The sequence below is a fragment of the Bradyrhizobium zhanjiangense genome, from assembly GCF_004114935.1.
Classification (GTDB): domain Bacteria; phylum Pseudomonadota; class Alphaproteobacteria; order Rhizobiales; family Xanthobacteraceae; genus Bradyrhizobium; species Bradyrhizobium zhanjiangense.
Window position 1 is genome coordinate 7,524,258 of the sequence record NZ_CP022221.1, and the last position, 115,343, is coordinate 7,639,600.

At 59.8% G+C, this 115,343-nt stretch carries 90 protein-coding genes and 3 pseudogenes (1 of these 93 only partly in view); 45 read left to right on the top strand and 48 right to left on the bottom strand.

What is annotated here, in order from left to right; all coding sequences use genetic code 11:
* The 6 genes from fcl to XH85_RS36130 all read right to left on the bottom strand — a co-directional run.
* Positions 1–500, bottom strand: the 5' portion of a protein-coding gene (gene fcl / locus XH85_RS36105) for a GDP-L-fucose synthase (protein ID WP_128935711.1). The gene continues 457 nt to the left of window position 1, outside the view; 500 of the gene's 957 nt are visible here — the first part of the coding sequence; it begins with the start codon at positions 498–500; its stop codon lies beyond the left edge, outside the window.
* A complete protein-coding gene (gmd, locus tag XH85_RS36110) occupies positions 481–1,563 on the bottom strand; it encodes a GDP-mannose 4,6-dehydratase (RefSeq protein WP_128935712.1) in 1,083 nt (360 codons plus the stop codon). The genes fcl and gmd (XH85_RS36110) overlap by 20 nt, the downstream gene beginning before the upstream one ends.
* A complete protein-coding gene (locus tag XH85_RS36115) occupies positions 1,556–3,115 on the bottom strand; it encodes a lipopolysaccharide biosynthesis protein (protein WP_128935713.1) in 1,560 nt (519 codons plus the stop codon). Before XH85_RS36115 ends, gmd (XH85_RS36110) begins: the two co-directional genes overlap by 8 nt.
* 13 nt (positions 3,116–3,128) lie before the next feature.
* Positions 3,129–4,229 (bottom strand): glycosyltransferase family 61 protein, encoded by a 1,101-nt coding sequence (locus XH85_RS36120; protein WP_128935714.1) that lies wholly within the window; start codon positions 4,227–4,229, stop codon positions 3,129–3,131.
* 180 nt (positions 4,230–4,409) lie between these two features.
* Positions 4,410–5,756 carry a glycoside hydrolase family 16 protein gene (locus XH85_RS36125; protein ID WP_128957174.1) on the bottom strand — a complete coding sequence of 449 codons (1,347 nt, stop codon included), beginning with the start codon at positions 5,754–5,756 and terminating at the stop codon, positions 4,410–4,412.
* Between the two features lie 148 nt (positions 5,757–5,904).
* Positions 5,905–7,098 carry an acyltransferase family protein gene (locus XH85_RS36130; protein ID WP_128935716.1) on the bottom strand — a complete coding sequence of 398 codons (1,194 nt, stop codon included), beginning with the start codon at positions 7,096–7,098 and terminating at the stop codon, positions 5,905–5,907.
* A 138-nt stretch (positions 7,099–7,236) separates the two neighbouring features.
* Between XH85_RS36130 and XH85_RS36135 the strand changes: the two genes are divergently transcribed.
* The gene (locus tag XH85_RS36135) at positions 7,237–8,517 is read left to right on the top strand and encodes an O-antigen ligase family protein (RefSeq protein WP_128935717.1); all 1,281 of its coding nucleotides are present in this window, start codon (positions 7,237–7,239) and stop codon (positions 8,515–8,517) included.
* Between the two features lie 27 nt (positions 8,518–8,544).
* Here XH85_RS36135 and XH85_RS36140 read toward each other — a convergent pair whose 3' ends face one another.
* The gene (locus XH85_RS36140) at positions 8,545–9,645 is read right to left on the bottom strand and encodes a glycosyltransferase family 2 protein (protein ID WP_128935718.1); all 1,101 of its coding nucleotides are present in this window, start codon (positions 9,643–9,645) and stop codon (positions 8,545–8,547) included.
* 438 nt (positions 9,646–10,083) lie between these two features.
* On the opposite strand from XH85_RS36140, the gene XH85_RS36145 reads away from it, so the two are divergent.
* The 6 genes from XH85_RS36145 to XH85_RS36170 all read left to right on the top strand — a co-directional run bounded on the left by XH85_RS36145 (position 10,084) and on the right by XH85_RS36170 (position 17,741).
* On the top strand, positions 10,084–10,362 hold the full coding sequence (locus XH85_RS36145) for a hypothetical protein (protein WP_128935719.1): 279 nt from the start codon (positions 10,084–10,086) through the stop codon (positions 10,360–10,362).
* A gap of 394 nt (positions 10,363–10,756) precedes the next feature.
* The gene (locus tag XH85_RS36150) at positions 10,757–11,740 is read left to right on the top strand and encodes an NAD-dependent epimerase/dehydratase family protein (protein WP_128935720.1); all 984 of its coding nucleotides are present in this window, start codon (positions 10,757–10,759) and stop codon (positions 11,738–11,740) included.
* A gap of 642 nt (positions 11,741–12,382) precedes the next feature.
* Positions 12,383–14,797 (top strand): polysaccharide biosynthesis tyrosine autokinase, encoded by a 2,415-nt coding sequence (locus XH85_RS36155; protein ID WP_128935721.1) that lies wholly within the window; start codon positions 12,383–12,385, stop codon positions 14,795–14,797.
* A gap of 68 nt (positions 14,798–14,865) precedes the next feature.
* Positions 14,866–15,507, top strand: a complete 642-nt coding sequence (locus XH85_RS36160) for a hypothetical protein (RefSeq protein ID WP_128935722.1) — start codon at positions 14,866–14,868, stop codon at positions 15,505–15,507.
* Positions 15,508–15,781: 274 nt separating this feature from the next.
* Positions 15,782–17,068 carry a hypothetical protein gene (locus XH85_RS36165; RefSeq protein WP_128935723.1) on the top strand — a complete coding sequence of 429 codons (1,287 nt, stop codon included), beginning with the start codon at positions 15,782–15,784 and terminating at the stop codon, positions 17,066–17,068.
* Positions 17,069–17,078: 10 nt separating this feature from the next.
* Positions 17,079–17,741, top strand: a complete 663-nt coding sequence (locus XH85_RS36170; protein ID WP_128935724.1) for a hypothetical protein — start codon at positions 17,079–17,081, stop codon at positions 17,739–17,741.
* Between the two features lie 856 nt (positions 17,742–18,597).
* Here the strand turns inward: XH85_RS36170 and XH85_RS36180 are convergent.
* Positions 18,598–20,028: an undecaprenyl-phosphate glucose phosphotransferase gene (locus XH85_RS36180; protein WP_128935726.1), complete on the bottom strand. Its 1,431-nt coding sequence runs from the start codon at positions 20,026–20,028 to the stop codon at positions 18,598–18,600.
* Between the two features lie 600 nt (positions 20,029–20,628).
* Here XH85_RS36180 and XH85_RS36185 point away from each other — a divergent pair.
* Positions 20,629–21,366: a metallophosphoesterase family protein gene (locus XH85_RS36185; protein ID WP_128937548.1), complete on the top strand. Its 738-nt coding sequence runs from the start codon at positions 20,629–20,631 to the stop codon at positions 21,364–21,366.
* Positions 21,367–21,470: 104 nt separating this feature from the next.
* Here the strand turns inward: XH85_RS36185 and XH85_RS36190 are convergent, their stop codons facing one another.
* Positions 21,471–21,749 carry a hypothetical protein gene (locus XH85_RS36190; RefSeq protein ID WP_128935727.1) on the bottom strand — a complete coding sequence of 93 codons (279 nt, stop codon included), beginning with the start codon at positions 21,747–21,749 and terminating at the stop codon, positions 21,471–21,473.
* Positions 21,750–22,328: 579 nt separating this feature from the next.
* Here XH85_RS36190 and XH85_RS36195 point away from each other — a divergent pair.
* On the top strand, positions 22,329–22,595 hold the full coding sequence (locus XH85_RS36195) for a hypothetical protein (RefSeq protein ID WP_128935728.1): 267 nt from the start codon (positions 22,329–22,331) through the stop codon (positions 22,593–22,595).
* Between the two features lie 156 nt (positions 22,596–22,751).
* Here XH85_RS36195 and XH85_RS36200 read toward each other — a convergent pair whose 3' ends face one another.
* Entirely contained in the window at positions 22,752–33,668 is a 10,917-nt protein-coding gene (locus tag XH85_RS36200) for a VCBS domain-containing protein (RefSeq protein WP_128935729.1), read from the bottom strand.
* Between the two features lie 1,270 nt (positions 33,669–34,938).
* On the opposite strand from XH85_RS36200, the gene XH85_RS36205 reads away from it, so the two are divergent.
* Entirely contained in the window at positions 34,939–35,781 is an 843-nt protein-coding gene (locus XH85_RS36205; protein WP_164940880.1) for a helix-turn-helix transcriptional regulator, read from the top strand.
* A gap of 51 nt (positions 35,782–35,832) precedes the next feature.
* Here the strand turns inward: XH85_RS36205 and XH85_RS36210 are convergent, their stop codons facing one another.
* Positions 35,833–36,135: a hypothetical protein gene (locus tag XH85_RS36210; RefSeq protein WP_245473700.1), complete on the bottom strand. Its 303-nt coding sequence runs from the start codon at positions 36,133–36,135 to the stop codon at positions 35,833–35,835.
* Between the two features lie 807 nt (positions 36,136–36,942).
* On the opposite strand from XH85_RS36210, the gene XH85_RS36220 reads away from it, so the two are divergent.
* Entirely contained in the window at positions 36,943–37,176 is a 234-nt protein-coding gene (locus XH85_RS36220; RefSeq protein ID WP_128935731.1) for a hypothetical protein, read from the top strand.
* 661 nt (positions 37,177–37,837) lie between these two features.
* The gene (locus tag XH85_RS36225; RefSeq protein WP_164940881.1) at positions 37,838–47,641 is read left to right on the top strand and encodes an Ig-like domain-containing protein; all 9,804 of its coding nucleotides are present in this window, start codon (positions 37,838–37,840) and stop codon (positions 47,639–47,641) included.
* A gap of 535 nt (positions 47,642–48,176) precedes the next feature.
* Here the strand turns inward: XH85_RS36225 and XH85_RS36230 are convergent.
* Positions 48,177–48,596: an excalibur calcium-binding domain-containing protein gene (locus tag XH85_RS36230; protein WP_128935733.1), complete on the bottom strand. Its 420-nt coding sequence runs from the start codon at positions 48,594–48,596 to the stop codon at positions 48,177–48,179.
* 633 nt (positions 48,597–49,229) lie between these two features.
* Here XH85_RS36230 and XH85_RS36235 point away from each other — a divergent pair.
* From XH85_RS36235 to terL, 4 genes are all read left to right on the top strand, one after another.
* A complete protein-coding gene (locus tag XH85_RS36235) occupies positions 49,230–49,553 on the top strand; it encodes a hypothetical protein (protein WP_128935734.1) in 324 nt (107 codons plus the stop codon).
* Between the two features lie 134 nt (positions 49,554–49,687).
* Positions 49,688–50,989 (top strand): site-specific DNA-methyltransferase, encoded by a 1,302-nt coding sequence (locus XH85_RS36240; RefSeq protein ID WP_338025675.1) that lies wholly within the window; start codon positions 49,688–49,690, stop codon positions 50,987–50,989.
* Entirely contained in the window at positions 50,986–51,420 is a 435-nt protein-coding gene (locus XH85_RS36245; RefSeq protein ID WP_128935736.1) for a DUF5681 domain-containing protein, read from the top strand. Before XH85_RS36240 ends, XH85_RS36245 begins: the two co-directional genes overlap by 4 nt.
* A complete protein-coding gene (terL, locus tag XH85_RS36250) occupies positions 51,417–52,820 on the top strand; it encodes a phage terminase large subunit (protein ID WP_128935737.1) in 1,404 nt (467 codons plus the stop codon). The genes XH85_RS36245 and terL overlap by 4 nt, the downstream gene beginning before the upstream one ends.
* 30 nt (positions 52,821–52,850) lie before the next feature.
* On the opposite strand, the gene XH85_RS36255 is transcribed toward terL, so the two are convergent.
* Positions 52,851–53,780 (bottom strand): hypothetical protein, encoded by a 930-nt coding sequence (locus XH85_RS36255; RefSeq protein WP_128935738.1) that lies wholly within the window; start codon positions 53,778–53,780, stop codon positions 52,851–52,853.
* A gap of 113 nt (positions 53,781–53,893) precedes the next feature.
* On the opposite strand from XH85_RS36255, the gene XH85_RS36260 reads away from it, so the two are divergent.
* Positions 53,894–54,166: a helix-turn-helix domain-containing protein gene (locus XH85_RS36260; protein ID WP_128935739.1), complete on the top strand. Its 273-nt coding sequence runs from the start codon at positions 53,894–53,896 to the stop codon at positions 54,164–54,166.
* 93 nt (positions 54,167–54,259) lie between these two features.
* Here the strand turns inward: XH85_RS36260 and XH85_RS36265 are convergent, their stop codons facing one another.
* The gene (locus XH85_RS36265; RefSeq protein ID WP_128935740.1) at positions 54,260–54,646 is read right to left on the bottom strand and encodes a hypothetical protein; all 387 of its coding nucleotides are present in this window, start codon (positions 54,644–54,646) and stop codon (positions 54,260–54,262) included.
* Positions 54,647–54,892: 246 nt separating this feature from the next.
* Between XH85_RS36265 and XH85_RS36270 the strand changes: the two genes are divergently transcribed.
* The 4 genes from XH85_RS36270 (at position 54,893) to gmd (XH85_RS36285) (ending at position 59,604) form a co-directional block, all read left to right on the top strand.
* A complete protein-coding gene (locus XH85_RS36270; RefSeq protein ID WP_128937550.1) occupies positions 54,893–55,753 on the top strand; it encodes a YqaJ viral recombinase family protein in 861 nt (286 codons plus the stop codon).
* Positions 55,737–56,864: an ERF family protein gene (locus XH85_RS36275; RefSeq protein ID WP_128935741.1), complete on the top strand. Its 1,128-nt coding sequence runs from the start codon at positions 55,737–55,739 to the stop codon at positions 56,862–56,864. Before XH85_RS36270 ends, XH85_RS36275 begins: the two co-directional genes overlap by 17 nt.
* The gene (locus tag XH85_RS36280; RefSeq protein WP_128935742.1) at positions 56,861–57,436 is read left to right on the top strand and encodes a hypothetical protein; all 576 of its coding nucleotides are present in this window, start codon (positions 56,861–56,863) and stop codon (positions 57,434–57,436) included. Before XH85_RS36275 ends, XH85_RS36280 begins: the two co-directional genes overlap by 4 nt.
* Positions 57,437–58,512: 1,076 nt before the next feature.
* Positions 58,513–59,604 (top strand): GDP-mannose 4,6-dehydratase, encoded by a 1,092-nt coding sequence (gmd, locus tag XH85_RS36285; RefSeq protein WP_128935743.1) that lies wholly within the window; start codon positions 58,513–58,515, stop codon positions 59,602–59,604.
* A gap of 153 nt (positions 59,605–59,757) precedes the next feature.
* Here the strand turns inward: gmd (XH85_RS36285) and XH85_RS36290 are convergent, their stop codons facing one another.
* Entirely contained in the window at positions 59,758–60,516 is a 759-nt protein-coding gene (locus tag XH85_RS36290) for a class I SAM-dependent methyltransferase (protein ID WP_128935744.1), read from the bottom strand.
* A 394-nt stretch (positions 60,517–60,910) separates the two neighbouring features.
* Here XH85_RS36290 and XH85_RS36295 point away from each other — a divergent pair, with 394 nt between their 5' ends.
* Complete coding sequence (locus XH85_RS36295; protein WP_128935745.1) at positions 60,911–61,642, top strand: FkbM family methyltransferase; 732 nt, start codon at positions 60,911–60,913, stop codon at positions 61,640–61,642.
* Between the two features lie 235 nt (positions 61,643–61,877).
* A complete protein-coding gene (locus XH85_RS36300) occupies positions 61,878–63,842 on the top strand; it encodes an acyltransferase family protein (protein ID WP_164939176.1) in 1,965 nt (654 codons plus the stop codon).
* A gap of 126 nt (positions 63,843–63,968) precedes the next feature.
* On the opposite strand, the gene XH85_RS36305 is transcribed toward XH85_RS36300, so the two are convergent.
* The 4 genes from XH85_RS36305 to XH85_RS36320 form a co-directional block, all read right to left on the bottom strand.
* Positions 63,969–65,276 (bottom strand): WcaI family glycosyltransferase, encoded by a 1,308-nt coding sequence (locus XH85_RS36305; RefSeq protein ID WP_128935747.1) that lies wholly within the window; start codon positions 65,274–65,276, stop codon positions 63,969–63,971.
* A gap of 60 nt (positions 65,277–65,336) precedes the next feature.
* Positions 65,337–66,311 (bottom strand): GDP-L-fucose synthase family protein, encoded by a 975-nt coding sequence (locus XH85_RS36310; RefSeq protein ID WP_128937551.1) that lies wholly within the window; start codon positions 66,309–66,311, stop codon positions 65,337–65,339.
* Positions 66,312–66,596: 285 nt separating this feature from the next.
* The gene (locus XH85_RS36315; RefSeq protein ID WP_245473839.1) at positions 66,597–66,869 is read right to left on the bottom strand and encodes a hypothetical protein; all 273 of its coding nucleotides are present in this window, start codon (positions 66,867–66,869) and stop codon (positions 66,597–66,599) included.
* 190 nt (positions 66,870–67,059) lie between these two features.
* Positions 67,060–68,019 carry an ABC transporter substrate-binding protein gene (locus tag XH85_RS36320; RefSeq protein WP_245473840.1) on the bottom strand — a complete coding sequence of 320 codons (960 nt, stop codon included), beginning with the start codon at positions 68,017–68,019 and terminating at the stop codon, positions 67,060–67,062.
* A 430-nt stretch (positions 68,020–68,449) separates the two neighbouring features.
* On the opposite strand from XH85_RS36320, the gene XH85_RS36325 reads away from it, so the two are divergent.
* The 5 genes from XH85_RS36325 (at position 68,450) to XH85_RS36345 (ending at position 73,614) form a co-directional block, all read left to right on the top strand.
* Complete coding sequence (locus tag XH85_RS36325) at positions 68,450–69,817, top strand: undecaprenyl-phosphate glucose phosphotransferase (RefSeq protein WP_128935749.1); 1,368 nt, start codon at positions 68,450–68,452, stop codon at positions 69,815–69,817.
* A gap of 1 nt (position 69,818) precedes the next feature.
* Positions 69,819–70,502, top strand: a complete 684-nt coding sequence (locus XH85_RS36330; RefSeq protein ID WP_338025580.1) for a class I SAM-dependent methyltransferase — start codon at positions 69,819–69,821, stop codon at positions 70,500–70,502.
* Positions 70,503–70,704: 202 nt separating this feature from the next.
* A complete protein-coding gene (locus XH85_RS36335; RefSeq protein ID WP_164939175.1) occupies positions 70,705–71,769 on the top strand; it encodes a glycosyltransferase family 4 protein in 1,065 nt (354 codons plus the stop codon).
* 17 nt (positions 71,770–71,786) lie between these two features.
* Entirely contained in the window at positions 71,787–72,950 is a 1,164-nt protein-coding gene (locus tag XH85_RS36340) for a glycosyltransferase (protein ID WP_128935752.1), read from the top strand.
* Between the two features lie 10 nt (positions 72,951–72,960).
* On the top strand, positions 72,961–73,614 hold the full coding sequence (locus XH85_RS36345) for a class I SAM-dependent methyltransferase (protein ID WP_128935753.1): 654 nt from the start codon (positions 72,961–72,963) through the stop codon (positions 73,612–73,614).
* Positions 73,615–74,572: 958 nt separating this feature from the next.
* Here XH85_RS36345 and XH85_RS36350 read toward each other — a convergent pair.
* The 10 genes from XH85_RS36350 to XH85_RS36390 form a co-directional block, all read right to left on the bottom strand.
* On the bottom strand, positions 74,573–75,568 hold the full coding sequence (locus XH85_RS36350) for a glycosyltransferase (RefSeq protein ID WP_128943677.1): 996 nt from the start codon (positions 75,566–75,568) through the stop codon (positions 74,573–74,575).
* The gene (locus XH85_RS45545) at positions 75,466–76,683 is read right to left on the bottom strand and encodes a lipopolysaccharide biosynthesis protein (protein WP_128943676.1); all 1,218 of its coding nucleotides are present in this window, start codon (positions 76,681–76,683) and stop codon (positions 75,466–75,468) included. The genes XH85_RS36350 and XH85_RS45545 overlap by 103 nt, the downstream gene beginning before the upstream one ends.
* A 48-nt stretch (positions 76,684–76,731) precedes the next feature.
* Complete coding sequence (locus XH85_RS36355; protein WP_164939173.1) at positions 76,732–77,844, bottom strand: O-antigen ligase family protein; 1,113 nt, start codon at positions 77,842–77,844, stop codon at positions 76,732–76,734.
* Positions 77,845–78,014: 170 nt separating this feature from the next.
* Positions 78,015–78,941, bottom strand: a complete 927-nt coding sequence (locus tag XH85_RS36360; RefSeq protein WP_128935756.1) for a glycosyltransferase family 2 protein — start codon at positions 78,939–78,941, stop codon at positions 78,015–78,017.
* 477 nt (positions 78,942–79,418) lie between these two features.
* Positions 79,419–79,994, bottom strand: a complete 576-nt coding sequence (locus XH85_RS36365; protein WP_128935757.1) for a hypothetical protein — start codon at positions 79,992–79,994, stop codon at positions 79,419–79,421.
* A 178-nt stretch (positions 79,995–80,172) separates the two neighbouring features.
* Complete coding sequence (locus XH85_RS36370) at positions 80,173–82,440, bottom strand: AAA family ATPase (RefSeq protein ID WP_128935758.1); 2,268 nt, start codon at positions 82,438–82,440, stop codon at positions 80,173–80,175.
* A 271-nt stretch (positions 82,441–82,711) separates the two neighbouring features.
* The gene (locus XH85_RS36375) at positions 82,712–83,329 is read right to left on the bottom strand and encodes a hypothetical protein (protein ID WP_128935759.1); all 618 of its coding nucleotides are present in this window, start codon (positions 83,327–83,329) and stop codon (positions 82,712–82,714) included.
* A 141-nt stretch (positions 83,330–83,470) separates the two neighbouring features.
* Entirely contained in the window at positions 83,471–84,937 is a 1,467-nt protein-coding gene (locus XH85_RS36380) for an O-antigen ligase family protein (RefSeq protein ID WP_245473841.1), read from the bottom strand.
* Between the two features lie 67 nt (positions 84,938–85,004).
* On the bottom strand, positions 85,005–85,586 hold the full coding sequence (locus XH85_RS36385) for a hypothetical protein (RefSeq protein WP_128935761.1): 582 nt from the start codon (positions 85,584–85,586) through the stop codon (positions 85,005–85,007).
* 171 nt (positions 85,587–85,757) lie between these two features.
* A complete protein-coding gene (locus XH85_RS36390) occupies positions 85,758–86,960 on the bottom strand; it encodes a polysaccharide biosynthesis/export family protein (protein ID WP_128935762.1) in 1,203 nt (400 codons plus the stop codon).
* A gap of 536 nt (positions 86,961–87,496) precedes the next feature.
* Between XH85_RS36390 and XH85_RS47060 the strand changes: the two genes are divergently transcribed.
* The 3 genes from XH85_RS47060 to XH85_RS36405 all read left to right on the top strand — a co-directional run bounded on the left by XH85_RS47060 (position 87,497) and on the right by XH85_RS36405 (position 89,575).
* A complete protein-coding gene (locus XH85_RS47060; RefSeq protein WP_245473842.1) occupies positions 87,497–87,805 on the top strand; it encodes a hypothetical protein in 309 nt (102 codons plus the stop codon).
* Positions 87,806–87,880: 75 nt separating this feature from the next.
* Positions 87,881–88,156: a hypothetical protein gene (locus tag XH85_RS36400; RefSeq protein ID WP_128935763.1), complete on the top strand. Its 276-nt coding sequence runs from the start codon at positions 87,881–87,883 to the stop codon at positions 88,154–88,156.
* 240 nt (positions 88,157–88,396) lie between these two features.
* Complete coding sequence (locus tag XH85_RS36405) at positions 88,397–89,575, top strand: hypothetical protein (protein WP_245473843.1); 1,179 nt, start codon at positions 88,397–88,399, stop codon at positions 89,573–89,575.
* Between the two features lie 11 nt (positions 89,576–89,586).
* Here XH85_RS36405 and XH85_RS36410 read toward each other — a convergent pair whose 3' ends face one another.
* A complete protein-coding gene (locus XH85_RS36410; protein ID WP_128935765.1) occupies positions 89,587–90,213 on the bottom strand; it encodes a transglutaminase-like cysteine peptidase in 627 nt (208 codons plus the stop codon).
* A gap of 188 nt (positions 90,214–90,401) precedes the next feature.
* On the opposite strand from XH85_RS36410, the gene XH85_RS36415 reads away from it, so the two are divergent.
* The gene (locus XH85_RS36415; protein ID WP_128935766.1) at positions 90,402–91,139 is read left to right on the top strand and encodes a metallophosphoesterase family protein; all 738 of its coding nucleotides are present in this window, start codon (positions 90,402–90,404) and stop codon (positions 91,137–91,139) included.
* A gap of 56 nt (positions 91,140–91,195) precedes the next feature.
* Positions 91,196–91,858 (top strand): hypothetical protein, encoded by a 663-nt coding sequence (locus XH85_RS36420; protein ID WP_128935767.1) that lies wholly within the window; start codon positions 91,196–91,198, stop codon positions 91,856–91,858.
* 48 nt (positions 91,859–91,906) lie between these two features.
* Here XH85_RS36420 and XH85_RS36425 read toward each other — a convergent pair whose 3' ends face one another.
* Positions 91,907–92,383: a hypothetical protein gene (locus XH85_RS36425; RefSeq protein ID WP_245473844.1), complete on the bottom strand. Its 477-nt coding sequence runs from the start codon at positions 92,381–92,383 to the stop codon at positions 91,907–91,909.
* A 514-nt stretch (positions 92,384–92,897) separates the two neighbouring features.
* Between XH85_RS36425 and XH85_RS47065 the strand changes: the two genes are divergently transcribed.
* Positions 92,898–93,137: a hypothetical protein gene (locus XH85_RS47065; RefSeq protein WP_245473845.1), complete on the top strand. Its 240-nt coding sequence runs from the start codon at positions 92,898–92,900 to the stop codon at positions 93,135–93,137.
* A 353-nt stretch (positions 93,138–93,490) separates the two neighbouring features.
* Here XH85_RS47065 and XH85_RS36435 read toward each other — a convergent pair whose 3' ends face one another.
* On the bottom strand, positions 93,491–93,736 hold the full coding sequence (locus XH85_RS36435) for a hypothetical protein (RefSeq protein ID WP_128935769.1): 246 nt from the start codon (positions 93,734–93,736) through the stop codon (positions 93,491–93,493).
* Between the two features lie 149 nt (positions 93,737–93,885).
* On the opposite strand from XH85_RS36435, the gene XH85_RS36440 reads away from it, so the two are divergent.
* Complete coding sequence (locus XH85_RS36440; RefSeq protein ID WP_128935770.1) at positions 93,886–95,085, top strand: hypothetical protein; 1,200 nt, start codon at positions 93,886–93,888, stop codon at positions 95,083–95,085.
* A 226-nt stretch (positions 95,086–95,311) separates the two neighbouring features.
* Here the strand turns inward: XH85_RS36440 and XH85_RS36445 are convergent, their stop codons facing one another.
* The 4 genes from XH85_RS36445 to XH85_RS47510 all read right to left on the bottom strand — a co-directional run bounded on the left by XH85_RS36445 (position 95,312) and on the right by XH85_RS47510 (position 96,779).
* On the bottom strand, positions 95,312–95,545 hold the full coding sequence (locus XH85_RS36445; RefSeq protein WP_245471156.1) for a hypothetical protein: 234 nt from the start codon (positions 95,543–95,545) through the stop codon (positions 95,312–95,314).
* Between the two features lie 361 nt (positions 95,546–95,906).
* On the bottom strand, positions 95,907–96,323 hold the full coding sequence (locus XH85_RS36450; protein WP_128935771.1) for a hypothetical protein: 417 nt from the start codon (positions 96,321–96,323) through the stop codon (positions 95,907–95,909).
* Positions 96,324–96,364: 41 nt separating this feature from the next.
* Complete coding sequence (locus XH85_RS36455; protein WP_128935772.1) at positions 96,365–96,655, bottom strand: hypothetical protein; 291 nt, start codon at positions 96,653–96,655, stop codon at positions 96,365–96,367.
* A complete protein-coding gene (locus XH85_RS47510) occupies positions 96,648–96,779 on the bottom strand; it encodes a hypothetical protein (protein ID WP_276484999.1) in 132 nt (43 codons plus the stop codon). The genes XH85_RS36455 and XH85_RS47510 overlap by 8 nt, the downstream gene beginning before the upstream one ends.
* 917 nt (positions 96,780–97,696) lie before the next feature.
* Here XH85_RS47510 and XH85_RS45550 point away from each other — a divergent pair.
* The 3 genes from XH85_RS45550 (at position 97,697) to XH85_RS36465 (ending at position 100,474) form a co-directional block, all read left to right on the top strand.
* Positions 97,697–97,870 (top strand): hypothetical protein, encoded by a 174-nt coding sequence (locus XH85_RS45550; RefSeq protein ID WP_164940882.1) that lies wholly within the window; start codon positions 97,697–97,699, stop codon positions 97,868–97,870.
* Between the two features lie 544 nt (positions 97,871–98,414).
* Positions 98,415–99,953: an EAL domain-containing protein gene (locus XH85_RS36460; RefSeq protein WP_245473846.1), complete on the top strand. Its 1,539-nt coding sequence runs from the start codon at positions 98,415–98,417 to the stop codon at positions 99,951–99,953.
* Between the two features lie 155 nt (positions 99,954–100,108).
* Positions 100,109–100,474, top strand: coding sequence for a VanZ family protein (locus XH85_RS36465; RefSeq protein WP_128935774.1), 366 nt, complete (start codon positions 100,109–100,111; stop codon positions 100,472–100,474).
* Between the two features lie 51 nt (positions 100,475–100,525).
* Here the strand turns inward: XH85_RS36465 and XH85_RS36470 are convergent, their stop codons facing one another.
* The 5 genes and pseudogenes from XH85_RS36470 to XH85_RS36490 form a co-directional block, all read right to left on the bottom strand.
* Positions 100,526–100,972, bottom strand: a complete 447-nt coding sequence (locus XH85_RS36470; protein WP_128935775.1) for a CHRD domain-containing protein — start codon at positions 100,970–100,972, stop codon at positions 100,526–100,528.
* 138 nt (positions 100,973–101,110) lie between these two features.
* Entirely contained in the window at positions 101,111–101,482 is a 372-nt protein-coding gene (locus XH85_RS36475; protein ID WP_245473847.1) for a hypothetical protein, read from the bottom strand.
* Between the two features lie 59 nt (positions 101,483–101,541).
* Positions 101,542–101,985: a hypothetical protein gene (locus XH85_RS36480; protein ID WP_128935776.1), complete on the bottom strand. Its 444-nt coding sequence runs from the start codon at positions 101,983–101,985 to the stop codon at positions 101,542–101,544.
* A 390-nt stretch (positions 101,986–102,375) separates the two neighbouring features.
* Positions 102,376–102,672 (bottom strand): annotated as a pseudogene (locus XH85_RS46005) (response regulator); the annotation flags it as partial.
* Positions 102,672–103,030, bottom strand: a pseudogene (locus XH85_RS36490) (STAS domain-containing protein). The pseudogenes XH85_RS36490 and XH85_RS46005, both read right to left, overlap by 1 nt.
* 424 nt (positions 103,031–103,454) lie before the next feature.
* On the opposite strand from XH85_RS36490, the gene XH85_RS36495 reads away from it, so the two are divergent.
* From XH85_RS36495 to XH85_RS36515, 5 genes are all read left to right on the top strand, one after another.
* The gene (locus tag XH85_RS36495) at positions 103,455–103,970 is read left to right on the top strand and encodes a phosphatase PAP2 family protein (protein ID WP_245474297.1); all 516 of its coding nucleotides are present in this window, start codon (positions 103,455–103,457) and stop codon (positions 103,968–103,970) included.
* Between the two features lie 335 nt (positions 103,971–104,305).
* Positions 104,306–105,319, top strand: a complete 1,014-nt coding sequence (locus XH85_RS36500) for an HD-GYP domain-containing protein (RefSeq protein WP_128935779.1) — start codon at positions 104,306–104,308, stop codon at positions 105,317–105,319.
* A 129-nt stretch (positions 105,320–105,448) separates the two neighbouring features.
* On the top strand, positions 105,449–106,117 hold the full coding sequence (locus XH85_RS36505) for a hypothetical protein (protein ID WP_164939292.1): 669 nt from the start codon (positions 105,449–105,451) through the stop codon (positions 106,115–106,117).
* A gap of 17 nt (positions 106,118–106,134) precedes the next feature.
* Positions 106,135–108,285: an adenylate/guanylate cyclase domain-containing protein gene (locus XH85_RS36510; protein WP_128935781.1), complete on the top strand. Its 2,151-nt coding sequence runs from the start codon at positions 106,135–106,137 to the stop codon at positions 108,283–108,285.
* Between the two features lie 96 nt (positions 108,286–108,381).
* The gene (locus XH85_RS36515) at positions 108,382–108,573 is read left to right on the top strand and encodes a hypothetical protein (RefSeq protein WP_128935782.1); all 192 of its coding nucleotides are present in this window, start codon (positions 108,382–108,384) and stop codon (positions 108,571–108,573) included.
* Between the two features lie 345 nt (positions 108,574–108,918).
* Here XH85_RS36515 and XH85_RS36520 read toward each other — a convergent pair whose 3' ends face one another.
* From XH85_RS36520 to XH85_RS36535, 5 genes are read right to left on the bottom strand one after another with little or no spacing between them, the layout of a single operon-like run.
* Entirely contained in the window at positions 108,919–109,542 is a 624-nt protein-coding gene (locus tag XH85_RS36520) for a hypothetical protein (protein WP_128935783.1), read from the bottom strand.
* Between the two features lie 58 nt (positions 109,543–109,600).
* Positions 109,601–110,224 carry a hypothetical protein gene (locus tag XH85_RS36525; RefSeq protein WP_128935784.1) on the bottom strand — a complete coding sequence of 208 codons (624 nt, stop codon included), beginning with the start codon at positions 110,222–110,224 and terminating at the stop codon, positions 109,601–109,603.
* On the bottom strand, positions 110,221–110,883 hold the full coding sequence (locus XH85_RS36530; RefSeq protein WP_128935785.1) for an SOS response-associated peptidase: 663 nt from the start codon (positions 110,881–110,883) through the stop codon (positions 110,221–110,223). The genes XH85_RS36525 and XH85_RS36530 overlap by 4 nt, the downstream gene beginning before the upstream one ends.
* Positions 110,884–110,892: 9 nt before the next feature.
* The gene (locus XH85_RS45555) at positions 110,893–111,069 is read right to left on the bottom strand and encodes a hypothetical protein (protein WP_164934582.1); all 177 of its coding nucleotides are present in this window, start codon (positions 111,067–111,069) and stop codon (positions 110,893–110,895) included.
* A 21-nt stretch (positions 111,070–111,090) separates the two neighbouring features.
* Entirely contained in the window at positions 111,091–111,504 is a 414-nt protein-coding gene (locus XH85_RS36535; RefSeq protein WP_128937554.1) for a hypothetical protein, read from the bottom strand.
* A gap of 147 nt (positions 111,505–111,651) precedes the next feature.
* Here XH85_RS36535 and XH85_RS36540 point away from each other — a divergent pair, with 147 nt between their 5' ends.
* Together XH85_RS36540 and XH85_RS36545 are read left to right on the top strand one after the other, a co-directional pair.
* A complete protein-coding gene (locus tag XH85_RS36540) occupies positions 111,652–111,900 on the top strand; it encodes a hypothetical protein (protein WP_128935786.1) in 249 nt (82 codons plus the stop codon).
* Positions 111,897–112,454, top strand: coding sequence for a hypothetical protein (locus XH85_RS36545; RefSeq protein ID WP_128935787.1), 558 nt, complete (start codon positions 111,897–111,899; stop codon positions 112,452–112,454). Before XH85_RS36540 ends, XH85_RS36545 begins: the two co-directional genes overlap by 4 nt.
* Positions 112,455–112,528: 74 nt before the next feature.
* Here XH85_RS36545 and XH85_RS36550 read toward each other — a convergent pair whose 3' ends face one another.
* Both XH85_RS36550 and XH85_RS36555 read right to left on the bottom strand, forming a co-directional pair.
* Entirely contained in the window at positions 112,529–113,311 is a 783-nt protein-coding gene (locus XH85_RS36550) for a transporter (protein WP_128935788.1), read from the bottom strand.
* Positions 113,312–113,934: 623 nt separating this feature from the next.
* Positions 113,935–115,288, bottom strand: a pseudogene (locus XH85_RS36555) (transposase).
* Positions 115,289–115,343: the final 55 nt, after the last annotated feature.

Sequence of the window (115,343 nt, forward strand, 5' to 3'; positions counted from 1 at the left end):
ACACTGATGAAGTTTGAACCATACTGGCTGCGATAGGCCTCGACCATCTTGATGCCGGCGATCTTGGCGATCGCGTAGGGTTCGTTGGTTGGCTCCAGCGGGCCAGTCAGCATCGACTCTTCGCGCAGCGGCTGGACTGCCAGTTTGGGGTAGATGCAGGAGGAGCCAAAGAACATCAGCTTCTCGCATCGATTGACATGCGCAGCGTGAATGACGTTGGCCGCGATCGCGAGATTTTCGTAGAGGAACTCGGCGCGCAGCGTATTGTTGGCGACGATGCCGCCGACCTTGGCGGCAGCAAGGAACACTGCCTGCGGACGCCTTGCAGCGAACCATCTATCGACGGCGGCCTGGTCACGCAGGTCAACCTCGCTCCGCGACACCGTCAGCAGCTCGACATTTTCCGTCGCAAGCCGCCTCACCAACGCGGAGCCAACCATGCCGCGATGGCCGGCGACGAAGACGGTCTTGCCGGCAAGTTCAAATGGATTGCTTGCCATTGGCAACCTCTCGCCTGGCCTCGAACAAATCGGAAGCCACCATTTCCTTGACCAGTTGCGCGAACGGGGTCCTGGATTTCCAGCCGAGCTTCTCGCGCGCCTTGCTGGGATCGCCGATCAGGAGATCGACCTCGGTAGGACGGAAATAGGTCGGATCGATTCGCACGACGATCCTGCCTGACTTCTTGTCGATACCGGTTTCCTCGACGCCCTTGCCCCGCCATTCGACTTTGCGGCCGACTTCGGCAAAGGCGAGCTCCACGAACTCGCGCACCGAGCGGGTCTCCCCGGTTGCCAGCACGAAATCGTCGGGCCGGTCGGCCTGCAGGACCATGTGCATGCCTTCGACATAATCCCTGGCGTGGCCCCAGTCGCGCTTGGCCTCGAGATTCCCGAGATACAACGTCTCTTCGAGGCCCGTCTCGATGCGGGCAACGGCACGCGTGATCTTGCGGGTGACGAAGGTTTCGCCGCGGATCGGGCTCTCGTGGTTGAAGAGAATGCCGTTCGAGGCGAACATGCCGTAGGCCTCGCGGTAGTTCACCGTGATCCAATAGGCGTAGAGCTTCGCCACCGCGTAAGGGGAGCGCGGGTAAAAGGGAGTCGTTTCCTTCTGCGGCACTTCCTGCACGAGGCCGTAGAGCTCGGAGGTGGACGCCTGATAGAACCGCGTCTCCTTTTCCATGCCAAGAATGCGGATCGCCTCCAATAGCCGCAGCGTTCCGATCGCGTCAGCATTCGCGGTGTACTCCGGGCTCTCGAAACTGACCGCCACATGGCTCTGTGCAGCCAGATTGTAGATCTCGGTTGGCCGGATCTGCTGCATCAGGCGGATCAGGTTTGTCGAATCCGTCATGTCGCCGTAATGCATCAGGAACGGCACATCGCCGGCATGCGGATCCTGATAGAGATGATCGACACGGGCGGTGTTGAAGGAGGACGATCGCCGCTTGATGCCGTGGACGATGTAGCCTAGGCCAACCAGATACTCAGCGAGATAGGCACCGTCCTGACCGGTGACGCCCGTAATCAGCGCGACGCGGCGCTTCGACCGTTCATTCATATTGCTCACCCGACTGCTTAATTGTCATCGACGATTTTCCCATTTTCCCGAACCTGTTGGCGATTGCGCCGAGGATTCGCAGGATCTCACGCTCGGGCCCGGCCGGCGAGCCTGTCGCTCGCCAGAATCCAAAGAGTGACCCGACATAGGCAAGCGCGCCCACGAGAACAACAGCGATCAACCGAGCATAGACGTGAGACTCATGGCCAACAGATGTGATGAAGGCCAAATTGGTCAGAAGACCGACAATGATCATCGTGCAGGTGGACAAAGCGGTCCTCAGATTCACGAGAAATTGCCGGGAGACAGAAGTGTCGATCAATTCGCGGACCAGGACCATGTTGTAGACGACACCGCCGAGCGTAACCGCCACGCGAGCCACCAGCAGGCCAAGTAACCCTCCTAGCCACAGGCCCGCAACAATGACAGGCAGCCTCACGATTAGGATCGCAACGTCGCGATGAAATAACCTGCGCGTCTGCCCAAGCGCCAGACCAAGGGGTTGGACGGTCGCGCTGAGCGTATGCAACGCAATTGCACCACCGAGGAGCTGGATCACGATTGTCGCGCCTGCCCAGGCCTCACCCAGCACAAGCGGAACGAACTGATCGGCGATCAACGCGAAACCGAACCCGGCCGGAAAGGCGATCGCACACAGCATTGCTTGCGCCGACAGATAAGCTCGTTGAAGGGCGGCTTTGTCGTCCCTCAGCCTCACGAACGCGGGAAACAGCGTCCCGGCAAGCGGATTTGTTGCTTCTCGTGTCGGCGTCGCGGCCAGGTCGCTGCCCAGCACATATCCACCCAGGGCGGATTTCCCGAGAAAATATCCAATGATGATCTGGTCGAAACGCCAGTTCAGCGTGCTGACGGCCTGTCCGAGCGATAGCCACACAGAGAACGAGAATAGAGAGCGGCTACCCTTTATCCGGAATTTCGGTCGGAACGGCTGGATCAGATAAGAGGCGACGACATCGATGAAGTTGGCGACGACAGCCCCGGCGATCAGCGCCCAGTAGCTCCTGAAGCAAATGGCGATCCCGGAGGAGACGAGGATGGTAGCGAGCGCCCGGCTGCTGCTCGTCACAAATTCCTGCCAGAAGACGAGTTGACGCTGCATCATCGCTAGCATCGGATTTCGAAGGCCGGATATCACGATCGAACAGCTCAGGACCAACAGGATCGGAATCAAACGTCCATCGCCGTAGGACAAAGACACCGGATAAGCGAGCAACGACAGCAAGAGTGCGAGCAAGCAGGCGCGAGCCAGGCTCAACGTCCATGCGGCGTGGAATTGATCTTCACTTGGATCCTTATGGTGAATGAGCGCCGATGCCAAGGACAGTTCAGTCATCGACGTCAGAACAGCAATGATGGCCGTCGCGACGGCAACCAGGCCGAAATCCTCCGGCGTGAGCATTCTTGCCAATATGAGCGTGTTCAGGAAGCCGAGACTGGCAACCACCAGCCGGCTCACGCCGATCCAGGCAGCTCCGATGGCGATTGAATTTTTCGACAAAGGGGGCGCCGTACGCGCACCAATAGCGACCATTTTCAATGCTCGTTCATTGACAGATGGCCTCCAGTGCGCGCTCGAAGATGTCAGGCGCAACCTCGAAATCGAATGGACTGGGCCCAAACGCTCCCTGCGGGCGCGTTCCCTGGCTATCCCCCACGATGTAAGAATAGTCCGCGCCGGCGGACGATGCGATCGTGTAGTAGTAGGGATGCACGTGGTCTGAAGGGATCAGCTCCAGGACTTTCGTTCCAGGCGAGCAGAATACGAGATTGGTCAGCCCCGCACCATGTGGGCCAACGACAATCGAGCATTCCGAGAAAAACGCCGCTTCATCCTCAACGTCATCAAAGTCGTAGATCTGGAAGCCGAACTTTTTCAGTGCAGGCATCAGCTCTTCTTCGTTGGCAATCTTCCTTTGTCCTTTGCGCGGAACGTATACGCGCCTGTCGTGACGAAGCGGCGACTTGGCTACCTGTAAGCGGAAGAACTCCGTAAGCCATGGCGCATAGTTCCGTCGCAAGCCTGGAAACGAAGTGCCGATTACGAGATCGGCCTGGATATCCTCCTGGGCTGCCCACACGCACTTGTGCATTGGAATTCCAAGCCGGCGAACGAGTTTGGCTGCCGTTTCGGACGCAGGCTTGGGCAAATAGACCCAATCGACATCATCGAGCGACAGGCCACTTTTCTGAAATAGCGCCAAGCGTCCCAGGCAGTCGAGCAGGAAGTGCCCATAGTTTCCTCCGGCGAAATCACTCGCCAGCGAGAGACAGGTGCCGCTTAGCGGCAGCGGCGTCCCGTAGGCAATTGATCGCGGATGGCGCGAGAACGACGATCCGTACCAGGTGCTCTCGTAGAGCAGCGATCCATCCTCCGTCACGAGCCAGCCGTCGGGACCGAGGATGCGGGCCTTGTCCAGGCGGAGAATGCCTAGCTCGGGCATTCTGTTGTCAACGCTTTCACCGAAACCTGCGTCGCGGCTGCCGAATCGAACCGGCGGCTTCCGCGCCAGTACCTCTTCCTCGACGGCAGTCAGCCAAGTATGCGGATGTTCACGTCGCCACGTGCGATGATCACAAAGCCGGCTCGGGCTGCCGCGCAATGCACCACGGAGGATTTGCCTGACGGCGCGAACCTTTGAGTTCATGGACGACTACCATTGCAAGAGACACTGACCGTGACAGGCAAGCCCGCATGACGGCTCACCTGCCACGGCCAAAGCAAAATTCAGACCGACCTTCGGACAGCGTGCCGATCGCAATCAGCGGTACTCGGCTTGATCCAGATCAGACGGAGCTTGATGCAACCTTTGGATGCACCCATCCGATCAGCGGCGCACATGCAGCGACAATAGACGGCAAGATCTGGCTTTTTTTGGTTGGATCACCGTGGTGTCGCAAGCAACTGGGACTTCTTTGGGGCCGACCTCGCCCGCGACTTCAGCCGTCAGTTTGCTGCCCAGCAGATAGTTCCCTTCACGCGGCACGGCCGGCAGCGCAAATTCGATCACGCTGACGCCATCTTCCCCTTCCTTGCGAGAGACCTGTTGCAGCGGCTTCTTTGCCGATGCGACCATGACGCCGGTTGTTGCATCGAAGACGTAGGCATGAAGCGTTCGATTTGTCGGATAGTCGTCCGGAATCTTGATCGGAATTTCGATCTTGAGCGGATCGGTTGTGCTCAGTGACAATACCCCCGCATCCGGCTTCTTATCCGCTACCACATTCGTAACATTAAGGAATGTCGGCTTGGGCATGTCGTTGAGCGCCGCCCTATAGCCAAATTCATTCGGATCCGGTGTCACGTCGCTCGGGCCGCATTTTCGGCTTCCCCGCTCAGAGGACGTGAACTGGCAGACGCGAACGTAGTCGATCTTGAACGTCTGCGGAAAAGCCGCGTCATCGATCCCGTGCCGGCCGGCCCAGGCTGCTCCGCCGATGGCGAAATTGAGATCGATGTGCGCCGGCGGCCCCAACTGGCCATCCTTCCTGAGCCACTGATACATGCGCGTGTAGACGAGACGGCCGTCCCAGAAGAACGAAATGCGGTCAGGAGCCCAAACGAAGCCAGCAATATGCCAGTCCTTGTTCAGATCCTCCTTGCTGACCATGTCCTGAAACCTGAGCACGAACGAACTGTCCAGATACGTGTAGGACTGCGGCGTCCACTTATCTTTACTCATGGCATTCGAGTGCAGCATGTTCGGCTTGTCTTCCACGCCATTGATGACGTACTCGAAAATGTCGATCTCCGGCGGATGCCAGAACTTTCCATCGATGTCGTAATCGGCTTCGAGCCAGAATGCCGGCCACGATCCCCGCGCATTCGGAAGAAAGACCCGCGCTTCATAGTAGCCGTAGTAGAATGTCTGATGGCTCCGGATCATCGCGGAATCGAACGTGTCCGCCCCCTCATTCTTTTTTGCAGTCAGATTCAGCGCACCTTCGGACACCACGTGGTTGTCGCGGTAGCGCTGCTTTTCATCGTTGAAACGATCCATCGTTTCGTTGTTGTAGATGTATCGGGTGGCCCATTTGGTTCGATCAAGCTTGTCGCCGTTGAACTCATCCGAAAAAACCAGCTCCCAGCCAGCGCACCAGGCCGGCGTTGCGGATCCGAGTGCAACGAGTATCGAGGCGACACAAAGGACTTGCCTGCGCACGGCTGCGATCATCAACGAGGTCCTTTCGGTTCGGCTGTTAGCCCGGCCAGGAAACGCTGTGCCGGTCCAATGCGCAAAGACGATGGCAACGGTGACGCTGCCACGTCGCAAGCCGGCACAATCAAGCGCACGGCTCCGCGGCTTTTTCCCGAATAGACAGTCAACTTGCGATCGTTTTGGGGCGCTGACTGGTCGAACAATCAAGAACATTTGACTGTTCCTCGATCAGGTTCCCTCCCTGAGTGCCGTCGAGTGCTTGAATGATCGGCCGGACGGCAGGTTTCGCTTCCGAGGCCCTATCGAGCCGTTTTCGAATCTGTCCCGTCACCTTCACTTCAAGGAAGCGATGGCTGATCGTTGCAACGATAAGCGACGGCGGAAGCGAGACCAGGAGGAAAAACAGTTGCGATCCGCTCCCCAATGCATCGACCATGCCCGTTCGATACATGATCAGCTTGACCCCGGCCATGACGATCGGCGGCCAGAGATAAAAACTGAAGCTGATCGTTCCCAGCCACTGCATCACCTGCCAACGCAGCATTCTTCCGAACAGACCGTTTCCTCGGGACATGCCGAGCAGGAAAATAGTCCCGAAGACGCCACCAAGAACAACAAATGGAAAAGCAGAGATCCAGTCATGGAATGACAAATATGCTGGCGTGACAAAGCCAACGTAGTCTGTTGCGCTGGCAAGCTCGAGGCCTCTCCAGACAGTCAGGAACAGCACGAAGAAGATCGCCGGGTACTTCGCCAGGGATTGCAACAAGGTCGACGATAGGTACTTCTCCGCAATGAGCACGCCACCAATCATCAGGAGCGCGCGGGGATAGTACACGAGCAAGATCAGCGAACTGACGGCTAATGCCAGGGCCAGCGGCCGACTGACGCCGCTGGTCAGGAAAACGACAGCACATACTGCATAGAACAGGAATTCGTATCCGAGCGACCACGCGGCGGGATTGATCTGGATGATGTCAATAAATGGAGGCGGCGCCAATAGATTTGCACCAACCAACAGCAGACTTGGACCCTTTCCTGAAAGCCAACCAAAAATCGCGATCGCGAACACGGTCGCCCAGAGCACAGGAAGAATCCTCGCATAGCGATCAAGAATAAAGGTCACGACCGAGGATGCCCGATACAGGCTTGGCAGAATCACGATTCCACTGATGCCGAAGAAGAACTCGACACCGAATTTTCCGGTCTGCAGCGCTTCTCCCAACAGGCCCCTGGCAGACAGATCGAACGTCGGGAGGCCGGAATGAACGACGTGATAGACGAATACCATGAGGCAAAACAAACCTCTGGCACCATGAACGTAAGGGTTAAATCTTGCGCTCGTGTCGTGTTCCATGTGGGAAGTCACTACAGGCTCAAGTATAGAGGGTGAACAGCCTCACGAGCGAGACCAAGATCGACCGCGATCGTTGCCCTGCGCTCAGACGTACCCACCAACCGAGGCGCCAAGAAGCAGTAATCGACGAGTCCTAACATGGTGAGCCTCGACACATTCCCAGCCAGAACCTCGTCTAACAAGCGCGCTGCAGCAGCGTCAAGCGACGAGAACAACAGCGTCATTTTCGCGCATATCGCCTTCATTCTGTGCATTTGCATGCAGCGCTTCGGACTCCTCATCGGAACCGGACAGATCTTCTTTTCGCTGTTCGGATTCTTCGCGCTCGTCGCGTGGGGATGGTGGGTTGGTCTGGTGAGCATTCGCGGGCCGCAGACTCTCGCATTCGGACTCGTCGTCGTCTGGTTTCTCTTCAGCGCGGTCGCCGCAGCCGAATCTCCCGATCGCGGTGTCGAGACCAGTGCGGCATCACTTGCGATGGTTCTTGTCACGAATTCGATCTTCCTGTTCGGACCCTCGACGAGATTCTCGAACGAGGCGGTCCTTCCCGTCTTCCTGTTCTATGTTCGCCTGTGCGCCGTTCTGGCAATCGTCCAGATCGTTCTTCAATTCGGCGGAATACGCATCTTCTCGTTCAAGGATGCAATCCCGGCGCTCGATCCGGTCCTCGTCGAGTCCGCCTACAATCAAAATGCGGTGGAATTTTATGGGTCTTTGAATCGGCGCGCGAACGGGTTTTTCCCGATGGAGCCGGGAGCGCTGTCTCAATTGCTCGCTATAGGTGTTATCGTCGATGTGTTCGTTTTGCGGCGACTTGCCTATCTTCCGTTGTACGCCATCTCGTACGTGCTCACTCGGTCCGGATCTGGCCTCCTGGTGCTCGTCGTGTCCCTCGGTGCCTATCCCCTGATTGCTCCGCTCAAATCACTGCGGGTTATCGCCATCGGGGCGGCCGTTGCCTTGGTGATCGGCACAACGTATCTCGTTGCACCGGAACCTTTTGATCCCATCGTTAGTAGGCTTGATGAATTCAGTTCAACCAAGTCGAGCGGCTATGCTCGCTACGTCGCACAACTACAGACCTGGGACTATCTCTTTCAGACCGACAGAGTGCTTATCGGCTCCGGGCCCGGCGGGTTGGAACGGTCGCCCGCCTACTTTGGCGGCAGCGGAAATCCCGTTCTCAAGCTCGTCGCGGATTACGGAATTATCGGGCTACTGATTTTCCTGTTCTATCTCATCCTCTCGATATTCAGGAAAGACAACTCGATGCTCGCATTGACAATGCTGGCCTGCTATCAGCTCGGCGGCGGCAACCTCGCGATGGCTCCATTCCTGATCATGATGGCAATGCTGTGCGTATGGTCGCAGCCGCCAGGCGCCGGCCTCAGGTCGATCCGTTCCAAAGCTGCCGTCTGACCGAAGTGTCCCACAGCCCTGCCCTGATCATCGAATGATCCGGAATCGGCCGAGCAACGCGCGCAACCATTTCGGCCGCTGGGCGGGCACGTAGCGCAAACTCACCAGGGCACGACGGAAGTACTGCGGACTGATCAGGATGCAGAAGATCCAAGCCAGCAGTGATATGCGCTGCGATCTAGAGAAACCTTGCGGCGACGCAGCCGCTCCAAGCGCATCGACAGCGATGCTCAATGAACTATCCGCCGCGATTGGATGAAGGTCCGGCCGCAGCTTGAACGACGCTATCCGCAAACAAAGAAATATCAAATTGCTCTTGAGCGCATCGGGCGCAACCGGCAGCTTCTCCGTGCGCGCGATCTCGGAAAAGAACTTGTACCGCCTCCGCGTGAGGTCGATCTCTCTCGCAAAGCGGGTATCGTCGAGTTGAAGGAAAGCCCCGTGATTGAGGCCGTGCACGCGATAGTCCGCCAACGGTTTGGTGATCGTCACGATCTCGCCACATGCAGGAGCGGCCGCCAAAAGATAACTGTCCGGAGCTCGATCAATGAAGTCGGACTCAAAGCCGAAGACACGCTCGACAAACCATTTCGGGTAGGCATTTCCTGACCCGGGCGGCGTCGGATAAGCGCCGGTGGTTGCCATCCACTTGCGGACGTCCTCCGAGGACGGACAGGAGAAGTACTGCGGCAGGACATTTCCGGTCGGCTTCCCGTCGGCATCGATCACGCGCATCTGAAACTGATATTTGCTCGCGGCTTTGGACCAGACGGACACGATCTCCGTCATGACATCAGGATGCAGGGCATCGTCCGAGTCGAGAAATATGATGATATCGCCGGACGACCTGCGAAAGCCGTTCACACAGGACATCATCTGCCCGGCGTTCGCCTGGCTGATGATTGTGACTTCGTCTGCAAATTCGTTGATGACGTCGAGTGAATGGTCCGTCGACCCGTCATCGACGACGATCACTTCGACGTTTGGCCATCGTATGTCCAGCGCGCTGCGGATCGCGGATCCCACGTAAGCTGCGTAATTGTGGTTCGGAATGACGACCGAGAGGCGCGGCAGGGTCGCCAGTTCGACTTCTGGCAACACTGCGTGCCCTGGTATCTCCTTCAACATTCGCCGCTCAGAATACTCGCGTTGTAAGTACGTCGCATGACCGCCGACAGAACATCACAGTCGACGGACGTCAGACACTTAGTCCAGGTGCAGCCTCTAGCACGTGTTTTCAAGCGCAAGGAAGAGGCAAGATTCCTCCTGCAATCCCGGGAACCATTTTGCCTGTCATTCTGTTGCCGCAACTGCAACTCTATCCTGCCGCCGACAACCGCGGCTTCTTTCGAGAGCTGGCCCCAACCATCATGGATGTGCAGAGCAGTGAAGATGCATGATAACCGATCTAGGCGCTCAGACGGTTATGTGGCGATATGTGTAGCAATCGCTTCATCGCTCCTCGCAACGACGGCCGATGCTCAAATTTCCGGCTTCGGTCGCACATCTCCTCCGATGTATGGCGGCTCCGGCATTTCCACTCGGCCTTCGAGTTCGATTCGACCGATGGAAGGTACTTTCGCTCCAAATCACACGACAGCGGACGGAAAGCTTTGCATATCGGTCAATCCGTTGACGCACCCCCAAGCCAACAATCCCAAGATCATCGAGCAGATCGTGCTGGTTCAAAACATTTGCGGTCAATCGATCAGGGTTCGGGTTTGCTACGCGGGAAGTTCCGACTGCATTGTCGTTCCGCTCGCAGGCTACCAGAAGCTGCAGAGACTATTGGGGATTGCGGCCGGATCAACGAACTTTCAATTTGAGTATCGCGAGCTCTATTGAGTCGTCGATTCAGACGAAAACCCCTGGTTGCACGCTCAAGAAATGTGCGCGTTGCCGCTTGAACCGACGCCACCGCATTCGGGATCGCCAAGATGGAACTGACGCTTCCGCGTTCACACGCGCTGCCTGTAACGATCTTGTTATCGCCGCATCAAAAGCGCACGACTAACCAATTGCTGCCCCGATTTGCTCGCTTCATTGATATCCAGCAGCGAAAGCGCTCGCGGTCGCGAGCGGGCGTACTGCGTGTCAAGCGATCCTGGTCTGTGCAGGTACAACTCTTGCAACGGCGGGGCGTGCAGTTCTTCAATGCGCGTGCTCGATCGTCAGCAAGCCTTGACCGAACTTCGTCGCAGTTGATTCAGCACATTCACTCACGTTGACCCTCGCGCACATGTCCCATCCCACCCAGGCTATTGTATTTGGAGGCGCAGGCTTCATCGGTACACATCTGATGACGCGAATGCTCGCTTCCGGCCGCTACGACCGAATCGTCTCAGTGGATATCGCGAAGCCCAGGGCGCACGTCGAAGGCGTCGAATATGTCCATCATGATGTCCGTGAGCCAATCGACCCGAAGCTCGGTGGCGGGGTGCCTGCCGATATCTTCAACCTCGCCGCGATCCATGTCACCCCGGGTCATCCGGATGGCGACTATTATTATACAAACGTGCTGGGTGCGGTGCACGTCTGCCGATTTGCGAGAGACACTGGCAGCCGGAATGTCATCTTTACCAGCTCGATATCGGTCTACGGTCCGACGGAAACCCCACTTACCGAAGATGCGACGCCAGTCCCCGTCAGTGCTTATGGGCGTTCCAAACTCTCGGCCGAAGCAATCCATCGCCTATGGCAGTCGGAGGACCCGGACAGGCGGCTGACCATCGTGCGCCCCGCAGTTATCTATGGGCGCTACGAGCGAGGCAATTTCACGCGATTGTCGAGGCTTCTCGAAAGGCGGGCCTTCATCTATCCCGGCCGAACCGACACCATCAAGTCGTGCGGCTACGTGAAGGACCTGGTCTCGTCGATGCTCTTCATGGCATCTCGCAACGACAGTTTGTCGATCTACAATTTCTGCTATGAGCACCGTTACACCATCAGCGAGATTTGCTCCGCCTTCTCTGAAGCTGCCGAATACCCAAAGCCGACGATAACGATTCCGGTATGGCTCATGAATCTCGCCGTGCTTCCATTCGAGGTGCTGCAAGCTGTCGGCATCAAGACCGGCATCAATCGTGACCGGATCAAGAAGTTGTGGTTTTCTACGAACATTCTGCCGAAGCACCTGATCGCAAGCGGGTTCAAATTCGACTACGATCTGGCAAGCTCGCTTGTGGATTGGAATCGGGAATCCTCCATCAAAGATTTTGATTGAGGTCTCGTTGGCTTGATCATTCAAGTGCCCGGAGATCGGAGATTCACCGGTGGAACTTCAAAGCCGACCCTCGCCACCATAGCGGACGAAACCAGACTCGTTCGCATTCCGGCGTCTCATTCGGTCGTAACCCTGAGACCGGATTCGCCTTGCCGGCGGCAGCTGCTCGATCCCCATCCTTGTCCGTCACACTCAGGCCGATATTGCATCGCAGAATTCGTGGCCGGTCGGGCGCTGTTCCACCGGGTCGGCACGCGGGATTCGGGCAACCTGCCCAATACATGGGCGAACAATGATCTTCTCAGGCGGCGTAAATTGCCTCGATCTTGAAAGTCGCTTTTTTGGCGGAGTTGACGGAGATGGCATTATGACGATTTTGCGGCGAGCGGCACCGACAATGGCCCGGCAGCGTTGCCGACACTTCTCTGACCAACAACGTGCCGAACGATCCGGCTAGGTGTTCTCGCCGAGGCCTCGATGCCATTGCTCAACTCTCGAGCGCCGCGATCTCGATCACCGCATCCGGCGTGTCGAATTCGACCAACGTGCAACTTCTACGCGGCACTTTGCAATTCACGAATTCAGCGCGGCGGCAAGGCCAGCCTGATGCCGCATTCACAGAGATTTAGGTAGGCGGGCCGGATGCTTCAAAAGATCACATCTCGCGAGATTGAAACCACCGCGCCGGAGGCTCCATCGCTGGAGCAGACCATCTCCTCTGCGCTTGCGCTGGTGAGCCGCCAGTATCCAGTAATGATTTTCACGCTGCTCCTGTGCATCTGCCTTGCCGGCGTTTACGTGTTCACGGCACCGAAGCGATATACCGGAACGGCCATCCTGATGATCGACAGCCGCAAGATGCAGGGCCTGCAGACGCAAGCGCCCGCGACCGGCGCAGACAACCCGATCGACTCGGCGATGGTCGACAGTCAGGTCGAACTTCTCAAGTCCGAAGCGATCGCCTCCAAAGTCATCAAGGACCTGAAACTTGCGGAGTCGGCAGACTTCATGAGCGACGGTGGCGGATTGCTCAGCAGCATCAGTAACGCGATTACCAGAATATTCTCCGAGTCGACCCCGCCCACGGAAGAGCAAATACTGCGCGCAGCACTCGCTCGCTTTGCGAGCGGCCTCAGCATCAAGCGCGTCGGCGTGAGCTATGTTATCGAGATCTCCTTTCAGGCATTATCGCAGGACCTGGCAGCGAGGATCGCCAACGCGGTCGCCGACGGCTATATCGTGGACTCGTTGGAATCGAAATATCAGGCCTCGAGACGGGCGGCGGTCTGGCTGCAGGACCGATTGAAGGAATTGCGGTCGCAGGCGTCTTCCGCCGAACGCACCGTTGCGGATTTCAAGGCCAAGAACAACATCGTCGACGCCGGCGGGCGACTGCTCACCGAGCAGCAACTCGCTGAAATCAATACTTCGTTGACGACTGCGCGTAGCCAACGTGCGGAGGCACAAGCTAAGCTCGAACGCATCACCGCGATATTGAATGCGGACACCGAAGATTCCAAGGTCATTCTGAATGAACTGGCGACTGTGAGCGAGACGATGGCCAACCCGGTCATCACCAAGTTGCGCCAGACCTATCTCGAGTACGCGGCCAAGCAGGCCGATTGGTCGAACCGGTATGGATCGACACATCTGGCGGTTGTCAATTTACGCAACCAGATGCGAGAAATCCGACGCTCGATCATTGACGAACTGCGACGCACGGCCGAGGTCTACAAGAGTGACCTTGAAATTGCCAAGGCGCGCGAGGAGTCCAGCCAGAAGAGCTTGAACGATACGATCGCGGTCTCGAATAATACCAGCCAGGCCCAGATCATCCTGAGAGATCTGGAAAGCAACGCTCAGAGCGCTCGCGCATTGTCGGACAACTTTCTGCAACTGTACATGGTCTCGGTTCAGCAGCAATCGTTTCCCGTTACTGAAGCGAGGGTGATCAGTCAGGCCGCGTCGACTCTTCCCAACAAGACGTCGCCAAGAACGACACTCATTCTGCTTGCGGCGATCGTGGGTGGGTCGATTCTCGCGGCTCTCGTCGCAATTCTACTTGATATGATGGATCGCGTCTTCCGCACCGTTTCGCAGGTCGAGCAGTTCGTGGATACCCGCTGTCTCGCTTCGATTCCGGTCATAGAGCAGGGTGCCGTCAAAGCGATTTCCGCTGAATCCGGCAAGGCCGCCTGGCGATTCGGTAAACGCGACAAGCCCAAACCGCAGCAGGCACCGCCGAGGTACGGAGCATCTGGCACGACGTTGCCACTACATGGGTCCGCGCCCGGGTTCAGCCATCAACAGTCACATCGCGACCGTCTGCTTTCAACCGAGGAGAGCGTCGGGCGGCACGTGATCAATGCCCCGTTTTCACGCTTCGCAGAGGGATTTCGGTCAATCAAGCTAGCCAGCGATTTTGCAAATTTCGGTGCAGGGTCCAACAAGGTCCTGGGGATTACCTCCGCACTTCCGAACGAGGGAAAGTCAACCGTCAGCGAAGCGCTGGCGCAGACCCTGGCGCAAAGCGGCTGCCGTACGCTGCTGATCGATGGCGACATCCGCAACCCAAGCCTCACCGCAAGGCTTACGCCGGCTGCTCAGGACGGCTTGATCCATGTCGTCATCGGCCAAGCCGACTGGAGGAACGTGGTCTGGATAGACCCGCAGACGAATCTACATTTTCTTCCTTGTGCCATCACATCCCGCTTCTCGAATTCGAGCGACCTTCTGGCCTCGCAACAGATGGAAGACCTGTTCCAGCAACTACGGCAGCACTTTGATCGCATCGTTCTCGATCTTAGCCCGCTGGCGCCGGTCGTCGACGTTCGGGCGACCAGGGGGTTGGCTGATTCCTATATCCTTGTCATCGAATGGGCGAAGTCGAAAATCGATATCGTCGAGCGCGTGCTAGGCGAAACGCCGGTTGTGCGCGAGCGGATGCTCGGTGCGGTTCTTAACAAGGTGAACGTGTCGGTGATGAGCCGCTACGATACGTACGGCGCAGCCTACTATCGCAATCGATACTACAAGAGGTATGGTTACGTCGATTGACGTCATATGCTTGATCCGGACCGGTGGGCAGCGCTTGCCCGATTTTTGACAGGGCCCTTGGATACAACATGAATGATTTGGCGCTAGCGCATGTCAGGTCGGCGCTTCTCATGGCGCGCTCAGTTCTGCTCGGTGCCGGTCTGTTGATGACGACGACTCCCGGTCGAGCCGAGCCGGTGCGTCCGGGCATTCTGAACTGCGGGTCTGGCATCAGCGCCGAGCAGCGTCGACGTTGCGACGAGGAGGCATTCAAGCAGATCGAGTCCGGCAGCCAATCGACACAGCTTGAGGGCGGATGGCGCCTAGTGAAGAGCAAGAATCCAGACGGCGGCGACGATGCCATTTCAGTGATGCATGTCGTCGATAGTGCCAAGTCGGATACGCGCCTTGCTGGTCTGAGCCTGCAATGCGGGAAGGGCGGCATCGAAATTGTACTCATTGTACTCGAGCCACTGTCCCGCTCGGCGCGACCGAACGTAGCCCTCATGGCAGGAGAGAAGCGCGCAGAGTTCCAGGCATCTGTGATCCAGGGCGGCGTGGCGCTCCTACTACCCGCCGACGCCTCGAAGCTTGCTGCCAGCGACTGGCAAACCGCAAACGAGCTTGCGGTCGAAATCGGGACTACACCGAGCGCGATCCGCGGCGCGGTGCCGATGGCTGGACTGGCGACGGCTCTCCGTTACTTGTCGCAGTACTGCTATGCTCGATAGCTTAGCTGGTCACGGAAACTGTCATGCCGGGCGAATCCCGTAAATCGACTGCATGTGACGAGTTGACAGGCCGCGTTGTGATGATGCGTCATAGTGGCAACTATCCGGCCATCCATCACCGAGACGACGGTGGCGTCGCGTGCTCGGCTATGCGACGCGTATCAATGTCCCACTCGCGCAATGCTGCGCTCCATTCCCGCTTCCACGTCTCACGGTTCTCCGATTGCTTATCGCTTCCTGGCTTTTGATCACATTGCTGGCCGCGACTCCGATCTTGGCCATCACAAGCGGCTCCTTCGCACAGCATGTGATTTCACTTGCTACTGCCTTGATGATGGCAATGGCAACAAGAGGTCCGGAGGCGCAAATCGCATCTGCCGCGCAGTTGCTGAAGCAATTTCTCCTTATATTCTTGCTTCCGGTCGTCTGGATGACGTTGCAAATCTTTCCGATGTCTTCGCTTGCGAACCCGATCTGGTCGGCGACTTCGATCGCATTGAATCAGCCATCGCTGCAGGGCCGCATTAGCGTTGATACGGGCGCAACGCTGCAAAGCCTGTTCCTCTATCTGGTCAATGTGTCGCTCCTGGTGTCAACCGTCATCATCACAAGGGATCGCCGTATGGCCGAAACGATGCTGTTCGTATTGAGCGCAGTGACGACCCTCATGTCAGTCGAGTTCCTACTCGGCCGGCTCGATTTATTCGCCGGAATCATTCCCCAGTCCGGCGCAGCTAAGAATCTGTTTCCGGCAGCTGCGGCTCTTGCGATATTGACAAATGGCGCGCTGGTCGCTCGGGCACTCGAACGCCACCTGCACCAGCAGAACATCCACAATCTGGCCTCGCCCCAACTGTGGGTCGGCGTTTTCTGCGGCCTGTTAGGAATTGCCGTAGCCTTCGCCGCACTTGCGGCCCTCGAACAACACACATTGGTGGCGGTTACTGGCTGCGGATTGATGGTCCTCGTGTTCATAGCCGCTGTCCGGCGCTTGGGATTTCGGTTTTGGCCCTCGGCTCTATTGTTCTTGGTCCTTGCAGCGATCGCCAGCGCGATGATTGTGCCGCACTCTCTATCCGGAAGCTTGGGTCTCGTTGGATTCGTCGGCCTCCCCCCGGAAGCAGTTGCGCCGGCAAGGCACCTGCTCTCTGATGCACCGACGTGGGGGAATGGTCTCGGAACCTTTAGGTTGACTTCGAGAGCCTATCAGCAGTTCGGAGCTGCGCTGGCAGACCCTCCCTCTACCGCAGTCTTGATGGCTGTCGAGGCGGGAAGATTGCCGAGCGCCATCCTGGCAGCGTTCGCCGCCCAGTTCTTCCTCGTTAGCTTTCGCGGCGCCGTCCGGCGAGGACGTGATTCCTTTTTCGCGGCCACCGCGGCCGCCGGCGTCGTCGTTGTACTCTGCGAGAGCTTTCTTGACTCAAGCCTCTCAAACCCCACGATTCAGGCGATTGTGGCGATGATGGTTGGAGTTGGACTTGCACAATCAGTGGGACGGACCAGTGGCGCCAACCACTCGGCGGCATCCGCGCACCGTAACACTAGCTTTATATTGAACTAATGCATCGACAATGAGTTCATCGGGCTCCTTTCGCATTCTTTTGATGGCGTTGGCCGTGACGGTCGGATGCTATGCCATTGTGTCGGCCGTGACGGCGCTAGGGCGGACAACATTTCCCGCAGATGCGGCCGAGATTGGGGCGCGGTGGACTGGAGATGCGACCTCAGTGTTGGGAACGCGCTCGCCGTTTGGATCGGAGCTGGAGAGCAATCATTCCTTGATCGGCGCGCTGCAGACAATTGAGTCCAGTCAGCAAGGGCCCACGATCCTACGATCAATAGCGCATACCGACGCTCTCAGCCGGGTCCGGCGGACGCTGTCGACCTCTCCTTACAATCCTGAACTATGGCTGGCGCTGGCGCTGCTTCAGGTCCAGCGCGACCCGCACGATCCGGTCGTGGTCGAGGCCCTGAAGATGGCATATTTCGTCGCACCAAACGACGCGCGATTGATGCCGGTGCGGATCGACATGGTGGCCCACTTCGACGCACTCGCCCTTCCCGATGTAAAGGACCTCGTACGCAATGATATTCGTCTCATCCTGATACGCCGATCTGGGTCGAGATCGGCACTCGTGTCCGCTTATCGGAGGGCATCAAAACTGGGCAAAGCTTTCCTGGAGGATGCCGTTGAATCGATCGACCCGTCCTTCCTGGCAACACTGCGCGGTTAAATTCGGACAGGACACGCCTGATGAAGTGCGGGGAGCCATCGGCACCGGGTGATGCCGGAGTTGACCGCTTCGTTCATAGGTTACAGATCTTCGATCGTTCAGGAAAAGGTTATGATTGGCGCGCTGCCGCGCGTTTTCTTTTCACGATCAATGCTCTTGCCGCTATACGGGGCGGTTCCCGCCGCCGGCGAACTCACCTAGCGCTCGCGCGATCCATAAGTCCAGCGCCAACCGTAGTGGTACGGAGTCCACAAACGACGGTCATTGTCGTAGCCGATATTTGCGGGGATTGGCGAAGGCGGGCGTGGGTGATCGAGACAATCTCGGGAACTCGTCGGCTGAAAGGAGCCTGCTGACGCTGCAACAGCGCTGTGCACCCTTTCCTTCCGCGGTTCCGACGGTTAACTTGATCCCATACTGCTGCATTTCGGTGGGGCTGGATGACGATACTTGCCATATTAAGCATCTGGCTGCTGCTCAACGTTTTATTCGTGCTCATCGTGGTTCCTCCCCGCGGGTCGCGATCGCGGCTCAACAGGTCGGGAACAATCCTTGCGCCAGCCCCGATCGAAAAGAATCAAGACCAGCTCGATAACAACGAAAAATTCTCCCTTCGCCACGCTCTCGGATCACTCGCGACGGGAATCTTTTTCGTCCTGATGCCCCGGCTGATCGCAATACGGGAGGTCATCGTGCGGCTATGGAACAGGACACGTAGGCATAAGGCCTAAAACTTGGTGATGAGCGCGACGACCTGATTCAAAGGCTCCAAAAGGAGCTCTCGCCTCAATCCGCATCTAGCTCAGCGCATATGAATGAGTCCGCGCCGCGCCCCGCCAAGGCCGCTCGCGCTGACCTAGTACGCCTCCTGGGAAATGACGGTAGCCGCCGTGCGCGCCATGATTTTCAGATCGAGCCAAATGCTCCAATTCCTTACATACCAAACGTCATATTCTACCCGCTTTTCCATCAGGTCGATGGTCGGCGTTTCGCCCCGGAAGCCGTTAACCTGAGCCCAGCCCGTGAGGCCCGGCTTCATGTGGTGGCGGTATACGTAATTGCTGATGATCTCGTCATAATAATTGTCGTGGGCAAGCGCATGTGGGCGTGGTCCGACCAACGACATGTCGCCGCGCAGCACGTTCCAGAGCTGGGGCAACTCGTCAATGCTGGTCATGCGGAGGAAGCGCCCAATCCTTGTGACGCGCGCGTCCCTCTTGGTTGCCTGAGTAATCGAGTTACCATTCTCGCACACGTACATGCTGCGAAATTTCCAGATATCAAACGGCTTGCCGTTGAAGCCGCGGCGCGACTGTCGAAAGATCACGCTCCCAGGCGAATCCAGCTTGATCAGAATGGAGACGGTGATCAGCACCGGCGCCAGGGCCACTAGCGAAAACAACGCCAGACCGATGTCGAGGCAGCGCTTCTGGAGACGTTCAAACACGCTGAGCGGTGGTCGCTGAATCTCGATTGCCACCGTGCCGCTGACCGGCAAAAACGGGCGCGATACCAGATCAGCGATCGAATTATCCGGCAAGAGACGGATCGGCTGTGGTACAGCGCGCAAGTGCAGTTCGAGTTGCTGCAACAACGGCAGCTCGTTCCAATCAACCGCCAACAGGTACTCCTCGACATCCGCTGCACGGGATTGGAGAATGACGTCGCGAATTTGCCTCTCCCAGCTGGTCCCATGGTTGTTAGCGGGAAGCACGAAATGGCGAACCACGTCGAATCCGTTCTTGCGCAGGTCCTTGAAACGGCTCGAGGTGAAATCAAGCGGCTTCAGGCTGAGCAAGGCAACCTTGCGATCGACCAATCGGCCCTTGGCAAAGTTCGTGCCGAGCACCCACTGCCACGCAAAGCGCAGGCTGAGCAACCCAAGGCCGCCAATTCCGGTGAAGACGAGGAACGTGCCGCGGGACAGATTGTCCGACGATTTCAATAGAAACGCCGCGACCGCAAGGATCGTCAGTGACACCAGCCAGATGATCACCGCTTTGCGCAATTGCCAGACCAGACTAAGCAAACGGTGCGTTGCATACACACCCTGAAAATAGGCGATTGCAACGAACACTGCGCTGACGATCAGTCCGGCGCCGATGGGCGCTCCGTCTCCAGATGACGGCGTGGCGACGCTATAAAGTTCCGACGCCAGCGCATAGCAGAGCAAGATCAGCAAAAGGTCGGCCGCGATGACGAGGAGCTGAAAAGGCTTCTGAAGAGCCGTGCCCCGTGCGGAGGACGTGGCATAGGTGCTATCAGAGCCATAAGTGGCAACAACCATTCGATCCTCTACGTGTGGAGAGTGCCTGGCGGTCATTGTGATGCTGAAGATTTACCGCTTCCAAACGAAGGGTGTTAAGTGATCGCAGCGACATTGTGGCGCTGCATGCAAAACTTTTGCGATGCACGAATGATGTGTCGCGTCGAAATGCGCATCGACAATTCGACGCGCGCTGAAAATCTCGTCACAGTGCTGACATATCAGCGACGCGCTGCCGCATTTTGAATCAAGTTCCATATCCTTCGCGTGATTTAACGGTCACGCGAGCGCGTCTTCGCTCATCTTTGAGACGCTCATCCTGTCGCGAGAGCGCGAGGAGTCACTTGCGGGAACATAGATGAATTTCAATCTGCGGATGCATCACGAAATTTGTAATGAGGCATGCATCTTTGCCGCGCTATGCAGTTCAGCACTGCAATTTCCGCGGACTGGTGGAACCCGTCGCAAGGGTAGGCAAGAAGTTCCGCCCTTCTTTTGGCGTGATCAAGCCGGACAACGAGGACCTACTCCATCCACCGCACATTGTTCGTATCAGATGGGGGAGTTCTCAGGTGCCGGCGACTTGGGGAAATTTCTCGACCACCTGATCGATTTTGCTCCATGATATCTTTCGCCCGACCACGTCGGCCAATCCACAAGCCGCACTTGCCCGACGGGATTCGCATCTATGCGATCTCGGATATTCACGGCTGTGCGCATCTGCTGCAGCCGATGTTGCGGGTGATCGACGCCGACGTGGCTCGCAGCCGCCCGCACTATGCGATCGAGGTTTTCATGGGCGATTACATCGATCGTGGTCCGGACACGCGCGCCACCCTCGACATCCTCGTCGAGCGGAGTCGCCGGGGAAATGCGGTCTTCCTCAAAGGTAATCACGAGGCATTTCTGGTGAGGGTGTTCGAGGACCCTTCACTGTTCGAGGATTGGATTGCCGTCGGCGGAACCCAGACATTGATGTCCTACGGGCTCGCTCCGCCAGATCTCAAGCGCGAAGAGCCAACATCGATTTTGCGCGATTTGATTCGCGCAATGCCGACTGAGCATCTGGAATTCCTGGACAATCTGCGGCTGAGCTTTACGTGCGGAGACTTCTTCTTCGTTCACGCCGGCGTTCGACCTGGCGTGGCGCTATCCGAACAGCAGGAGAACGATCTCTTGTGGATTCGCGAGGAGTTCCTGGAGAGCAAAAAGCATTTCGGCAAATATATCGTGCACGGTCACACGCCAGTGCGGCGCGCCGATGTGCGAAACAATCGCGCCAACATCGATACCGGCGCCTATGCGACCGGCAATCTCACCCTGATGAGCATCCAGGGAAGCCGCATGCTCGCGGTGTGACATGTTGGCAACCGCTTGCCATCTGCCAAAGCCCCTTCCGCGACGAGGGTCGAATGGGCCTCGGCGCCCAGAGGTGACCGCGCCTTGCCTAATTGAGGACTTGCCTAATTGAGCAAGCAGGGCTTCTGCAGCCGGGCACGCGTCTCGGCCATCCAATCGTTCCAGGCTCGCTCATGCTTGACGTAGAGCTCCAGCCAACGCGCGCCGTGCTCGCTCTGCCGCAGACGACGCTCCCGGTCAGGCAAACCGGCGGGCAATCGCGCATCCGGATTGTCCAGCGTTTCGAACTCGACCGTCTCCGAAATCGTCAGGCCGACGAGAACACGCTGTCCCGCGCCATCCACGATGTATCGCCGCGGAGCGTCCTTCTTGGGTTCACTCATCTCGTCATGCCCCCATTCGTTTCAGTGAGAACCCCGAGTGCCCCCCCGCGAGCCGGACAGTGCCTAAAAGGCTCGTCGGGCATGGCCGAATGTTGAGGTGGGAGTCGAGGTCTCACCGGAACTTGCAGCCCTTCGCTGGACGCGCCAAGCACGCAGCGCATATCCCAAGATGAGGCCAGCGCCAAAAATGGAAGCGGAGACAAATGCAGAAGCCATGGAGAGTCGTCCCGGATAGTCCGGGGACACATCAAGACCGAGCAGTGTGTCGACATCATGATTCTCGATGCCTCCCGGCGCCGAAAGATTGTTCACGCCTCGACTTCATGTGTGCATGCAAGGCGATGCCGTGTCCGATCATCCTCCCCCCATCTCTCATTTCGGCCGGCAACGATCACTCTTTCTATATAGAGAAGCCTTTGCGACCTTGCGGGCCGGGCCTTTATCGTCGAACAGGAGCACTTCGAGCTGACCTCGCCTCCCGCAATGGGAAATTTCGGGCCGATCGGTCGACCGATGCCCTTGCAACCGTCCGGGAGCCGTCGCATTATTTCGCATCGCATTTAGAAGGAATTCAATCCAATGAACTTCCGCGTGCTCATTCCATGCATTGCCCTGTCTGCCCTTGGCCTCATCTTGACGGCATCCGTGGCGCCAGCCGCCGAGCTCGCGCTTGGTCCGGCGCATCATCGGGCGGCTTCCGTCCAAGGCGGACTTGTGCTGTGGGATGATGTCTACCCGCCCGCGATCTATGGTCCTCAGCTTCGCCCGGTCGAGGAAGTCGCGGCCATGAAGGCGCAGGCACGGCCCGTGTCCCAGCGCTGGTGGGGATACTGGTACGCCTGGTAAATTCGAGAGCGCTTGGCTGAGGCCGAGCCAGGCTGGATTAACGACTGCCGCCACAACGGATAACCGGATGGCGGCGGTCTTTGTTTTGAGGCGCGCCGCATATGTCCGGCGGCCGGGGGGGCCATAGGGCCCCGAAGCCGACGCGTTCTCCAAAGCCTAGGTGATGAGGAAGTTGCCATTGTGCAGCGTGCCAGTGGCGTTTTGCAGGCTAACGTCCATATCACTGGCGCCATCGCCATCGATATCGATCTGGAGGTAGTCGTTGCCAGGCCCAAAACTCTGCAAATGGGCCGAAGCCTGGTTGGCGCCGAGGAGCGCCGCACTATCCACATACTCGATGTGACCGCCGGCGATGCTGATGCCTGAGAAGGTAAAGCTATCGTTGGCTGCGTCGAAATTGTGAATGGTATCGGCAGCACCGGCGGCGGAATCTGCGATGCTGACGAAACGGAAACTGTCGTGGCCCGCACTGGCGAAGATCTCATCCGCGCCCGCGCCGGCAGTGATCGTCGTGTTGCCGGACGTATTGCCGATGGTGATCCTGTCGAAATTCGCGCCAGCATTGATGTTTTCGACGTTGCTTACCGTGATGTCGTAGACGTTCGCGTTGAAGGTCAAGCTGTCATTCCCGTCGCCGAGATCGATCACGTTCGCCGGACTGCCGTTCAACGTCAGGGTATCGTTCGACGAGCTCCCGTTGAGCAGATTCACGTTCCAGAGATTGTCGAACGAATTGCTGCCTGCGGCGAGATTCAGCACGTTGGCTGTACCCTCGCCGAGATTGACCGTGACGCCGGATACGGTGTTCAGGAGTGTGACCGTGTCGTCCGATGGGTTGAGATTACCGGTGAAATCACTGCCGTTGAGGTTTTCGACCCCAACGATGCTGAGCGAATTCACGCCATTGGCGAGAGAAACCAGATCGCTGCCACCGCCCATGTCGATTGCGATGCCGTCGACATTGTTCGTCAAGCTCAAGGAATTATCGCCTGCATTGCCGTTGATGTGCTCGACACCGATCGCGGCAAATGCAGCGAAGTTTCCGTTGAGGACGATGGTGTCCTCGCCATTGCCGAGGTCGATTGCGACCCCGTTCGCAGCAGAGATTGCGCCGGTCACACTCAGAGTGTCATCACCCCCGGTTCCATTGACGTGATTGACGTCGAAGATATTCACGAACGAGTTCGCGCCGGCGGCGAGATTCATCGTGTTGTCGCCGTTGCCGAGGCTGATCTCCAGGCCGGTGACCGTCGTCGACAAGTTGAGCACGTCATTGACGCCAGGCGTCGCACCGAAATCGGATCCGGCGATCCCCTCGACGTCCACGAGGCTCAGCGTATTGGTACCGCCCACGAGGCTGAGATGGTCATTGCCGGCACCGAGGTTTACGACCAATCCGTCAGCGTGGTTCGTCAGGTTGACGAATTCGTCGCTATTGCTGCCGACCAGGTTCTCGACGCCGGCAAGATTGAGCGTGTAACCGTTGCCGAAGACGCTGCCGTTGAGCAAGACCGTGTCCGCGCCCCCGCCCCCCAGATTGATCTGATGGCCGAAGATGTTGCTCCCGATACGGAGATAATCGTCACCGTCCGTTCCGATGACGGGCGCATTGCCGGAGATCTGCTGTTGCGTCGAGAGATCAATCGGACTGCCCGAAGAACCCGACGACAGCAACACGATGCCGTCGCTGAACTGTAGCACTTCGGCATTGGTCAGGCTGTCGGTGCCGTCACGGCCCGCCGTATTGTCTTGAACCACAATCGGTCCAGGCGTCGTGACGGTGTACTGCGATTGCGTCCCGCTGAAGATCACCATGTCGGTGCCGGCGCCGCCATCGATCGTGTCGTTGCCGCCCTGGCCGGTGATGCCGTCATTGCCGCCGCCGGCACTGATCGTGTCGGCGCCGCCACCGCCGAAGAAGTACTCGTCATTTGAACTGCCGACCAATGTGTCGGCCAGATTGGAACCCTGGACGCTGTTGACGCCACCCGTGATGACGTCGGCGCCTGCGGCCCCGCTCACCGCTCCCGTCGAGAGATCGACGGAAACGCCTCCGCTTGCCTGGGAATATGAGACGCGCGTATTGCCGTTGCCGGTGATGGTATCGTTGCCGAGGAGGCCCTCGAACAAATTGAAGGTACCGAACAATCCGACGAATGTCGCCGCATTGTAAGTGTCGGCCTGGTTGCTACCGGTCGCGCTGTTGACACCGGTATAGGTGTCGGCGCCGATCGAGCTGCCGCCGGTTGCAGTCCCTGCCTGCAGGTTGATCGTTACGGCATCGGTCGCGCTGGCGTAGATGATGCGGGTGTTGCCGTTTCCGGTGATGGTGTCGTTGCCGGCCAAGCCTTCGAACTGATTGAAATTGCCGTTGTTGCCGACGTTGTTGACGGCGGCATTCTGGAAGCCAATCGCACCAAAATTCGTCGCCGTGAAGACGTCGTTGAAAGTGGTGCCCTGCGCGCCCTCGATCCCGCGGAACGTGTCATTGCCGATCGAGCTGTCGCCGCTCGCAGTGCCGGCCGTGAAGTCGATAGTTACCGGGCCGGTGGAGAAGTAGATATTGTTGTAACTGATAATGTCGAAGCCGCCGCGACCATCGATGGAGTCGTTACCGGCAAGGCCAGTGAACGTCTCGGTAGCTGCAGTGTTGTTGCTTCCGTAAATGACATCGTTGAACATCGAGGCCATCACGGCATTGACGCCGCTGAAGGTGTCGCTGCCGGTGGATGCGTCACCATTCGCCGTGCCCGCCAGCAGGTCGACGGTCACGAGACCGGTCGCATTGGTGAACGCGATACGCGTGTTGCCGTTACCGGTGATGCTGTCGTTGCCTCCCATGCCGATGAATTCGTTGAAGGTCCCGTTGGAGCCGGCATTCGTGCTGCCTGCACCGAAGCCGGTGGCGTTGAAGAGGTCCGCGTCGTTCGAACCGCGCACGGACTCGATCGATCGAAGCGTGTCGGTGCCGACCGTCGCAGCATCGCCCGTCACGGTTCCCGCAGCGAGCTGAACGTTGATCCCGCCCACGGCTGCCGGATCGAGCGCGTAGTCCGCCCGGTCGAAACCGGCCCGGCCATCGATGGAGTCGTTGCCGGCGCGACCTTCGAAGGTCTCCACGGTCCCCGGTCCATTGGCGCTGCCCAGCAACTGGTCGGCAAATCCAGAGCCGACGATGCCGGCAAAGCCCGAGCCAACCAGGGTATCGGTCCCGACCGAGCTATCTCCCGTCGCCGAATGCGCGGCCAGATCCACTGTCACGCTACCCGTCGCGTTGGCGTAAGAGATGCGCGTCAGCAGCGCACCCAGGCTGTTGGTGGCTCCCGTGATGTTGTCGTCGCCGCCGCGGCCCTCGAATTCGTTGAAGCCGAGATTCGTGCCGGCAATGCCGGTGTTGCCCGCAAAGCCGGTCGCGTTGAACGTGTCGGCAAAGCTGCTGCCGACGATGCCCTCGATGTTCACGAGCGTGTCAGTTCCGACACCCGGACCTGTCACCGAGCCTGCGGCGAGACTTGCGGTAATGCCGCCCGTCGCATCGGTATAGTCGGCGCGGTCGAAGCCGAGGCCGCCGTCGAGCAAATCATTGCCATCGAGGCCCTTCAGGCGATCGTTGCCGCCGAGGCCACTCAGGCTGTCGGCATAGGCTGTGCCGGTCAGCGTGTTCGCATTGCCGTCGCCAGTGAGGTTGACGCCTTGCCCCAGGATGAAATCGGCCGCCGTGAGGTTCGAGAGCGTCACGTTCGAGAGCGTCAGGCTGTCGCCATTGCCGAAGTCGATGACCGTGTTCAGCCCAACCTGAGTGGCAAGCGCCTGAACCTGCGCAAAGCTGGAGACACCCGCGACGCCCGTGAGGTCGATCTTGTCGGTCTGCGCCTGCAAGAAGTCGCCGATGGTGTCCGCGCCACCGCCGGTGGCGTAGACGAAGGTATCGGCGCCGAGACCGCCACCCAGGAAGTCGTTGCCGGCACCGCCGTTGAGCAGGTCGTTGCCGTTGTTACCGAACAACTGGTCGCCACTGGCCGAGCCGGTGATCGTGTCGTTGAAGTTCGAGCCCGCGACGTTGGTCACCCCTCCTGTGATGGTGTCGTGACCCACAGAGCCGTCGCCGTCCGCGGTGCCGCCAGCGAGATTGACGGTAACACCCGACGTGGCGCTGCCGTACTGGATCTGGGTGGAGCCGTTGCCGGTGATGGCATCGTTGCCGGAGCCGCCCTGGAAGAAGTTGGCCCCGACGAAGCCGGCCGCGTCGAACGTATCGTTGCCGCTGCCGCCGACCGCACTGTTCACCCCAGTGAAGGTGTCATGGCCGGTCGAGGCATCGCCATTGGCCGTGCCTGCCGCGAGGTTGATGGTCACGCCGGACGTCGCATTCCCGAACAGGATCTGCGTGTTGCCATTGCCGATGATGGTATCGTCGCCGCCCTGGCCCTGGAACGCGTTGAACCCGACGAATCCCATCGCGTCGAAGCTGTCGGCAAGATTGCTGCCGGTTGCGCTGTTGACACCCGTAAAGCTGTCGTGCCCGACCGAGGCATCGCCGCTGGCGATTCCGGCCTGAAGGTTGATGGTCACCCCGCCGGTCGCATTGGCGTAGATGATGCGGGTGTTGCCGTTGCCGGTGATGACGTCATCGCCGCCCAGGCCCTCGAACTGGTTGTAGCTGCCGTTGTTGCCGACGTTGGAAGCACCGCCCAGACCATAGCCCGTTGCGTTGTAGCTGTCGGCGTAGCCCGTGCCCTGAATGCCCTCGATCGAGCGCAGCGTATCGCTGCCGATCGACGCATCGCCGGTCGCCGTGCCCGCCGCCATGTCGACGGTCACGCCGCCCGTGACCGTGCTGAGGCTGTTGTAGATGGCAACGTCGAACCCGCCGCGACCGTCGATGTAATCGTCACCGCCAAGACCGGTGAAGTTGTTGTTGAAGCTGCTCCCGAGCAGCGTGTCCGAGAAAGTCGATCCCTGCACCGCATTGACGCCGGTGAAGGTGTCGGTTCCCTCGGTCGCACCTGTGGCACTGCCGGCGACCGTGACTGCATTCGTCGTCCCGACGGCGCTGGTCTCGAGGTCGACGCTGACGCTCGAGGCGGCGATCTGGTAGTTCAGGCGGGTGAAGCCGTTGCCGATGATGGTGTCGTTGCCGCCGGCGCCGGCGAAGTCGTTGAAGGCCCCCGAGGAGCCGACATTGGTCGCCCCGGCCTGACCGAAGCCGGTCGCATCGAAGGTGTCGTCAAAATTGGTGCCGCGGGCGGCCTCGACGTTGCGCAACGTATCGGTGCCGACGGTCGCATCACCGTTCACAACGCCCGCGGCCAGGTGAACGTAGATGCCTGACGTGGTCGTCGTATCCGAATTGTAGGTGACCTGGTCGTAGCCGCCGCGGCCATCGATATAGTCGTCGCCGCCGCGCCCCTCATAAGTCTCATAGGTGAAGGCCGCATTGTCGCTGCCATAGATCGTGTCGTTGTAGGCCGAGCCCCAGATGGTCGAGACGTTGGAGAAGGTGTCGTGACCGACGGAGGCGTCGCCGTCGGCGGTGCCTGCGCCGATATCGACCGTGACGGCGCCGGTCGCGCTCAGATAGGACAACCGCGTCACCGCCTGCTCCAGGGCGTTGAGATCGCCGATCACGCTATCGTCGCCGCCGCGCCCCTCGAACTCACTTTGACCGGCCGCCACGCCGGGCAGGCCGGTCGAGCCGGTAAACCCAGCCGCGTTGAACGTGTCGGCAAAATTGCTGCCGACCACCCCCTCGATGCCAACGAGTGTGTCGGTTCCGACGCCCGGCCCTGAGGCGACGCCTGCTGCCAGATTGACCGTGATGCCGCCGGTCGCGTCGGTATAGACGGCGCGGTCGAAGCCCGCTCCGCCATCCAGGAGGTCGCTGCCACCCAGGCCCTGAAGGCGATCGTTGCCGCCGAGGCCGCTGATGGATTCGGCATTTGCCGTTCCGGCGAGGCTGTTGGCGTCGTCGTCGCCGACGATCGGCGCGGCCGGCGTGCCGAACAGGAAATCGCTCGCCGTCAGGCTGCTCAGAGTGACGTTCTGAAGCGTGATTCCGTCACCGGAACTGAACGTGATGACCGTGTTCGGGCCGCTCTGCTCCGCGTGCGATTGCAGATCGGAGAGGCTATAGATGCCGTAGACTCCGGTCAGATCGATCCTGTCCTGGCCATGGACGAAATCCTGGATGAAGTCGAAACCACCGCCGCTCGCATAGACAAAGGTGTCTGCACCGGCTCCGCCGCTAAGGAAATCATTGCCGGCTCGGCCATCCAGGGTGTCATTGCCGCCGCCGCCGGAGAGGCCGTCATTGCTGGCGCTACCGACGATCGTATCGTTGAAATTCGATCCGAAGACGTTGAAGACGCCCCCGGCGATGGTGTCATGGCCGACCGAGCCGTCACCGTCAGCCGTACCCGCGGTGAGATTGATGGTCACGCCGCTGGTCGCGCTGCCATACTGAATCAGGGTGTTGCCGTTGCCGGTAATGCTGTCGTTTCCGGCGTTGCCCTGGAATGAATTGAAATTTGCGTTGACGCCGGTGAAGCCCGTTGCGTCATAGACGTCGTTGAAATTGCTGCCGATGGCGCTGTTCACGCCGCTGAAATTGTCGTGGCCGACCGACGTGTCGCCGCTGGCAGAACCGGCCGCGAGATTGATGGTCACACCGCCGGTGGCGTTGTTGTACTGGATCTGCGTCGTGCCGTTGCCGATGATCTGGTCGTCGCCCCCCTGCCCCTGGAACGAGGTCCCGCTCGGGCCAGAGAATCCGGTCGCGTCGAAAATGTCGGCAAAGTTGCTGCCGAGGGCGCTGTTGACACCGGTGAAGCTATCGTGACCGGTCGAACCGTCACCGTTGGCGGTGCCGCCCACGAGATTGATGGTCACGCCTCCGGTGGCATTGGCGAAAATGAGGCGTGTGTTGCCGTTGCCGGTGACGACGTCGTCACCGCGCAGCCCTTCGAACTGGTTGAAGGTCCCGTTGTTGCCGATGTTGTCCCCGGTCACGCCGTAACCGGTCGCATCGTAGGTATCGTTGAAGTTTGTGCCCTGAATGCCTTCGATCGAACGAAGCGTGTCCGTGCCGTTCGAGACATCGCCGGTGACGATGCCGGCCGCCATATTGACGGTGATGCCCCCCGTGGTGAAAAAGATGTTGTTGTAAGACGATACGTCGAAGCCACCGCGGCCGTCGATATGATCGTTGCCGGCAAGGCCGGTGAAGGTATCGTTGGTCGCGCCGCCATACAGGGAGTCATCGAACATCGATGCTTGGACGGCGTTGACGCCCGTGAAATGGTCGGTGCCGACGGATGAATCACCGGTGGCGATGCCGGTCACGAAGTCGACCTGGACGCCCGCCGTCGCATTGTTGAAACCGAGCCGCGTAAAGCCGTTGCCGGTGATGGTGTCATCGCCGCCATTGCCGGTGAACTCGTTGAACGTCCCATTCGAGCCGGCATTGACGCTGCTGGAGCCGAAACCGGAGGCATTGTAGGTATCCGCGAAGTTGGTGCCGCGGATTGCCTCGATCGCGCGCAGCGTGTCCGTTCCGATGGTGGCGTCGCCGGTCACGATGCCGGCTGCCAGATTGACCGTGATTCCCGTCGCCGTGGTCGGATCGACGTTATAGTCGACGCGGTCATAGCCGCCGCGGCCGTCGATATAGTCGTTACCGGCCAAGCCCGAGTACACTTCCGCGGTGAACATCGGATTGTTGCTGCCGAGAATCGTGTCGTCATGGGCTGAGCCCCAGACGCCGTTGAAGCCGGAACCGACCAGCGTATCGTGGCCCACCGACGCATCACCCTGCGCATAGCCGGCCGCGAGATCCACCGTCACCGCCCCGGTCGCGCTCACATAGGAGACGCGCGTGAGCTCCGCCCCCTGGCTGTTGGTATTGCTGATGATGGTGTCGTCGCCGCCCTTGCCCTCGAACTCATTGTAACCGACGGGGCTGCCCGGAACACGCGCGTCGCCGGTGAATCCGGCGCCGTTGAATATGTCGGCGAATTCGCTGCCGATGGCGGCCTCGATGTTGACGAGCGTGTCCGAATCCACTCCGTCGCCGGACGCGGTTCCCGCCGCGAGATTGATCGTGACTCCGCCGGTCGCGTCGGTATAGACGGCGCGGTCGAATCCTGGCCCGCCGTCGAGAACATCGTCACCGGCACCGCCCGTGAGATAATCCTTGCCGGCGCCACCAAAGAGAATGTCGTTCCCGGCGCCGCCGCTGATGCGGTCGTTGCCGTCCTGACCGTCGATCAGATCGCTGCCACCCCCGCCCGAGATCACGTCATCGCCGAGCGAGCCGAACTGGGCGCTGCCGACCGGCGTCAGCACGGCATTCCCGACCTGCTGGTCAAGGTTGTCGACGTAGAGGGTGGTGAGCTCAGTCACCGAATCCGGGTCGGAAAAGTTCGTCGCGGCCAATTGGTCGGCGGCCGCGCCTTGAGCGACCTGGCCGGCCTGCGCCAGTTCAGTGACATTCGTCGCCGACTGAATGCTGTCGTTCGCGGCAGCAACGACCTCGATAACCGTCGCGGCAGCCGCCGCATCGACGCCGGAGGACACTACCACGCTGTGTACCGTTTCTTGCGAGCTGAGATCGAAGGGCAGCGGATTGTCCGGATCGGCCTGAGCGGCAGCAACCGCATCCGCAATTGCGGATATGACGGTATCCGGCGCAACGCCGACGGCCGAGACCTGCGCCACCGTGCTCTGGACCTGGATGGCCGCCGCAAGCACCGCGGTCGCCGTTGGATCGCTATTCACCGCATCAGGCACCGGATCGTACGACCTCAAGTCGATACCGGTGAGGTCAAGGTCGAAGGCGGCGGCCACGGCGTTCATGGCCTGGTCCGCCGTCAGCGACGTACTGTCGATCAAGGCAGCGATCAACGTCGTCAGCGGCGTGATGACGGTGGATCCCTCCGGCGCCCTCAGCACGCCATCGACCTGCAGTCCCGTCGAGATGTCGACACCGCCGATGCTCACGAGCGGACCGGATCCGCCGGACAGCGTGAAGCTGCCGTCGGCCCGTGTCGTCGTGAACGCCTCGCCCGCATCGAGAATTCCGTTGTTGTTGGCGTCGGCAAAGACCGTGGCTCCGCCGATGTAGCCGTCGATATCCAACGCATTGATCTCGTTGGCGCCAGGCGTCACGGTCAGCGTGAGCTCGGCCGAGCTCGACGCCTGATGCACGCCGTCGTCGGAGGTGGCCGTGACCTTCAGTGTGAATGGGGTCGTGCCGCCGACGGCATTGTGCGGGATCAAGACGATCTCGGAGATTGAATCGCCGGTCACGAGCCAGGTGCCGTCCCCGATTGCCACGCCGTGCTCGACGTCAAACGTCGTCGGCACACCTTCGATCTTGACCGACAAGGTGCTGCCTTGGTCGACTTTGCTGGCCGCGACGTTGAGCGTGATCTCTCCGTCGGCGGCGCCAGATGCGTCCTGAACGCTCAAGCTCGGCGCGTCCTGCGCGCCGTGGATATCGAAGCTGATCTCCTTGGTCGTGCCGTCGGCCGACGTGACGGTGAAGGTCTCCGTCTTGGTGTCGGTGGCACCGAGATATTGGATCGCCGCGTTGTCGACCGAATAGGTGTAGTGACCGTCGGCAGACAGTGTCACTGCGCCGAGATTGCCCGGTGCCGTGATCACGCCGGCCTGGAATGCGGCCTGGCTCTGGTCGGGATCGCTGATGGACAGCTGCCCCGATGCCGTCAGCTGGCTGTCCTCGGTGACGTCGTGCTGTGCAGGATCACCTATCGCGGCTACGTCGTTGGCGCCCGTGATGTTCACCACGATATCGGAGGTGGCGCTGCCGTCGGCCGAGGCGACCGTCAGGCTGTCGGTGACGTGCTGCCCTGCGACGAGCGAATCCGATTTCGCAGGATCGAGCGTATAGGTCCAGGCACCGGTCGCTGGATTGAAGGTGAAGTTGCCGTACGTGCCGGCCAGGGAAGCCGGGGTGGCGAAATGGTCTTGGCCGCTGTCGAGGTCGTGCACCGCGAGTTGGCCCGACGCGTTGGGATCGCCGGCCACTGCGTCGGCAACGCCGCCGGCCTCGATCACCGAAATATCCTGGCTCCCAGACACGGTGATCGTGGCCGCGTCGTTACTGCCGGTGACGGTCACCGTGAGCGTCGACGAGCCCGTGCCTCCGTGGTTGTCGGCATTCGTGTAGGTGAACTGATCCGTTACCTGCTGGCCTTCGGCGAGCGCTTGCACGGATGCGCTGGAATTGTTGAGCGTATAGGTGTAGGCGCCGGTCGCCTTGGTGACGACCAGCGTTCCATAGGCGCTGACGACCGTGATCGTGGTGCCGTTGTCCGTGCCTCCCGCTACCGCCGATACGATGTGGGTGTCGCCGACATCGGCATCCGTGTCGTTTGCGAGCAAATTGCCGCTCGCAACCGTCGTCGCATCCTCCGTGACGGAGACGATATCTGCGACTGCGACCGGCGCATGATTGGTCGCGCCTTCGATGACGACCTCGACCTTCTCGATCGAGACGATGGCCAGGTTGAAGCTCCTGAACGCGTAGTCCGCGCTGCCATAGCGCACGATAAGCGCCTGGATTGCCGCAAGATCGGACCTGAACGAAGCCGAGTTCGCCAGTTCCTGCGTGACGACGAGGCGGAGCGTGTCCTGGCCTTTGCCGCCATCATAGATATCGCAAGAACCCACATTCTCCGAAACGCGGTAGATCAGGATATCGTTGCCATTCTCGCCGCTGACGATGTCACGACCCGCACCGCCGTCGATGATGTCGTCGCCGTTTCCGCCGCCGATCAGATCATTGCCCGTCCCACCGAGCAGCGTATCGTTGCCGTTGCCGCCGAGAATGACGTCATTTCCGGCGCCGCCATCCACCGTGTCATTGCCATTTCCGGCGTCGATCAGGTCGTTGCCCGCACCGGCATTTATGCTGTCATTGCCGTTGCCGGCCTGAATGAGATCATTGCCTGCCCCGGCGTTGACGATATCGTCGCCGTTTTTTGCATTGATGGCGTCAGCCGTGTTAGTGCCGGCGATCTGATTGTTTGCGTCGGTGCCGTTGATGATCATGGCGGTTCATCTTTCTCGATAGGGCAACAGGCATTGCTCGCGAGCGCGCGGCAGCGGCTTGCGTTATGCGGATGGAGAAATCTTCAATCGTCGATGGTGGAACGCGATATGGACGCGACGCGTAACGTCGTGCGGTCCCTCATGGTGAGCCCCTTCCGTAACCTCTTTGATTTTTCAAGTTCGCCGTCAGCCCAACGGCGCGAGTTGGAAATGAACTGGTCTTGTTATTGTTCTACTGAAGTACCGTTCGACGAGGCATCGTGATGCAGCGTCGAACGTCGAATTCGTATCGCGGACCGTCAAAAGGTTTTTGACAATTGCAAATTGTTTCCATTGTTGCGCGACCGCGTCAAGACAGCACAGCTGCTAACCTTAAGCAGGACGCGAACCGAACGGTGCAGCTGCGAAATTATGCGTTTCCGATTTGCGACGGCCGGCCATCTCACCGAGCCAGAGGATCGACGCATCGCGGGGCCACGGCGCAATCCGCACCGAAATGAAATCTGCGCGCTCTCCACCTGTCGCGATCGGACCAGATCGCCCCAGCTGCTGATAAAACGAATTGCTACCGTTGATAGCGCCGGCCCCCGGGCCGCGTCGCGTGCTGCAGACCGCACTGCGACACTCTGACGCGCCGAGGCGTCTCCACAGAAACAGAGCATGAGCGGAAACCGAAAACCTGCAACAAACTGGCTCAAGGCCTTAATTCCTGGATCAAAGGCTATTCCTCCCCAATGGAATAGCGCTGGCACGTCTCGACGCATGACCCGAATGGGTCATTGAGAGCTTGCTGGCGCCGCCTCACGGCGGCGATCTCATTAGACTTTCGTCGACCGCGATTCTTCAGGAAAAGCAGGCAGCAGGGCTTGCTTCGAGCTGCCGCCTCACGAAGCATCCTGGACCAGGGAAGCGCGTTCGAGGGGGCCCAGGGTCGGTTGTGGGCCTTCTGCACGGCATGCAACGAAGCTCGCCGGCTGCAACGAATGCCTTGGGCACAGCGGAGGGGCCGCTCTTGAGGACCAATAAGATAGACAATCAGGAATTGTCGAAGGTGATCGATCGGCTCGGCGAAGCCGCCGTGAATCCAGATGCGTGGCGCGACATCATGGATGACATCTGCAAGGCGGTCGGGGCGTCAGCGGCACTCCTGCTTCAGAGCGACATCAGGACCCCGGACGTTCCGCGCACCGAATCGATCGACGAAGGGACCCAGTTCTACTTCAGGAACAACTGGCATCTGAAGGATCCCCGCGCCAGGGGGTTTCCGCGCATGATGGCGGGCGAGGTCGTGACCGACCTCGACGTGATGACCCTGGAGCAGATTCGCTCCGATCCCATGTACAACGAGGTGCTATTTCCGTTCGGATACCGTTGGTTCGCCGGCATAGGCTTCTGGGCCGACACCGCAGCATGGGCATTGACGATCCAGCGAACGGGCCGCGAGGGCATGTTCGAGACCCGCGACAAGCAATTGCTCGCGCAATTGGCGCCGCGCCTCACCGAGACCGCCACGCTCGCGACCGCCGTCGGCAGGGTCGCGCTGACGTCGATGACCGACGTCCTCAGCCGTGTTCGTCAACCTGCATTGGTCCTCAACCGAGAGGGAATGGTCCTGCGCACGAACGAGGTGGCCGACTGTGGCTTTGACGATGAGATCCGCATCAGGGAGCGGCGTCTCGTTCTGCGCGACAAGCAGGCGATGACGAAACTCGATCAGCTGATCAGCTTGATCCGGTCTACGCCTGACGCCATCGCTATCCCCGCCTCTCCGATCCTCATTCGTCGGACGACAAAGCCACCGGTTGTCTTACGCATACTGCCAGTGGACGGCGTCGCGCGTTCCGTCTTCCTCGGAGCGCGTGCCGTGCTGATCCTATCCAACCTCGTCCCGCGCGCTGCGCCAGACCCGGCGCTCATCGGCCAAGCCTTCGACCTCACACGAGCCGAAGCTCGATTGGCCGCGCTGCTTGCAACTGGCGCATCGATCGACAGCGCCTCCGAACACCTCGGCATTTCGCGCGAAACGGCTCGCAATCACCTGAAAGCGATCTTCTCGAAGACGGGAGCGCACCGCCAGTCGGAGCTGGTCACTCTCGTTTCTCAACTGGCATGAGCGGGACGTTACTATCAACGCTGCAAGACTCTTCGGCGTCCTCACAGGTCGCTACAGGTCCAGCTGGCTGCGCAATGCGTCACGCTCTTCAAAGAGTTCTCGGAGTCGCTGAGCATTGTCGGATTGCATCTCCTGCCATTCGATGCGATCCTCCGCGGTCCACAAGTAAGACTCGCGATTGAATCGGTCTTTTTCTGCCTTATCAAATTCCATGTACAGTTTGATATCGCACTCAACTTGATCAAGTTGCTCTCGAAGAGTTCTTGGCATCAGCCGTTCCCTCGGCTCTGCCTCTAGCCCACTTTTGATCTTTGACGCTATCGGTGCGGCGATCAATAGGCCTTCTTTCCCCACGGATGATACTCTCAATCTTATTTAAAGTTGTGTGGTCGGCGTGGCTCTCTCTGCGTCAATCCTTGGCCCGAACGATCAACAAGTCGGGGCCTGTATAGGCCGCCTGTTGATGAACGCGTCACTCTAAGCTGCCGTAGCATTGTCCAGAATCATTCACTTACGATTGCAACGTATGCAAAGTGAAGAGTGATCGGTGTTTTTGAACCGTCCAATATGATACGGAGGCTTTTGGGATGATATCCAGCACCAATCAAAGTCCCAGTTCTGCCAGACAACCGTGGCCCGGCAGATGGTCTTACCTCGATGCGAGCGCCAACAGTAAATTGCTCTTTGATTGAGAGAGAATCTTGCATCGCTGATGCCCGCACCAAATTCCGGGTTTACTCGATCCAGGCTACGGCTTCTTGGTCGAAGCGCCGAAGACGCTGGCTTGCCATTTCATCACCAGGCGCGGTCCAACAAGGATTTCCTCGTCGACGACTTTTGCGGACTCGCGAACCAACGGCAATAGTGACCTCGCTTAGTAGCAAGCGTATTTTGCCCCCGGCCTGCATCCCTTCTTAGCGCCCTTGGCTTTGTCGGGTGTGTTTTGCTGGGCCAGTGCTGGAGACGGATAGAGCGGCGCGACGGTCGAAATAGCGAACAGAATTATGACTGTGAGCATGATCGATTTCATCGAAGATACCCCTTCTTGACCCGCACAGATTTATCTGTCATTTTAAATACGACGCATTGATATAAAATATTTAAAAAGACTTCTTCAAGAGCTATTTTCAAATATCGTACTCATTCCCGCCCGGATGGAAGATGATGGACGAGAAGATTGTCCGTTTGCGCACATATCAGAAGAACATAGATCGGTATGTGCGCCTGCTCGAAACGACGCTGACCGAAGTTGAACGGCAGTACATTGAGAGGCGCCTGACCGAAGAACGATCGGCTATGGCACTGCTGTCTGCCTCGCCGCTTCAGATGGCCATCGAGGCTAACGTTGCCAATCAGGCATGCAATCGCCAGCCCAGCTTCAACGCCGCAGAATAGAGCTAACATCGGTCAACCGAGATCCGCTGTGCAACTGCCCCGCAAGTGAGGATGCACAGAGATCCGGGCAGCGACGAATGCACGAATCTGCGCAAGCGGCTGCGGTCCGCAACTCTACGTCAGCATGGCCGGAATCGGGTCCGGTGCCAAAGCCGGTATTTTTTGGTCATTACATCCGTGACGCGCGCGCCGATGCTCTGGGCCTGCTGCTGCTTGCACTAAGCTGAAGGACAAGCTTGGCAGCGGTTACCTCTCTGATCGGGACTTAGGTCAACTAACCTTCGGATGTGCCTCGGAGCGCAATTTGAACAGCCTTGCGAATTCGCTCACTTTGGCTGGGGGCGATGCCATCCAAGTGGTAAATCCGGCATAGCAGGCCGTTGATGCGCCTTACGATAACGCGGTTACTGGAATGTCGGTTGCGCGCGCGCACCAACTGACGCCGCACCTCGATCAGGTCAAGGCGACGAAACGCTCTTGATCGTACCATGTGAGTTGGACCTTCCGCACGGGTGCCAACGCTCTCGTTTGATTCCGGGGTCGAACGATCATGGGCTTCAAACAGATTCCGACGCCGACCGCACAATCTGTTTGCAGTTAATTTACGATGTGTTATTAACACAAAATTAATTAATTTCAATTTCCGAGTGTGGGGCACTATTTGAATACCCCATTAAACCAAAATCTCGATGTTGCCGGATCTGAGGTCGCTTCGGAGTCCTTCAGCTTACCTGAACCTCGCCCAGCCAACGCGCTCATCATTCCTGACGCGCATCTCTTGTTCTCGGGTGAATATGCACGTTCGGGCCATGATCTCATCATTTCCGATCCCAACCATCGGATCACGATCCCCAATTACTTTCTCGGTGAGAAGCGTTCGCCGCTCAGCTCTGCGGACGGCGCACTGCTCGATGCAAGAGTCGTTGAAGCTCTCACCGGCTACCAAACCTTTGCTCAAGCCGGAGGAAATGCTGCCGCTGGAAAGGTGATTGGCCATGTCGCCACCATAACGGGCAGCGCGAGCATCGTTCGCAACGGCGTTACTATCGAGGCGAATAACGGGGACGTCGTCTATCAGAACGATATCGTGCAGACTGGAAGCAGCTCTACCCTCGGCCTCGTTCTGATCGACGGCTCAACGTTCAACCTGAGTGCCAACGCTCGCTTCATGTTGAACGAATTGGGGTATGAGGGGCAGAGTAGTGCGAGCGGTACCTTAGTCAGTCTGACGAGTGGCGCGAACCATTCGCTGTTCACTCTCGTCCAGGGCGCCGCCAGTTTCGTCGCCGGCCAGGTTGCCAAAACGGGTGACATGCAGGTCGCAACGCCTACCGCCGTGATCGGAATTCGCGGTACAGCCGTCCTTCTTAACGTCGATGCAGTGGATGGACAGGTCTCGGTTTCCGTTGCTGATCAGCAAGACGGTCAGGTTCATTCCGTACAGGTCTTCAAATGCGTCCCAACGAACTTGCTTCAAGGTGTTTGTACCGCGGGGGATCCAATCGGGATAGTTACCAGCGACGGCCCATCGATGACCATCACGCCAACCGCGAATTTCGAGGTGATCACCCAAGCCGTCAGTAAGAGCCCAGGCCAGGTTGCGCAGGAATTCAACGCCTTTCAGCAGGTGTTAACGACCTACGATATCGGGAAACAGATCGCTCCAGACACTCCGGCACCTAGCGACGGCAAGCGAGGAGACGTCGATACAAAATCACTGCAGAAGTTCGCTGGGAGCCCGCCACCATCACCCACCGAGGCTCCGACTACCGTTGTTGCGGACGACGTCAAGGGCCAAGCTGGTGGCGGCTCGATCACTCCAACTTTTGCGCCCCTCGCCTCCATCACGGGAGGTTCTGCGTCCGCATCGAAACCGCTCGTCCCCACTTTGGATACAACGCAAGTTATCGCCTTGGTTTCGTTGGCGCCTGTAACTATCGCCAATGCAGGTGGCCCAACCAATCAAGGAGGCCAAACGATCAGCGGAACTGTCGACGCGTCCCTCGTTGGAACGACAGTGACGCTGTACGATACCTACAATGGTGTCACCACACAAATTGGAAAGGTGACCGTTGGCTCCGGCGGTGTTTGGAGCACGGCAGTCACTCTGGCAGGAGATGGCGACCACAGCATCGTCGCTTTGGACGCTAGCGCCAACGTTAGCACAAGCGTGCCCGTTGTTTTCACCCTCGACACGACGGCGCCCACCGTCGCCATCACCAGCGCGGGCGGACCGGTGAACCAGGCGAGCCAGACCATCACCGGCACGGTGGGCGTGGCCGATGCCGGCGCCACCGTCACCGTCCTGGACGGCACCACCGCAATCGGCACCGCCACCGTGCAGGGCAACGGCAGCTGGAGCAGCACGGTCACGCTCAACAACGGCCCGAACTCGCTGACCGCGCGGGTGAGCGATGCGGCCGGCAACACCGCGACCAGCAGCGCGGTGGTCTACACGCTCAGCACCACCGGCCCGACCGTGACCGAGGCCCTGGTCGCCGACACCGGCACTTCGGTCACCGATCACGTCACCGCCAACCCGGCGCTGAGCGGCACCGGCCTCGCCAACACCGTGGTGCATCTGACGATCGATGGCGTTCTCAGCACCGCCACGGTCACCGCCGATGCGCAAGGCGCCTGGTCGTTTACGCCGAGCGGGCTGGCCGACGGACCGCACACCATCGTGGCGAGCCAGACCGACAGCTTCGGCAACACCGGCTCGGCATCGCTGGGCTTCACCCTGGACACGACGGCACCGAGCGGCGGCACGCCAGATCTGACGGCGGGCTCGGACAGCGGCAGCTCGGGCACCGACAACATCACCTCGGCGACCTCGCCGAGCTTCACGGTGGCGCTGAGCCCGGCGGCGGCCATCGGCGATACGGTGCAGCTGTTGCTGGGCGGCTCGCCGCTGGCGCATCCGGTCACGCATGTGATTACGGCCGCCGACGTCACGGCCGGCAGCGTCAGCCTGACGGTGACTGCCGGTGATCTCGGCGCCGATGGCGCCAAGCAGGTGACGGCACAGTTCAGCGATGCCGCCGGCAACAGTTCGACGACTGCATCGCTGAGCTTCACCCTGGACACCACGGCGCCCGCGGTCGCGATCACCAGCGCGGGCGGGCCGGTGAACCAGGCCAGCCAGACCATCACCGGCACGGTGGACGTCGCCGATGCCGGCGCGACCGTCACCATCTTGGACGGCACCACCGCGATCGGCACCGCCATCGTGCAGGGCAACGGCAGCTGGAGCAGCACGGTCACGCTCAACAACGGCCAAAACTCGCTGACGGCGCGGGTGAGTGATGCGGCCGGCAACACCGCGACCAGCAGCGCGGTGGTCTACACGCTCAGCACCACCGGCCCGACCGTGACCGAGACCCTGGTCGCCGACACCGGCACTTCGGCGACTGATCATGTCACCGCCAACCCAGCGCTGAGCGGCACCGGCCTCGCCAACACCGTGGTGCATCTGACGATCGATGGTGTTCTCAGCACCGCCACGGCGACCACCGATGCGCAAGGCGCCTGGTCGTTTACGCCGAGCGGGCTGGCCGACGGACCGCACACCATCGTGGCGAGCCAGATCGATCCCTTCGGCAACACCGGCTCGGCGTCGCTGAGCTTCACCCTGGACACCACGGCGCCCACCGTCGCGATCACCAGCGCGGGCGGGCCGGTCAACCAGGCCAGCCAAACCATCACCGGCACGGTCGGCATCGCCGATGCCGGCGCCACTGTCACCATCCTGGACGGCACCACCGCAATCGGCACCGCCACCGTGCAAGATAACGGCAGCTGGAGCAGCACGGTCACGCTCAACAACGGGCCGAACTCGCTGACGGCACGGGTGAGCGATGCGGCCGGCAACACCGCGACCAGCGGTGCGGTGGTCTACACGCTCAGCACCACCGGCCCGACGATGACCGAGGCCCTGGTCGCCGACACCGGCACCTCGGCGACTGATCATGTCACCGCCAACCCGGCCGTGAGCGGCACCGGCCTCGCCAACACCGTGGTGCATCTGACGATCGATGGCGTTCTCAGCACCGCCACGGTCACCGCCGATGCGCAAGGCGCCTGGTCGTTTACGCCGAGCGGGCTGGCCGACGGACCGCACACCATCGTGGCGAGCCAGACCGACAGCTTCGGCAACACCGGCTCGGCATCGCTGGGCTTCACCCTGGACACGACGGCACCGAGCGGCGGCACGCCAGATCTGACGGCGGGCTCGGACAGCGGCAGCTCGGGCACCGACAACATCACCTCGGCGACCTCGCCGAGCTTCACGGTGGCGCTGAGCCCGGCGGCGGCCATCGGCGATACGGTGCAGCTGTTGCTGGGCGGCTCGCCGCTGGCACATCCGGTCACGCATGTGATCACGGCCGCCGACGTCACGGCCGGCAGCGTCAGCCTGACGGTGACTGCCGGTGATCTCGGCGCCGATGGCGCCAAGCAGGTGACGGCACAGTTCAGCGATGCCGCCGGCAACAGTTCGACGACAGCGTCGCTGAGCTTCACGCTCGACACCACGGCGCCCACCGTCGCGATCACCAGCGCGGGCGGGCCGGTCAACCAGGCCAGCCAGACCATCACCGGCACGGTCGGCATCGCCGATGCCGGCGCCACCGTCACCATCCTGGACGGCGCCACCGCGATCGGCACCGCCACCGTGCAGGGCAACGGCAGCTGGAGCAGCACGGTCACGCTCAACAACGGCCCGAACTCGCTGACCGCACGGGTGAGCGATGCGGCCGGCAACACCGCGACCAGCAGCGCGGTGGTCTACACGCTCAGCACCACCGGCCCGACGGTGACCGAGACCCTGGTCGCCGACACCGGCACCTCGGCGACTGATCATGTCACCGCCAACCCAGCGCTGAACGGCACCGGCCTCGCCAACACGGCGGTGCACTTCACCATCGACGGCAGCCCGATCGCGGCGACGGTGACCGCCGATGCGCAAGGTGCCTGGTCGTTTACACCGAGCGGGCTGGCCGATGGACCACACACCATCGTGGCGAGCCAGTCCGACAGCTTCGGCAACACCGGGTCGGCCTCGCTGAGCTTCACGCTGGACACGACGGCCCCGGGCGGCGGCACGCCAGATCTGACGGCGGGCTCGGACAGCGGCAGCTCGGGCACCGACAACATCACCTCGGCGACCTCGCCGAGCTTCACGGTGGCGCTGAGCCCGGCGGCGGCCATCGGCGATACGGTGCAGCTGTTGCTGGGCGGCTCGCCGCTGGCGCATCCGGTCACGCATGTGATTACGGCCGCCGACGTCACGGCCGGCAGCGTCAGCTTGACGGTGACTGCCGGTGATCTCGGCGCCGATGGCGCCAAGCAGGTGACGGCACAGTTCAGCGATGCCGCCGGCAACAGTTCGACGACTGCATCGCTGAGCTTCACCCTGGACACCACGGCGCCCGCGGTCGCGATCACCAGCGCGGGCGGGCCGGTGAACCAGGCCAGCCAGACCATCACCGGCACAGTGGACGTCGCCGATGCCGGCGCGACCGTCACCATCTTGGACGGCACCACCGCGATCGGCACCGCCATCGTGCAGGGCAACGGCAGCTGGAGCAGCACGGTCACGCTCAACAACGGCCAAAACTCGCTGACGGCGCGGGTGAGTGATGCGGCCGGCAACACCGCGACCAGCAGCGCGGTGGTCTATTTTGTCGGCGTGCCCGGCGCCATTCTCGGCGACGCTGGCGACAACACCCTGACCGGGACTGCCGGGAACGATGTATTCCAGGGCTTTGGCGGTAATGACATATTCAACGGCTTGTCGGGTGTTGATCGCGCGGCCTATGTCGACGCGACCGGGGGCATTACCGCCGATCTGACGGCAGGGACCGTGACGGGTCCGGGTGTCGGCACCGACACTTTGATCGGTATCGAAGCCATCCAGGGCAGCAACTTTGCCGACCATTACTCGGCGGTCGGCTTCAGCGGCAATTCCGGGGTCCCTGGTACCCCAATTGGCTTCAACAGTTTCGAAGGCATGGGGGGAGATGACATCATCACCGGCACGGTCAATCCTTCCGGCGAGAGTCTGACTCGCATTTCCTATGTCAGTGCGACAGCGGCGGTCGTCGTTGATCTAGCCGCGGGAACGGCGAACGGCGATGCATCAGTCGGCAACGACACCTTCACCAACGTCAACTCGGTCATTGGGTCGGCATTTGGAGACACGCTGCGGGGCAGTGACAATCCGAATGGCACTTTCGAGCAATATGACGGTCGTGCCGGCAACGATCTGATCGATGGTCGCGGCGGCTACGATTTCGCCATCTATAACAACGACGCCGCCACAGCCACGGGCATAGCCGTCAATCTTGCAACCGGAACCGTCACTGGCGATGCTACGATCGGAACCGACACGCTGCGTTCAGTGGAAGCCGTCCGCGGCACCAACTTCGCTGATACTTACGATGCCACCGGTTTCAGCGGCACCAGCACCAATGCCGGATCGAGCGGCACCTTCAACAATTTTGAAGGCATGGGCGGCAACGATACCATCATCGGAAATGGCAACACCCGAATCCAATATACGCAATCAAGCGCCGGCGTGACGGTCGATTTCCTCGCGGGCACTGCGATCGGCGATGCCTCGGTGGGGACCGATACATTCACCGGCGTCAACGCCGTCATTGGCTCGATGTTTGCCGACACCTTTTCGGGCAGCGGTGCCAACGAGAACTTCATGGGCCTTGCCGGCGATGATTTTATCGACGGAAAAGGCGGCTTCGACACGGCGCAATATGCCAACCTCACCTTCACGACGGGTGGGATCAGCGTTCACCTTGCAGCTGGAACGGTGACAGGCGATGCCTCGAGCGGCACCGATACCTTGCGTTCAATCGAAGCCATTCAGGGCACTAACTTTATCGACACCTATGACGCGATCAATTTCGGCGTCACGGGAGCTATCGATCCCGCTACCGGCCTCCCCTATGCCAACGTCGGCAACAATGGCACCTTCAATCAATTTGAGGGAATGGGCGGTAACGACATCATCACCGGTAACGGCAACACGCGTCTGATCTACGCCAATGCGACCGGTCCGGTGACGATCACTTTCAGTCTCAATGGCTGGACCAGCAGCACCAGCGGCGCGTCGGGGACCGTGACCGGCGATGGGTCCGTAGGCACCGATACCTTCTCCGGTGTCGGCTCGGTATCGGGATCGTCATTTGCCGACACCATCACCGGCTCGAACAATCCGAACAACACCTCGGAAGACTTTTCGGGGCGCGCCGGCAATGACTTCATCGACGGCAAGGGTGGGTTCGACAGAGCCTTCTACAACAACGACGGCACGGCTTCAGGTATTCAAGTCGATCTGGCTTCGGGCGTGGTGACCGGCGACGCTGCTATCGGAACGGACACCCTTCGATCGGTCGAAGCGATTCGTGGGACCGCCTTCGCCGACACTTATGTCGCAACCAATTTCGGCGCCTCCGGGCCGAATCTCGGCGATTTCGGTACTTTCAACGAATTTGAGGGGATGGCCGGCAATGACACCATCACGGGCAACGGCAATACCCGCATTGCATTCTACAATGCCCTGGACGGGGTGACCGTCGATCTCGCCGCAGGCAGCTCCCACGGGACGGCCTCCGGTGACGTCGCAGGCACCGGGATAGACACGTTCACCGGCGTGAATGCCGTCCGCGGCTCGTCGTTTGCCGACGTCATCCTCGGAGATGCCAATGCCAATACGCTCGACGGCAGGGATGGCAACGACCGGATCGATGGCCGTGGCGGTGCCGATACCCTGACTGGCGGGAACGGCTCTGACACTTTCGTCTATGCCGATGGCGGCGGAGCAGACACCATCACGGACTTTGACCGCAGCCAGGGCGACACCATTGATCTGACAGGTTTGTCCGGCATCTTCACGTTCGCAGACGTTCAATCGAAATCGACGTTGAGTGCTGGCAATACCATCATCAATTTTGGGAGCGGAAATACTCTGACGCTGATGGGTGTGACAAGCCTCCAGCAAAGCGACTTCATCTTTCCGAACGCCACCAACGGCACCTCGGGCTCGGATGTGCTGCTCGGAACGAGCCAAGCGGATGCAATTTACGGGCTTGCAGGAAATGATCGGCTTCAGGGATTCGGCGGCAACGATCTGCTCGACGGCGGGGCCGATTTCGACCGCGCTGTCTACACCGATGCCACGGGCGGAATCTCCGTCAACCTGGCGGCGGGCACGGCATCCGGTCCGGGAGTGGGCACCGACACGCTCGTCGCGATCGAAGCTGCGATTGGCAGCGATTTCGCGGACACGTTCAATGCGGCCGGCTTCGCGGGAGCCACCGGTATTCCCGGTACACCGGTCGGGTTTAACGAGTTCGAGGGTCGGGGCGGCAATGACACCATTCTAACTGCCGTGAACCCTTTGGGCGCGGCTCTGACGCGGGTTTCTTATGTGAGCGCCACCGCGGGTGTGACTGTCGATATCGCAGCCGGTACGGCGGATGGAGATGGATCCGTTGGTCACGACACGTTTGTCGGCTCCGGCATTATTGCAGTCTGGGGCTCTGCGTTCGCCGATACCCTTTTCGGAAGCAACAATGGATTCGGCACGATCGAGGTCTTTGCAGGCTTCGCTGGCAACGATGTGATCGACGGCCGCGGCGGCTTCGACCGTGTCGACTACAATAACGATCCGACCACCACGTCAGGCATCACTGTCAATCTCGCGGCCGGCACCCTGACGGGAGATGCCACGGTTGGTAATGATACACTGGTGTCGATCGAAGCTGTCCGCGGCACCAATTTTGCCGATACCTACAACGCCTCCGGGTTTGGCAACACCAGCACGAACTCCGGATCATTGGGGACCTTCAACGAGTTCACCGGCGAGGGCGGCAACGACATCATCATCGGCAACGGCAACACGCGCATCGGATTCAATAATGCGACCGCGGGCGTTGTGGTGGACATAGCAGCCGGCACGGCTACCGGGGACTCTTCGGTCGGAAGCGATACGTTTACCGGCGTCAATGCCATCATGGGCACGATGTTCATCGATTCCCTGTCGGGAAGCAGCACCAACGAGACATTTACCGGACTTGGCGGCAACGACACGATTGACGGTCGCGGCGGCTTTGATACCGCCAGCTATCACAACATCTACCTTTCAACCGGCAGTGTCACCATTGACATGGCGACCGGCACGGCTACGGGCGATTCCTCGATCGGGGTTGACACGCTGCGCTCGATCGAAGCTATCCAGGGAACCAACCTTGCCGACACCTATGTGGCAACGGGATACGGCCTCGCAGGCGCTCTTAACGTCGGCAACAACGGCACCTTCAACCAGTTCGAGGGACTTGGTGGTGACGATTCGATCACCGGCAACGGCAACACGCGTCTGATCTACACCAATGCGACCGGTCCGGTGACGATCACTTTCGGCCTTAATAGCTGGACCAGCACCACCAGCGGCGCGTCGGGGACCGTGACCGGCGATGGGTCCGTAGGCACCGACACCTTCTCAGGCGTTGGCTCCGTATCAGGGTCGTCATTTGCCGATACCATCACCGGCTCTAACAATCCTAATGGCACCGCGGAAGATTTTGCGGGTCGCGCCGGCAATGACTCCATCGACGGTAAAGCTGGCTTTGACCGAGCGTTCTACAATAACGATGGCTCGGCTTCAGGTATTCAAGTCGATCTGGCTTCGGGCGTGGTGACCGGCGACACTGCGATCGGAACGGATACCCTTCGATCGGTCGAAGCGATCCGCGGGACGGCCTTCGCCGACACCTATGTCGCGACCAATTTCGGCGTGTCCGGGCCGAATCTCGGCGATTTCGGTACTTTCAACGAGTTTGAGGGGATGGCGGGCAATGACACCATCACCGGCAACGGCAATACCCGCATTGCATTCTACAATGCCCTGGATGGGGTGACCGTCGATCTCGCCGCCGGCAACTCCCACGGGACCGTCTCTGGTGATGCCGCAGGTACGGGGACAGATGCGTTCACCGGCGTGAATGCCGTCCGTGGTTCAGCCTTCGCTGACTTCATTTTCGGCGATGCCGGCAACAACACATTGGATGGGCAAGCTGGAAATGACGTGATCCAGGGGCGAGGAGGCGCCGACACGTTGATAGGAGGAGCGGGAAACGACCAATTCGTCTTCGCCGCGGTTTCCGACTCCACGGTAGCAAGCCATGATACGATCAGTGATTTCGTTCATGGTGCGGACCTCATCGACACCTCGGCGATCGCGGGAGTGACGAGCGTCCAGGGCCTGCTAAGCGGGAGCGCCCAAGTCGCCGCGCATAGTATCGCGTGGATTCAGAGCGGCGCGAATACGATTGTCTACGTCAACAGCTCGGGCGCTGCACAGAACCAAGGGTCGGCGGATATGGAAATTGTTTTGACCAGCGTTACGGCGAATACTTTGACCAATCAGGACTTTCTCTTCCAGATCTAACGGCGCAATTCTTTGCTCCTCGGAGATCGAGGGCGTCCCGCTAATCTGAGCCCGGTCGTGACGCCGCTAGTCGATGCGCTGGATCGGTACGTCATCGTGCGCGCGGAGCCGCCCGCCCAAAAGCGTAAAAGGGACCGGGGATCAAGTCCCTGCTTTCAGGGAATTTTGCAGGGAAAAATGCCCGCCGCAGGGGCGCCACCGGGCATAAAAATGCGAAATGGGCGTTGAAATCGCAGGCATTGCGTCGCGATGCATTAAAATCGAAACAGGGAAATTCCGCTGATGATGAGGGAATGTGCTCGCGTCAAGCAGGCAAAACGTCTTGCCGCTCTTGCAGGGGGATTGGGTTGGCTCTGTGCCCCACGAGCGCGACCATGGCCGATATGCCGTCGGCAATGAAGCAAGACCACATCCCGAAGTGACAACGCTTCCGACGGGTCAAAAGCAGCGGCCCATGCGATCATGGATCGGCGACCGCTCTTCCGCCGAGAGCTGACACACGACTACTTAGGCGCGTCGCAACGGCTCGCGCAACTCAATCTGAGTTGGTCGCTGTTGTTAGAGGCGAGACATCTCCCCGCCGTGGCCGCCATGGTTCGCAAGCAACCCCATCCCCATCGCGATCGTGGTGCTTCCAATAGCCTGGCTCTCCGCGCCTCGCGGGTGCTAGGCCGACCAAGCGGGCAAAATCACAGTTGGGGGCGGACGCGATGTGTTTGAGCGTGATCGTGACCGACCACGGGCTCGAAACAAGGAGCCAAATAGCCGGATATGCGGCCAAAATGGCAGCGGCTGCGATCAATGCCGTGATGGCCCATCGCAGCTTAGTAGAGTGCAGCTTAGTGGTACGATCATGGCGCGCCGATACCGCGCGAAAACGACGCTGTAAGTTGCGCAAGCGCTGCTCCGGGCTAGAGCCGGGACGAACGGGATTGGGGGGAGGAAGGTACGACATCGGCTAGCTTGGCCAAGCAAGCGACCGTAAGGACATGGAGAGTGCACTCCATTCTGCCCGTTCTGCATAGCGCGGCGTCAGAAGGAGCCGCAGGCAAATGAAAGAAATTGGCGCCTCAGACGAGGGACCGGTGAGCCGAGGATGGCCGGCTTCAGGAGTTCGAAATGCCGGATGCTTCATGACGGAGGTGGCCAAAATGATCTAGAAACGACATGCATTGTAACACGAACTAGCGAGGAGGCGCCTGGGAGCGCGCTTTGCTTGTCTCGGATTGCAAAATGCTTGATTTGGATCGCCCCCAAGCCTCCATCCCGAACAGATGCACAATCTGCCTAGTTAGCGCCCGGCGCCTTCAGCGGACCACGCCCCATCTCACTCGCCGAGGTGGGCGACTCGCCCGTCTCAACTTTCTTTGACGCCGAGAAAGTCCGCGAGTCCCGCCTGATCGGTAGGCGCAAAATGCTGATCATGAGACCGTAGACTTACGGGTGTCATGCGGTCTGGCACCGGACCATATCGTTGAGCTGACGTTCTATTACCGAAAGTGCAATCGCCTCCGCCGATCTGTGTGCCATTCGCGCCGCTTGGCGCTGTTCGTAAACGGGGGCGACATTTGCAGCATGGAGTGCGCCAATGTACCGAAACAGAATGCCGCTCGAAGAGCTTGCTCTCGATCTGCTTTTTGAAGCCTTTGGTGAGCATCGATACAATCGGACGCCCGAGGAATATCAGCACCTAGCCTCGCTCATCCCCCCTCTTAAGCAGGCCTCTTACCTGGTAAATCAAGGCCTCAAAAAGCTCAATGAACAGGGCGAACAGCGATCATTCTGCCGTTTCAAGCCTGGCGATCTAAAACCTCGCTATGAGCCGTTTCCGAAGAAGATCTCGATTGAGACCCTTCGCAAGGCTCTCATCAATGCGGGCTTCAGAGACGCGAAATGGCGCAAGAAAACTTAACTAACGGATTTTCCTAAGCTTTTATAAAATGTCGCTGCGCTCTACCGAATCGCGACTCGCGGCGGCCATTGTGGTGCATATGAACTGCTCCTTCATCCACAAGGAGCAGCAACATGACGCTCGATCGAACGATTATGGAGGCCGTGAAGAAATTACGGCCTAACAGGCGTAACGCCCGCACTCATTCGAAAAAGCAAATCAAGCAGGTCGCGACCTCAATCATCAGGTTTGGGTGGACCTACCCCATTTTGGTCGATGAGGATCAGCAGATCATATGCGGGCACGCCCGTTGGGAAGCAGCCAAGGATCTCGGATTAAAGGAGGTCCCCGTCCTAGTCATGCGGGGTCTGAAGGAGGCTGAGAAGCGCGCACTGGCGCTCGCCGACAACAAGGTTCCCGCGAACGCAGGCTGGGATCGCAAGCTCCTCGCCGAAGAGCTCGGGGACCTCGCATCGCTGTTGCCGGACTGCAATCTCACCCTCGACATCACCGGGTTTGCGCCGGCCGAAATCGACGGGCTGATGCTCGATTTCGGCAACTCAGAGCATGATTCAGCTGACGCGTCCTGCACGATCGGCGAGCAGCCCATCAGCTGCAGGGGCGAGCTGTGGCAGCTTGGTGCGCATCGCGCGCTGTGTGGCGATGCCTGCGATCAGAGCGATTGGGCGAGGCTGATGGGATCCGATCGGGCCAGCATGCTGATCGCGGACGCACCTTACAATGTGCAAATTTCCAAGACGCTCGGCCGCGGCAAGATCAAGCACCGCGAATTTTCGGTGGCCTCCGGTGAAATGTCGCCGCCCGAGTTTACCGATTTTCTCACGCGCTGGATGCGCCTGGCCGTCCAATTCTCGCACGACGGCTCACTGCACTTTGCGTTCGTCGACTGGCGCCACATTGGCGAAATGCATGCCGCGGGGCGCGCCGTCTTCGGTCCGCTGCAAAATCTGGTGGTCTGGAACAAAACCAATGCCGGCCAAGGCAGCTTCTACCGCTCACAGCACGAGCTGATCTTCGTCTACAAGAACGGCGATGCGCCGCATCTCAACAACGTCGAGCTTGGCCGCCACGGCCGCAACCGCTCCAACGTCTGGACGTATACCGGCGTCAATACATTCCGCCAAGGCCGTCTTGCCGACCTTACACTTCATCCCACGGTCAAACCAGTCGCCTTGGTCGCGGACGCCATCAAGGATTGCACGCGTCGCGGCGACGTTGTGCTCGATCCATTCTTGGGGTCGGGCACCAGCCTGCTGGCGGCGGAGCGCGTCGGCCGCAAGGCCTATGGAATGGAGATCGATCCATTATATGTCGATGCCGCAATCCGCCGTTGGCAGGACGTCACCAGGCGCGATGCGATTCTTGCCGCCACCGGACAGACGTTCGATGAGGTCACTGCTGAGCGTTCCGCCGCAAGTCCGGAGAGCAGCACATGAGCCGGCGCGAGCGATCAGGCCCGCACCGCGGCGGCACGGCGGGGGAAAATCATGGCGACGGTGTTGGTTACCGCCGTCCACCCCGCGAGCACCAGTTCAAGCCGGGGCAATCCGGTAACAAGAACGGCCGACCAAAGGGATCCAAAAACGAGGCGACCATCATCAACGAGCTTCTCAACCGAAAAATCGACATCCGTGAAAATGGAAGACTGCGCAAGATCACCGTGCTCGAAGGCATCCTGACCAGATTTGCGGAAGACGCGCTGAAGGGCAAGGACAAATCGGCCGCCTTCCTCCTCAATCGCAAGCAGTTGATCGAGTCCAGCGAACAGCCTGCAACGCCGCTGCTCGACATCGACGATCGCAAGGTTCTGGAATTTTACGCCGCACAGCTTTGCGCGCAATTCAAGAAGCAAGGAGAATCCGAATGACCACGCACGACTTTGCATTGTTCAGCGCCATCCTGCGCGCTGACTTCGTCAGCTTTGTCTACCGCTGCTTTCTCCACCTCAACCCCGGTGCTGAATTCCTGCCCAATTGGCATATTCAGGCAATTGCCTATCAGCTCGAGCGTGTGCGCCGCGGCGAGCTGACGCGTTTAATTATCAACATGCCGCCGCGCTACCTCAAATCGATCACGGTTTCGGTGGCATTTTCGGCATTCCTGCTTGGGCTCGCACCTAGCCGCCGCATCATTGCCATCAGCTACGGCGATGAGCTCTCGGCCAAACATGCCAGCGACTTCCGTTCCATCGTGCATGCTGAGTGGTACCGCCGCGCGTTTCCGAACATGCGCATCGCGCGCAGCACCGAATCCGAGCTGATCACGACCCGACGTGGCTCGCGCAAAACGACATCGGTTTCCGGGACGCTGACGGGGCTCGGCGGCGATCTGATCCTGATTGATGATCCGCAAAAGCCGGTTGATGCGCAATCGGAGGCGCGCAGAACCGGCATCAACCAGTGGGTGACGAATACGTTGATGTCGCGGCTCGACAACAAGCAGACCAGCGCGGTGATCTTGGTGATGCAGCGCGTTCATCTGGACGATCTATCCGGTTTTCTGGCCAGTTCATCCGATGAGTGGGAGGTGCTCAGCCTGCCCGCGATCGCCGAGACCGACGCCGCGGTCCCGATCGGTCCCAACCAATTCCATCTCAGGAAGGCCGGTGACGCGCTGCATCCGGCCCATGAATCGATCGAGATGTTGCGTAAGCTGCAGCAGACGCTCGGGCCCGACGTGTTTGCGGCGCAGTACCAGCAGGCGCCGGTTCCGGCCGGTGGGGCCATGATCAAGCGGGATTGGTTACGATATTACGACGATGCTCCTCCACGAGATGTGCTGGGCTGCCGCATCATCCAGAGTTGGGATACGGCCGCCAAGAATGGTGCGCAAAATGACTGGTCGGTGTGTACAACCTGGCAGGTCGCGGACGGCAATTACTACCTGCTTGATCTTGTTCGTGGTCGGTTCGAGTATCCCGTCCTCCGCGACACCGCACTCGAGCTCGCCAGGCGCTTCAAGCCCCACGAAATCCTGATCGAAGAAGCCTCCACCGGAATTGCGCTGGCCCAGGAGCTAGGCGATCACGCCGATTGCTTCGTCAATCCGATCAAGGTCGACCACGACAAGATCGGCCGCGTATACGTCCAGCAGGGCAAATTTGCCGCCGGACGGGTGTGGTTTCCAAGGAATGCGCCGTTCCTGGCCGAGCTCGAGATGGAGCTATTGACCTTCCCGCAGGGCCGTCACGACGATCAGGTCGACAGCATCAGCCAGGCGCTTGCCTATGAGGACAATGGCTACGATTACACGTTCAGTTGGCTCTAATTCAGTTGGCTCTAATGAAGCGCGTTGCCGCTAGGCTAGCCTCTCCATGACCCAGTCGTGCAGCCCGAGCCGCATGATGGTCGCACCGAGCTCGCGACCGGTCCAGACGTGAATATCAGCCCGGTCGTCGGGGGCGCTCAGCGCCCCCTTCGGCGAATGGCAAATGAAGAAGAACCGGTCGAACTGCTCGGCGGCGTCCGTCCGCCGGATATAGGCGTCCAGTGTCTTTTGGTTGGCGGCAGATTTAACCTGGACTGCGGCCCGCTCGTTGATCACCGGGTGCTCCAGCTCGAGGTCGACCAGCTTTTTGGTGCCACCGAGCATGGAGACCCGGTTCCAGCCACTGCGCGCAAAGATGATGTCAACGAGGGTTTCGAAATCGGCCCAGTGCAGCAGCCGCAGGGCCTCGATCGTCACCTCAATCAGTGCGGTCCGGATTTGGCTGGCCTTCGCGACGATCGGCTCCTCGATGCCATTGATGCGCCGTAGCAGATAGTCGTGCGCTTTGACGGCGCAGATCGTTCGCCGATAGCTTGCGACCTTGGTCAGCTTGGTGCTGAGCGAGTTTATTTTTAGCGGCGTCCCATTGACGTCGGTGTTGCACCACCCGCCGATGGCTTTTCTGAAGCGCTCGCCTGCCCGCGCTGGATCAGGTTTGACCCAGGTGACCTCTGGCTCGGCAAACGTCCACCACAGATGATCGCGCGCGAACGTGATCCAAAGACACGCTTCGTCCAAATCGTAGAAGTCGGCAACCTCCTGCGCGTCGCGCGCGGCGGCCTGCGGCGACCGGCCAAGCGCAATCAGGTGGGTGATGATCTTCGCCCGGTTGCCTTCACGGGCAAGTTCGTGGGTCACCGACCCATAGCCGAAGTGCAGCTCAGCGCGGTCCAGGCTGTTCTCCCACCGGCCGCCAGCGCCGAGCTTGATGTACCGAACCGTCGTCGCTGAAACCTTCATAAGGTGCCCCGTGGCTGTACCACTGATAGCTCGGCCAACCAAAATTATCCGGTTTTGGGATAATCCAAGTTCAGGATCAAGTTGACCGCCGCCGATTCTCTGGCCCGGCGGTCATGCAAAAGTCCCTGAGATCCGCGGAACATGCCCGCCTGATCGAACTTCTTGTCGCAGCGCGACAGAAGGCCGGCATCCGCCAGCATGCTTTGGCCAAGAAGCTCGGACGGCCGCAATCGTTCATTGCTAAATATGAGGGCGGCGAACGACGGATCGATGTCGTAGAATTTGTCGCGATCGCCCGAGCGCTGGGCGTTGATCCCGTGAAGCTGTTCCGGGAATTGCTGTCGGCTAAAGCTCGTGGTTCTGCTCCCAAGCGGCCCACGCGCTAAGCCCCATCAGGCTTTGGCGGGCGGTTTTAGGAGCTCTGCCGCGGCCATGGGGGTGGTGCGGACAATTTCCAGAACGAAGCCAAGTGACCAGCGTCAACCTTTAAGGCTGAGCGCTCGAAGCGCCCGCCTCTGTTGCACCAAAGCGGCCCGTTCGTAGCGCTCAAGCCCTTTAAGACATTTTAGGTCTGCCGGAAGCGGCCCGCCCAACAGCGCCGTCAACTTCTCCTGCCGCAAAGTGCGGAGGCGCAGCAGCGCGAGCTTGGACCGTGCAAGTACCATCGCCGACTCCGGTGTGACCTGATGCCCGAGCCCCAAAGCAATTGCGACGGCGAAATTCTCCGTCACGGCAGGATCGCCACTCCGCGCCAACCCATGGCGCAGCGCATTTTGGCTGGACCTCGCCTTTCCACCCGCCGTTTTCGGGCCGGTGCTGCGCTTGGCGTTGCTGCGATTGGCTTCGATTTGTCGAATTGACGCCATGTCCGAGCTCCTCGGCTTTTGCTGATTGCGACACCCGGAGAACTCGCTCCAATGCATTGAGATATCAAGATTTTTCGGGGCGAAAGAACAGCAAATTTGCTGCAGAAAGGACTGGCATTCCCGCGCAAAAGGAGCGTTACTGATCCGACCGGGCCTTGGCCGTTGGCCCCGGTCGCTCTCCTCCCCGGTGCGGGGCTTTTGGTGGTGCGGCGGCAAGCCGCGTGTGCCAAACCAAGGAGAGACCCGGTGATCCCGATTTCAACCGACGGCGCCGAGGCGCCCCACTCCGTCATCAGGTTCAGCCCGCACGACCGGCGCGCCTTCATCGGCGGCTCGGACGTGCGCATCATCATGGGCGACGATCAGGACGAGCTCATGCGCCTGTGGCGGGAAAAGCGCGGCGAGATCGCGCCCCAAGATTTGTCCCGCAACCTGGTCGTACAGCTCGGCATCGCCACCGAAGCGCTCAACCGCAGCTGGTACCAGGCCGCCACGGGTCAAACGATCACCGACATTCAGAAACGGATGCGCCATCCCGTCCACTCCTGGATGGCGGCCACGCTGGACGGCATGGTCGCGCAGAGCGGCGCGGTGTTCGAGGCCAAGTTCATGCTGCCCTGGGCCTTTACCGAGGAGGCAGCGGCCGAGAAGCACATGGCGCAGCTGCAACACAACATGTGGGTGGTCGCGGCGCGCTCGGCGGTGCTTTCGATCATCACCGGCGGCGGCAAATGGGTGGAGATCACCGTGCATGCCGATCCGCTCTACCAGCACCTGCTGCTGACCGCGGAAAAGAAGTTCTGGCGCTGCGTGCAGAGCGGCGAGCCGCCGCTGCTGTTCGGGATCGAGACCCCGCGCCCGCGGCTCGCGGCGATCAAGGTCGTCGACATGACCGCCTCCAATCGATGGGCCGAGTGCGCGGCGAGTTACCTGCGCACCCGGGCGGCCCATGGCGAGCACGAACTGGCCAAGACCGAGCTCAAGAAGCTGCTGCCCGAGGATGCCAAGGAGGCATTTGGCCACGGCGTTCGCGCCAAGCGCTCCAAAGCCGGCGCGATCAGTTTTGATCCGGTTGAGACGGGGCGCGTCCATGCACCAGGCCAGTGAGCATATCGGGGCGATCGCAGCCGCCTTGGCCCGTGCGCAAGCCGAACTGACCAACCCGGAAAAGACCCTGACCGGGATGATCCGCTCGCCGTTCCTGCGCGATGACGACCGCACCTTTCGTTACGCCTCGCTGGCGAGCGGCCTCGACATCGTGCGCAAGACCCTCAGCCAGCAGGAGATCGCCACCATCCAGACCACCCGGGTCGAGGCCACCACCGGCCACATCCATCTCACCACCCTGCTCGCCCATTCCTCCGGCGAGTGGATCTCGTCGGACTGGCCGGTCTGCGCCACGAGGGACGTCGAGGCGCCGCACCGGATGGGCGCGGCGCTTACCTACGCCCGGCGCTACGCCCTGTTCGCGCTGGTCGGAATTGCCGGCGAGGATGATCTGGACGCCCCGGACGCGGTGGCCAGCCCGCCGGCAGCAGAGCCGCAGGCAACCGCGGGCGCGAACCCCAAACCCGCCAAGGGGATGCTAAACCGCGCACCGGTGCTGGGGCCGCCGCAGTCCGCCGAGCTCCGGGAGCAACTCTTGCGCCAGCTCGCATCCCTAGCCGCCAGCGAAGACCTGCTGGCCTGGGCCAAGGCCAGCCTGCCGCTGAAAAACACCCTGCTGGAAGGCGACGCCCGGGTCGTCGAGGCCGCCTATCAGGCCAAGCTTGAGGACGCCGCGGGTCCCGCGGCAGCAGCGCCGCTCCCTGCTGCGGACGCCGAGGCCGCGCTGCAGCCAGCGCTGCCTGAGACCGGGCTTGCCCATCCCAAGGAGCCTGCCCGCAAGCGCAGCAAGGCGCACCTGTTGTTTGTCCGGCAGCAGCCCTGCCTCGTCTGCCAGCAAACGCCGTGCGATGCCCATCATCTGAAGTTCGCCCAACCCAGAGCGCTCGGCCGCAAGGTCAGTGATGAGTTCGCCGTTCCGTTGTGTCGCGCGCATCACGAGGAGCTGCATCGGCACGGCAACGAGCGCGCTTGGTGGACCAACCTGCAGATCGCGCCGTTACCGGTCGCGCAGGACTTGTGGGCTGCGAGCCCCGTCCACGGTCCGGCCGACGCCGCGGTCGGCACCGCGCCCGGTCCCGCAAACCTTGGTTCGGAGGCCGCATCCCGATGAACGGGCCCTTCCAAACGGCGCGCGAACTGACCGCAACGGCGCTGCCGGTCGAGTTTGAGGCGTTGGCGCCGCCGCCCCTGCTGCTGCCCGGGGAACACCTCGAACATTACCAGGCCCTGCGGCAGGCGATCTTCGCGGACCTTGCGCCCCGATCCGCCATCGAGTGGCTGCTCGCAATCGACGTCGCCGAACTGTCCTGGGAAATCCAACGCTACCGCGTATTGCGGCACAAGTTGCTCGAGACCTATCGCCAAAAGGCGATTGAAGCGTCCCTCCGGCACATCGACATGGCCGGGATCGCTGCCGACTTCGAAGATCAGGCCGAGTACTATACGCTGCAAAACGCGTTGAGCTGGCGCATTGATCCCATCGCTGCGACCGAGATCGACGCGCGCCTGGCGTCCTATGGCTTCGATGCGCACGCCATCAACACGGAGGTCTACGTGCAGGCGCGCGACATCCTGGTCCTGTTCGAGGGCCTGCTCAACGCCGCACAAACCAAACGCATGCTGCTGCTTCGCGAGATCAGGAATCAGCGCTTCGCGGCTGGACCGATGCCCCGGCCGCGCTGAAAGATCAGATCGAGGTCCCAAGCGCGAGCTCTCCATTCCGGCTTGCGCTCAAGGATAGCTTCAGTTCGATCGCGGTCCGTCAGAGGCAGGAAGCACACGATCCAACATGCACTGAGCTGGCGGCTCGATCCGATCCTTCATCCGACATAGAGGATCGCCTTTCCACCTACGGCTTAGACCAACACGCAATTAGCATGGAGGAGGTGTGTACGCGCAAGCACCAGATACCTTCTTCGAAGGCCTACTCTACGCCGCGCGGCTCGGAGTTGCTGCTTCTCAAGGAAATCAAAGGCCATCGAAGCCTTCTGCAGCTCAAGGCAAATCTTAAAGGTCAAGCATCCAAGCGCGCGAACAGCGGTTAACGTGCAGCGTCCTAAGCGCCGATCTCCGCGAATGCCCAGCGCTTTTGGTCCATTTGCCCAAAGAATGGGCGGCCACGTCGCGTCGGCGCCTTTTCCCAAAGTGCAAGCTATTCGGGTTCGGAGATTCCAGCCAAATTCCGGTCTTTGCGTTGCTGGACGGCGGCGTCCCCGCTATGAGGAAGGTGACTCGACTTTATCGTATTGCAGGATGGCTGGCTCTGGGGCCACTTACGCTCGTGACGCTTGGTCCCGTTCATGACAAGACCTCAAGCTAGCTTTTCCGAACCGCCCTGTGCGTCCAGTCCTGCTCGTGAATGGAAGCGCAATTCTCCTTGAGATTCTGCAACTACTTGCGCCCGACGGGCACGGTCGCCTAGTAGATGCAATGACCAAGATTGCGGGAGCTTCGTCGGGCATAATGCTGACTCGCCTCGCGCTCAATTCTTGGCAAGCAAAATTGAGAAGCGCGCCTGCGGTGAGCACTGTCATCAGGCGCAGAGAGCAGGTTCAGCTTTAGCCGATCACATCGCTGCTGCGTCGGCTTGATCGCCCGGTACACTCACTTTGCCGGCACTAGCCTGAGCCTACTTTGGCCTTCAAAATGTCCGGCTCCGTTAACATTAGCGGCCAATCCGCTCGAAAATTTACTCTGTTTCAGGTAGCCCCGATCAAAGGTATTGGCTAAGAACACCTGCCAATATCGACGAGATTTGCATGACCAAAAAACGCGCACTCATTACCGGTGTTACGGGACAGGACGGGGCCTATCTGGCCGAACTTCTTCTACAGAAGGGATACGAGGTCCATGGCATCAAGCGCCGGACCTCGCTCTTCAATACCGACCGCATCGATCACCTTTACCTTGACCCGCATGAGCCCGACCCGCCGTTCCGGTTGCACTACGGCGACCTCACGGACTCGTCGAGCCTGATCCGGATCGTCGGGCAGGTGCAGCCTAATGAGATCTATAATCTCGCTGCCCAAAGCCATGTTGCCGTTTCGTTTGAGGAACCGGAATACACCGCAAATTCAGACGCCTTGGGCGCGCTTCGGATTTTAGAGGCGATCCGGATCGTTGGCCTGGAGAAGAAGACGCGTTTCTACCAAGCCTCGACGTCCGAACTCTATGGTCTCGTGCAGGAGATCCCGCAAAAGGAGACGACGCCCTTCTACCCGCGTTCCCCTTACGCGGTCGCCAAGCTCTACGCGTATTGGATCACCGTGAACTATCGTGAAGCCTACGGCATGTATGCCTGCAATGGCATCCTGTTCAATCACGAATCTCCCGTCCGCGGCGAGACCTTTGTCACCCGAAAAATCACGCGCGCCCTGGCGCGGATCCATTTGGGCCTGCAGGAACGTTTATATCTCGGTAATCTCGACGCGCTCCGCGACTGGGGACATGCCCGCGATTATGTTGAGATGCAGTGGTTGATGTTGCAGCAGGAGAAGGCAGAGGATTTCGTCATCGCTACCGGCAAACAACACTCGGTGAGGGACTTCGTCAACGTCGCGGCCAGCGAGATTGGAATGCGAATTCGCTGGGAAGGCGCGGGGGTCGATGAAAAGGGATACGATGCCAAAACTGGAAAGTGCGTTGTATCGGTCGATCCCAGGTACTTCCGACCGACCGAGGTCGAGACGCTTCTCGGTGATCCTGCCAAGGCGAAACAGAAGCTCGGCTGGGAGCCGAAAACGTCGTTCGAGAGCCTAGTTCGGGAGATGATGAAGGAGGATCTCGAATCCGCGAAGCGGGACGAACTGATCAAGCAGCACGGCTTCCGCTACTTCGCGCGACACGAATAGCCTGTCGGCGGGTCGTCATCGCGATTGATGAGAAGCAAGTACGCGCTCTCGCGGCGCTTACTGTTGGCTGCTCTTGCCCAAGCGACGTCATCGGTGTCATCCCTCTTTAGGGCAAGCGAACCGCATCTTCCACCGGCAGTGGGGAATGAGGCGTTAGAGACCAGACCGACGTCTCGCTGCTCTTGCCAAGACCCCAAGGTTTCCGAGCAGATGTCTTGCTGCTATCGCCGCACTCTTGCCTTCGGTGACTTCCTGGAGCTTATACTCAAAGTAGTCGGGCAAGACGCGATCCAGATCGAAGGGGCTGGTTAGCGACGAATAACCTTCGGGACAACAATCGCCGCGACAAAAAACGAGAAGGTTCTGTCGATACCAGGGCCGAATTCGGCTGTCGTCATATATCTGCGGTCGGACGCAATCGAAGGCGCTGTAACCATGTCCGCTGAAACGTTCTGCCCAGTAGGATGGCCACTGCTCGTTCAGGTGGTTTCTACCGCCTTGCCCTTTGACTGCAGCAGAGAACAGTACGATTGGTGCAGCGGCCACGAGCGCGGAAACGAACTCATTCGCGCTACTCTCGGGCAAATGCTCGGCCACCTCTAACGAACACGCCAAATCGAACTTGCGGCCGATATCGGTGATGGATCGAAGGTCCATGGATCTGAACCTTTCCGACGGAATTCTGAGCTGATCACGAGGCACATAGTCGCCGTCAATTCCGAGATAATCGCTCACACCGTTCGTAGCGAATTCGTGCAGCCAGGCGCCGACACCGCAGCCGACGTCAACGACCGAATTGACTTTGAAAAGTCGAAGCACCAGCGGGACGATCACCGACGCAGATTCGAACGACCCGCCTGACTGCTCCGCGAAGAACTGCGCACCGTAATGCTCAGCGACAGACTTCTCCATATCAACACCTCCGGACACCCAACCCGCCGGACAACCAAGGCTGCGCCATGCCGGCGCATAACGTCAAGCCCGTCATCCATTGGAGTTTGCAGCAAAAATGCGACCTGTGCGATCGAGTTCCGCACTGCCACATTTGTGGTACGCGACCTCGGCTCGCGGATCGCACTCTCAACTTCGGGCGCTGCAATAATGCGTGCTCTATCGCGGCGATACGTTCGGGTGCTTTCGGAAAAGGCCTTCCTCCGTCTTCAATTGATCTTTCATCGACTTTGAATCTCCCGGGCATCATCGCGGACTTCGTCGAATGCGTCGCCGCTTTGCCGCCATTGTTTCCAACGGAACACTGGCGTGCTTAGCATAGAGCGGGTTGACCTCCCTTCATGTGGAGGTCAAATTGCCGGGTGGGCTGTTCAGGGCGACAAGCACGGGCGAACTCATTATGCTCACAGCGCCGCTACGCTTTGCCGGCCGATTGCGCCGCTACATTTCCCGTCGCCTTTACGGCGATCCCGACTCCTATCTTGAACTATGTTCCGGCGTGATTCATGTCGGGGCAAATGCTGGCCAAGAACGAGACCTCTATGCCCGACACAAACTCAAAGTGGCGTGGATAGAACCTGTCCCGGAGCAATTTGAAAAGCTTCGACAAAACATCCGTTCGCTGCCTGACCAGCGGGCAATCAACGCGCTGATCGCCGATACTGATGGCAAGCCCTATACTTTCCATGTCTCGAACAATGATGGCCTGTCATCGTCCATTCTGGATTTGCATGATCACAAGGACATTTGGCCGGATGTGCACTTCGTCCGCGACATAACGATTCGTTCTTCGACGTTGAAAACGGCTCTTGAAATGTGGCAGGTCGATCCCGGGCAATACAATGCCCTTGTGTTGGACACCCAGGGCTCGGAGTTGCTGGTTCTGCGGGGTGCGCAAGACATCTTGCGGCAATTCAGATTCATCAAGGCTGAAGCGGCGGACTTCGAGTCCTACCGGAATTGTGCGACCGTTGATCAAATACGCTCCTATCTGAAAGCTTTTGGCTTTCAGGTGAGACGCGAGGACCGGTTTGCGAAGCGTGCATCTGGTGGCGCCTATTTCGACATCTTGTTCGAACGCGTCTAAGGCTGAGGTCACCGAATAACGCCAACCTGCCGGCTTTGGTCGGAGCGGATATTATCTGCAGATTACTTCTTCGCGCCTGGCGGGTCAGGTCCGACTTCTCCTTCGCGTATCCGCCGACACTAGCCCTTGCCTCGCCGCCGCCGCACGAACATCCGAAAACGGACAAACTCCCCGAACGAAATGCGTGGTACTGATTGTTCGCGCGTTTCCAGATGCAATGTGCACAGCAATAGACATGCAGCCCGTATCGCGAGCGGCGACCCATTTCAGAGCTGATGTCGAGGGGCTAAGGGCGATCGCAGTTCTATCGGTGGTCGCCTTTCATTACGGAGTTCCGGGCTTAACCGGCGGATTTGTCGGTGTAGACGTGTTCTTCGTCATATCCGGCTTCCTGATCACGCAACTTTTGCTTCGGGAGATAGCCGCGACCGGGAAACTCGATTTGCTTGGCTTCTATGGTCGCAGGGCTAAGAGACTCTTGCCTGCCGCCTTCGCGGTCACGCTAGCGACCTTGATCATCGGATACTTCGTGCTGGCGCCCTTTGAACAGAAGGAGATGGCCAAGTCGGCCGCAGCTTCAGCGCTGTATGCCGCCAACGTTTGGCTCCTCCGCCAATCCATGAACTATTTCGCCCCCGAAAGTTCACTCAATCCCTTCCTTCATACGTGGTCGCTTTCAGTCGAGGAACAATTTTACTTGGTCTGGCCCGCGTTTCTCCTCATTGTCGGTCGTTTCAGCCAAAAGATCATCCTGCTAGCTTTGCTGATCGTAGTGTTCGGATCGTTCGCTGGCTGCATCTACCTGACCTACGGCAAGCAAGCTTGGGCGTTCTATCTCGCGCCCCCTCGGGCGTGGGAGTTTGGAGCAGGAGCTCTGATCGCAACAAGACCCTTCGAGCGCTGGGCAAAGCAGCCTGGCTCGAGTTCGATCGTTGGATGGTTGTCCTTCGCACTTCTCATCCTGTCATTCTTTGCTATCGACGGCTTCATGGCGTTCCCGGGAGTAGTTGCCGTTGTTCCGGTGGCAGCTACGGCACTGCTGCTGCTCACGGGGAACAATCCTGCTGGACCGTCGGCTTTGCTCAGGACGCATCCGTTTCAGTTCTTCGGTGCCCGGTCCTACGCCATTTACCTCTGGCATTGGCCGGTTGCAGTTCTTGGTACGGTGCTTGTTGGCAGCACGGCACTCGCCAATTGCCTTTTCTTTGTTATGACAATCGTTCTCTCGTCGCTCAGCCTCGCCTGGCTCGAATACCCCATCAGAGCTAGCCACTGGCTGGCACAGCGATCTGTACGATCAATAGTCATGGGCGGCGCCGTTACGTTAGCCGCCACGGTTGCCGGCATCCTTTCGTTCGCCATTGCGCAGCACGTCACGAATGCCGCGCAAGCGAAGATAGTTGCTTCGACTTCGAAATATTCACTTTCGAGCGAGAGTGGTTGTCTGGCCGGGTTCACCACACAAGGTCCCATCCGCTGCGTGTTTGGCCCATCCAGCTATACAAAGACAATTGTGCTGTTGGGAGATTCTCACGCCGATCAATGGACGACCGCGCTCGCGGCTATTGCCGAACAGAGAGGATGGCGGCTTATTACCTACCTGAAGGCCTCGTGTCCTATCGCTGATATCCCGGTTTCCAAGGTCTACAGTTTGCGACTTCGCCGGCTCTCGCCGCAGTGCGCAAGCTGGCGCGAGCAGGCAATCGCCATGATAAAAACTCAAGATAGCCCGGACGCGATACTGTTGGCGCAGTTTTCGAGCGGAAACGTCAAGGGACCATTCACCAATCTGGGACCTCACGCAGTGAGCATTGAGACCTGGGAGCGTGGATTATTTGGAGCGCTCAAGGAACTCGAACCGGTCAACGCCAAGCTCATTGTGATCCGCGACAATCCCACTCCTTACCACCCCGTCGGCAATTGTCTTGCTCGGGCGGAATGGCGGCGCTTACCATTTAGCACCTGCAGTCGCAGTCTTTCGCTCACTACAAGCAACGAAGTGTTCGAAGCGGAGCAACGCGCCGTCTCGTCCATCAACAACGCGCGCATGATCGACCTAACATCGTCGATTTGCACAGGCTTGGTATGTCCGGCCATTCGCGACGGCGTCGTTGTCTATAGAGACGCAAACCATCTCACGGTTGGTTTCACACTAGTGCTTATGGATCGTCTCGCCGCAGAACTAATAGCCGCCCTCTGAGGAAGATCGTGTCGGTCAAGCATCGCAGCGAGCGAGACTGCGGTATGAGTGCTCATCGCGGCGCTTACTTCCGGCTAGTCTCGGTCGACAAAACTATCGCAGCGCAGCTGGTTGAGGCCAGGCACCTCAGGGCACACGAACCGCATCCTCCACCGGCAATGCAACGTTGTCGTTAGCGCCTACCGAGCCGCTTTCCTCTTTCCCAGTTGAGTTGGACTCGCCTGCCATGACTTCCGCCCACCGCCGAACGATGGTCCACCGATCCCATCGCTCGAGGGCGCGCTTTCGTCCTTCATCGCCGTAACGCCGGCGGAGTGCGGGCGACTCACTGAGCTGGCAGACCGCAACTTCCAGAGCTGACAAATCTCCCGGCGGAATCACGAGACCGGCGCCGGCCACTTCCACCGACAGCCCCGTACCTTCTTCGGCCATCGCGATGACCGGCCGCGCGGACGCGAAGATCGCACCAAGTTTCGAGGGCAACACCAGATCGGCCGCCTCGGCCTTCTGCGGAATGAGATGAAAATCGGCCGTCGCCATCAATTCGTTGAAGCTCTCGTTGGGCTGAAGTCCAAAAAAATGGACGTTGGAATGTCCGGCGCCCATCTGCTCGAGCCTCGTTTTGTGCGGTCCCTCGCCGGTAAGAATAAAGTGAACATTTGGATGGCTTTGCTCCAATCTGACCGCAGCCTCGATTACGAGATCGAGCCCCTGCTTGTTCGACATCGTTCCAGAGTAGAGCGCAACAATATCGCCCTCGCCGAGGTTTAACTGCCGGCGGTATTTTGTCATTCGTGATCCGGGGCAGACCGTGCTGGTATCAATCCAGTTTCTGACCTCAAGCGCTTTGTTGGGCGCTAGCCCTTTGATGACCAGGCGCAGCAGCATCGCCTCAGAAATAGTTGAGACGCGATCGAATGATTTGAGGATTGCAGCTTCCGTTCTCAACATCCACTTGCGCAGTGAATGGTTGCGCAGCAGACCAAGATCGAATGCCGCGTCCACCTCGAAATCCTGCACATGAAGCCATGATTTTGCGCCGACGCGACGAGCGACGAACGAGACGAAGGCAGCCGACATCAGCGATGGCGCGACGGCGATCATAACGTCGGGTCGCCAGGATAGCGCCTCGAAGAGGACCGGCGCCGCGCTCGTGAGCGCGAACGAAGAGTGATGGACCAGCCGTTTAGCGCCCGAGGGATGTCCGGGCACATAAATCGGCACACGTGTTACTCGAACGCCGTCAACATCTCTCGGTCTGAAGTACGACGATTTGAATGCGGGGGGGATCTTCCAGGCCGGATAATAAGGGGGCGCCGTAACGACTCGAACTTCATGACCGTCGGCTGCCAAGCTTTCGCAGAGCTCGGCGTTGTATTTCGCAACGCCGATCAGATCTGGGGCATAGTTGATGCCCACCAAGAGAACACGCATAAAGCCCCGCCCAAGTCAAAGTTCAGAATAAAAAGCTTTGTTGTAGTCCAAGTAGTCTACTCAGCGCGTTGCGCTGACTTCCAGATGACGTCCGTAGCCTTCCAAGAAATCTGCGTAGGCCGTCGCGAGACCGGCCTGCAAAGCGACGTTCGGTTGCCAACCAAGCCCGCGAATTCTCGAGCTATCCAGCAGCTTGCGTGGCGTTCCGTCAGGCTTGGAGATATCGAACGCCAGCTTGCCTCCGTAACCCACGACTGCCGCTACGGCCGCCGCGAAGTCTGCGATCGATAACTCATCACCACTACCGACGTTTATCGGCAGGTCGCTCGAATAATTCTTCAGAAGGAAAACGCAGGCATCGGCGAAATCGTCGACGTTGAGAAATTCGCGGAGCGGCGCGCCGGTGCCCCATACGGAGACGCTCGGCGCATTGGCGATCTTGGCTTCGTGGAAGCGCCGGATCAGCGCTGCAGGGACGTGACTATGGTCCGGATGATAATTGTCGCCGCGGCCGTAGAGATTGGTCGGCATCACCGAGATGAAATCATCGCCATACTGCCGACGATACGCCTGGCACATTTTGAGGCCGGCAATCTTGGCGATCGCATACCACTCGTTGGTCGGCTCAAGCGGCCCCGTCAGCAATTCGCTTTCGGCGATCGGCTGCTTGGCGTGCTTGGGATAGATACAGGATGAGCCGAGGAACAACAGGCGCTGCACGCCAACCGTGTGACTTGCGCGGATGACGTTCAATTCCACCGCAAGATTGTCGCAGAGAAAGTCGACCGGGAAACTGTTGTTGGCTGCGATACCACCGACCTTCGCAGCGGCGTGCACCACCACGTCGGGACGATTGGCCTGCAGCCATTTCAGCGTGGGCTCTTCCTTTGTGAGGTCCAGTTCACGCCGGTCGGCCGTCAGCACAATGCAATTCTCTGATGCAAGCCTTCGGACGACAGCTGATCCGACCATGCCGCGGTGACCCGCGACAAAGACACGTTTGCCCGTGAGATCGTAGGTTGAAACCCCTGTCATCGTATCCTCTAGCAGCGGCCGGTTGGCCGGATCCACTCCCAGGAGATCCAGCCACCGCCGCCTTAAGCAATCACGCTGCCGATGCAGCCCCGCCGATCTGGTAACACAACCTTCACCATGCGAAAGCCTATCCCGGCCCGGCAAAGATATTCATGGTGAACCTGCGCTGCGCGCACAAAAGAGCAGCACTCTGCGAAACAAAAATGAGCAAGGCAGCCGCATGAGCTGTGCGGCTGCCTTTAAATCTTTGCAAGAAACGGCGGCCGCCGCTGCTTCAGCCCAAGCTCAATATGCCCGACGTAGGACAGGACCGACAGGCGCGCAAACGCGGTCCATGTACCAGCCATAGGGCGTCTCGACCCGCACCAGGGGGCAACGGCGCACCGGCACATAGCGATATGGGTACGGCTGCGCCCAGAACGTAACAGGCGTCACCTGGCTCTCGCCCGTGAGCAGGGCTGCCGGTGCGGGCATCTGCATTGCGGCGCTTGCTCCGCTCGCCGCGCCGAGGGTAACAGTTGCGGCCAAAAGACCTGCTCGCATCAACGTCTTAAACATCCAAAAAGCTCCTCGCCCCTGCGGATTTGATCCTCGTGCTCGTCAGACCCCAGCCGGCCGACATCGCGGTCCGCAACTAGCCCAAATAGTGAACCGAACTTTACCAAGGCGATCGGTAGAAATGCAACCGATGCCACGGCGGCCAAAGGCCTTTTGGGTCGATATGGCGCATAGGTGTGGCTTCTTGGTCCTACTTTTCCTCGCTCCAGGCGCCCGGGGCAGCGAGGTCGGGTGAACGGCGGTACACATCCCGGAGGAACTGGTAGTTGACCGTCTGAGCCAGCGGCACGTCTTCCTCGCCGAGCTTGGCGAAAATGAGAATATCCCGGAGCGTCCGCCAGCGGCTTTCGTCGTAGTCGCCAATACGACCGCCCGTCGGCAGCACCAACGGCCGCTGCTGCTGCAGCTCGAATTTCAGCCGCTCAGGGCTCAGCCTGGCCGGGCCGGCGCCGGCGAGAACGGGCACGCTCCGTGCATAGTCCGCATAGGTAAATTGCCATCCTCGAATGAGGCCCTGAAGGATGTCGGCAATCATGGATGGCTGTTCATGGACGAGACCATTGCTCGCGAAGTAGACCAAGCCAGGGACATGGATGCCGTAGTCTTGCGGCTTGATGACATTTAGCTTCACGAAAGCCGAACTGGAGGGATCGGGTTGCTCGTCGATTGCGGTGATGATCGCATCCACCTCCCCGGCCCGCAGCGCCTCGAAGCTGTCGCGGCCTGGGACCTTGGTGATCTGACTCCGGGGAAGCCCGAGCTGCGCCATCATCGCATCGAAAACGACATCTCCCTCACTCGCCCTGCGGTATCCGACCCGCTTTCCGACCAGGTCAGCCGGCCGCCGCAATCCCGAGGCTTCGAGCGTAAAAATCGCGACAGAAGTATCGAGAAAGCTCGCAGCAAACGCGGTCACGGGCACGCCACGCCAGCTCGCCAGCAAGAACTTCTGGCCGCTGGTCACGCCGATGGCATGTTGGCGTGCAATGGTTTGGACGAAGTCAGGATCTTCAGGCTGGGCCGACACCTCAATGCGGGAGGAGAAGTATCCCTGTCTGGATGCCGCGAGTTCGCCGGCAAACCGCGCGCCATATGGCCCGTCCAGGAGGAGCTTGACTGCGGCGGCCCTGGAAGCTGTCGGAGCTCGCATAGGCGCCCTATCGGGACGAAGAACGAGGAGTACGGTTCCTACCAACGCGACGACCGCAAGGCCAATGGCGAGGTACCGCTTCCCTCTCGGCCGAGGTCGCCGCCGGGACTGGGTTCGAGGCAACGAGAACTTCCTAACGGGTTGTGAAATTTAACATATCAGTCACGAGGCGAGATGGGCTACAATGCAGCTTGTGGGGTAAGGTTAATTTTTCCTTCGCCTTGTTCTAACAGCGATTTTGACCGATAGCACGGCGCGTTCGGGCAATGAATATTGCGTCAATGGGTTTGGCAGGATGACTTTTCTTTCCACGCGACCGGTGCCCGTCGCTGATTCGGCGAGGGAAATTGGCGCAGTGGTCGCACCAATCGCATCCACAGCTACAGGCTTTGCGCCGAGCTGGTTGCGCCCTGTGGTTGTCGAGCGGTCGATGGCCGTGATCGATGCGGCGCTGATCGTGGTCAGCGGGATCGGCTGCGCGGTCGGCTATCACGTCGCAACCGCCGGTACGCTCGGCAAGGCCGACGTCTATGCGGCGGCGAGCCTGCTCGTTGCGATCAATTTCGTGCTTCTGACCATCGTGCAGCAGGGCTACCGGCTGAAGGCCGTCACCGACTTAGGCCGCACGTTCCGGATGACGCTGACGACGTGGACCTTTCTGTTCGGCGCGCTGCTGGCGATCGCCTTCACGATGAAGGTCAGCGACGAATTCTCCCGCGGCACCACGATCTCGTTCTATCTGGTCGGCCTCGCCGTCCTGCTCGCCTGGAAAACCGCCGCCGCGCGCTGGACCGCGCATGCCTTGCGCACCGGCGCCTTCGCCAACGGCCGCGCGATCATGATCGCCGAGTTCGGCCTTGCCACCTCGTCCAACGCGGTCGACGACCTCGGCCAGCACGGCTACCGCCTGATGCGGGTGATGGAGGTCCGGCCCAAGGAGCTCGATTCGCCGCTGCTGCTGTCGTCGCTGGCGCCGCGCTTCGAGGAGCTGATCAGTTACGCGCGGGAGAACCGGATCGAGCACGTCTTCCTGCTGATCAACTGGAGCCGGCAGCATGCGATCGACAGCATTCTGGACGTGCTGAAGATCCTCCCGCTTCCGGTGCATCTGGTGCCGGACGCCAACACGGCGCGCTTCCTGCGCTATCCGCTCGAAGGCACCGGCAACACCTTCACCGCCGAGCTGCGCCGCGCCCCACTCTCTTATCGCGAACGCGCGCTCAAGCGCGCGCTGGACCTCGTCGGCGCGAGCCTTGCGCTGCTGGTGTTCGCGCCGGTGATGCTGGTGACCGCGATCGTGATCAAGCTGACCTCGAAGGGCCCGGTGTTCTTCCGCCAGACCCGCCACGGCTTTGGCGGGCGTGCGTTCAGGATCTTCAAGTTCCGCACCATGCGCGTGCTCGAGGACGGCCCGACGATCGTGCAGGCGCAGAAGAACGACCCGCGCGTCACGCCAATCGGCAAATGGCTGCGCAAGACCTCGATCGACGAGCTGCCGCAGCTCCTCAACGTGCTCAAGGGCGACATGTCGCTGGTCGGCCCCCGCCCGCACGCGGCCGCCCACAACACCGAATATGAGCAGATCATCGGCAACTACGCCTTCCGCCACCACGTCAAGCCCGGCATCACCGGCTGGGCCCAGGTTAATGGTTATCGCGGAGAAACCCGCACGCTCGAGCTGATGCAGAAGCGCGTGGAGCATGACCTGTGGTACATCAATAATTGGAGCTTGTGGTTGGACGTGAAGATTGTACTTCGAACTGGTTTTGCAGGCTTAGTTAGTAAGGGCGCATATTGAGATGGGACGACACGTTTCCTACGATACACAGACGATAAACTCGCCCAATCCGATTGCTAGATTTGCGCATCGAACGCGGGCCTCCCGATCAGTTGCTTTGGCCACCAAATATCTGCCGAAGGGCGGAACGATTTGTGATTTCGGAGCCGGCACAGGGCTATTCTTGACGGGTCTAGGCGACAGCAGGCCCGATGCCAAGTTATACGCTGTTGAACCTTATATGCCGGCATCAGCAGACACGAGGATTCGCTATGTTTCCGATTTTAGTGGTCTTTCTGAGAAGTTGGACTTGCTTGTCTGTTTTGAGACCTGCGAGCATTTGTCCGACGATCAATTGAACGCGTTCTTGGAGGAGGGCGCAAAATCACTTCGCTCGACCGGGACGCTGATCGTGTCTGTACCGATCATGATGGGCCCAGTACTTCTCCTGAAGGAGCTTAACCGAGCATTCCTCTTCAGAAGAAAGTCCGACTACTCACTCAGCGAATTGATTGCGGGCACCTTTGCCCGCCCAGTTGAGCGCGCAGCCAATCGCTTGCCGACACATAAAGGCTTCGATTTTCGCTGGCTTCGTCAAATGATTTCTCAGTACTTCACAGTCGAGGAGGAATTCTATTCCCCCCTCCCTCTGCCTTGGTGGGCCAATTCCCAAGTTTTCCTAGTATGCCGCCCGGGCGCAAGTTAGTTGATCGTCGGCGCTTGTGTTTGACTGATGTACTCACACAGCATTTCGACAATCGTCGCGCTTGTCCGACCAACAGCTTGTTGATCCATCTCAAGTACCCCACCCGTTCATGAATCTCTTGGCGATCCGAGTTGGGACATCCTTGCGGGCCATTGGCCGTGCCTGGGGGTCCGCTTCAATACCTACTCCCCGACGCTTCATCGTGGCGATCGGCCAGATACCGCCACCCGTGGATGGGCTTGCCTATATCACGTCAGAATACATCAAGCTCCTTGCGGAGGATCACGAGGTCACGGTGCTGAACATCTCGCCGAAAGTGGCCAAGCGCGGCGTCACGTATCATTTGTCCAGAACGTTCACGGTTCTTTTTGCATCAGTGCATCTCGTGTTGAATGCGTGGAGAGCCAATCGCGCGTGCTACATGCCATGTCAGAGCGATTTCGGTCTTGTCTACACTATTTATCTTCTAGCCCTCGCGCGTCTGTTTAAGTACCCCACCTACCTGCATCATCACAATTTCGGATACATCAACGAGAAGCGGCGAATCATGGCACTTGCTCTTCGTGCAGGCGGCCCGCAGGTCGTTCACATCTTCCTGTGCGAGCGTATGCGAAAGCGCTTCAGCGAGACCTATCGGAAGCCCGAGCGGTCCCTCGTGATTTCGAATGCGGCGTTCGTCTTACCCCAAGCCAATCAAGCCCATCCCTCGCCTGGCGCGCCGCTCAGGATTGGGCTTCTGAGCAATCTTAATCGCGAAAAGGGCCTTTATCTGTTTCTCGATCTATTGCGCGCGGGGCGCGAGCAGGGCTTGAACATCCAGGGAATGCTTGCTGGACCGTTGGATGAACATAGGGACGGGAGCGCCGTCGAGGCAGCACAAAAAGAGCTTGGCGAGTCCCTCAAATATGCTGGCCCCCTTTACGCTGATGACAAACTCAGGTTTTACGAGTCGATCGACGTGTTTGTGTTTCCGACCATTTATGCCAACGAGGCGCAGCCGACAGTTATTTATGAAGCTCTTGCCGCGGGCAACCTCGTCATCGCGTACGAGAGAGGCTGCATTGCATCGCAGGTTGGAGAGAAGGGCCTAATCATCCCGCAAAACGAGCCCTTCGTGCCCTCAGCCTTGGCTTGGCTGCACGATCTTCACGCGAACCGCGAGAAACTTAAATCTCGAGTTTCGCTGGCCAAGAGCACGGAAGATATGCACGCCACAGAGAGGGCAAGGGCGCGGGCGGCTCTGGCGCTCCCTTCCTCGGTCTTATAGTCGCGCCAGAGATTTTTATGAAGATCGCGATTTGGCACAACATTCTGTGGTCCCGCTACAAGGCCGTCGTCTTTTCTTCGGTCTACCGCCAGGCCCAAGCTACAAATATCAAAGTCAACTTCTATCAGATCGCCGAAACGGACACGAACCGAACCAGCCTGTCCCCGGTGGATCAGAGCTGGCACCAGTATCCATTTACGCTGCTGTTCAAAGGAGCATCATCGGAAATTCCGGCCCTGAAGCTGATGTGGAAAGCAGCCAAATTGACTTGGCGAGATCCAGCCGACGTGACGATCCTCGCAGGATATGAACGACCCGTTGTTTGGATCCAAGCTCTTGTCCTGAGCCTGAGAGGTCGCCCCTTCGCGTTGTTCTGTGATTCCACACTTTTCGACCAACCCCAAACCTTTTGGAAAGGCATAGCCAAACGCATCATCTTCAACTGGGCGAGCGGGATATTTTCGTATGGTATACGTGCCAAAGAGTACGTGAACTACTATGGTGTTCCAAGCAGCAGGAGCTTTATTCGATGCCAGGCGGCGGCTTTGCCAAGGGAATACTCAGCGCAGCTTGCTCTTGAGGAACGGATCACAAGCGCAGACATCGACAGCCCTCCGCGATTTCTGTACGTAGGGCGCCTTTCTACCGAGAAGTCTCTGGATCATCTCATTTTGGCATTCAAGCAGGCACTTGGATCAAACCCTCGTGCGCACTTAGTCATCGTAGGAAAAGGGCCTTCAGAGCCACAGCTGCGCAAACTTGTTGCAGAACTCGGCATTCAAGAACAGGTTCTCTTCGAGGGTTCAAAGTTTGATTCTGAGCTCTTCAATGAATATTCGAAGGCGACCTGCTTGGTTCTGCCAAGTCATGGTGAGCCTTGGGGCTTGGTCGTCAACGAGGCTCTTAGTTATGGCTGCCCGGTGATTGTTAGCCATCGTTGTGGGTGCGTTCCAGAATTGGTTGTCGAGGGGAAGACAGGTTTTTCCTTCGAATGGGGCAACGTGGCGCAACTTGCCGAGCGCATGAACGCTGCTCCTGCGGCTTTTGCCGACATCGCGAATACTGCACGAGCATGCCTTGATCATATCGCGCGGTTTAACCCTGATTTAGCCGGCCGCTCTATTCTCGACGGATGCAAAGCGATTCAAAATGCTCGGCTCACACGTAAGTTGAAGGACTGAAGGCGACCGAATGACCTACATACAATATGGCTGTGGCTACTCTGCTCCTGACGAGTGGTTGAACTTTGATTCCTCTCCAACGATTCGGCTGGAGAAGCTGCCACTGGTTGGACGATTTGTACGCAAGAACGCGATGCGTTTTCCCGAGAACATCGTGGTCGGAGACATCGTTGCCGGTCTTCCCGTGCCAGACAATTCTGCTGACGGTGTGTACGCTAGTCACGTCCTTGAGCACTTGGCTCGAACGGATTTTGAGATCGCACTGCGAAATACGTTCCGGATACTAAAGCCCGGCGGGCTGTTCCGCTTAGTGGTGCCAGACCTCGAGGAGCGGGCACGTCGATACCTTCAACAACTTGACAGCAGCTCCTCAAGCGCAAACGATTGGTTTATGCGAGCAACATATTTGGGGCTGGAACAAAGACCTTCGTCGCTGGTCCAAAAAGTCAGTCGAGCCTTAGGCGGCAGTCTGCACCATTGGATGTGGGACTACGTCTCAATGCACGCTCAGCTTGAGCGGTCGGGTTTTGTCAATATTCGCCGATGCTCGTTTGGCGACAGCGGCGACGGTATGTTCAAATTGGTTGAAGAGTCCAAGCGCTTCCACGATCCGGTTAACCAGATTCGAGAGCTCGCCGTAGAAGCACAAAAGCCTAGCAGTTAAGAACTCAATCAATTTGACAGGTTGTCTCGCGAACTCTGCTGGTAGACGCGGACAGAGCGTACAAATATTGGATCTTTACCGCTTCCGATGACCAACACCATGTGATGTCGATCAATGAGAGAGAAATCAAGGAACTCCTCCATTCGATCGCGAGTGGACGTGAGGCTCGTCCAACAATGTTGCGGGGCAATAGGAGCACCATTTAAGAACGTTTGAATGCACCCAGGTCGGTCTACGGAGGAAGAGGTCCAAACGCCTACTATGGTCTGCCAATTGCTCCAGTCGAGAGTAGGAGGAAACGCGCGGGGATAGGGCTTAAAAGTGTTGGCGCGCTTACAGAACGGACGATGGCAGACTTGTTCGTCCAGCTTTAACTCACCATGTGGGATGTATCGCCCATACCAATCGATCCAGCCGCTGAGAAAAGCTGGCGGCTGCACCTTGAAATACTCAAGTATGTCCCACTCGACAAAGTGTGTGAACCCAGGCTCTTTGCCGGGCCATTGGTCCGCCCCGCTTCCATCTAAGTGTTCCTTTGACATCGCCCAGAATGAAGGATGCGGTTCACTGGATGATCGCGGACTGGGATCAAACCTGAGGGTAACCTCTACGCAAGCCCCCCCCCCAAATGCGGTGCCCACGAAGCCCGACGAATTTGACGATCGTGCTGCTGAGACAAGACTACCATCGAGCCCGCCGCTGGCCGAAATGCTTCCATCCGAACGCAATCCAGAGAGACGTCTGTTGGGCTTAGTATTGAACCAATTCCAGCGATACCACAGGTATCCTGGGGGATAGGTCCCGGCCTCGTCGAAGTTCTTACCTCGCTCCGCGAAGCCGCTATCGAAAGTCTTAGTGATATAGCCGATCGCACTGCAGGGGGCGGGCACTTGCGCGACCGCGGGAGTAGCCGCCACCGAAAGCGTTGCGACACAGAATAGCCACTTAGTGTTTCTGTTCATAAGGGCCTCTCACTTCCTTTGGGAAGTAGCCATGCCGAGTAGAAGAAATGCGCTTCACGTGCGCGCTTTCGATCCTTGGTCAAGAATCTGATCGCGCGCCGGGTGGCACGCTCAAGTTGGGGCCGCAGCTGCTGACGAATGAAGAACCAAGACCAGTAGGCGAACCGCGCAACAATGAATGCTCTCCTGGATAGCCCAATGTAGTCTCGGTGCATCATCTTTACTCGCTCATACTCTTCTCGCTTACGGGATCTAAATTTTGCCGAAACCTGATCTTCCCGAATGCGAAACGCTCCGAGTCGCTTCTTAATCCACCGCCCTCTTCGTCCCCAACGAAGGCGAAGAAAGAAGGCATAATCCGTATAGAGCCGCAACCCATACGCCTCCTCAGGCAGATACCGAGTAATGGCACGCTTCCAATACACACAATCCGAATACAATTGCCGATAGAAAAGAAAATGATCATGATCGGAGAGTCCCCGTATGGTTGGGCTATAGTAGTAGCCTCTATCTTCTTCTCTAAAGGCAACGTCATCCGAATAGACAAAATCGATGTCGTGAGCCGCGAAGGCGGCCCGCACCTCGGCGAACGCTCCAGGCATAACGATATCATCCGCATTTAGCCAAAAGACAATGTCTCCACTCGCGAGACGAACCCCCTTCTGCATTGCATCGAGCTGCCCATGATCGGGCTCGGACACGATTTTGATACACAACTTTGAGGAGAACGCTGATGCCACCTCCAAAGTGTTGTCAGTACTGTTCCCATCAACGAGGATCACTTCAACGTCGTCAGCTCCTTGCGCTAAGACAGACTGGAGTGTTGCAGCAAGGTACGGACCTGCGTTGTAAGAGGGTATAATCACGCTAATTGAATTAGCCCGACGAGTCATGGGCGACACCAGAATTTGCGAGTGGTTGAACGCGATTGCATGAGCAACGCGACGAGAACTATCAGAAGTAACGCCAAATGGGCTCCAACTCTCAACCATAATGATTGAGTTGCGTTCACAACTAACACCGGAATCCACGCACCGATCACGAGCACTACGCTACCGACTACGGAGGCGAGCACCTCAGCACCGGCTGAGACCCGAGCTTGAAAAAACACCGAAAGGGGCGCTTTTGCGAACATAATGGCGCCCGCCACAATCGACAACACAAGCGGCTCTGCATCGATTTGGTACTTGCTAGGCAAGAGCATCAAGATCAATGGGCTCATCAGAATGAAGACGATTATCCCGAGAATACTAACGCCAACAGCTGCAGCTCCCGCGCACAATGCTAAACGCAGCTGATGTTCTTCACGCGTCCTACTGAGACGCCGTAGTAGCAAAGGGCCAAATATTCCAGGAAGGAACAAAACAATGTTATAGAATTGATTACCGATTGCAAACGTAGCAGCTTGCTCCGCGCCGCCATTGACGAGCAGCTGTCTCTGCAAGAACCAAAGCCCAAACTGGAACGACAAGGAGCCGCAGAATGAAAGCAACGAGAAGATCAAAATGCTCGTTCCGCTGCGCTTCAGAAATTTTCTAAGCGAATCAACAGCACCTCCAAAATCGTAGTGAAGCCCACCGGAAAGAACCATAAATATCGATGTAACTCCGCCAATCGTCGCTGAAACAGCTGCGAGACGAAGCGCCTCCACTAGAGAGACGTCAGACATCAAGGTGAGTCCGAGACAAACTGTCGAAGTAGTCATAAGCGCAGCCAAGGCGCTTTGTACGTGCCGCCCGCGTGCAATCAGCGCAGCTCCGGTGAGTATCTGCAAGCTGTTCATTCCCGTGAGTACAATGAAATAAACCAACTCTTCCGAATTGAGAGAAACATCGGGGAACGCGAACGAATAGGAGGAGGCCGAGACCAAAGCTGAGAGCAAGATTGAACTCAATACAGCACCAACTAAGATTGTGTTCTCAAGCTTCAGGCGCGCCCCCCCCCCCCGGGCGAGAACGACTGTTATCGGCGTTGGGAGGTTCAATGTGGCAAAAACGACAATGACGCTGGTAGAAGCTTGGAGGAAGGCATAGATCCCGAATTCCGCGGGGGTCATGGCATGAGCGAACAGCAGAACGCTGACAAAGCTAAGCGCACGTGCCAACATGCTAAGCGCGAAGTAAATGGCAAGTAGGGGCCGCATCGTCTTCTGCAGTTAGCGCAGCTGTCGCGAAGGAAGCGTAATTGACAAGAAGAATATTAGAAAGGACGGGTAGATATTTTGGAGCGCCGCCTCGACCGTTGCAAAAGCGACCGTGACGCTGCAAGCCGCCACAATGAAACTTAACAAGATCATCTCACTTTCGCCGAAAGAGCGCTGTCGAGCAATCCGCTGCGCGTAGGCAAGGCACGCATAACACGCACTCAGCAACAGAACAACAAACCCCGCCGCTCCTATCAATCCAGTCTTCGCTAGATAATTTATCAAGACAGAATGGTAATATAAAAGGAAGTTCTTGTCGGCGTTTGGGTCGTCTACAATAAATGCCGTCCCCAACCCGTTCCCCACAATTACATTGTCCTCAAAATCCGAGAGACCTAAACTCCAAATGGCTAGGCGCGATTGCGTAGACCCAGCGTACTGATTTTCTTCAATCGAAACCGGTATTGCTCTAGTGGCTACGGCGATTGGGAGACTAGCACATACAACCATTGCGCCCGCGAACGTTAGCCAAGGCAGTCTTATAGAACGCAGCAGGACACGAGACTTAACCAAGCGGAACGCTGCCATTTGACAAAGAAGAGCGGCAGGAAGGGCGATTTCACCTGTCCGTGAGTCCGCCATCACGATTACAACTGCGCTGAGTACAGCAAGTAATCCATCTCGAAGGCGAGACATTTTTCTTGCTTTCGTAAATAGTGCGGTTGAGGTGAAGACCGTCGCGACTAGGCTCGCCAGATAACTGAGTATGGCAGGATGAGGCGTGAGCCCATAAAGTCGTGGACGAATTCCCATCGCCCGGTAAGCACGCTCCGGTGAGATAAAACTCAACAATAGCGAGCAAATTACAAGCGCCGCGATCACGAACAAAAGAGTCCGGACAACCCGTATCCGCTGAGAAAAGGGTAATGTTCCAACGAAGATCGCCAAAACACCAGCGCCTAGAATTCGAGCAAAGATTGGGAACGACGATTCTAGGGCTCCGCTGAAAGGAATGGTGAGGCCGATCGCGCCAACAAATGCGATGATCGACCAACACCGGCCGACGCCGCTCAGTGAGACAAGGGGCGAGATCATGCACATCGTAATAACGATGATCCAGCGCATCGCCGCCGCTAGACTCGGGCCGCTCTCGAAAAGCTCGGGTTCAATAGACCACGAAACGACGAACGACGCGCAGAGGAGAGCAACAGCCCACCCGCCTCTCCGCTCATGTGGAGCACCATGGGCCGAGCTGTGCGTGACCACTGCGTGCTGTGCAATCATCTGGAGCAAACCTAATTGTTCAGCGCCAGCGCCGAGAGGTAAGTCGAGGTACTGACGGGCGCCCGATAACGCCGAACAAAGGGCAAGAGCGGCACACGCCGTCCGAACACCTCAGAGATGTAGACCCTACGATCCATCTCGTTCCGGTGACGAACGGCCCAGCGAAGCGCGCGTAGACAGCCGAATGGAAGCAGCCAGAGGGGCGCCCTAATCAATTCTCTGCGCAGATAGTTGGCCGCGGTGAATGCAATATGACGCGCGGGGTGCCGATTGATAACGGATTGCGCGTGGAAAACACGTATCGAGGGAGCGCTGCGGATTTCATATCCAGCATCCATAATGCGCAAAGACCTCTCCACCTCCTCACCCTGACGGTGGAACTCAGTGATGTAATCACCTACAGCAGCTATTATCCCCCGTCGATAAACGTTGCCGCAACCTGTGTAGTTTCGGAGCAGCTTAGACTTTGAATCCACCGGCCAAACATAGTTTTGATTTGGCACCCGAATATTCAAGCCGGCGACGCCCGTCCGCGGGTGAGCCCGCATGAACTCCACAATTTCTGTCAGCGCGAGCCTATCCTCCAACCAGCTGTCATCATCCAGATTGAGAAGGAACTCGCCTGTGCATAGCGCCGCACCGAAATTGCGAGCTCCTATCAGTCCCAGATTCTCGGGCGTGCGGACATAGGTTACGTTCGGAAATTCTCTAACAACATCGAGGATTGTCGACGTTGGTGTACTGTCATCGACGACTATGATCTCCTTGTCGCCGTAATCCTGCGCCACGGTGTGCTGCAGTGTGGTGCGCAGATCTTCCCCGCGCATGTAGGACGGGATGAGTATGGAAACACGACCAAGGACACAACGATCGCCTTCATTCGTGCGAGCATCGCATTGCTCCAAGCTCACCGAGGGCGCAACGGAAATACTGGTCACTTCTATATCCAATTTGGACAACAACAATCGGCTCACTCGCGTGACCTAGGAAAACCTAGGCGCTTTATTTCTGGTAGATCTTGTAGCGAAAAAAACTCATATTTCGCATCGTGCCTAAGATAGTGTCAGCTCTCTTGTACGGCTGTAACGTGACTTCATTGCATCGTTCCGAATTGTAGTAGCAGATCTTAGTATGCACTATCTTGGGACAGTTGTTCTTAATACTAACCACGTGATCCATCATATTCGGATTCACCACCTGCGGACGTGCCGCAGCTTCCACGTCAAGACATGGCCGGCCCAGTGCATCACGAACGGGTGGCCCGTTCGATTGCTCGGCCTGTCCTTGCATCATGAATTTTGACTTGCTCGAACTCGCATCCGCTGCCTGCGAATGAGCAGCCATCGGCGGCAGTTCAACTGCGAGAGCAACCACTAGAGCGATACTGCATCTAAGTTGAGCGCACTGCATCTTCATTATCTCCAAGGCCTGTCGTCGATAGCAATGCCCGGTATAGTCAGCTTGATCCCATCAGCGGCAAGCCGTTTAGAAAGGCCCTGTCTGGACAGAATGTCAGCGGAACCGAGGGCTGCGAGCAGTTGTTCGCGGTGCGGCCACCCAACACCCATCAGATTGGCCGCTGCTTCGTCGATAAAACCATCATCGACCATCTTCTCAAATTCCGAGAGCACCTCGGATCGCATGGCATCACTAAAGGCCGGAAAGGCCGCTAACGCCAGCCGGTTGCGCCTTAGTGCTATCCAACCTTCATAAGGTCCGGCAGTGTATGACTGATCAAGATAGCGCATGCTATCGCTGCCAAAACCGCCACGAGCAATTTCTACGGAATAGAGCAGCAACCAAAGGAAAGAATCCCCTGGATTGACCTGTAGCGCCAACTTCAGGTCCCCTAGTGCGACGGAGATGCTACGATCGGCGTCCTCCGAACTCTTGCGGGCCAACGCTTCTTCGGCGAGTCGAAGCTGAACAAGTGCTCTGACACGCGCAAACTCAGGCTGCTCGAACGCAGCAGCCCGTTGGGCCTCGATCATAGGCATTACGTTCGCGAGAGCGCTCGTTTGGAACCTATCGTCAGCAATGATCCGGAGAGCAACAGCGCCGCTTGGCAGCATCCGCAAGAACGATGGCAGCGCGACAGCCGACCAGTGCAAACCGGCAAGTCCGCCGGCGAGCAGTAGGCCCCGCAGTAGGAAGGGCACATAGCGCAGTCTACTCAACATACCCGTAACGGGCATAATATTTCTGATAGTAGTAGCGGCCGTGATAGGACTCATAACGGGCGAGCGCCTTGGTATCGGCCTTATTGAGGACGACGCCAAGCAATTTGTCCTGGATCTCCGGCGAGCCGCGCAGATTGTGCCTGACGACGTCGATCTTGGTACTGCCCCACTCCACCACGAACACGTAGGAATCGATGAAGGAAGAGGTGACGCGCACGTCCACCACCGGCGCCATCGGCGGCATATCCAACACCACGTAATCAAATTTCGCGCGGAGCTCGGTGACCAGCGCGTGCATGGCCTTCGAAGCCATGATCTCGTTGGTGTGCAGCAGCTTCGAGGTGGTGCCTGCCGGCAGGATCGAGAGCTTGGTCTCGGGATCAATCACTAGCGCGTCCTCGAGCCGAATCTTCTGCGCGACGACATCGACGAGGCCGAATTTCGCATCAGGCACCAGTGCGCGCGACAGGGAGGGGTTGCGCAGATCGGAATCAACTAGGATAACGCGCGCCCCACCGTGCGCCATCAGTTGAGCGAGGTTGGTCGAGAGCGTGCTCTTACCCTCGTTTGGCAGGGTCGAGGTAGTCGCTAGAACGCGGTTTTCGCGCACGATCGCGTTGAGGTCGACCGCTACCTTCACCGAACGCACGGCTTCCGAGAAACGCGATAACGGGTTGTCGACAACGTAGCGCAATAGATCGGGCTCCGGGTTGCCCTTCCTCGGGAGCTTGCTAGCAAGCATCCTGTCACCGATCCTCGTGGCTGAGGCCGCAGCGCCGAGCGCTGGCAGGATTGCAATACAATTCGCGCCAAGGACGTCCTCGACCTGTCCGGTGGTACGGAATACCTTGTCAGTGAGTTCGCGAGCGATCGCAACGCCGAACGCCAGCAATAAGCCCCCCAGCAAGCTCGCGGACAGGATGATCAGAGACTTCGGATAGCTTTTCTTCAGCGGCGTAGTCGCCGCGCTGATCACCCGCGCCTCCGTGATCGGGAATGACTGCTGCTGCACGCTTTCCATGTAGCGCTGCAGAAAGTTGTCATACATCGCCTGGTAGCTCTGCGCGTTGCTCTCGAGCTCGCGGAGCTGGACCTGCGCCTGGTTTGTCAGCTGCGATTCCGAGACGACATTGGCGAGGCTCGACTTGATGCTCTCCTCGCGCGTCACCGCGATGTCGTAGTCGCTCTTGTAAGATTCCTGGATGCGCTTCAACTCGTCCTGGATGTTCTTTTTGATCTCCGCCATTTGCCGGCGGAGGTTGACGGCGGCCAAGTGATCCGAGCCGTACTTCATCGACCAGATCGATTCCTTCGAGGCCATATCGACATATTGGCCGCGCAATTTGACGATCGTATCGTTCTTCAGCGCGTCGGCGACGTTGGCGTCCGGGACTTCCTGCTTCTGGATGTCGTTCATGCGATCGAGCCGCGCCTTGGCTTCGGCGGTGGCCGCATGGGCCATGACAAGCTGGCTGTTCACCTCGGCGAGCTGCTGCTCGTTCATGAGACGGCCGCCGGTATCGACGATGTTGTTGGCGGTCTTGAAATCCACCACCGCCTTCTGCGCGGCGGAGGCCTGGGTGCGCAGCTCCTTGATGCGGTCCTGCAGCCACACGCTGGCGCGGCGGGTGGCCTGGTATTTTGCCTCAAGCGTGTCGACAATGTACGCGTCCGCGATTGCATTGGCGATCTTCGCGGCCTTCGCCGGATCCTTCGAAGTGAAGCCGATTTCCATCACATAGGTGAGCCCGAGCCGCTTAATGGTGCGATTCTTCTCGAAGCGCTCCAGTGCCTTGCGGGTCTGCTCGAACTCGGATGGCGCGTGACCCTCCGAGAACAGTCCGGAAACGGCGCCGATGACCGTGCCGAGTAGGCCGCCACCGGCACCGGTGAATTCGGGGTCGTCGATCAGGTGCAGGTCGCGGATCACCGCGAGGCTGATGTTCTCCGATTTCAGGATCTCGACCTGGGTCTCCACCGTCGCGGAATCCACGGCGATATCGCCGAGCACCGACTGCTGCTGGAACAGCTGCACCTTGCGGGTGTCGATCACCATCGAGGCGGTGGAGGTAAACTGCGGCGCGGCGGTGAAGAGATACAGCAGCGCCAGGATCACGCAGGCCGAGACGATCGCGACCATGGTCGGGAACTGGCGGCGAGCGATCTCGACATAGGAGGTGAGCGTCTGGGCCGGTGAGTCATCCGCGTCGGCGTAATCGCGGTTGATCTCCGACGACGGCTTATTCACCTGCAGCATTGTGCAATTCCTGAAATCGTCCAGCGAAAGGTTCTGGAGGATGGTATTGGGATGAGAAAGTCACGCGAGCAAAAGCACTCGAAAGAACCGGCAGTTGAGGGCGAATATAACACGCGGCGAAACGCGACTGAACTCAATTGATGCAGCGCAACGGCGTGCGCACATTATAATTTGTGTGGAAGCTTAACGGTCGAAACGCAAAACGGCGCCGCAAAGCGCCGTTCCGCCGTTAGTCGGTCCAGCTGGACCGCTCCTTCAAGCCCGTCTGCGCTTAGCGGCGCGGGCTGGTGCTGTTGGTCGTGCCACTGACGCCGGCGTTCGCGTGCGGCGTGATGGTCGTCGCATAGTGCAGGCCGCCGAAGGTGCCGAGGCTGCCGCCCTGTCCGCCGTTGGCGAAGCCGCCGCCGACCGGGCCGCCCGCGCCGGATGAACCGCCGCCCGCGCCGCCGCCGGTCGCGGCGATCGCGACGTCGCCGGTCGCGGCCTGGTAGGCGGCGATCACGTCGGGGTTGCCGATGCCGGCGATCGCGGTCTGGATCTCATTGGCGAAAGCCGCATCGCTCTGCGCCGCCATGCGGGCGACCTGGGCGAGGCCGCCGACGATCGCGCGCATCTGGTCCTTGGTGGTCGCGGGATCCTTCAGAAGCGCGATCAGGCCCGGGAGCGTGGTCGGATCGGAGGCGCCGAGGTCGCGCACGCGCGAGATCAGCTGCGGGCCGCCGGTCGGATATTGCTGCAAGAGGCTGTTGGGCGAGGCCTTGAACTCGGAAACGATCTGGGCCGGCAGCTGGCGCTGCGGCGGATAAACGGCGGCGCTTGCGGCTGAGGTGATCGTCGCGGCGAGGGCCGCGGCGGCAGCCATGCGAAGCGCAATCCTGATAACGCTCATAAATAGACCTCCAAAAAATCAGCTGCCCCGCTTTGCTTCCTCGGCCCCGGGCAAATGGCTGTGCAGCGCGGAACCTATCCGAAGAGAAATGAGCTGTCCACTTATTCTAAAGACTTCGTAAACAGCGCAACTGCTTCAAATCTAGACACTTTTATGAAGCTGAGGCATTCGCCGCGCCGTTGTGTCAGCGGTTGAGGTGCGGCCCTCGCCTCGCCCGCCGGTAGCGACGGCATCGCTTGCGGAGCGGCCCTCCCGGGTCGAGAAGGATTGCGCCAGGCCCGCGCCGAAAAGCGCAAAGAATGGAATGCTGTAGCCGGGCACCTGGAGCGTGAAGTCGAGGCACGAATGCAGCAGCGACAGCGTCGCGGTGGCCGCGGCAGTCAGCGGGATGATGGCGTCGCGCCGTCGTCCGAACACGCCCTTGGCCAGAACGAGCAGCATGATCGCCCAGGCGAGCGCAACCAAGAGCGCCATCGGAATGCCCACCTCGGAGGCAAGCTCCAGCGGCGTCGAATGCGCGGCATCCCAGATGCCGCGAATCGAGATGTTGGGACTGCGATAGGGCGGGAAGGCCCATTGGAAGGTGCCCATGCCGGTGCCGAACAGGGGATTGTCGGCGATGATTCGAAGCGTCGATTTCCAGGCCTCGACGCGGCCCTCGTCGACCAGGCCCTGGCTGTCGAACCGGCTCGAGACGCGGCCGCCCAGCAGCTGCAAGAGGCCGAGCGCGACGGCAAGGCCGGAGACGAGCGAGATCCAGATGCCGGTGCGTCGCGGCAGGTCTTTGCGGAGGAACAGCGTGAACGCGACGATCATCGCGAGCAGCGACAGGCCGACGCCGGCGCGCGAGCCCGTCATGAACATCGCCATCAGGCAGATCAGCAGGCAGCCAAGCTGCGGCAGGATCTCCTTTGGCGGGATCGTGCGCAGATCGAGCGACAGACGCCGCCATTCGATATGCCGCTCCGGCAGGCGGCGGCGGACATCTTCCAGGATCAGCAGCATCCAGATCACCGCGCAGGAGCCGAAATAGGCCGCCGCCGTGTTGCGGTTGATGAAGGTGCCGGTGACGCTGCCGAGATAGGCCGTCTTGTCCCGCCACAGGATCATGGTCGGCTCGATCAGGAACGAGAGCACACCGTAGAGCGCGTAAGCCGCGCCCGAGATCGCGATCACCCACAGCAAGCGGCGCGCGCGCTCGCGATCGGCACCGACGGTGATGCCGGGGACGATGGCGAGGACGTTGGCGAGCGGCGCGCCGAGCGCGAAGAACGCCTCGTTCTTCACGATCGAAGCGGACGGGGCGATCGGCACGCCGAGCAGATCCGACGCCTGCTTCCAGATCGGCTGGAACGGCGCGAGGAAGGGATGATCGGACAGCTGCTCATGCAGCACGAACGCGTAAGCGGCGACGATGACCGCGATGCCGGCGAGCAGCCCTAGATGCGGCCGGCGCAGTTCGCGCGTCGGCGCGAAGATCACCGCGAATCCCAAGCACAGGCACCAGAACGCGATCGACAGATCGTTGGTCGAGCCGAACGGAAACGGCGCGCCGGCGACCACGAAGAACAGGATCAACGTGGCGGGCAGGCTCCACGACCAGCGCATCCTGGACCAGCTTATGTTGGGAGGCCAAAGGCGCATCGTCGTTCTGGAGCGAGCTTTGCTTTCGCTTCTAGAGGAAGCAATCAATCGGATAGATCTTCAGATCAACGTTGAGGCGGCTGTTCCGGGTCTGCGCCCGGAAGGCGTAGAATAGCCCAAGACTGTCACTCCCCGGCTCGAGTTTTATGCCAGGGGTTAATTCATCCGGTGGGACCAGAAGGCCGATGTGCCGGTTGATGGCGGAAATCTCAATCCGCCCCTCCCCCTCACCGAACCGCCCCTCGAGCCGGGTGACGGTGACCTTCGGCAGCCCGCGGCGCTGATGGCAGACATCCTCCTCCCACAGCTTGGTCTGTTGGACCAGCGGTTTGCCCGAGCCATCGGGGACGACGATCTCCGGGAAAGACGGGCGCAGCATTCCAAAGAACCGGCTCTCCTTGGAGTTCGCCGACAGCCGGACCGTGAACGAGAGCTCGCCTTTTTCTCCGCGAAGGCGCGACAAGATCGGCGCATCGGGTTCGGCGGAGACTATCACGTCGATGCGATGGCGAACACCGAGCTCCCCTGCAGCAGCAAGGGCCTGCCCGAACGGTGCAAGTCCGACGGCAGCAGGGACGAGAGCCAGAAGACGCCAGAATGCTCGAAAGCGCATGAAGCCCCTTGCAACACTGCGGGATGACCGATGACCGGCGCGACGTGCTCAGTGGCGCCTTGATCCAAATCCCGAACTCCTAGCCGCAGCAGAACCGCTTCGATTGCTAAACGAAAATGGCACCGGGACAAAGCCCCGGTGCCATCGGTTTTGGTCGATCAAGTCGGCGTCTTACGGCGCCGTCTTGATGTTGTTGCGGAAGATCAGGATATCGTTGGAGAGGTTCACGGCATCGCTGCCGGTCGCCATGATCACGCGCAGGTAGTTCAGGAACTTGGCAACTTCGACGTTGCGCGAGTTCGAAACGTAGATGATATCCTGGTTCTTCATCATGACCTTGGTGGCGAGGAAGAAGCCACCCGGATCGCGGAAATTGACCGCGAAGATGACCGGGATCGTCTCCGACGTGTACTTGCTCACGTCGATGCCGAGCTGAGCGGCAACCTCGCGCGGCTCGCGACGGTAGAGATACACGGCAGCCGGATCGGCCTGGCCATCCAAGAGACCTCCGGCCTTGCCGACGGCTTCGCCGAGGTTGATGCGCCATGCATCGAAATTGAACTCGCCGCTCTGGCCGCTGGCGCCGAACGCCAGGAACTTCTGCTGCTCGCGATAGACATAGATGCTGTCGTCGGGGCGAACATAGATGTTGTTCTCAGGCGTCATCACGAGATTTTCAAACGGCACGGTAGCCCGCCGTCCGGCACGCTCCAGCATGACCCAGGTCTCGAAGCCCTGACCCTTGATACCGCCGGCGCGGGTGATCGCATCGAGCACGCGATCCTTCGCACCCGCCGCGCTCGCCGGATAACGCGCCGGCGTATTGACCTCGCCGAGCACGCTGATGAGCTGGGTCCGCTGCGAGGACATCGCAACTACAACCTGCGGCTCGATGGCGCGGTTGGATATCTTTTCAACGATGGCTCGCTGAATCTGAACCGCTGTGAGCCCCGCCGCCTTGACCTGACCGGCATAGGGCACGGTGATAAAGCCGTCATTGTCGACCGATTGATCCGGGATCGTCACGAAATTACCCGGACGGACGCCGGCTTCCGCCGGGATGAACAGACCACCGGCGGCAGCTTCGAAGATGGTAACGCTGACGACGTCGCCGATGCCGAACACGATGCTGGCCGGCGGCCGCTTGTCCGTGAAGGCCCCCGCGAGCCCCTTGGGCTCATGGGTGTGCAGAATCTTCACCGTAGCCGGATTGATCGGCACCAGCTCATAGGCCGGCGCATTTTCGGTCTGGATCTTATTGTTGACGTCATCCGTCAGCGGGCCCGAACCTGGATTGGTTGAACACGCCCCGAGCGCTAGAGCGGCCGCCAGAAATGCCGGCTTGAATACATAAGTTTTGGCAAAGGAATGCATGAATCGCGCCCCAAGAGACCCCAATTACCGTCGATTGGTACGGCGGCGCGGGCGGTGCGACAAGGGTTCCCTAGTGGTTAACGGTGCGATCAGTCGGCTACTGTTGCGTGCGAGCCACTCTTTGGGGCTTAGTTTAACCCTTTGTGACTATTTGTTGTATTTCGTGTGCCCGGTCGGCGCGCAAACCGCCCAAGTCAAGGCGCGGTGTGGCGAGCGCGACGCGTCTTGACCTTGCCGCCGTCTGCTAAGGCTGGGCCTGTTAAGAGTAGGACCCCCGTGTCTGGCCTCCTTCTGATCCCGCTGCTGGCAGGTTCCCTCCTTGGCGCCGCTGATCGCCCATTGCACGGTACAATACCTTGCGCTGACAGCGCCCGATCCACCTGCCACGGCCCGGCTGTTGTTGAGGTCGCCGCCGCCTCCTCCGTCTGGAAATTCAGCCGAACCCAAGGGACGAAGGACGGCGAGAGCTTCGCCGCCATCATGAAGACGGCGGACACCAGCCAATCCGATCCGGACTTCGCCGGCCTGATCGTCCGTTGCGCGCCGAAAGGCAAGATCGACGTGCTGGTGGCCTTGATCCGGCCTTTCCCGCCGCGGAGCCATCCTATAAGGTCACGATCGCCGCGGCCGGCGGCGGCACCTTGACCTTTGATGCCAGCATGGCGGCCGCGGGGGCCGCCGTGCTCTTGCCCGATGAGGTCTCGGCCTTTGCCGCCGGAAAGTGGCAGACGACCCCCTCACTGTCCGTTGCCGTCAAGGAAAGCGACAGCGAGATCAAAGGTACGGTGGCCCTAAACGGACTGCGGGAGGCCTATCATTCGCTGCTGGCAAATTGCAGCCAATAGGCCAAATTTAGCCATACAACTTAAGGGTCTTTTTAGCGGGGGAACCTAGGGTCCGGAGCACGGAGAGTGTTTCGGATGACCGCGTTTTTGATTTTCAGCTTTCTCGTAGGTGCCGTGCTGGGCCAACGCTTTCGCGTCCTGGTGCTCCTGCCGTTGACCTTCGTCATGGTGCTCGCCGCCATTCCGGTCGGCTTGATGGTCGATCTCACCGTGGTTGAGAGCCTGAAAGACGTGGTGTTGGCCGCCATCGCCCTCCAGGGCGGCTACCTCTTTGGTTCAGGAGCGCGCTTTGGCCTTGCTGCCGCGCGTACCACCCGCGTATTCGCCCGCCCGGTCAAAACCGTCCGCTGATGGCGTCGGACTGACGCTGCGATGAATCTTTCGCGAGCGCGCGAAAGGTGAAGACCGAGCTGTTGTCCTGACAGAGCTCTGTTTAAAAACCCACCGACCGCTTGTATGGTGACCTGACCGTTTCAGGATTCCCTTCGAGCGCGCCGTTTGTCCCTCGCTTATTTTGCCCTCATCGTTTCAATCGTCTCAGCTTCTGCTCTCGAAATTGCCGGCGCCAGGGTCGGTGCGCAGCTCGGGACGATGGCCGCAGCGCTGAGCTTGCTGGCGGCCGCTTCGGCCGCGCGGAAGGCCGACTACGACCATTATGTGCGCGCGGCCGCCTGGGGCCGGTGGATCCTGCTCGCCATTCCGCTGTGCATCGCGGCCCAACTCGTCCCTCTTCCGCTGAGCTGGGCGCATCCGATCTGGGCCAGCGCTCACGACGTCCTCGGTGGCCTGTCGCTCGGGCCGATCACGGCCGATACCGGCTTGACGGTGAACGCGCTGCTGCTGGCACTCGCGGCGATCTCGTTGCTCGGCGTCACCATCCTGGTGGTCCGCAACCGCGGCCGTGCCGAGCTGGTTCTCTTCGTGCTCAGCGGAGTGACCGCGGTCTCCGCCTTGACCTTGGACTTGCATGGGCTGTCGCCGGCCGTTGCGGCAGCCGCGCCCTCTGACTTCACCACGACTTTGGCCGGCTTCGGCCTCATGCTCAATTTAGCGGGCATGCAGCTCGCTGCTGAACGAGCCGAAACGCATCACTCGGTCCTTCGCTCGATCGCGATCGGCCTTTGCGGCCTTGTCGGAGCCTCGGCCAGCGCAGCCGCGATCTTTGGGTTTTCCGGAACGAACAGCGCGATCGCAGCGGTCTTTGGCGTTGTGCTGATCCTGCTGATCCTCGTCATCCGCAGGCTCGACCTCTCGCCGTTGGCCGCGGGCGCATTGTCGGCGGCAGCTCTGATCGGCGCGACCATCATCCTGACCTTCCTCTTCGAGAAGAGCTCTGGGCCGATCCTCATGCGGCTCGTCCCGGATGCGGGAGGCGAGACGAAGGCCGCCCTCGAGCGGATGTTGGCCGACACACGCTGGTTCGGCGCGGGGGCAGGAAGCTTTTCGGCCGTCGCGAATATCTATCAGAGCGAGGCTGGCACGACTTTGGCTGCGCCCTCGGCGGCCATCGCCGTCTTTGCGGATACGGGATGGATCGGTTTGACCGCCATGATGGCAGTAAGCCTGATCGCTCTGGTGCGCCTGTTCTTCGGCGCGCTCCAGCGCGGACGCGACTCGTTCTTCCCAGCGGCGACCGCGGCCTGCGTTCTCTTTGCACTCGTCCAGAGCTTCGCCGGTCCGGGACTGCTGCGCCCGGCAGCAATCCTGTGTCTTTCGGTGATCGTGGGACTGGGGCTGTCGCAGAGCGTCAGCCAATCCTCATCACGATAGAACGCCGATCATCAGACGGCGCGATCGCCGAGTGACGCCCAGTAGTTCGGGTTCTTGGGTGACTGAATGCGGACCCAGCGATAAGGCTTCTTCGACCACGGCAGGATGTGGCCGGAGAGATTGTCAAGCACGAGATCGCCGGAGAAGGTGCGCACCACGACCACGAGATGGTGCTCGCCCCAGGTCGTCACGACCTCGCTGAGCAGCACCGAACGCGCCGGAAAACCCTTGGCGATCAAATCGTGGCGTTTTGTCACAGCGTAGTCGTTGCAGTCGCCACTCGCCGGATGCAGCAGCCATTTCTCGCCGCGCAGCCCCTCCAGGTTGGCCTCGGGACGGATCGCGGTGTTGATCCTTTGGTTGACCTCTTGCATCTGCGCCAGCCGTTCGGCCGTAAGCTTCAGACGACCGCCCCTGAACACGATCTGCTGCGGCCGCGGCCTGCACTCGTCCTTGTACTTCAGGCAAAAGATGGTGAACGCCATCGGTGCCAGAGTCGGCTGATCGAACTTGATGTACTGGATGGCACCGCGCAACCCCAAGGGCGCGCCGACGAAGGCGGCTTCCGCTCTCTGCTGCAACCCCGCAGCAACGACGATTGCGGCCACGGCCGCCAGGAACTTTACAACTTTGCGCATGTCGCGCTCCCCTTCTTGTAGGAAAGGACGCTACGCGAGACCTCTTGAAATACGGCTCAAAGGCCACGCGATCCTTTAATCAAAATGCGGGCGCGTTGGTTGCAAACAATTAAGAATATCGATGTGTGACTGGTTCTGCTAAGAGCGGTCACGACGCTCGTGACGCTGGATGCGATTCGACCGACCTGATGGGCCTTTCCTCACGCTTTCGAAAGAAGACCAAGCCTCGGCTTCCCGACGGCGTTCGCGTCTATGCGATCGGCGACGTGCATGGCCGCGCCGATTTGCTTCAATCGCTGTTAACCGTGATCGACGCCGATCTTGCCCGCTCGGCCCCCCAACGAGCCATTCAGGTCTTTCTCGGCGACTATGTCGACCGCGGCCCGGATTCGCGCGCCGTTCTTGATCTCTTGATCGCGCGCTCGAAATCACACGAGACGGTCTGCCTCAAGGGCAACCACGAAGTCTTCCTGCTCGAAGTCCTCAAGGACCCCGCCCGCTTGCAGGAGTGGCGCCACTATGGCGGCCTCCTGACGCTGGTCTCCTATGGCATCAGGCCGACCATGAATCCGTCCGCGGAGCAGCAGGTCGAGCTGATCGAGGAATTGAAGCGCGCGCTCCCGCCCGAGCATCTCGCCTTCCTCCAGCAACTGCCTTCCTCCTTCACCTGCGGCGATTTCTTTTTCGTTCACGCCGGCGTCAAGCCAGGCATCGCGCTCGATCGCCAAAAGGATGAGGATCTGCTCTGGATCCGCGAGGAATTCCTGGCCTCCGAGGAGCGCTTCGGCAAATATATCGTTCACGGTCACACGCCGGTCAGCGCGCCCGATATTCGACCAAACCGCATCAATATCGACACCGGCGCCTACGCGACCGGAAACTTGACGCTGTTGACGATCCAAGGCGATAGTCTGCTCGCAATTTAAGAGTTGAATGTCGGACCCGTCGTCGGCTCGCGCTCATAGGCCTCGTCAATTCCACCATGAATCGCATGATCCTGCTTCGCGTCATCGGCATCTTGACCGCAATCGTGCTGGCGCTTCACGCCGGCATGGCGTTCTACGGCGATCTCATACGGCCGAACTTTCGTGCGAGCGACTTGTTCTCGGGCGAGATTCCGCCCGACAAGGCCAAGCTGGCGGCTGCCGGTGGCCTTGCATCCTTTTCATGGGATGGCGAGCTGCTTGCGAATTACGCGGCAGCGATGGCCGCTGACTTCCTTCACCACCCTGCCATCGACGCGGGCGGCAGGGCCAGCGAGAACAAGGCAGCTCAAAGTGCCGTCGTGGCCGCCTTGAAACTATCACCGATCAGGCCCGCGCTATGGCTCACGCTCGGCACGCTACAAGCTCAGGCCGGCGAGGCGGTAACGCCTGCGGTGAAGATGTCTTACTTGACCGGATCGGTGCCGATCGACGTTGCCTTCTCTCGCGTTCAGACTGTGACGTCGAGCGCGGCCGCGACCGATGAAGAGATCAAGCTCCTGGCGCAGTCCGACATCCGGTCGGCGCTGGCCAATCGCTCTCGTTACGAGCCCCTGCTGATCGCGGCTTATGTGCAGGCGACGCCGCAAGGCAAGTCGCTGCTGCTCGAGACCACGAAAGTGACCGACCCCAAATTCAACGAGATCATGCGGCGATACTGAACCCGTGCGAGCTTCGTTGCCATCGCTCCTGGGGCTGCCGCGAATTCCTCAGCGCACCGATTTCGGGTTGACCGGCACAAAGTCGTGATCGCGGCGCGGTTGCTCGGATCGCCCCTGGTAGACGAACATGCCTTTCTTGGTCGCGACGATGTCGCCTCGTTGCAAGCTGTCGTCGTTGAGGAGACGTTCGCTCGCGACAAGGTCCGGATCTTCCGGAATCGGCTTGTAGAGCTCTGGATGCTCCCGCCGCTCGCGCGAAACCTCCTTGGCGCGGCGCCGCGCGTCCTCGATCCGCTGCCGCCATTCGTCGCGCGTGATCTCCGGCTCGCTTGGCGGAAGATAGTCGTTGATCGAGGGCTCCGGTTCGGTCTGAGCGAGACACAAGGACGGACAGGCAAGACTAAGGCCGAGCACACCGGCAACGATGATGACCGCCTGAGGCAGCTTCCCAAACCGCTTTTCACAGTGGCCACGTCGACCCGTTCGCACGCTGATGACTCCAGGCAGAGCGACAAGGACCGCCATTGACCAATATCCTCATCTCCAGCTTTTCAGTCTATACCTTTGCCGATTGCAAGAAAGCCAATTCGCGGGGCAACCTTTCCACTTAGCTCGCGGGGATTTCAGCACCTGGGGGCCTTCGGCGCCGTCCTATCAAAAAATTGAAAAACAACCCCATGCACAGTAGCCGGCACCAGTCGGATCAATGGGTTACGCCTTTTCCGAAATTCGGTCGTCGGGCAAAACAGGGGCAGGATGGCATGATCCGGAAAGGGGCCGACGGATGATTGATGTATCTGAGATCCGCGTCATTTGATCGGCTTGAGCGCAAACGCTCTGTTCTAAGACCTCGTTAGGTCATTGCTGTTAACTTCGGCACACGCTGGTGGAGTGGCCGAGAATGCGTGCGAGACCGTTATTGCTGTTAAGTATTGCCGTCGCGGCTTCCTTCATGTCTGGCCTGACGGCGCACGCCAGTCCCGTGTGCATCAAGGAGCGGACGCCGTTTGCCTTTTCGGAAGATTCAGTGAGATGGACCATGTCGATCGCGCCTGGGGCAGATTGCATCCAGGGACTGCGTTGGTCGTATATGCAGATTTTCAACGTGTCGGTCGTGAGCGGGCCATCATGGGGACAATTGGCGGTGGTCGGGTCCGGCTTCCGCTATTCGGCAGGAAACGAAACGCCCGGCGCCGACAAGTTCACGCTGGTGATCTCGGGCAAGAGCCGTCATCATCGCGGGACATCGATCCTGGAGGTCGAGGTAAACCCGCAATAGCTGTCTCACGACGCCACCGAAAGGTTGCAGGCAGGGCTAACGACGGCTCGACCCGCTGCCCCGGGTTCTGTTCCCGTGATAGGGGTGAGCGTGTCCGCCCCTCGTCACGGGAGGCTCGATTCGACTCGGAATATTTGGCGTCGCTGTGGAGGGCGAGGGCTGCGACGGGTTGACGATGATCACGTTGCGATTGGGCGTCGACGGATCGTTGACGCCCTGGGCCCAGGCGCCGGCAGGCACGACAAGCGCGAGTGTGATCAAGACTAAGCGTTTCATGCGAGATCTCCCGAGCAAGAACGTCAGGGAGGCGAACACCGTTCCTTCACGGCTGCTTCACGGTTCCTTGCGTGACCTCACCGAGGCACGGCAATCAGCTTGCCATCCCGCCAGACGCCTTGGACCGCCCTTCCGGCAGGAAGGCTCCCCGTCACATTTCGGACGGCGGTCGGCCGCGACGCGGCCTGGATGGTCTGCGCCTTTTTCGTGGGCGTTGTGATGATGCTGGAGCTGGTGGTGTTGGCCTGATCCTTGACCCCTTGCGCCGAAGCGGGCTGAACCAGGAACGCCAAAAATGTGATTGCTGTCAAAATGCCGCGCATCGTCAAACACCGGAAAGAGGAGCTGGGCGAAATGTCACAGGTTTTTGCCCAAAAGCAAGCTCTTCGAGACATGTGCGCGCAGGACCCAGGGATCCGGGGATGAAAAAGCCTAGCGAAACAGCTGTATCCGGGGTAGTTGATCGGCCTTGATGACCGAGCCCGGCGACACTGCAGCCAACGCGGACGAGATCAAGGCTGGACTTGTCCGCCTGTTATCAGGGCGGATCCGCGAAATCTCCGACGACCCCGGGCAGATGCGGGACGTCGTTTACGAATTGGCCCGCATCAGGCTGCTGGAACAATTCAACCACGCCGATGCGCGGGAGGCGCGCGCGCTCCAGCAAGTGCTCGAACGCGCCATCCGGGAGGTCGAACGGTCCTTTGAGCGAAGCGAGCCGTCCTCACCGGCAAGGGCAGCCGCCACTGTCGTGGCGAATTCTGCGCCGGACAACGCCCCTGCTCCGCCGCCCATTCCGACGCCGCCGGCCATGGCTTCGCCAGCCCCTTCGAAGGCCGCGGAAACGCCACGCGGACCCGCGGCACCGTCAAGATCGCTGGACCAACTCAAACGGAGCGGCGTCTTCAAATCTCTCGTTCGATTGACCGCCATCCTCCTGGTCATTGCGGGCGTCGGGGCCGCGGCTGCCTATTGGTCGCGATTGAGGACACAACCGACCACATTGTCGCAGGTGGCGCTGCCGCTCGAGCGCGCACCCAAAGGCCCGGAATCTCAGCCGGCTGTCACTCCGACTCCCTCGGTGGGCGAAACCGTTGAACGGACCCCGAATAAGGAGCCGACGCAAGCTGCACAGCCGTCGATGCCTTTGCCGACGACGTTCGGCGTCTACGCCTTGAGCGAGGGCCAGCTCCATGAGCTCAAGCCGGTGCCCGGAAAGATTCCGGACCGGCGCGTCGCGATCTCGGCAGCCATCAACACGCCGAGCGCAACCACATTGATGGGCGGCGACGTCAGATTCATCGTGTTCAGGCCCGACGGGGGTGTCGATGCGAGCGGGACCGAAGTTCGGGTGGTCGCGAAGGTCTCCCGGGCGATGGGCGTCGATGCCACCGGGAAAGCCGCCATGGTCAGCGCCGGCGATTCCTGGGTCATCCGCAGCATGTCGTACCCCTACAAGGTAGGTCCGGTCGAAGACCAGTCGAGAATGCTGTTGCTCCAATCGGAGCAAGACGGCTTTACGCTCGCCCCCGGCCGCTACGTCGTGGTGGTCAAGGGCATGGGCTACGACTTCACGGTCGCCGGAACGGTCACTGATCCCAATCAATGCGTCGAACGCATCAATGCGGCGAACGGCGCGTTCTACTCGCCCTGTCCGCCGCCCCGACGCTAAAGCGCGATGAGATCAGGATGTATCGTCATCGCGCTTTAGGTTGTTGTTTGAGCATGATCTTTTCGGAAAACCGCGGCGCACTTTTCCGGATCATGCTTTAACGCATGATCGGTTCTGATTGAATCAGAACCGAAGCTCTAGACTAGATTCTAGTTTTGACGCGTTTTCTTCACGCGAACCGGTATCCACTTCGCTCGAAAACGCTCCGGCCGTAGCCACCCTGTTCTTATTTCGCCGGCTTGTTGTCCTTTGGTGCGTCCGCCGGCATGTCGTCGACCTTGCCATTGTTGGCAACGCATTTTTGGAAGTATTCGCGCTTATCCTTGGCCGTTCCCTTGGTGCTCCCGGCCGCGGGGTTGCCGATCTGTCTGGGCGGAAAGGCCTTGGCCATCGCCGCATCGCATGCGCGGGCCACTTCCGCCGTGATGGCCGAAGCCGTCGCCGGCGCGGCCAGCGTCAAAGCGCATGCCAATCCAACCAACGTCCTCAAATTCTTGACTGGCACCTCTTTCGCTCCTTCAATCCGTGAATGGCCGCCGAACCATATCAAAAAGGCTCGAAGCGCCCAACGGCAAAGCAGCGCCGAATTGTCACGCGGTCTGCCTGCCTGCCGCAGGGCTATCGGAAATGACTCTTGGCGGCGGCCTGCGCGCACACGCCTCGTCCTTCGAGACGGCGCTTACGCGCCTCCTCAGGATGACGCTAATCGGCGTCAGCACCCGTTGAAACTGCTGCCGCGCATTCCGTCCTCATCCTGAGGAGCCCGCCTAGAGCGGGCGTCTCGAAGGATGGCCGCAGAGCGCGCAGCAAGATCCGCGATACTAGCTGTCGAGCTGCGGCGGCTTGAAATCCGGAAAGCGCGTGAGCATTGCGGTCTTGACGAACTTCAAGTGCGCGATGGTGCTTGCCAATTCCTTGAGCCGTCGCTGGCCATTCGAGATGTCGGCCGCAAAGAGATCCTGATGATAATTGTCGAGCGGCTCCCGCTCGAGATACTCATCGGTGCCGTTTCCGAAGGTGACGGATGCACGTGCGAGAGCATCGTCAACACGCCGGTTGAGGCCGGCCTGCTCCCTCTCCGCCTCCTGCAATGCTGTTTCGATCGCCGCCAGCACGGCACCGATCCGCGCGCGGTCGGTCTCTGCGTCACGCTCGACGGAGCGGGCTTTAAAACCTTTGTCCTCACGGCGGGAGCCGAGAAGATTGTGTGCGCGCGCTCTCAGGAACAGCTGAAACATTTGGGCCATCCCACATTCGAGATTTAGGCGGCTACCATCGGTCAGACATAGTTAACAAAGCTTAAATCCTGCGCCCGCTCCGCCTGGCTTTGTGCGATCCACGCCCGCCAAGCCCCTTCGTGCTTGGAATAGAGCTCAAGCCAGCGAACTTCGTCCGCCGCAACGGTTCCGTCGTTCACGCAAATCTCGGACGCGAATTGCGCTGTCTCGTTCGATGAAAGATCCAGCGCTTCGAACTCCGCCGTCTCTTCCAGCGAAAGGCCGATCAGGACGCGACGCCCCTGGGCGTCAACGAAATACCTGCGGGGTGCGTTGTGCCTTTGATCAATCATTCGAATGGCCCTCATTCATGATCCAAGGCCCCGGAAGATCTTTCAACCGCCGATCAAAGGTACAAACAAAAGCGATCAAAATGAGGACGCAGGTCGCGCCCAGCAGCGCAATCAAATACGCCATCTACCCCACCCATGCGGGCCCCGAGAAAATCGAGGCGGCTAAACTCTCGCAATGAACCGATACGTTTTAGGTTGCCTTTCCGAAGCTCTCAAGGACCGCACCACGTTAACCTAACCGCACATGGTTATCCGACCTTGCCGCGAGGCAAGATCAACTTCCGACCAAAACATCGCGCCCATGGTTCTGCCATTACGATGGATGCTCGCTTTGTCTCACTCCCATCGATGCCGGCGTGTAGGGCGCATAGAGACGATATCGTTCTGATCGCTTGCGCGAGCGCCACGCTCGCACACCATAGCCACAGCCAAAGCCAGCTGCAAAAATCGAAATCAAAACCAGAATCGCAAGCATTTGGAATGTTCCCAATTTTCGGAACGCTCCTCCCGGTACATTTCAACGTGATGTTGCGACGACTGCAAGGTCATCGGCGCTGAAACTTTTGTCAGACGATCATGAAGTTTGTGCAACATGGTGCTTGAAGTTTGGTCGCGCGAAAACCGAGGGGCAGGAGAGGATGACGAAATCTCTCATTGTCCGAGAGCGATATCCAGCCGACGATGTTAACCCCTGTTCACCTCGGCAAGCAGCCGCAAGCTGCAAGCGCGCTGGTGCTCGAGCATGTCTGTAGTTTGCGTGATGAAGCTACCTCCGACACATTTTTCGCACGTGGCTGCTGGCGATTGCAGACAATTCCGACGAAACCTCCGTGGTTATACGGAGCGTCATACACCAACTTCATCGCGGTAAGGTTGAGCGGTTAGCTTAATCCGCAGTGTTTGTTGCGAAGTCTCGCGTTTCGCTTATCCATCTTCGCACCGGGCTCCCCCAAGTCCGGCCCCACCCAAGCAAAGCCGTCGAGCGAACATGGGTCGCTTGGCGGCTTTGTCCCTTGTGTCGACGAGAGGATCATTTCGGTTATGGCGCGCAAGCCCTGGTCGTTCAAGGAAGACCGCCGGCTCATGGAGCTGGCCAAGTCTTCGGCTTCGCTGGAAGAGGCGGCGAAAGTTCTCGGGCGCTCGCCTGATGCGATCAAGCGCATGGCGTTGCGGCTTGGTCTTTCGTTGAAGCCGAAAGCGAGCAAGAAAGGCTAGCCTCGGAAACAGAGAGTCGAGGATCATCGCGGTAACGCTCCTCTTCGACCCAGCCGCAGCTTTTCGCCTTGGCAGGACGGAACCAAAGCAACCATTGGGTGTTTGATTCCAGACTTCACGGCGAGGTCTGGCAGTGCTCCACTTTGCCATTTCCGCGATATTGGTTTGGCTGGCGATCAACGTCGCTTTCGTGGTGCTTCGGCTGCGAGCCACCCGCCATCCCGCCACGCTCCACCGCGATAGGCCGAGCCGACCTTCTCCAGAGGTCATTTCCGTCCGCCATCGCGGCGGGCGGTGAGCGTGGATTGAGCCGCCTGCCTGCGGCGGTCGGTCCGGCCCGTTCACCGGCCAATTGTACGTCTTCTTCTGGGCCCCTCTAAAGGTGGTTCCGTAGCTGGGCATCCCCGTTCCTTCGGCCCGTTAAACGCTATCTTAGTCCCCGCAGGCTAGGATCAATTTTCAAGCCTGCCCTGAATTTCGCCCGGACCGGATGAGATTACAGCGACCCGACCTCCCGTTTGCGGCGCTCCTGCTTGCGAGCACGATGGCGTTCGCCCTGGCGGGCCATTTCGCCGCGGAGGCCGTCATTCGCCACCAGCAGGCGCATCAGCTGAGCGAGTTGACCGAGGTCGTTCTGCGCCGCTCCGAATTTGCGGTCGATTTTGCCGCGGCCAGCCTGGACGAGCTCGCAAAGCGCAATCTCGCCAGCTGCGAGCCCGCGGCATTGCAAGCCATCCGCCTCCACGTCTATCAGCGCTCGGCGATCAAGGACGTCCGCCTCGTCAACCCGGACGGCTCGGTGATCTGCTCGGCCTATTCCGAGACGCTCGAATTCGACAAGGGATGGGTGAATCGCCGCGATATGCTGCCTTCGCGCGACAAGGCGCTTTCGCTGTTCCGCGTGGAGCAGTTCGGCGGCGACGCCTTGGGCGTGCTCAGGGACATCAATGGCAGCTCCGCCCTCGTCGCCATTGTCGGCATCAACGCCAGCCTGTTCGACATCATGCCTGCCGAACTGCGGGCGCACAGCGAGGTGATCCTCGCCTTGAGCAGTGGCGAGAAGCTTGGCGAATTCCAGACCGACGCCGGCAAGTCCCTGCTGGAGCCGATCAGCTTCGACAGGACTTCCACGCGCTTCCCGCTTCATGCCACGATCGGGCTCGAGCATGCGGTGCTTTCGAGCCGGAATCACGAGGCTTATTGGCCCGCGCTCGCAGTAGCCCTTGGACTTGGCGCAATCTTTGGCATCCTGCTGGCACGCAGCCGCCGAATGGAGGGGCCCGTCGCCGATCTCGACCGGGCGCTGGCGGCCGGCGAATTCAAGCCGTACTACCAACCGATCTTCGATCTCAGGACAGGTCAGATCAAGGGCTGCGAGATTCTGGTTCGCTGGCTGCGCCGAGATGGCTCGGTCGTCCCGCCGATGAACTTCATTCCGCTCGCCGAATCCAGCGGACGCATCCAGGCGATGACCTGGCAGATCCTGGGATCGGCGCTCGCCGAGCTGAAGCCATTGCTGAGGGCAAACAAGAATTTCAAGATGTCCTTGAACGTCGTGCCCGGGCATCTGCTGAGTGCAGGCTTCGTTGAAACGCTGCGTCGCAAGGTTCTGACCGCAAGGGTCTCCGCGCGCCAGATCGTGGTCGAGATAACCGAGCGCGACGAGCTCGACGATCTCGCGCGCGCCGCGGCGGTTGTCGCCGAGCTGCGGGACCACGGCTTCCGCGTCGCCATCGACGACGTCGGCGTCGGCCATAGCGGACTGTCTCGACTGAAGGGCCTCGGCGCCGACATGATCAAGATCGACAAGTTCTTCGTGGACACCATCACGGTGGACGCGTCGACGACGACGATCGTGGAGATGCTGGTGGCGCTCGCGAGAGACCTCCATATGAGCGTGGTCGCCGAAGGCATCGAGACCGAGGAGCAGCTCCGCGCACTGCTCGCATCCGGCGTAGCGGAGGGCCAAGGTTATCTCGTTGCGCCGCCCCTGCCCTTCGCCAGGTTTAGTGAGCTCGTCGAGTCGCGCCGGGCGGCGCAGTCAGGCGCGGCGGTCTCGAACGATGCGGCTTTGGTGGCCTGACCGTCGAGGAAGAACTTCCATTTCCCTAACGGGGGGTGAGCCGCCAAACGGTATCACCGTGCTTGTGCCAGCCGGGCCTTTGACAGCGGCCAACGCCTTTAACGATATTTTCGTCTTTCGAACCGGACGGGCGCCCAACCTTGTATGTTGGCGCCATGCGCAGGAGCCACCTCATCGCAGCCGCGAGCATCTGTCTAGCGCTGATCGTCTATGCCACCCTGGCGAAGCTGGCGGGAAGACCCGCGCTCATGGGACATCACGAGGCCTATTGGATCGTCGTGATCGAGCGCTTCAGCGCCTATGGGCTGCTCGGCTTCCTGCTTTCCTTCCTGCTGCCGGGACGGCTCGGTTTGGCTTGCTCGCTTGTCGTGGCGGTCGCTATGGGGCTGGAGCTGATGCAGGCGTTCATGCCCGACCGGGATGCGGGCTTTCTCGACGTGCTCCAGAAGGCGGCGGGGGGCACCGTGGGTGTCATGCTCGCCCAGATGATCCTGGCGTTCTTGCCGAGACCGCCGTCCTGAAGCGACCGGTATCGCTTGAGCGAGATGACCGGTGGCACGCGCAACCGGTCCTTACTTCATCATCTGGCCGCGCAATTCACCGCCCGGGTTCGCGGCCGTATGGATGTTCGCGTACCATTTTCCGGTCAGCAGATCTGCCGCCTGTGCGTCGGTGAGCGTGGCACTGCCCTGGATCGGGCTTTGCACCGTCTTGAACGGGAGGACGATGCCGGCGTTCTTGCCGGCTTCGCCGGGGCCATGGAAATGCGCCCCCATTGCCGGTCCCGTCAGCCCGGCATAGGTGACGGTGTAAGTCAGAACCTTCGTTACAGTGTCGTAGCTGGCTTCTGCCTTGCCCGATCCGGACGAGCTGTTCGGGGGCACTTCATTGCCTCCCTTGAGCTCGGCTTGCAGCTTCACGGCTTCCGCGTTTGCCATTCCGCTCGCTGCAATGACGCTTCCAACCAGCGCGATCGTCCCCAACAGTGCCACCGACGGCCGACACACGGCTTTGCTCATGCACTCCTCCTGCAGGCTTCGCTCCCCATCGCGATTTGAACACCGACGACAGTCGGAAATTCCGCTGCAGAGCTTATGCTGATTCGGGACAACGAGCGCCGGAATTAGCCTGCGGCGTAGGCCGGAACACGCGTAGGTTCAGGCCGCCCCACGCCTGTTGTGGAGCTGGGTGGGAGCCAGGAGCTCGGCCATCTGCCGGTGGGTGTTGTGCAGCGCCTCAATGGCGCAATCGAGTTCGAAATCCGCCTCACGAACGGATGCAAAGAACTTGGCCGTCAGTGCCAGATCGAGTTTGACCCGCGTCGTCCCGTCGCGACTTTTGCGACGATCGAGCGACAGATGGATGGCGCGGTCCCTGGCCTCCATTGCGCCGCAGCCGCAAAGCGCGCCAAGTTCGTCGTATGTCATCCAGATTTGAGGCATGTTCTTCCACCACGCTTGATCGGCCGCGAGACTAGCTCCCGCTTCTAAAGGCAGAGTTGCTGCAGCGCGGCCGCGGCGTGATTTCAAGACAACAGTGTCAACGCAACGCTAATCACGGTGCTGGGCGCGCGCGGAGCTGCGCGAATTCACTTGGACGGGCCGGCCGTGAACGGATGCCGCGGCCGGTACCGGCTGTCGGGCCCCTTGGGCAGCTTATCTGCGTTCAGCCTCACGACTGCGCTCCTGACGTCGGCAGGCGGCGCGTCTTCCTGGCTGTAGATCAGCGTCGCCTCGAACTTCACGTCAGGCGCTTGCTTGGCCGTCCCCGAGCAGGTCGCCATCGCACCGCTGAAGACGCCGGAGAGATAGACTTCGACCTCGTCACGTCCGAACACGGTTGGCGGGCCCTCGGCATGACGGCGCGTGGTCAGAACGGCCGTGAAACGCTGGTCGTCATCGAATTGATAGGAGCCGGCATAGGTGAAGAAGCTGTCGCTGCCCGAAATCCGGCCCTGAGATAGATGCACAATGCCGGTGCCTTGCGCCTGCGCGGTTCTAAACCACGCCGCGTATTTGCCCTCTTTCAGCATGGAAACATCCGCCATGAATTCCATGCGTATTTGCAACGAACCGGGGGGCGCGACAATGACCCAAGCGGCGTGCATTCCGCCACGGTTAATGCCTCGCAAAGTCAACCTGTCAAATTGCTGAAGCCGGCAGCGACGTCAGAACAGTTCTATGCCGTCATCGGCGGTCTCGACCGCCTCGACCCGACGCGTGGTGGCGATCGACGCCAGCCCGCGCGTTTGCAGGAATTGCCTGTGGACGTCCCGCTCGCGCTCCATCGTATAGCGCGCGAAGAGTTCATCGAGCATGGCCTCGTCCTGCGGACGCGGTTTCTGCGCGCCGGCACCGGCCGTCTCGAGGCGCGCAGCGACCGCGGGCAAGGCCGCGGAGCCTTCGCCGAGCGTGCTCATCAGGCCGGTGGCGCCGGCGCTCTTCTTCTTCACCGTGTCGTTGGATTCGGTGGTCAGGAATACGATGGGCATGCCGACCGCGCTCGGCAGCTTGCGTAGCGCCCGGATCAGCTCCAGCCCGTTCATGACGGGCATGTTGAGGTCGGTGATCACGAGGTCGAGCTTGCCGGCCTGGGCCTTGGCAAGCCCCTGCGCGCCATCGCCGGCCTCGACCACGTTGTGACCGGCCGGCTCGAGCACGACGACCTTGATCATTTGCCGAATGCTGGGGGAATCGTCGACGGTCAGAATCGTGGCCATCAGGTGCCATCTTTCTTTTGCGGGAAGTGCTGATCCATCATCGCTCGCTGGCAAAGCCGGCGCGGCGAAGGGTAGTGCGCAGAGACTGAGAGAAGGAGGTCAGGACCACCGGGCGGCCGTGCGCCTCGCCCGTCTTGGCGGTCGACAGCAGAAGCTGGATCGAGGTTACGTCGGCTTTATCGACGCTCGAACAGTCGATCTCGAGCCGCTCCTGGCGGCGGAACGCCTCGCGAATGAGGTCATAGACGCTGCGAATGGCCGCAATGCTGCAATCGGCGGGCAACCGCAACGACAAACCCCTAACGCGGGACTCCGTACAGCTACCGGTCACACTCCCGCGTAATTCGCGCAAATGCATGCAAGCGTGCACACCTCGTTGAGAGGTCGTGCCGGCGCTCGACCGACATTGGAATTCGTTCGGCATGAGGCCGGGCGATCACTTGCCCGCCATTGGAGACGAGCTCTTCCGAGGCCCGCGGCGTGATGGGATGAGACGGCCTAAATGCTCTTCGACTAACTAAAAATGTAGATGATCCCAGGAGGCAGCAAGCGTCAATTTGACTTCTGATATGATTGCCCGCGAAACTCAAAATGCGGTTCAGTGATTAATGATGAACGGTATTTGGGATCAGGAGCTCCTGCGGAGTCTCAACTCGTTCGGGGGAAGCGAGTCGCGGTATCTGTGGGAGCTTGTCAACAATGAGCTCGTCAGAGGCTTTCCGCTATTCTTTGCTTTGATCGCCCTGTGGTTCTCCGGGGATTGCAGAGAACGTCGCAGCCGAATGCTGACCGGACTCCTTGCAGTCTGTGTCGCGACTGTCCTCTCGGTTTGGCTGCAGTTTCATCTCGCTAGCCATACACGTCCACTTTTGGATCCAGCGCTTCAACTGAAAATAATCGACGATCACAGATGGAGGGTGGTCTGGGATCGTACAGGCTCGTTCCCCAGCGACACGTCGACACTTTTTTTCGCCTTAGCCACGGTTACTTTGCTGGAGAACCGATGGGCGGGCTTGTTTTGCTTCCTTTGGACCACGATGGTCGTTGCACTCCCTCGGGTCATTTTTGCGTGGCACTATCCAAGCGATATCATTGGATCGCTGGTCTTGGGACCGACATGCGTCTTTCTTTTTAGTGCAATCCCATACCCAAGAAAATTCTTTGAGCGCGTCCTGACGTGGTTTGAGGGCCGCATGTATATTGTCCATGCACTTTTGTTCATTTTTTTGATAGATGCGGCCAACCTCTTTCAGAGCTTGGAACAAGCCGGAAAAGGCCTTGTGCGAATGTGGGAATAAAAACGTGTCCGCCATTCCGATAGCGATCGCATCGTGTGGCGCGACAACGACACCGCATCCGTGGGATTGGGCGCCATCGCTGCCCGCCTCTACCAAATTCCGATACGCGTTCGACGCGATCGAATGAGCACACGCAGGCCTCCGTATAACTACGGGTCCACTCCCGCGTAATTCGCGCAAATGCATGCAAGCGTGCACAGCCTGCTGACATCTCGTGCGCGGCGCGCATTTCCTTGAGCGCCATGGCCTCCGTACGGGCATTTGCTTCGCGTTAAATTCGCTCGGGTTATGCGTGGGGTTCGTGCCTCTGCCAGCGAAGAGAGCCCCGGCCGCCGATGCTGACCCAAGCGCTTCTGGTTGATGACAGCCGTTCCGTCCTCAACTTCCTCAAACGTCATATCGAGGCCGAAGGTCTGGTCGAAGCCACCACCTTCCTCGATCCCGTCGAAGCGCTGGCCTGCGCGCGCGAGCGCGTCTTCGACCTCGTGCTGGTCGACTACGAGATGCCGCACGGTGAGAGCTTCAACGACTCTTGCATCGAGCAGTGCGCCGTCCGCAGAGCTGAGCGGCGAATGGAAGCGCTGCAGGCCGGTGCGACCGACTTCCTGCCCAAGCAGCCGCAAAGCGTCGAGATGACGGTACGTCTGCGCAACTTGATTCAGCTTGGTGCAGCCGTGCGCAAGCTCAGCGATCGTGCCGCGCATCTGGCCAGCGACGTCGCGGCAGCAACACGAAAGCTAGGCGAGCGCGAGGAGGAGATCATCCTGCGGCTCGCGCTCGCGGTCGAATACCGCGACAACGACACCGGCGAGCACACCCTGAGAGTCGCCCGCTATAGCCGCATCATCGCCGAACAGCTCGACCTGCCGGCCCGGCTCTGCCGCGACATTTATCTGGCCGCGCCCCTGCACGACGTCGGCAAAGTCGCCATTCCCGACAATATCCTGCTCAAGCCCGGCAAGCTCACCGAGGAGGAGATGGCGGTGATCAGGACGCATGCAACGATCGGCGAGCGGATCCTGGCGGATTCCAGCTGCGAGCTGATCCGGCTCGGAGCACAAATTGCCGCAGGCCATCACGAGCGCTGGGACGGCGCGGGCTATCCGAACGGCCTCAGGGCGGACGCGATTCCGGTCGCCGCGCGCGTGGTCGCGGTCGCCGATGTCTTCGACGCCCTGACGACCCGTCGGCCCTATAAGGAGCCGATGCCGCTCGAGGTGGCGCGCAATTACCTGGTCGAGAACAAGGGTCGGCAGTTCGATCCGGCCTGCGTCGAGGCCTTCCTGTCGCGGTGGGACGAGGTGGTCGAGATCGCCGCCGGTCGGCTTGATACCCGATCGCCGATTTGAACCTGTTCCTGATAAAGTGCACCAATATCAAAGAGTGATTCTGGTCACACTTGCCTGGGCGCGCCGCTGCTAAGCATCGGACCGGGACGGGGACCGGCAAAGCATCGGTCGAACTGAATGAGAATACGCATGAGAAGCCTGATCGGCGCCCTTGTCGGCGCGTTCTGTGTTGCGGGCCCCGCCCTGGCGGAGACCCCGGCCGCAATCGTCGAGGATGTGCAAGGCAAGATCGACGGCGTCGAGTTCATGGACTATGTGGCGCCGGGCAAAATCATCAAGCTCGGGCCCAAGACCAGCATTACCCTCAGCTATCTCAAATCCTGCTTGCGCGAGACGATCAGCGAAGGCGTCGTCCTGGTCGGCACCGAACAGAGCACCGTGCAGCTCGGCGACGTGCAGCGCGCCAAGGTGCCCTGTGATACCAAGGCGGCGCAGCTCTCCGAACGCGAGGCGAACCAGAGTGCCGCGACCACGTTCCGGACCATGCGGTCCGATGCCAAGGGCGCTCCGTCCAAGCTGCCGACGATCTATGGCGTCGCGCCGCTGGTCCAGGCCAAGAGCGGCAGCACGCTGGTGATCGAGCGCACCGACGGCAGGGAGCCCACGATCAGCGTGCCGCTCAAGAACGACGTCATGATCCGCGGCAAGTTCTATGACTTTGCCAAGACCGGAAAGTCGCTGACCCCGGGCGGCAGCTATCTCGCCATTCTCGGCGCCAAGCGTTACGCCTTCCAGGTCGATGCCAGCGCCACCGCGTCGCCCACCCCGGTGATCGGCCGCTTGCTGCGGCTCGAATAGACGGCCTCGACAACACGATGCGGCGGATCGGCAGGCGGGACATCGTTGCGGCGATCCTGATTGCGCTCCTCGCGGGCGCGATCGTCACGTCCCCGCCGCTCCAGATGCTGCAAGGTCTCTCGCTCGATACCCTCACGGCGATGCGCGGCAAGCTGGTCGGCGAGCGCCGCGAACCTGCGACGTCGCCAGTCGTCGTGGTGGCGATCGATGGAGAGACCTACGACACACCACCCTTCAAGGGATCGCCGACCCAGACCTGGACGCGCGAAATCGGCCGGGTGCTCGGCAGCATCACCGAGGGCGGCGCCAAGGTCATCGGCTTCGACGTGATCTTTCCGAGCTCGATCGAGCAGTCGGAGATTCCTTTCGGCGACATGGCGGTCGGCAGCCGCATGAAGGGATTTGACCGGGATTACCTGATCGCCCTGCGGCAAATCTCCGACAGCGGCAAACTCGTGCTCGGCGAAATCCTGAGCATCGATCATCCGGAAGTGCCCTATCGCGCACAGCAAGTGGCCGTGCGCAACACCGTCCGCGCGCTCAATGTCTACACCGATCCCGACGACGTGATCCGGCGAACGCCGTTGAGCTTTGCCATCGAAGGCAGGTCGGTCCCCGCGATGGCGGTCGAGCTCGCTGCGCGTGCGCTTGGCGCAAAGCCTGAAATTGCGCCGTCCGGCGCGACCGAATTGTCCGGCTATGCGATCCCGAGCGCGATGCCGAATACAATGACGCTCAACTTTCGCGGGCTGGGACGCGACGTCCCGACCTTCTCCTTCGCCGACCTGCGCGCCTGCGTCGAGAAGGGCGATCGCGATTTCTTTCGCCGCGCCTTCGACGGCAAGGTCGTGCTGCTCGGCACGGTCCTGAATTTCGAGGACCGTAAGCTCACCTCGATGCGCCTGTCTGGCGGATATGACGGCACGCCGGCCGCGCGATGCGCCCTGCCCGCGCCGGAGCGTGGCGCGCAACGGCCGCGCAGCGATGTCGCCGGCGTGTTCGTGCACGCCACCGTCGTTCGCAACCTGATCGAACGCGATGCCGTGACCGAGCTCGGCTTTCCCGCACGGAGCATCCTCACGATCGCGTTCGCCCTCGTCATCGCTTGCGCCGCCGGCATGCTTGCGCCGAGCGGCGCGCTGATTGCCTGGCTCGGCCTCACCGCCGTTTACGCCGCAATGGCCGTCGGTGCGTTCGTTCACGCATTGGCGCTGCCGCTGACCGAGCCGGCGCTCGCAAGTCTTGCGGCGCTCGCGATGATGATCGGCTACCGCTTCGTGCTGGCTGATCGCGACGAGCGCTTCCTGCGCAAGAGCTTTGCCCTCTATCTCGCCCCTGAAGTGATTAACACCATGGTTGCGTCCGGCAAGATGCCGGCGCTCGGCGGCGAGATGCGCAATGTCACCATGTTCTTCTCCGATCTCAGCGGCTTCTCCTCGATCGCGGAGACGATGACGCCTGGCGAGCTTGTGACCCTGATGAACGAGTATCTGTCCGCCATGACCGATATCATCGAGGGCCATGGCGGCTACGTCGACAAATATATCGGCGATTCCATCGTCGCCATGTTCGGTGCTCCGGCCGACGATCGCGCACATGCGCGCAATGCCGTCCATGCCGCGCTGGAGTGCCACCAGAAGCTGGCGGAGCTCAACGCCGACAATCCCGCTTTCGCCGGCCATGGCCTGTCGCACCGTATCGGCCTCAACAGCGGCGAAGCCGTGGTCGGCAATATCGGCTCGCGCCGCCGATTCAATTACACCGTGATGAGTGACACCGTGAACGTGGCCTCGCGGCTCGAGGGCGCCAACAAATATTACGGCACCGCGATCATGGTCTCCGAAACCACGATGGCGCAGACCGGCGACACCTTCGCCTGGCGCGAGCTCGATGCGATCAGGGTGCTGGGGCGCGGCGAAGCGATCAGGGTGTTCGAGCCGCTGGCGGAGAAAGGCACGGAGAGCGCCGAGCAAACAAAGGTAGCCGCGGCGTATGCTGAAGGGCTGGCCTGCTGGCGGGCGCGCGAGTTTCGCAAGGCGGTTGAAGCGTTCGACGGCGCAGCGAAGATCGATCCGCCGTCATCCATGTTCGCGGAGCGCGCAAAAGCATTAACTGCTAATCCGCCACCGCCGGAGTGGACGCCGGTAAACACGTTGGAAGGGAAGTAGCGACGTCAACCGCGGGCGTACTTCCCCTCTCCCCTTGTGGGAGAGGGTGGCTCGCCGCGCACGCACGAAGCCCGGCAACAGCGCGAGGCCGAGGTGATGGGCGACCTGCTCGCCGTCGACCCCGATGAAAGCGAGCTAATCTGGCAGGCGCAATCGCAAGGGCTCCCTGTGGAGCACCGTGCCGAGGTCTCGCCGCAGGCGCTGCTTGGTGTGCGGTTGGTGACCACACCGCGCAATAGCGAAGCACCCGGCACGTCGCCGGGGCTGTCGTGGCCGTGGAAGCGATGACGAGATCGCACGTGACCCGTGAGGGACGCGCGTGCGTGCGGGCGGGGTGGTCCTGTTCACCTTGCCCACAGGGGTGGCCCCGGACGAACGTGTTGGCGCGCGTGAGCGTCCGGGCCGCCCCGCCTCGAACATGATGGGAGCCGGACCTGATGCCGCGCGGTGATGGGAGTGTCCAGAGCAGGTCGCCCGTATTCGCTGCCTGGCTTGCGAACGCTGGCAACGGTACACCGCTTTCGCTTACGATGTCGGCCAGCAACCAAGCTGGCGGCATCTGCTCATGAGGGACGACACCAGCGGCGAATTCTCACCGGAGAATGCGCGCTGGCAGGTCGCGCGGCCCAGGTATCAAAGGCGGCGACCGACCACCGCTGCACCGGCTGCTTCATTGAATGCTTCGACGGCAGCGCGCGCCTGACACAAGGCTTGCTGCATACGGGCGCGGTGTTCCTCGGTGAAATTAAGATTTGGACGCCCTTGGGTCGTCGTTAGAAACTCGAAGAGGTTAAGCGCGACCGGTATGATGTCCAGTATGTAGTTGAGTTCAATTCCCCAGCTAGTGGGATTGAAATGGGCGAACTGACGCCGTAGTTCGTTTAGTCGTTGAAGATTTCGGTGATCTTCCGGTGACAGATCGGGCACCGGCCCTTCCATCAATTCAGATTTCATGATCCGCTCAAGCAAAACGTCGTAGGAGGCCATAACCCTTGGCGGCCGGTCCGGACCTAGATGGTGCAGCCACGCGCGATTTCTTTTCTGAGACTTGGGGGCGAGTGCGCCGCATCCGTCAGTTCCACTTAATGAGAGCACCATGGCACCCTGCACAGCATTCTGCATGGCCATAATGATCCACTTCCAGTGGCTCGGCCTCTTCTGAGCGTCGATAGACTGCGAGCCCACGAGCTCTATGGCTGCGACCACATCCTCGTATTCGTCGAAGTGAACAAACTCGCTTCCTTCGGTGGAATTCATAGCCTAGGGTTTCCCTTCGCATGATAAGAGCCGAGGCGATCTGGCCCGCGTTCACCGACTATTCCGGACCACAATCGATCACACGCTTTACTTGATCTCTGCACTCCTCGACCATGTCGCCATGAAACGCAGTGTCGGTCTGGAGGAACTGTTGCAGCGTGCTGGCAAGCCGGGCGACAAGCTCCACCATCGCCCTCAACTCAGGAAGCGTGACCGACTTCCTCAACTGGTCGAGCGACAGGTGGGCAATGCCCAAGTTGCGCAAGTGCACAAGTCGCCCGTGCACATTCCAATCGATCTCGCTGTAGGTCTGGAGGTAGGTCCCGATCAGATCGCCCCTTGTGGGAGTGAACACATCAGGGCCGCACTTGGCGTCCAGCGCCTGCAAAAGCGTCGCCTGCACCGCTGGCTCCTTGAGGGCATGATAGACGGTCTGAAAGCTGACCGCCGTGCGGTCGGCGTCGAGCAGGATGGACACACGCAGTGCAGCCATCAGCAGAACGTCTCGATGGAGAACCGAGACCGGCTGCCGCCATTCGCCATGATGGTCAGGCCGAGATGCTAGAATGTCATTGAGCCCGTCGGCGGCGCCGAACGACCAAGCGCATCTGGTTGCGACAACGATCAGCCGCGATGCGTTTTGTAGGATGAACTCGACGCGCGGGTCGGCTGAGTTCATCATGCCGCAGCCTTGTCTTCCTTGTCGGCACCCCGCATCACGATCCTGAGCGCCTCATCTGGCAGAGGTCGTTGCAGCGCCTTGGCCTCGTCCCATGGCGCACGCATCCACACGTCACGCTCCTCGTCGGTCGTGAGCATCACGGGCATGGCCTTCGGGTGGATCGGCTCGACCACCGCGTTGGGCGATGTCGTGAGAAAACCGTAGACCTGATGCGGACCCGGGATCGGCTTGGACTTCGTGCCCCGGTCGCCATTGAACGTCGTCCAGATGCCCGCGAAGGCGAACAGCGGACGATCATCGTTGAGCGCGAACCAGACCACGTCCTTTTTCTTGGTCTCAGGGTTCGGCTCCGGCGCGTACTCGGCGAAGCTGTTGGCCGGGACAAGGCAGCGGCTCTCCGGCTTGAGCCAGCCGCGCCAGTGCGGCGATGACGTGTTGCGGATATTGGTGACCGGCGGCCCGCCCGTGCGCGGTGGCGGTGGCATGCCCCATCGCATCACGGCCAACTCGGTGCCGGTGTCGGTGTTGCGGATCACGGGAGCGGGATAGTCCGGAAACACGCCCGTCATCGGCGCGAGATTGCCGACGTAGCGATTGACGACGCGGAACAGGTTGATGATCGCGGCTTGGTTGGTGGTGATGCTGTATAGGTTGCACATCGGCGACGGCTACGACCAGAACAGTGCGAAGTAGATCACGTACAGCCAGCCCAGAATGCCGTGAATGATCGCCCAGAGGATCGACTTGTTGGTGGTGTAGCTGATGGCGATAGCGAGCGCGCTACCAAAGCCTATGCCGTATTTCGTGCCCTCTGATCGCACCACGTAGTAGCGGCTCCCGTTCATCGTCGCTGCCTCACCATCATTTCACCTCTCACCCGGCCACCACGTTGATGGCGGATCGCTCGCCGAAGTCTTGGTGCGCCGAAGCGCCACCAAATGGCTGCGCTTGTACGGATAGCCGCGCACCTGCGAGCAGTCCTTGCAGCGCATGTATCGCTCCAGCTCATGAACTGGCGTTGACTTCGGTCGCCGCACGATGTCGAGCGCGACGGTCTGATTTGTGTCACAGCCGAGGCACCGGACTTCCAGATAGCCGTAACCCGCGTTGAGCGCGTCGCCGAGCGTCGGCGACGGTTGCGCCGGTCCCTTGAAGGCGAGCATGCGCTTATTCCACGCCTCGCAGGCGAGCTGGTCGGCTTGCTTGCGCGCCTCCGTCGCGCGCTCAGCCGCCGCCCGGACTGACCCGCCGTAAATGGTCTCGCGTGACTTGGTGCCCATGGCGAGAAAATGCACGGCAGCACGCCGGGCAGGCAAGCCGCTAGGGATAGCGGTGGACAACGCGCCGGGCACAACGGGGACGACGCAACCGCGCCGGTCGCGGGCGAAGCACCCGGACACTCCAAGCCCGCAAAAGTGGCGGGGACAATGAATCTTTCGGGAAAACATGATTTTACTGCAAGCGCGCTGCATGGCTGCCTCTCAGGCTCCAACAAATCACAGGAGCAGCCCGTGCAGCCCTTCATCGTCTATCAGACGATACCCGGTCAGCATTTTCCGAAACCTGTTTTCACGGTCTACGCCCGTTCACTCGAAGCGGCCCGCGAGATTGTCGCGGCCATGATCGCGGGAAAGATCATCGTTCTCCCCGTCTCGCGCGACGGAGCACGCCGATGATCCCCGATACCAAGAGCGGCCTTCCCGCGATGGCCTGCGTCTCGGCCATGCAGAAGGCCATCAGGCGGGGCATGGAGCGCGAGGCCATGGAGTTCGCCGTTGAACTCATGCACACGTCCAAAGCCTTCCACACGATGGTCTGCAACCGCCTCGAAGTCATCTGCCACGAAGACCTCGACACGCTGGCAGCGCCGCACGTCTTTCCGTTCGTCGCCGCATCGCTCGCAGCGTCAAGGGAGCGGTACAGCAAGAGCATCGGCGAAGCCCGGCTCAGGGTGGGCAACGCCATTCGCATGATGTGCCGGTCACCGAAGTCCCGCGCGGGCTGCCACTTCGCAGCCGCCATCGGCCTGCGATCGATGCTGGAGAACCACGTCCCGACAATCCCCGACTGGGCGCTCGACCAGCACACGATCAAGGGCAAGGCGATGGGTCGTGGTCTCGATCATTTCCGCAAGGAAGGTGCCAAGCTGATCCCGCCGCCGACAGGCGATGATCCCTACGAGGACGAGGCGTATCGCCTCTGGAAGATCAAGCAGCAGGGCAGGCAGTGAACGTCCGGTCCGGCCTAAGAGCCGACGTAGAACGCAAGTCGCGTTTTGACCCACAAGGGACTTCACCGTGTAGATCAGGGTCCAAAGACGGCGGAGACCCCCACCAACGTGCGCCATGCGGGGGTGGCTTGCACACCGTTGTAGTTGTTAACGACCGGAATGCCGACAAGCACGTAGCTCGACCAGTTATCGACCGTCAGCCGAAGGCCCGGCGAAATGAAAACCGTGTTGCCGCCCGAATTGGGATCACTGACGCCAGCAGTTCGCTGCTTGTCATGCCATTCGCCGTTGATCTCGAGTAACGCATCGAGCGCAACGTGGCCGTGCGGCGCGGCAACCATTGGAGCCTTGGTCACCATCGAGTGGTCATGGCCAGCATGCGCATAAGCGTTCCGTGGATCGTGCGTATGCGGCTCGCTCGCGGTCTCGCCAAAGACCCGGTAGGAGAGCGCGGCATTATAAAGGAAGCGGTTGCCGAGATTGGTGTTTTGCGTTCCGGTGCCGTTTGCAATCGCCAGCACGTTGGCATGGAAGCTCAACGAAGGATTTAAGCGCTGGCTAAACGCTGCGCCGAAGAGCCCATCCCAAGAGCCCGATCCGGGCTGAAATTCGGCCTCGAAGATTTCGCCGAACCTATCAACCAAGTTGGTTGTACCCGTCGGGGCCTTGACACCAAACAGCACTGCAGCCTGCGTTCCGCTGACCTGATTGTTCACGAAGCGGTATTGGCCGAGCACCGTGACATCGCCGAAACCCGATGTATTGCCTCGGTCACGCACCATGGCCGGTTGAGCCGGGTCTTCCTGCACGGCTTCGAGAATGCCGGTGCGGCGCACCCATGGCAGACGCACCGACACCGTGAGATCATTGGTGATGCCATAGGCAAGCGCAACAGCGTAGCTCTCGACGGTTTGCAGACCATGGGACGTCGTTCCCGACGTTCGCGAGCAGCGTGGGTTCGCTCAGTTGCTTGAGCCGAAGATAATCGACGAAGGTTGAAAACGCGAACTGGCCCTCGTCGAGGGTGCCAGCGCCTATCGTAAAGATACCGCCTGCACCGCCGATACCGCCGATCCCGGGATGATGCGCGGAAGCGGCGCTTATGCCAATGGTCATCGATCCAAACAGGGCCGCCGCAAACCGAAGGCGGTTAGCTATTTTCAAGTCCCAACCTCTACGATTTTCCGCCCCTCGTTCCGCGTATGATCCTCGTGGAACGTTCCGGCGGGATGACAATAATTAAGTGCCGAGCAGTTGCGAGCCTTGCTCAAATAACGCGGGCTCTATTTGCAAGGTGTGTCGCCCGGAAGACACACTACGCCTTGCCCGGTGTCTAGCTCATCACGCAGCCGCGCCAGCTTGACGGCGTTGCTCCGTCACGTGTTGCCCCATTTCCGATGTTGGCCGATTCTGTTGAAAAAGGCTGGTAGTATTCGTTGTAATAGCTCCGTCGCGACGTGGCCGACCTGCTCGACCGACCCTATGCGAGCCTCGGGGTAGGCATCGGGATCAGCTTGGCCATCTTTCGAAGGTTTTGGGCGGTGGCTGCGAGGATGAACTCGTCGCGCGCGCCGTTTGGACCTCGTAAACGCAAACGGTCGAGCTTGAGAATGCGCTTGAGGTGCGCGAACAACATCTCGATTTTCTTGCGGAGCCGGCGCGAGGTGCCTCCCTCCCACGATCTCGCGATCTGGCGCGCCATGTCGCGAGCGCCCTCGTAGATCGAGCGCGGCACTCTCCGTGAAGACTGCTTGGGGCAACACCGAGTCTTCAATGCGCAACGATCACAATCGCGCTTACTGGCGAGGTAAAGCATGGTGGCACCATCATTCACCAACGTTCCGGTCGTGGTAAGAACTTTGTCACCAGGGCAACGATAGATGTCCCCGGCATGGTCGTAGGTGAAGTCGTCACGTGAGAAGATCCCGTCTGTGCGGGCCGACTTGTCGAAGACTGTAACGTGCGGCTCGATCCCGTGCTCATAGACCAGCCAGGCGAGCATCTCGGCCGAGCCATCGCCACTGTCACCGAGCAGCCGGCTCGGATAGAGATCAAACCGCTCCAGCGAGCGCTCAATCATGCGCTTAGCGGCCAATACCTCCGCCTGCCGGATTGCTGAGGTTGCCTCAACATCGACGATGATCGCGTTCTCGATGTCGACCAGATAGTTCGTCGAATAGGCGAAAAACGCTTGGCCGCCGTGCGCCCCCGTCCAGCGCGCCGCCGGATCGGAAGGCGATACGAACTTCGGGGGTAACCTCGGTCGCAGCTCCGAAAGCGGCATCGTCAAGGACAGCCAGATACTCATCGATTGCTCGGCCGGCAGCCTCCGGCGGAAGTCCCTTGTCGCCTTCGATTCCCTTCTGCCGATTGGCATCGGCCTTGATTAGGCTCGCATCGACTGCAAATCCTTCACCGCCGACCAGTCGTTCCTCGATGCAGCGGCGCAACACGCTCTCGAACACGCGACGGAAGAGGTCGCTCTGCCGGAAGCGGCCGTGCCTGTTCTTGGAGAATGTCGAATGATCCGGCACCGCCCCATCCAGACCGAGCCTGCAAAACCACCGGTAGGCCAAATTGAGGTGAACCTCATCGCACAGGCGCCGCTCCGATCGGATGCCGAAGCAGTAACCGATCAGGAGCATCCGGATCATCAGCTCGGGATCGATCGAAGGTCGACCGATGCTGCTGTAGAAAGGCGCCAGGTCCCGCCGGACCTGTTCAAGATCGACAAACCTGTCAATCAACCGCAGCAAGTGATCAGTCGGGATATGTCTTTCGAGCGAGAACTCATAGAACAACGTGGCCTGTTCGACTTGCCGATGCCCCATCATGATCTTCAGTCCTGCCAATTAGACAGACTGAATCACTGATATCTCTGCGTCGCAA

Excerpts from the sequence above, each read along its gene's own strand:
- XH85_RS36135 (WP_128935717.1), top strand. The coding sequence starts at position 7,237 with ATGGTGAGCCTCGACACATTCCCAGCCAGAACCTCGTCTAACAAGCGC.
- XH85_RS36385 (WP_128935761.1), bottom strand. The coding sequence starts at position 85,586 with ATGCGCTTTCGAGCATTCTGGCGTCTTCTGGCTCTCGTCCCTGCTGCC.
- XH85_RS45550 (WP_164940882.1), top strand. The coding sequence starts at position 97,697 with ATGGCGCGCAAGCCCTGGTCGTTCAAGGAAGACCGCCGGCTCATGGAG.
- XH85_RS36200 (WP_128935729.1), bottom strand. The coding sequence starts at position 33,668 with ATGATCATCAACGGCACCGACGCAAACAATCAGATCGCCGGCACTAAC.
- XH85_RS36510 (WP_128935781.1), top strand. The coding sequence starts at position 106,135 with ATGCGGCGGATCGGCAGGCGGGACATCGTTGCGGCGATCCTGATTGCG.
- terL (WP_128935737.1), top strand. The coding sequence starts at position 51,417 with ATGACCACGCACGACTTTGCATTGTTCAGCGCCATCCTGCGCGCTGAC.
- XH85_RS36370 (WP_128935758.1), bottom strand. The coding sequence starts at position 82,440 with ATGCTGCAGGTGAATAAGCCGTCGTCGGAGATCAACCGCGATTACGCC.
- XH85_RS36425 (WP_245473844.1), bottom strand. The coding sequence starts at position 92,383 with ATGGCGGTCCTTGTCGCTCTGCCTGGAGTCATCAGCGTGCGAACGGGT.
- XH85_RS36320 (WP_245473840.1), bottom strand. The coding sequence starts at position 68,019 with ATGCGAGCTCCGACAGCTTCCAGGGCCGCCGCAGTCAAGCTCCTCCTG.
- XH85_RS36155 (WP_128935721.1), top strand. The coding sequence starts at position 12,383 with ATGCTTCAAAAGATCACATCTCGCGAGATTGAAACCACCGCGCCGGAG.
- XH85_RS36390 (WP_128935762.1), bottom strand. The coding sequence starts at position 86,960 with ATGCATTCCTTTGCCAAAACTTATGTATTCAAGCCGGCATTTCTGGCG.
- XH85_RS36305 (WP_128935747.1), bottom strand. The coding sequence starts at position 65,276 with ATGCGTGTTCTCTTGGTGGGCATCAACTATGCCCCAGATCTGATCGGC.
- XH85_RS36120 (WP_128935714.1), bottom strand. The coding sequence starts at position 4,229 with ATGAACTCAAAGGTTCGCGCCGTCAGGCAAATCCTCCGTGGTGCATTG.
- XH85_RS36340 (WP_128935752.1), top strand. The coding sequence starts at position 71,787 with ATGAAGATCGCGATTTGGCACAACATTCTGTGGTCCCGCTACAAGGCC.
- XH85_RS36480 (WP_128935776.1), bottom strand. The coding sequence starts at position 101,985 with ATGCTGAAAGAGGGCAAATACGCGGCGTGGTTTAGAACCGCGCAGGCG.
- XH85_RS36545 (WP_128935787.1), top strand. The coding sequence starts at position 111,897 with ATGATCCCCGATACCAAGAGCGGCCTTCCCGCGATGGCCTGCGTCTCG.
- XH85_RS36505 (WP_164939292.1), top strand. The coding sequence starts at position 105,449 with ATGAGAAGCCTGATCGGCGCCCTTGTCGGCGCGTTCTGTGTTGCGGGC.
- XH85_RS36235 (WP_128935734.1), top strand. The coding sequence starts at position 49,230 with ATGTACCGAAACAGAATGCCGCTCGAAGAGCTTGCTCTCGATCTGCTT.
- XH85_RS36150 (WP_128935720.1), top strand. The coding sequence starts at position 10,757 with ATGTCCCATCCCACCCAGGCTATTGTATTTGGAGGCGCAGGCTTCATC.
- XH85_RS36190 (WP_128935727.1), bottom strand. The coding sequence starts at position 21,749 with ATGAGTGAACCCAAGAAGGACGCTCCGCGGCGATACATCGTGGATGGC.
- XH85_RS36440 (WP_128935770.1), top strand. The coding sequence starts at position 93,886 with ATGACCGAGCCCGGCGACACTGCAGCCAACGCGGACGAGATCAAGGCT.
- XH85_RS36350 (WP_128943677.1), bottom strand. The coding sequence starts at position 75,568 with ATGGTTGAGAGTTGGAGCCCATTTGGCGTTACTTCTGATAGTTCTCGT.
- XH85_RS45555 (WP_164934582.1), bottom strand. The coding sequence starts at position 111,069 with ATGAACGGGAGCCGCTACTACGTGGTGCGATCAGAGGGCACGAAATAC.
- XH85_RS36540 (WP_128935786.1), top strand. The coding sequence starts at position 111,652 with ATGAATCTTTCGGGAAAACATGATTTTACTGCAAGCGCGCTGCATGGC.
- XH85_RS36245 (WP_128935736.1), top strand. The coding sequence starts at position 50,986 with ATGAGCCGGCGCGAGCGATCAGGCCCGCACCGCGGCGGCACGGCGGGG.
- XH85_RS36325 (WP_128935749.1), top strand. The coding sequence starts at position 68,450 with ATGGCCGTGATCGATGCGGCGCTGATCGTGGTCAGCGGGATCGGCTGC.
- XH85_RS36355 (WP_164939173.1), bottom strand. The coding sequence starts at position 77,844 with ATGCGCTGGATCATCGTTATTACGATGTGCATGATCTCGCCCCTTGTC.
- XH85_RS36160 (WP_128935722.1), top strand. The coding sequence starts at position 14,866 with ATGAATGATTTGGCGCTAGCGCATGTCAGGTCGGCGCTTCTCATGGCG.
- XH85_RS36380 (WP_245473841.1), bottom strand. The coding sequence starts at position 84,937 with ATGCGCTGGTCGTGGAGCCTGCCCGCCACGTTGATCCTGTTCTTCGTG.
- XH85_RS36345 (WP_128935753.1), top strand. The coding sequence starts at position 72,961 with ATGACCTACATACAATATGGCTGTGGCTACTCTGCTCCTGACGAGTGG.
- XH85_RS36460 (WP_245473846.1), top strand. The coding sequence starts at position 98,415 with ATGGCGTTCGCCCTGGCGGGCCATTTCGCCGCGGAGGCCGTCATTCGC.
- XH85_RS36520 (WP_128935783.1), bottom strand. The coding sequence starts at position 109,542 with ATGAATTCCACCGAAGGAAGCGAGTTTGTTCACTTCGACGAATACGAG.
- XH85_RS36495 (WP_245474297.1), top strand. The coding sequence starts at position 103,455 with ATGCTGACCGGACTCCTTGCAGTCTGTGTCGCGACTGTCCTCTCGGTT.
- XH85_RS36125 (WP_128957174.1), bottom strand. The coding sequence starts at position 5,756 with ATGATCGCAGCCGTGCGCAGGCAAGTCCTTTGTGTCGCCTCGATACTC.
- XH85_RS36500 (WP_128935779.1), top strand. The coding sequence starts at position 104,306 with ATGCTGACCCAAGCGCTTCTGGTTGATGACAGCCGTTCCGTCCTCAAC.
- XH85_RS36130 (WP_128935716.1), bottom strand. The coding sequence starts at position 7,098 with ATGGAACACGACACGAGCGCAAGATTTAACCCTTACGTTCATGGTGCC.
- XH85_RS36450 (WP_128935771.1), bottom strand. The coding sequence starts at position 96,323 with ATGTTTCAGCTGTTCCTGAGAGCGCGCGCACACAATCTTCTCGGCTCC.
- XH85_RS36470 (WP_128935775.1), bottom strand. The coding sequence starts at position 100,972 with ATGAGCAAAGCCGTGTGTCGGCCGTCGGTGGCACTGTTGGGGACGATC.
- XH85_RS36420 (WP_128935767.1), top strand. The coding sequence starts at position 91,196 with ATGAATCGCATGATCCTGCTTCGCGTCATCGGCATCTTGACCGCAATC.
- XH85_RS36115 (WP_128935713.1), bottom strand. The coding sequence starts at position 3,115 with ATGGTCGCTATTGGTGCGCGTACGGCGCCCCCTTTGTCGAAAAATTCA.
- XH85_RS36515 (WP_128935782.1), top strand. The coding sequence starts at position 108,382 with ATGGGCGACCTGCTCGCCGTCGACCCCGATGAAAGCGAGCTAATCTGG.
- XH85_RS36275 (WP_128935741.1), top strand. The coding sequence starts at position 55,737 with ATGCACCAGGCCAGTGAGCATATCGGGGCGATCGCAGCCGCCTTGGCC.
- XH85_RS36195 (WP_128935728.1), top strand. The coding sequence starts at position 22,329 with ATGAACTTCCGCGTGCTCATTCCATGCATTGCCCTGTCTGCCCTTGGC.
- XH85_RS36185 (WP_128937548.1), top strand. The coding sequence starts at position 20,629 with ATGATATCTTTCGCCCGACCACGTCGGCCAATCCACAAGCCGCACTTG.
- XH85_RS36525 (WP_128935784.1), bottom strand. The coding sequence starts at position 110,224 with ATGATGAACTCAGCCGACCCGCGCGTCGAGTTCATCCTACAAAACGCA.
- XH85_RS36180 (WP_128935726.1), bottom strand. The coding sequence starts at position 20,028 with ATGGTTGTTGCCACTTATGGCTCTGATAGCACCTATGCCACGTCCTCC.
- XH85_RS36230 (WP_128935733.1), bottom strand. The coding sequence starts at position 48,596 with ATGTCGTACCTTCCTCCCCCCAATCCCGTTCGTCCCGGCTCTAGCCCG.
- XH85_RS36310 (WP_128937551.1), bottom strand. The coding sequence starts at position 66,311 with ATGACAGGGGTTTCAACCTACGATCTCACGGGCAAACGTGTCTTTGTC.
- XH85_RS45545 (WP_128943676.1), bottom strand. The coding sequence starts at position 76,683 with ATGTTGGCACGTGCGCTTAGCTTTGTCAGCGTTCTGCTGTTCGCTCAT.
- XH85_RS36220 (WP_128935731.1), top strand. The coding sequence starts at position 36,943 with ATGATGGACGAGAAGATTGTCCGTTTGCGCACATATCAGAAGAACATA.
- gmd (WP_128935712.1), bottom strand. The coding sequence starts at position 1,563 with ATGAATGAACGGTCGAAGCGCCGCGTCGCGCTGATTACGGGCGTCACC.
- XH85_RS36435 (WP_128935769.1), bottom strand. The coding sequence starts at position 93,736 with ATGCGCGGCATTTTGACAGCAATCACATTTTTGGCGTTCCTGGTTCAG.
- XH85_RS36280 (WP_128935742.1), top strand. The coding sequence starts at position 56,861 with ATGAACGGGCCCTTCCAAACGGCGCGCGAACTGACCGCAACGGCGCTG.
- XH85_RS36255 (WP_128935738.1), bottom strand. The coding sequence starts at position 53,780 with ATGAAGGTTTCAGCGACGACGGTTCGGTACATCAAGCTCGGCGCTGGC.
- XH85_RS36375 (WP_128935759.1), bottom strand. The coding sequence starts at position 83,329 with ATGAGCGTTATCAGGATTGCGCTTCGCATGGCTGCCGCCGCGGCCCTC.
- XH85_RS47065 (WP_245473845.1), top strand. The coding sequence starts at position 92,898 with ATGTCGATCGCGCCTGGGGCAGATTGCATCCAGGGACTGCGTTGGTCG.
- XH85_RS36465 (WP_128935774.1), top strand. The coding sequence starts at position 100,109 with ATGCGCAGGAGCCACCTCATCGCAGCCGCGAGCATCTGTCTAGCGCTG.
- gmd (WP_128935743.1), top strand. The coding sequence starts at position 58,513 with ATGACCAAAAAACGCGCACTCATTACCGGTGTTACGGGACAGGACGGG.
- XH85_RS36315 (WP_245473839.1), bottom strand. The coding sequence starts at position 66,869 with ATGTTTAAGACGTTGATGCGAGCAGGTCTTTTGGCCGCAACTGTTACC.
- XH85_RS36140 (WP_128935718.1), bottom strand. The coding sequence starts at position 9,645 with ATGTTGAAGGAGATACCAGGGCACGCAGTGTTGCCAGAAGTCGAACTG.
- XH85_RS36535 (WP_128937554.1), bottom strand. The coding sequence starts at position 111,504 with ATGGGCACCAAGTCACGCGAGACCATTTACGGCGGGTCAGTCCGGGCG.
- XH85_RS36145 (WP_128935719.1), top strand. The coding sequence starts at position 10,084 with ATGGAAGGTACTTTCGCTCCAAATCACACGACAGCGGACGGAAAGCTT.
- XH85_RS36455 (WP_128935772.1), bottom strand. The coding sequence starts at position 96,655 with ATGATTGATCAAAGGCACAACGCACCCCGCAGGTATTTCGTTGACGCC.
- XH85_RS36170 (WP_128935724.1), top strand. The coding sequence starts at position 17,079 with ATGAGTTCATCGGGCTCCTTTCGCATTCTTTTGATGGCGTTGGCCGTG.
- XH85_RS36290 (WP_128935744.1), bottom strand. The coding sequence starts at position 60,516 with ATGGAGAAGTCTGTCGCTGAGCATTACGGTGCGCAGTTCTTCGCGGAG.
- XH85_RS36205 (WP_164940880.1), top strand. The coding sequence starts at position 34,939 with ATGATGGCGGGCGAGGTCGTGACCGACCTCGACGTGATGACCCTGGAG.
- XH85_RS36330 (WP_338025580.1), top strand. The coding sequence starts at position 69,819 with ATGGGACGACACGTTTCCTACGATACACAGACGATAAACTCGCCCAAT.
- XH85_RS36300 (WP_164939176.1), top strand. The coding sequence starts at position 61,878 with ATGCAGCCCGTATCGCGAGCGGCGACCCATTTCAGAGCTGATGTCGAG.
- XH85_RS36410 (WP_128935765.1), bottom strand. The coding sequence starts at position 90,213 with ATGCGCAAAGTTGTAAAGTTCCTGGCGGCCGTGGCCGCAATCGTCGTT.
- XH85_RS36405 (WP_245473843.1), top strand. The coding sequence starts at position 88,397 with ATGGCCGCAGCGCTGAGCTTGCTGGCGGCCGCTTCGGCCGCGCGGAAG.
- XH85_RS36365 (WP_128935757.1), bottom strand. The coding sequence starts at position 79,994 with ATGATCGAGGCCCAACGGGCTGCTGCGTTCGAGCAGCCTGAGTTTGCG.
- XH85_RS47510 (WP_276484999.1), bottom strand. The coding sequence starts at position 96,779 with ATGGCGTATTTGATTGCGCTGCTGGGCGCGACCTGCGTCCTCATTTTG.
- XH85_RS36240 (WP_338025675.1), top strand. The coding sequence starts at position 49,688 with ATGGAGGCCGTGAAGAAATTACGGCCTAACAGGCGTAACGCCCGCACT.
- XH85_RS36260 (WP_128935739.1), top strand. The coding sequence starts at position 53,894 with ATGCAAAAGTCCCTGAGATCCGCGGAACATGCCCGCCTGATCGAACTT.
- XH85_RS36415 (WP_128935766.1), top strand. The coding sequence starts at position 90,402 with ATGGGCCTTTCCTCACGCTTTCGAAAGAAGACCAAGCCTCGGCTTCCC.
- XH85_RS36265 (WP_128935740.1), bottom strand. The coding sequence starts at position 54,646 with ATGGCGTCAATTCGACAAATCGAAGCCAATCGCAGCAACGCCAAGCGC.
- XH85_RS36530 (WP_128935785.1), bottom strand. The coding sequence starts at position 110,883 with ATGTGCAACCTATACAGCATCACCACCAACCAAGCCGCGATCATCAAC.
- XH85_RS36400 (WP_128935763.1), top strand. The coding sequence starts at position 87,881 with ATGACCGCGTTTTTGATTTTCAGCTTTCTCGTAGGTGCCGTGCTGGGC.